This is a genomic window from Shinella sp. HY16 (assembly GCF_028534175.1).
Taxonomy (GTDB): Bacteria; Pseudomonadota; Alphaproteobacteria; order Rhizobiales; family Rhizobiaceae; genus Shinella.
The window spans coordinates 1,443,182-1,546,474 of sequence record NZ_JAHYXL010000001.1 but is presented as its reverse complement, the minus strand read 5'-3'; the positions used below and the strand labels follow the sequence as shown (position 1 = coordinate 1,546,474).

Sequence of the window (103,293 nt, the reverse complement as noted above, 5' to 3'; positions counted from 1 at the left end):
CATGAAACGCAGATTGAGGCTGTCGAAAAAGCCGGAGCGCACGCCCTTCGGCAGGTGCGTCGCGTGGCTGCGGTTGAGCCAGACCGTGACAAGGCGGCGCGTCAGCGTGAAGGTGGTGATGAGCGTCGCGAAAAGGCCGATACCGACGGCAAGCGCGAAGGCGCGCACCGGTGCGGCCGAAAGCAGGAAGAGGACCGCGATGGCGATGAACATGGTGACGGCGGCATCGAGCACCGTGGCACGGGCACGGCGGAAACCGACCAGAACCGACCGGGAGAGCTCGCGTCCACCCTTCACCTCCTCGCGGATGCGCTCGAAGATCAGCACGCTGGCATCGACGGCAATGCCGACCGTGAGCACGATACCGGCGATCATGGAAAGCGACAGTGGTGCGCCGATCAGCGCCAGCATGGCGAAGGTGAGGATGACGTTGAAGGACAATGCCAGCGAGGCGATGACGCCAAGCACGCCATAGAAGAAGGTCATGAAGGCGACGACGGCCGCGACGGCGACGAGAAGCGCGACAACGACCGTGTCGCCCGAGGTCGTGCCAAGCACCGGCTCGATGGAGCGTTCCTCGATGATGGTGAGCGGCGCAGGCAGCGGGCCGCTGGCGATGACGCGTGCGAGGTTCGCCGCGCCCTCGGCGTCGAAATCACCCGAGAGGCGGCCAACGCCGTCCGTGATGGCGCCCTGGATGCGCGAGGTGGAGATCACCTGGCCGTCGAGCAGGATGGCGACGGTGCGGCCGCTGTTGTTGCGGGTGAAGGCTGCGAGCCGTTCGGCGGCCTCGCCCTTCAGCACGAATTCGATGAAGGGTTCGCCATTGGCTGCCGGCTGTGCGGAGGCAACGTCGACGGCGGTGAAAAGATCGTCCTGGCGCACGAGATAGCCGACCGGCGGCTCGCCGGTGGAGTAGAGCACTTCGGATCCGGCCGGAGGGCCGTTCTCGATCGCCTGGTCGACCGGCACACTGTCGTCCACCAGCCGGGCGGAGAGACGGCCGACCTGCGCCAGCATGTCCTTCACGCGCTGCGGATCCGTGAGGCCCGGCATGGAGACGGTGATCCGATCGCGGTCGCCGCGGGCGACGAGCAGCGAGGGAATGCCAAGGCTTTCGACGCGGCGGCGCACGGCATCGACCGCCCCGAGCGAAGCCGCGCTGACGGCGCTGTCCACCGCTTCGCCCGAAAGCACGATGCGGAACTGGCCGGCCTCCGGCTCGCTGAGCGTGCCGAGATCGAGACCGGCGAGCGCCGCGCGGGCCGCGTCACGGCGATCGGCCGCCGAAACCGTCACCTCGATCGTGTCGTCGGCGCCGTTGAGATCGCTATAGGGAATGCGGGCGGCGCGAAGCGCGTTGCCGATCGTCTCGACGCCGGCACGCAGCCGTTCGGCGGCGATGTCGCTGCGCGAGACTTCCAGCACCAGGCGGGAGCCACCGGTAAGATCGAGGCCGGGGGCGAGGCGACGCTCGCTCAGCCAGCCGGGAAGGCCGACCGACATCCGTGCCGGCAAAAGGCTCGGCAGAAGAACAAGAAGGCTCGCCACAAGGACGAGCCAGAGGGAAAAGGTCTTCCAGCGGGCGGATTGCTGCATCGCGATCTCGACTAATCCGGCGCGCCGCCGGCTGAAAACCAGTCGGGCCGTCCGGCCGGGCACATTCGCTCGGCCAGGCGGCAGGCCAAGTTATTCCTTGACGGGTTCGCCCTTGACGCGGACTTCGCTGACGCCGCTGCGTACGACGCGGATCTTGATGCCTTCGGCGATCTCGACTTCGAGTTCGTTGTCGTCGACGACCTTGGTGACCTTGCCGACGATGCCGCCGCCAGTAACGACCTGGTCGCCGCGGCGGATGTTCTTCAGAAGCTCATCGCGACGCTTCATGGCAGCGCGCTGCGGACGGATGATGAGGAAATACATCACCACGAAGATCAGCAGGAACGGCAGGACCGACATCAGAATGTCTGCGCCGCCTGCACCGCCGGGTGCCGCCGTCTGCGCGAAGGCCTCGGTAATGAACATCAACTACTCCTTGAAATCTTGAATTCGTGCGGCCTCCAGGGCCGTTTCGGTTGCCGGAATATAGGCAAGCGGGCCTTGAATGCAACACACGACCTTGCGAAGTGGCCTGTTTTCAAGCGCTTTCCCCCTTTTCGCGACCCGCCGCCGCATGCTACCCGGCAGGGACGCATGAGGAGAGAGAAATTGCAGGAAGATCACGTCAAGCTCTTGCTCGCCGAAATCGGCCGCATCAACGCCGCGCTGGAACGCCTCGCCGGCCCCGCCCCCGCCGTCAACGACTGGAACGCCGCCGAGGTTTTCGTCTGGTCGCCGGCCCGCCAGCACCTTCAGCCGGTCAAGCGGCCGAACCGCATCGAGATCGATCTCATCCGCGGCGTCGACCATGTGCGTGACATCCTCGTCGACAACACCGTGCGTTTCGCCCGCGGCCTGCCAGCCAACAACGTGCTGCTCTGGGGCGCGCGGGGCATGGGCAAGTCATCGCTGGTGAAATCCGTCCATGCGCTTGCCGCAAAGGAAACCGGCAGCAAGCTGAAGCTGGTCGAAGTGCACCGCGAGGACATCGCCACGCTGCCGGCGCTGATGGATATTCTCAAGGAAGCGCCCTGCCCGATCATCATCTTCTGCGACGACCTGTCCTTCGACCATGACGACACGTCCTACAAGTCGCTGAAGGCGGCACTCGACGGCGGCGTCGAGGGGCGTCCGGACAATGTGCTGCTCTACGCCACGTCCAACCGCCGGCACCTCCTGCCGCGCGACATGATGGAGAACGAGCAGTCGACGGCGATCAATCCGTCGGAGGCGGTGGAGGAGAAGGTTTCGCTCTCCGACCGTTTCGGTCTCTGGCTCGGCTTCTACAAGTGCAGCCAGGCCGAATATCTCGAGATGATCGACGGCTATGCCCGGCATTTCGACCTCGACATCCCGTCAGAGCAGTTGCATGCCGAGGCGCTGGAATGGTCGACCACCCGCGGCTCGCGCTCCGGCCGCGTCGCCTGGCAGTATGTCCAGGATCTTGCAGGCAGGCTGGGCAAACCGCTGGCGAAATGACGAAAAGCCGGCTCAACAATGAGCCGGCTTTTTCCTTGCTCAGGAAAACACCGGGCGCAGGAAGCTTCGCTCGTAGCTCACGATGCTGCGGTTGCGCTTGTCCATCTCGAAGGCCGCGACGCATTCGGGATCGGTCAGCATACGCGTGCGGTAGTCCTCGTAGGCGGCAAAGCTCGGAAAGCTGAAGAGCGCCAGCGCGATGTTGTTCGCCCCTTCGCTGGGCAGGAAATAGCCGTGATGCGTGCCGCCCATGCGGTTGACGATGGGGATCCAGGCACGGGCATATTCTTCGAACTCCGCCAACTTGTGCGGATCGATGACATATCTGAGATAGCAGGTAATCAAGAGGGCCTCCGGTCTTTGTGTTTTGCGGGGACTTTCTCAGATTCGGCCTGGTAGCGGGAGGGTCCAATGCTCCCAGGCCGCATCCGGCGCTGCGCCCTCGGCAGTATAGAAGCGCCGGGCCGGTTCGTTGTCCGGCAGCACCGTCCAGCGCAGGGCGGAAGCGCCGATCCCGGCCGCATAGGCGCGCAGTTGCGCAAAAAGCGCCTGTCCGACGCCCGCGCCGCGAAAACCCTCCGCAACGTAAAGCTCCTTCAGCACCACGACGGGCCGCAGGTCGAAGGTCCAAGGGATGCGATAGTGTACGGCAATACCGGCGATCGTTTCGCCTTTCAGGGCGACGAACACGCCGAAGGCCGGCGCAGGGCCGAAGCCAAACGCCAGCAGATCCCCGGGCGTGACCGCGAAGGCGTCGATATAGCCCTCAAAGACCGCAAGATCGCGCATCAGCCGCCAGACGGCGTCGACATCCTGCGGCTCGAAGGGCCGGACGACGATCTCTCCGCCGCTCATTCGGCAGCGACCGAAAGGAGGCTTCCCGGCGCGGCGCCGGCGGCGAAGGGCTGGCCCTCGTCGGCCCAACCGGTGATGCCGCCGATCATGATCTTCACCGGCCGTCCGAGCCGCGCGAGTTTCAGCGCCGCCTGGTCCGCGCCGTTGCAATGAGGACCGGCGCAATAGGCGATGAACAGCGTGTCCTCAGGCCATTCCGCCATGCGTTCCACGGAAATCTCCCGGTGCGGCAGGTGCAGCGCGCCCGGCACATGCCGCCGCGCATAAGCCTCCGGCGTGCCGACGACATGCAGCAGCACGAAATCCTGGTCCCCCGATTTCAGCGCTGCGGCGACATCGGCACAATCGGTCTCGACGGAAAGGCGCTTCAGGAAATGCTCGATCGCGGCGGTGGACGGGGCTGCCGCGTAGTCGGTGACATGGCTCATGGTCTCTCTCCTTGCTGGCGATGGGAGGTGTTTAGCCGGTTTTCCGCGCGCCTTGCAGATGGCAGGATCGCCATATAGGATCAAGATCATGCCAAACACGCTTTTCCTCCGCCCGATTGCCAATCCCCTTGTCGTCGCACTTGCCTACGACCGGCTCTGCACCTTCGAATTCGGCATCGCGACCGAGATTTTTGCGCTGCCGCGGCCGGAAATGGGCGAGAACTGGTATCGTTTTGCCGTCGCGGGCGTCGATGAAGGCGAGATGCGCGCCACCGGCGGACTGCGCTTTCAGTTGGATGGCGGGCTGGCCCTGCTGGCGGAGGCCGGGACGATCGTCATACCCGGCTGGCGCGGGATCGATTCGCCCGTGCCGCAGGCGCTGATCGAGGCGCTGCGGGCGGCCCATGCGCGCGGTGCGCGCATTCTTTCCTTCTGCTCCGGCGCCTTCGTGCTCGCCGCGGCGAGGCTGCTCGACGGCAAGGCGGCGACGACGCATTGGCGCTATACCGACGCCCTCACCGAACGGCATCCGGAAATCGGCGTCAGTCCCGACGTGCTCTATGTCGATGCCGGCGACGTCCTCACCTCGGCAGGAACAGCGGCGGGGCTCGATCTCTGCCTCCATCTCATCCGTCGGGATTTTGGTACGGAGGCGGCCAACCTGGTGGCGCGGCGCTTGGTCGTGCCGGCGCATCGCGACGGCGGCCAGGCCCAATTCATCCGGCAGGCTGTGCCGCGCGCCCACGAGAAAAGCCGGCTTGGCCCGCTGCTCGACCACATCAGGGAAAATCTCGGCGCGGATCATTCCGTGGCGACGCTCGCCCGCCGCACCGGCATGAGCGAGCGCACGTTCCTCCGCCGTTTCGAAGCTGCGACCGGTATGACGCCTGCCCGCTGGCTGCTCGCCCAACGCCTCGGCAAGGCGCGCGACCTCCTGGAGGAAACCAACACCTCGGTCGAAGAGATCGCAGCGCTCGCCGGCTTCGGCACAACGGGTACGCTGCGTCACCATTTTCGCCTGCATCTTTCGACGACGCCCGCCGCCTATCGCGAGGCCTTCGGCAATCGCGCCGCGCAACGACAAACGGACGGCCCGTGAAGGAGCCGTCCGTTCGATGTTTCCGCGGTGCCGTTTCGCCCGACCCTATTCGAGGAAGGTCATCGGGTTGACCGGGGTGGCGTTCTTGCGCACCTCGAAGTGCACCTTCGGGCGGGTGGCATTGCCGCTCATGCCCGAGGTCGCGACGGTCTGGCCACGCTGGATCTTCTGGCCGCGCTGGACGTTCAGCTCGCCGGCATGGCCATAGACCGTGACGGTGCCGTCGTCGTGACGCACGAGAACCGCGTTGCCGAGTTCCTTCAGGCTGGAACCCGAATAGATGACCACACCGTTTTCGGCAGCCTTGATCGGCGTGCCCTCGGGAACCGAGATGTCGATGCCGTCGTTGCGGTTGCCTTCGACATTCGCGCCGTAACCCGCGATGACCGCGCCGCGCACCGGCCAGCGATACTTGCCGATGCCCGTGGATTCAGGCGCTTCGTCCGTCACGTCGGACTTCGCCGCCACTTCGGTGACCGAAACGGTCTTCACCGGCGCCTTGTAGGCTTCCGGCTTCTTCTCCGCCGTCTCGACAGCCTTTTCCTTCTTGACCGGAACCGATGCGGTCACGGTCTTGTCGGTCGTCGTCTCGGCCGCAGCCATGCTGCCGCCGGCCGGGATGGCCAGGTTCTGGCCGATGCGGATCGACGCGGTGGTGAGCCCGTTCGCCTTCTTCAGCGCATCGACGGAGACGCCGTTGCTGCGCGCGATCTTGGCGAGCGAATCGCCCGGCTTCACTTCGTAGCTCCCCTTGCCCTTGCCCTCACCGGCATCGGCGACGTTCGAATTCGTCTGGCCGCTTTCCGACTTCAGCTTTTCACGGCTGGAGGTGGTGGGCAGGATGGCGACGTTCTGCTCGCCCTTGCGCTCCGGCGTCGGCAGCTTGTTGTCGACCTTGAGCGTGCTGTCAGTCGAGGCCTTGGCGGCGCTTGCCGTGGTGCTGAAGGTCGGGATGACGATCTTCTGGCCCGGCTCGGCGTCGGATGCACGCTTCAGGTTGTTGGCCGCGAGGATTTCCTTTTCCGGCACGCCGTAGCGGTTGGCGAGCGTCTTCACGCTTTCGCCCTGGCGCAGCATGACGACCGGCGCGTTCGCCGTCGACCAGCCGGCCTTGCCCTTGTTGACGGTTGCCGTCGTCAGAGTGTCTGCATCCCCGACGATCGCCTTCGCCTTGCGCTCCGGAATCTGCTGACCGAGGGCGACTTCACGCTCGGCGGCCTGACGGGCGCCGGCGGTCGGATCGCCAAGCTCGCCGCGCTGGACGCTCATCGGCGTCGTCGCCAGCCGCGTGCCGGAACCGCCAGTGGTCGCGGTGTTGATCGGATCGTAGGAGACGGCGCCCTGATCGGGGAACGGCTGATTGAGCGCTTCCTCGCGCGACCCCAGCTGGTCGGCCGTCGCGAACTGCTGGCCGTTGCCGACATTGCCACGGGGAACCGGATTGCCGCCGAGGAGCGTGCGGCGCGGGACCGAGCTCGTCGTCATGTTATCCTGGCCGGAGGATGAGAAGAGGCCGCCAAAACGAGACACGTCCGAGCTGCACCCGGTCGCGACGCTGGCCAGCAAGGCGGCAACCACGAGGCGGGTCGCGGTCCTGGCAAAACTCGGCGATACACTCTTACGCATGTGACTACCCAATCGGTACGCTACTTGATGTGGACCGATTAAAGCGCGTTAGAGTTACTGCCCGGTTAAAGCGGGCCTATCCGCATTGTTTTTTTGATGAATTGATAACCATGGCGCGCCCGCACCGTGGCAAGAGGGCCACGGTAACGGATCAGAAGCCAGTCGCGTACATGGTGTCGGCGCGGGAGATACGGCTGGTGACGACGCGGGCGGCGTTCTCGAAATCCGCCTGGCTCGGCTGGAAGATCGCGGAGATGGGGGTCGCGCGCCGGGCGGCCCTGTCATCGGTGGCCACCACGTTTTCAAGGGCGGCATCGGGCGCCGTCATGTCGAGGGCGCTTTCATTGTAGGCGATGGCGCGAAGCGCGGCGACGGCAGGCTCGCGCGTACCGGCATAGCGGGCGCTGCGCTGGTCCTCGACGGGCATGCTGTCGAAATATTCGATATAGGCACGGTAATAGGCCTTGCGGTCGCCTTCCGCCAGGAAGTGGCCGAACGCCGCATGTTCGCGCTGCTCCAGCGCCGCCGTATCCAGGTTCTCGCGCTCGGCCTCGGTAAGCGCCGGCTGACTGTAAGCCGTCTCTTCCCTGGCGACGCTGAGGACCAGAAGCGCATCGACCGAAAGGCCGACATGGGCGGAAGGATCATAGCTGCCGCCAGCCAGATGCGCGGTCGAGCCGGCCTCGGCGCTTTCTTCGGCGACCTTGCCTGCAGCCTTGGTCGCGAGATACGCGAGGCTGTCGCTGGTCGAGCTGCTGGCGATCCTGTTCGAGACGTGCATTTCCCTCTCCATCGGAACGGCCGCACCCTTGGAAAACCGGCGTCCTGCGTGGAAGTTTCTGCTTCGCTACCGGCCTACGCCCCGAAGCTTGCGCGAAGCTTGCGCCGGTTAACAAAAGGTTAACGCGCTGTATTTACGCTCGGAATTCGCGCGAAACGCGCAGGCGCGCGCGCCGCGCGCGTTGGTTTTCCGCCAAAAATGCGGAAAGACTCAGCCGGCGCCGGCTTGCCGAGCGAAAGAAAGCGGGTTTTGGGAAGGGATCAGAGGGCCTGCGCCATCTGGGGAACGATCGGCAGATACGGCACCTCGAAGAGGTCCTCGCGATCGAAGCGGCTGCCGGTCTTGACCAGCTTCAGCATGCGACACTCGGTTTCGCTGACCGTGACGGGGGCGATCAGCATGCCGCCCGACACCAGCTGTTCGGCGAAGAAGCGCGGCAGGGCGGGAAAGGCGGCGGTGACGAGGATGCGGTCGAAGGTCCCCTCACCCGGCATGCCGTTGCTGCCGTCGGCCTGTCGCACGATGACATTGCGGATGCCGGCCTTCTCGATCGACTGCTGCGCATTGATGGCGAGCGTCCGGTAGCGATCGACGGTCAGCACGCGTTCCGTCAGACGCCCCATGACGGCGGCGGTGAAGCCGGAGCCGGTGCCGACCTCGAGGATGCGCTGGCCGGCCTTGAGGTTCAGATGGTGCAGGAGCCGTACGGAAAGGTCGATCCCTTCCATGAAGGACCCGCAGTCGAGCGGCAGGATGCGCCGCGAATAGGCGTCGCCGGCAAACTGCGGCGGCACGAAAAGCGTGCGCGGCGTCTGCTCGACGGCGGTCAACAGGTCGAGATTGTTGATGCCCTGGCCGCGCAGGCGCAACGCCAGCGCGGCAAAACCCTCTTTCTCGATGACCCGTCCCGTGTTCAATCCGCATCCTCGCCGTTGAGCGCGCGCTGCACGCGATCCAGCACCGTGTAGTCCGTGAGATCGAGCTTCAGCGGTGTTACGGAGATCTTGTGGTTCTTCACCGCGTGGATGTCCGTTCCGGCGCGGAAATCGCCCTTCCGCTCACCGAAGCGCAGCCAGTAATAGGGGAAGCCGCGGCCGTCCATGCGCTCGTCGATCGTCAGGCCGAAATCGAGCTTGCCCTGGCTGGTGACCTCGACGCCCTTGAGGTCCGCAGGCGCGCAGTTCGGGAAATTGACGTTGAAGAAGGTCCAGTCCGGCAGCTCGACGTCCATCAGCTGGCGGATCAGCTTCGGCGCAAAGCTTTCGGCGACTTCCCACGGCACGACGCGGCCGCCGGCATGGTTGTAGGCCTGGCTCAGCGCCATGGACTTGATGCCCTGCAGCGTGCCCTCGATCGCACCGGCGATCGTGCCCGAATAGGTGACGTCGTCGGCCATGTTGGCGCCGACATTGACGCCGGACAGCACGAGGTCCGGCTTCCTGTCGAGCACTTCGCGCACGCCCATGATGACGCAGTCGGTCGGCGTGCCGCGCAGCGCGTAGCGCTTCTCGTCGATCTTGCGCAGGCGCAGCGGCTCGGAAAGCGTCAGCGAATGGGCAAGACCGCTCTGGTCCGTCTCGGGCGCCACGATCCAGACGTCATCCGTCAGCTCGCGGGCAATCCGCTCGAGGGCAGCAAGGCCCTCGGCATGGATGCCGTCGTCGTTCGTCAGAAGAATACGCATGTCATCTCCGCCTTCCGCCTCAGGCGGCCTTCTCGATCTTCTTCAGGCCGCCCATGTAGGGCAGCAGCACGTCCGGCACGGTGACCGAGCCGTCCTCGTTGAGGTAGTTTTCCATGACGGCGATCAGCGCGCGGCCGACCGCCGTACCCGAGCCGTTCAGCGTGTGCACGAACTTCGTCGCCTTGTCGTCCTTGCCGCGATAGCGCGCATTCATGCGCCGTGCCTGGAAATCACCGCAGACCGAAACGGACGAGATTTCGCGGAACGTATCCTGGCCGGGCAGCCAGACTTCCAGGTCATAGGTCTTGCGGGCGCCAAAACCCATGTCGCCGGTGCAGAGCGTCATGACGCGGTAGTGCAGGCCGAGGCGCTTCAGGATTTCTTCTGCGCAGGCCGTCATGCGCTCGTGCTCGTCGATCGAGCTTTCCGCATCGGTGATCGACACGAGCTCGCACTTCATGAACTGATGCTGGCGCAGCATGCCGCGCGTGTCGCGGCCGGCCGAGCCCGCTTCCGAACGAAAGCATGGCGTCAGCGAGGTGAAGCGCAGCGGCAGCTTTTCCTGATCGACGATCTCCTCACGCACGAGGTTGGTGAGCGAGACCTCCGCGGTCGGGATCAGCCAGCGGCCGTCCGTGGTACGGAACAGGTCTTCGGAGAACTTCGGCAACTGGCCGGTGCCGAACATGGCATCGTCGCGCACGAGGAGCGGCGCATGCACTTCCGTATAGCCGTGCTCGCCGGTGTGCACATCGATCATGAACTGGCCGAGGGCGCGCTCAAGGCGTGCGAGCTGGCCCTTCAGCACAGTGAAGCGCGAGCCGGCGATCTTGGCTGCGGCTTCAAAATCCATGTAGCCGAGGGCTTCGCCGATCTCGTAGTGTTCCTGCGCCTTGTGGTTCCAGCCGGGCTTGGCGCCCCATTTCAGCTTTTCCACATTGCCGGCCTCGTCGGTGCCGACAGGCACGTCGTCGAGCGGAATGTTCGGAATGCGCGACAGGGCGTCGTTGAGCTCGGCAGTGACCTGGCGCTCCTCCTCCTCGGCGGCGGGAAGCTGATCCTTGATGGCCGAGACTTCGGTCTTCAGCTTCTCGGCGAGCTCGCCGTTCTTCGCCGCCATGGCCGCGCCGATCTCCTTGGAGGCGGCGTTGCGGCGCGACTGCATGTCCTGCGCCTTCTGGATGACGCTGCGGCGCCTCTCGTCGAGATCGATGAGGGCCTTTGCCAGGGGGCTCGCACCGCGCTTTGCCAGGGCGGCGTCGAGAGCGGCGGCGTTGTCGCGGATCCATTTGATATCAAGCATTGTCGTTCCAGGCGTTCCGTGGATTGAGGCCCACCCGCGCCCGGCAGCACAGTGCGACGACGCCGGGGATCAGGCCTTGTCGGCCTCTTCCGGCGTCGCAACGACCTCGTTCTCCGCATCCTGCGCGTTCGAGGCGCTCGCCCGCTGCCGTTCGATGAGTCGGGCCGTATAGATGGAAATCTCGTAGAGAAGGATGGCCGGCAGTGCAAGGCCGATCTGGGAAACCGGATCGGGCGGCGTCAGCACGGCGGCGACCACGAAGGCGATGACGATCGCGTATTTGCGCTTGTCGGCAAGCGTCTGGGAATCGATGAAACCGGCCCGCACCAGCAGCGAGGAAACCACGGGAAGCTGGAAGACGAGGCCAAAGGCGAAGATCAGCGACATGATGAGGCTGAGATATTCCGACACCTTCGGCAGGAGCTGGATCGACACCTCTCCCTCGCCGCCGCCCTGCTCCATGGCCAGGAAGAACCACATGACCATGGGCGTGAAGAAGAAGTAGACGAGCGCCGCACCGATGAGAAAAAGGATCGGCGAGGCGATCAGGAACGGCAGGAAGGCGGCGCGCTCGTTCTTGTAGAGGCCGGGCGCGACGAACTTGTAGACCTGCTGGGCGATGACCGGAAACGCGATGACCAGCGCGCCGAACATGGCGACCTTGATCTGCGTAAAGAAGAATTCCTGCGGCGCCGTGTAGATCAGCTCGACATTGCGGTGCGAAAGCCCCGCCCATGACACGGCCCATTTGAAGGGCAGGACGAGCAGATTGAACAGCTGCTTGGCAAAATAGAAACAGACGAGAAAGGCAACGAAGAACGCGCCGACCGCCCAGAGAAGGCGCTGGCGAAGCTCGATCAGGTGCTCCATGAGCGGCTGGGGCTTGTCTTCCATATCGCCGCTCATGCGTCGCCCTTCTTGGTCTTTGCAGTCTTGGCCTTGGCAGGCGCCGCCTTCTTTTCGGCGGAGGCCTTTGCAGCCGGCTTTTCAGCCGCCTTGGCGACGGGTTCGGCTTTCGCGGCCGCCTTGCGGGGCTTTGCCGCCTTGTCCGTCGCGTCCGCGGGCTTCCTTGTCGCCGTCTTCTTCACCGGTCCGGCTTTCAACGGAACGGCAGCGACGGGTTCTGCGGAAACCGGCTTCGGCACCTCGGCCGGCACGGCGACCGGCGTGCTGCCGGCAACGCCTTCCGCGGGCGTTGCGGCAGGGGCCGTCGAGGAGACGGAGCTGGTCGTCTTCTGAAGATCAGCCTTGATGTCGTCGCCCATCTGGCGCAGCGGGTTGACCGCCTCGCGGATGGTGTTCAGCGGATTGAGTTTCTGCGCCTCGCCGATCGTCTTCTTGACGTCCTCGAGGTCCGCTTCGCGCAGCGCCTCGTCGAACTGCTGGCGGAAATCGCCCGCCATGCCGCGCATCTTCGACATCATGCGGCCGAACGTGCGCAGCATCTGCGGCAGGTCCTTCGGACCGACCACGATGATCAGGACGATCGCGATGACGAGTATTTCGGTCCAGCCGACATCAAGCATAGGGTACTGTCCTCATGGGCTGCGAACCACCGCTCGCAGCCGCCAGGTCACGCTGCACGGATTGACCTGGCAAATCCAGGTTCAACGCCGCTCACTTGACCTCGTCAGCCTTGTGATCGACGGTCTTGGCCTTGTCGGCAGCGGCGGCTTCCTCGTCGGACATGCCCTTCTTGAAGTTCTTGATGCCCTTGGCAACATCGCCCATCAATTCCGGAATCTTGCCGCGGCCGAACAGCAGCAGCACCACCACCAGGACGATCAGCCAATGCCAGATGCTGAATGAACCCATATTCTTGACTCCCTTTCGAACTCGTACCCCGATGTAAGACGTTCAGCCGTCTTTTTCAAACACTAGAATGTCGCGGTGGTTAGCCGAAAGCGTGACGTCGCGCAATCCGGAAGCCAACTGATCGGCCCTGACGCGCGCCCGGATCGGCCGATCTGTGCCCGGCACGGCGAGATCGAGCAGCTCCACCACCCCGAGAAAACGCCGCGACAATATGCGTGCGGGGATTTCACCGCCCGTTTCCATCACCCGCAGCCCGGAAAGGCGCACCGCGACATGGACCTTCTGGCCGTCGGAAAACCGCTTGCCGTCGACAGTGCCGAGCGGCGTTTCGACCACGCCCCCGTGCACGCGGCCGGGAAACTCGTTGATTTCGGAGAAAAAGGCGGCGGCGAAGATATTTTTCGGATTGAGATAGAGCTCTTCCGCCGTGCCCACCTGCACGAGCCGACCATCCTTCAACAACGCGATGCGGTCGCCCATGCGCATCGCCTCCTCCGCATCATGGGTCACCACGATGGCGCTGGCGCGCGACTGGCGCAGGATCGCCAGCGTATCGGCGCGGATCGAGTCCTTGAGGCGCGAATCAAGTCCGGAAAACGGCTCGTCCATCAGAAGCACCGAAGGGCGCGGCGCAAGCGCCCGGGCGAGCGCCACGCGCTGCTGCTCGCCGCCCGAAAGAACATGTGGAAACTTCTGGGCATAGTGCGAGAGGCCGACGCGTTCGAGCGCGACCTGCGCCTCTGCCTCCGCCTCTGCCCGCGGCAGCGCCGTCAGGCCGAAGCGCACATTATCGAGCACGGACATATGCGGGAAGAGCGCGAAATCCTGAAACATCAGCCCCACGCCGCGCCGCTCGGGTGGCAGGAAGACGGTCGGACCGGCAACCTCACGGTCGTTCAGAAGCACGCGGCCGGCCGTCTGCGCCTCGATGCCTGCAGCAATGCGCAAAAGCGTCGTCTTGCCGGAACCGGACGGACCGAGCAGGCACAGGACCTCCCCGGGCTCCGCCGTCAGCGAGATGCCGCGGATCGTTTCCTTGTTGTGGTAGCTGTGGTGGATATCCTCGAAGGACAGGCGCGCCGCGAAGGTGACCGCCGATGCCCGTCTCGTCTCGTTGCCGTTGGAGCCTGACGGGTCCAAAACCATGTGCCGAAGTCTTTCCCTGCCGCCGGCACAGGCGCCGACGGTACAGTCCTGTCATAAGCTTCGTTTATTCGTCTTCTTTTCCGCCCGGTGTCAAGAGACCGAGTTCTTCGAGATCCAGCTGGGTGATCGGATCCTCGTCGTCCGCAAACTCGTCCTCGCGCAGCGGCATGGGCACCTGGAAATTGGACGGAATGCGGCCAGACAGGAGGCCCGCGCCCTTCAGTTCCTCAAGGCCCGGCAGGTCGCGCAGGTCCTCCAGGCCGAAATGATCGAGGAAATCACGCGTGGTGCCGAACGTCACCGGGCGGCCCGGCGAGCGGCGGCGGCCGCGAAACCGCACCCAGCCGGCCTCCATCAGCACGTCGAGCGTGCCCTTCGAGGTCTGTACGCCTCGGATATCCTCGATCTCCGCGCGGGTGACGGGCTGATGGTAAGCGATGATCGACAGAACCTCGAGCGCGGCGCGCGACAATTTGCGCACCTCCGTCTCCTCCGTCCGGATGACGAAGGAGAGGTCCGGGGCCGTGCGGAAGGCCCAGCTGTCATCGAGCTGCACGAGGTTGACGCCGCGGCCTGCATAGAGTGCCTTCAGCTCGCGCATGACATGCAGCACATCGACGCCGCGCGGCAGCCTGTCGGCGATATAGGCCTGCGAGACCGGTCCGGCGGAGGCGAAAACCAGCGCCTCGGCAATGCGCGCTGCCTCGTGCAGTCGACGTGGATCGACGATCGTGCCGGCGTCCGCATCGCGCGGTGCGTCGTCCCCCGGCTCAGCCACGTCCGTCGCCCTCGTCATCGTCGCCCTCGGGCTTGGGTCCGCGGCGCAGGTAGATCGGCTGGAAGGCACCGTCCTGGCGCAATTCCAGGCGCCCTTCCCTCACCAGCTCCAGCGTCGCTGCAAACGCGCTGGCGATCGCCGTGGTCCGCTCCGTCGGGTTGCGCAGGTAGCGCAGGATGAAGTTGTCGAGCGCCGCCCAGTCGTCCTCAAAGCCGCCGACGAGCAGCGACAGAATTTCGCGCGCATCGGAGAGCGACCAGACGGTGCGTTTCTCGATGGTGACCTGCGTGACCGCGTGGCGCTGGCGCAGCGACGAATAGGCGTTGAGCAGGTCGTAGAGCGAAGCTTCGAAGGACGAGCGCCGCTCGGTCGGAATATGCTCCGGCATGCCGCGGGCAAAGACGTCGCGGCCGAGGCGGTTGCGGTTGATGAGCCGCGTCGCCGCATCGCGCATCGCTTCAAGCCGCTTCAGGCGGAAGGCGAGGCTTGCCGCCATCTCCTCGCCGGAGGGGCCATCGTCCTTCGCCTGCTTGGGAATGAGCAGGCGCGACTTGAGATAGGCAAGCCAGGCCGCCATGACGAGATAGTCCGCGGCCAGCTCGATGCGGATCTTGCGCGCCCGCTCGATGAAGACGAGATATTGTTCGGCAAGCGCCAGCACGGAGATGCGGGTAAGATCCACCTTCTGCGTGCGGGCGAGATGCAGCAGAAGGTCGAGCGGGCCTTCGAAGCCGGCGAGATCGACGACGAGGCTCTCCTCGGTAAGGCCCCGCGCCTCGGCGTCCTGCCACAGGTCGGCCATCGGCGCTTGCGCGCCGCGCCCTTTCTTCGGTGGCTTCGACCCCGTTCCCTGCACGTCGCCCCTCTTTATCGTGCCGCGCGCCCGCGCCTGCGGGAGCCCGCTTGCGGCGGCTGTCAGGCCACCGCGATCATGGCGTTGAACTCTTCGCGCAGCGCCGCCTCGTCCGCCCCGTCCGGCGTCGGGAAGCCTGCACGCACCGCATTCGCCCGCCGCAGGCTGTCGCCGGTCAGTGGCGGAACGTTCTCGGTCACCGCGATCATTTCCTCCATGATGCCATGGCAATGCAACACCATGTCGAGGCCGGCAGCAATGATTCCCCGGCTTCTTGCGGCAATATCGCCCTTCAGCGCGTTCATCGACACGTCGTCGGACATCAGAAGCCCGTCGAAACCCATATGGCCGCGGATGATCTCGCTGACGACCTTTGCCGAGGTGGTCGCCGGATTGTCGGCATCGATGGCGGTAAAGACGATATGGGCGGACATCGCCATCAGCTCGTCGTTCATGCGGCGGAAGGGCACGAAATCGCAGGCCTCCAGCTCGGCGCGGCTGGCATGCACGACCGGCAGGTCGTGGTGCGAATCGACCATTGTCCGGCCATGGCCCGGCATGTGTTTCATGATCGGCAGCAGGCCGCCGGCCTTGAGCCCTTCAGCAGCCGCCCTGCCCATCACGGAGACGATCTCGGGCTCCTGTCCATAGGCACGGTTGCCGATGACGTCGTGCACGCCCGGCACGGCGACGTCGAGCACCGGCAGGCAATCGACATTGATGCCGAGGCGGAGGAGATCGAAAGCATGCAGGCGCGACATCAGCCAGGCGGCGCGCAGCCCCTTCTCCGCATCGGCGCGGTAGATCGCACCGAGCGCGGCGGCATTCGGATACTGCTGCACATGTGGCGGCTTGATGCGCTGGACGCGGCCGCCCTCCTGATCGATCAGCACGGGGATATCCGCGTCGCCGCCAAGGCAGTCGCGCATCTCGGCGGTCAGGTCCGCCACCTGCGCCGGCTCGCCGATGTTGCGGCCGAACAGGATGAAGCCCCACGGCCGCTCGCTGCGGAAGAAGGCTTTCTCGTCGGCGGTCAGACTCAGGCCCTTGCAGCCCGAAAGGAAGGATTTCGATTCGCTCATGTCCGCAATCTTAAAGGTTCGATGGAGAAAACGAAGGAGTGCCCTGCCGGCTCCTGCGGCAGCAGCCCGTCGGAATCGAAGAGGCGCGGACCCTGCCCGCGCCTCTCCAGAAAATCAGCGTCTCCTCAGCGGGTGACGAGGCAGCTGCCGCCGGCGCTCTTATAGCGGCTGCAGAGCGAATTGGCCTCCTCGCGCGAGCCGGCCGGGATACGGACGCGGAAGTAGGTACCCTTGTTCGGGATTTCCGCCTTCTTGATGTCCACGCCGCGCCCACCGATGACGGAGGAGAACTTCGAGGAGAGCGAGTTGTAGCTCTTCTGCGCTTCCGCTTCCGAGGGCAGCGAGGCGATCTGGATGACGTAGCTGCCGGGGGCGACGGCTGCGACCTGCGTCTGTTCGGCCGTCTGCTGCGTCTGCGTCGCCTCGGCGGTCTGGGTGCCAGAGACATTGCCGTTTTCGGTCACGGTGCCGACCACGTTGACCGGCTGGTCGATCGGACGCGTGCCCGGAACCGGCGCATTGCCGTCCGTCGAACCGCTCGTGGCGCCGATCGTCGTCGTCTTCACCGTGCGCACCGGCGCCGTGTCGTCGACTTCGGCATTGGCGACTTCCGCCAGCACGGACCGCGGCTGGCCTTCGCTGGCCGCCTGCTCGGCGCTGAGCGAGGCATTGGTGTCGACCGTCGCATTGGCCGTGGCAGCGGCCTCGCCCGAGGCGCTGCCGGTGGTCGCGGTCGCCTTGGCGTCGAGACCAACAACCTCCGTTGCGGGCTCGCCGACCGTTTCTTCGCGGGCGACGAGCGTGCCGTCCGGCTTGACGATCATCGTCTTGACCTTGCGCGGCGAGACGAGCGGCTTGTTGCCGCCTTCGGCCGCGGCCGTTTCCGGTTCATCGACACCCGGCAGGACACGGTTTTCGTTTTCCGCGGCAATGACCGCCTCGACGCCGTCTTCCGGACCATCGAACGGCAGGGTTTCCGGCGTCAGCGTACGCTGCACGACATCGACGGGCTCTTCCGTGGAGGTGACGAGTTGGTCCTGCTGCGGGGTCGCGGCCGTATCGCCGGCAACACGGTCATAGACCGCCTTGTCCTGGTTCGGCACGGTCTTGCCGCCCTTTTCCTCCGGCACGACCTTGACCGGCTCCTTGTCGGCGAGGATCACGCGCGGCTCGCCCGAACCGGCCGTGCCGCCGGTAAAGGCCGTCCAGGCATAGACGCCACCGCCGCCGACCATGAGGAGGGCCGCGACGGAGGCCGCGATCAGCAGGCCGCGACGCGGGCGAGACTGTTCGTCGTCGTAGCCATCGCCGGCATAGTGCGTGTTGGCCTGGCCGGGATCGACGGGGATCGCCATGCGCTCGGGCTGGCTCAGCGAGCGACGGAAGTCCTCTTCCAGGGCGCGTTCGAAATCGTCGACGTCGTTGATCTGCGCCGCCGGCTGGGCAACGGTCGCGGCAACCGCACCGGCGGCAATGCCGGCGGTGCGGTCTTCGCCGCGCGTCTTGGCAGCCGGCTCGGTGAAGAGCTGCGCCATTTCCGCGTCGATGTCGAAATCATAGTCCGGCTGATAGGCCGGCGGCTTTTCCTTCTCGATGACGGGAAGCTGCGGCACGTCGAGTTCGGTAACCGGGGAAACTCCCTCGTCCGTCTCGGTGATCATCGTCGGATCGAAGGGCAGCGCACCATCGGCCATTTCCGGGATGAGGGGCTGCGGCGCAGTATAGGTCGAGACGGGGACCGCTACGACGGGCTCGCGGCGCACCGGCGTCTGCATCTCGACGGGCCTTACGGCCTCGACACGGGCCTGCGGACGGGTTTCAAGCCGCGCCTCCGGCGCCTTGACCTCCTGCCGCACCGGCTCCTCGTCGAGCGAAAAATCCGAAAGATCGAGGTCGATGTCGGAGAGATCGAATTCCAGGTTCTCGATATCGAGCTCCGGCTCGACGGCCACCGGGGTCGGCTTTGCAATCGGCTCGGGACGCGCTTCGACAACCGGCGCACGATAGGCGTCAGCCATCGGGCTCTGAACGGGCTCGAACACCGGTTCGCGCGCGGTTTCGACCATCGGGGTACGCGCCGTCTCCACACTCGACTGGCGTTGCGCGACCGGCGTCGCGCGGCCGAAAATCGAGGAAACGTTTGCCAGGCTGTTGCGCGGCGTCGTGCTCACGGCCGCAAGCGAGGCGGCGGCAAGCGTGGCTGCCTCCAGAGAAGGCCGGTTGTCCGGCACAGGGTAACGCTCGACCTCGGCCAACAGGGAATCCGCATCGTGGTTGCGGCCGGGTTCGACCGATTCCAGCCGGTAGTCGGGTTCCGCATCGCGGGCGGGCTCGGCGCCCTGCCACTGCGTCTCTGCTTCAGCCACGGCGCGGGCACGGTCTTCCCGCGTCTCGAACGGCATTTCGGCAACGAAATGCGGCTCGTCCCGGGCATAGGCCGGTTCCGCATGGAACGGCTCGGAAACGGGGCGGCTCGCCGCGTCGGACATCCAGTCCTGGAGGGTCGGCTCATGGCCGGCTTGCGCATCATCGGCGGCGCGGATGTCGGAGAGCAGGTCATCGGCAAAACCATCGCCGATCGACAGCTCCAGTTCGCGCTCAAGATCGAGACCGATCTCGTCGATCGGATTCTCCTCCGGCGCGAGGGGCTGGAAACCAAGGACAACGGGCTGGCGCTCGTCGGCGCTGGCAACGACCGGGGTATCGACAATCGGTTCGCTGCGCACGGGCGGCTCGAAGCGCGGCTCCAGCCGGTCGACGAACTGGCGGCCGGCATGCATTACCGGCTCGACATCGACGGCAGGAACGTCATGCACAGCCGTTTCAATCTCGTCGGCGAGCAGCAAGGCCGGATCGAAATCAAGCTCGGGCGCCGCATCCGCGACGATCTCTTCCTCACGGGGCAGCTCCGCCATGTGCTCTTCAACCGGAAGCGCATGACCGGCATCGCTTTCAGCGACAACCGGCTGCTCAATCTCGGCCGGGCGCTGCTCGTCGAAGGACGGCTCGGCGCCGAAGAACTGCTCTTCGAAGGAGGGCTCGTGATGTGCGACATCGCGCGGTGCCACGTCACGCGTCGGCACCGCGTCGAGGATGGCTTCGCGCTCTTCCACGACCGCTGCCGGCCTGTCGAAGACGGGCTCGACATGGCGCGGCGTAGCGCGCTCGGCAACGACCGGCTGGACGCTCTCGCGGCGCGGCGTGTCATATTGCTCGAAGGCGCGCATCAGCTCGTCCTCGAGGGCGAGCACGGGATTGTCCATCCGCGGGACCGCCTGGGCGGGCTCGGAGGAAGACTTGCTGACGTCCTGGACCGGACGCGGTTCGTAGCCGACGAGACGGGCAAGCTCAGCCAGCGGATCGTCGTCCGCCAGGAGATCCGTGTCAGCGGTTCCGCTTCGCGCGAAGTTCTTGTCTGCCATACTGCTTCCCACTCACAAGCTACAAATACGCATTTGCCAGCTTATTGTGGGCAAATGGTGACGTTACCGCATTTCGTTCGGTGCAGCCGTGCCTGTAATGGACAGGCCCGACTTAAGAACAGAGGCGACAGCGTGCACCAGCCCAAGTCTGGCGATACTCAATTCTCTATTTTTATCGTTAACAAACCGTAATTCCGGCTGCTCTTTGCCTTTATTCCAGTGAGCGTGGAATGAACTGGCAAGATCATAGAGATAAAACGCGATGCGGTGCGGCTCGTGCGCGAGTGCAGCACCCTCGACGACACGCGGATATTCTGCGAGCTTCGCCAGAAGCTGCAACTCGCTCGGATCGGCGATGTTGCCCTCGATCGCGGAAGCGAAATCGAGCGCGGGAACATCGAGATCCGGGAACGCCTCGGCCGCCTGGCGGAACACCGACATGCAGCGCGCATGGGCATACTGCACGTAGAACACCGGATTGTCCTTGGACTGCTCCGTCACCTTGGCGAAATCGAAGTCGAGCGGCTCGCTGTTCTTGCGATAGAGCATCATGAAGCGCACCGGATCGCGACCGACCTCATCGACAACGTCGCGGAGCGTCACGAAGTCGCCGGAGCGCTTCGACATCTTCACCGGCTCCCCGTTGCGGAACAGCTTGACCAGCTGGCAGAGCAGCACGGTCAGCTTGGACTTACCCTCGGAGACCGCGCGCGCAACCGCCTCCAGGCGCTTGACGTAACCGCCGTGGTCGGCGCCGAGCACATAGATCATCTCGTCGAAGCCGCGGTCGAACTTGTCCTTGAAGTAGGCAACGTCGGCGGCGAAATAGGTATAGGATCCGTCCGACTTGATCAGCGGGCGATCGATATCGTCGCCAACTTCCGTCGAGCGGAAGAGCGTCTGCTCGCGATCTTCCCAGTCTTCCGGCAATTGCCCCTTCGGCGGCGGCAGCACGCCCTTGTAGACATGGCCCTTGAAGGTCAGGTCATTGATCGCTGTGCGGATCGGCGCGCCGTTGCCGGCATGCAGCGAGCGTTCGGAGAAGAAGACGTCGTGCCGGACGTTGAGGGCCGCGAGATCTTCGCGGATCATCACCATCATCGCGTCGATCGTCTTGTCCTTGACGATGGGCATCCACTGTTGCTCCGGCATGGCGCGCAGCGTGGTGCCGAATTCCTCGGCCAGCGCTTCGCCGACCGGAACCAGATAGTCGCCGGGATAGAGGCCCGACGGGATGTCGCCGATCGTCTCGCCGAGCGCCTCGCGGTAGCGCAGAAAGGCCGAACGCGCGAGCACGTCGATCTGCGAGCCCGCATCGTTGATGTAATATTCCTTGGTCACGCCATAGCCGGCAAAAGCGAGCAGATTGGCCAGCGCGTCGCCGACCACGGCGCCGCGGCAGTGACCGACATGCATCGGTCCCGTCGGGTTGGCGGAGACGTACTCGACGTTCACCTTGCGGCCCGCACCGAGGGAGCCGCGACCATAGTCGGTGCCGGTCTTGACGATCGCGGCCAGCAGCTTCTGCCAGTAGGGTCCGGAGAGGCGCACATTGATGAAACCGGGACCGGCGACGCTGACATCGGCGACTTCCGGGTCCTTCTTGAGTTCGGCGACGATGAGGTCGGCCAGCGCCCGCGGATTGAGGCCGAGGGGCTTTGCCAGCACCATCGCAGCATTGGTCGCAACGTCGCCGTGGCTCGCATCGCGCGGCGGCTCGACGCCGATACGACTGAAGTCGAGATCGGCGCGCTTCTCGCGGACGATCTCAAGTCCTTCGAGTACGTTTTTGATTCTGCTATCGAAATCTGTAAAAAGGTTCATCTCATCCATCCGCACGCAGCGGCCCGTTTCGAGCCATTTCTGCGAAGAAGTTCAGGTGGCGGCTGACTATCGCAATTCGGGGGTATGGTCAAACAGCCGGCGATGGGTGTTGACCGCGTAGTTGTCGGTCATGCCGGCAAGATAGTCGCCGACATGGCGGGCGCGTGCCGTCTCCGGCATGGTCGCGATGCGGTCCACCCAATAGTGCCCCTGCATCAGCTGCGGGTCGTCCATGTAAGCGTGATAGAGGTCCGTGAGGATGGAAGCGGCGTTCGCCCGCACCCGCATCACCTCCGGATGCCGGTAGATGCGCGAGAACAGGAGCTTCTTGATCTGCTTGTCCGTGACCGCCATCTCTGTGGAGAAGGTCGCCAGGCAGCGACGCGCCTTGCGCACATCCTCTGCGCTCTCGGGCCGCTCCTCGTGGATCGCCTGCTGCGCATAGCCGATCACGTCCTCGACCATGGCGGTGATCTGCCGGCGCATGATCTCGTGGGTGAAGCGCGAAGCCTCGAGATCCGGATAGCGCTCGCGCACGTCGCGCATCAGCCGTGCGAGGAACGGCACGTCCTCGAGCATCTCGAACGTGAGATAGCCCGAGCGCAGGCCGTCGTCGATGTCGTGGGTGTTGTAGGCGATGTCGTCGGCGATTGCGGCGACCTGCGCCTCCATGCTGGCGAAGCTGCCGAGCTCCAGGTCGTGTATGGCGCAATAGTCGAGGATCGGCCGCGGCACCTCCTCGCCATGAGTGCACTCGCCGGTCGGCCCGATCAGCGGACCATTGTGCTTGACGAGGCCTTCGAGGCTTTCCCAGGTCAGGTTCAGCCCGTCGAACTCGGCATAGCGCCGCTCGAGCTTGGTGACGATGCGCAGCGACTGGGCATTGTGATCGAAACCGCCGAAGGGTTTCAGCACCTCGTGCAAGGCGTCCTCGCCGGTATGGCCGAAGGGCGTGTGGCCGAAATCATGCACCAGCGCCACGCCCTCGGCGAGATCCTCGTCGAGCTTCAGGGCGCGGGCGAGCGCGCGGGCGATCTGCGCCACCTCGATCGTGTGGGTCAGGCGCGTGCGATAATGATCGCCATCGGCGGCAATGAAGACCTGCGTCTTGTGCTTGAGACGCCGGAAGGCGGTGGTGTGCACGATGCGGTCACGGTCGCGCTGGAAGTCCGACCGTGTGGGGCTCTCGGCTTCGGGATGGAGCCGCCCACGGGTCGCCCAGGGGTCGGAGGCATAGATGGCGCGTTGCCCCGCGCCAAAACCCAGCGCATGTCTGTCGAACGTCATTCTTCACCTGCATTCACGCCGCCCATTGACGCGGCCGCAATGCCTTCATACCTATAGTGTGCACAGCGGCAAGTCCGGCTGCAAGCCGAGCTTGAAATACAAGCCTTTTCAAGGATTTGTATAAGACGGCCCGCAGCGGGCGACGCCAGGGACGGTAAAGGCGCCGTCTTCGAAGGATAGCGATTCTCTCCGGATCTTGACCCCGGCAGGAGGCAGACATGACCGACAAGTCCGTTACCATTTCCGACGCCGCCGTCCGGCGCATCGCGTCGATCCTCACAGCGTCGCCCGAAAAGCAGGCGCTGCGCGTCTCCGTGGAAGGCGGCGGCTGTTCCGGCTTCTCCTACAAATTCGACCTCGTCGAGGACCAGCAGGACGATGACATGGTGCTCGAGCGCGACAATGCGAAGGTGCTGATCGACCAGCTCTCCCTCGTCTACATGGACGGGTCCGAGATCGATTTCGTCGATAACCTGCTCGGCCAGTCCTTCCAGATCAAGAATCCGAATGCCGTCGCCAGCTGCGGCTGCGGCACCAGCTTCTCGATCTGACCTTTCAGAAAACCAAGACGGGAACCCGCATGCCGATCAAGATTGCCACCTGGAACATCAACGGCGTGCGGGCGCGCATCGACAATCTCGTCGCATGGCTGAAGGAATCCAATCCTGACATTGTCGGGCTCCAGGAAATCAAGACGGTCGACGAGGGATTTCCACGCGGTGAGATCGAAGCGCTCGGCTATCACGTCGAGACGCATGGCCAGAAGGGCTTCAACGGCGTCGCCCTGCTCTCGAAGATCCGCCCCGACGAGGTGAACCGCGGCCTTCCCGGCGGTGACGGTGACGAGCAGTCCCGCTTCATCGAGGGTGTCTTCTCCGTCGAAGGCGGCGTCATCCGTTTCTGCTCACTCTACCTGCCGAACGGCAACCCGGCGGACGATCCCGTCAAGTTCCCCTATAAGCTTTCCTGGATGGACCGGCTGATCGCCTTTGCCGAGGACCGGCTGGCGCTGGAGGAACCGCTGATCCTTGCCGGCGACTACAATGTCATTCCCGAGCCGCACGACTGCTGGGACGTCAAGGTCTGGCAGCGGGACGCGCTCTACCTGCCGCCCACCCGCCAGGCCTTCCGGCGTCTCGAAAACCTCGGTTTGCTGGATGCCGTGCGCGCCTCGACCGACGCCGTGCCGCATTATACGTTCTGGGATTACCAGGGTGGCTGCTGGCCGAAGAATTTCGGCATCCGCATCGACCACCTCATGCTGTCGGCCGAAGCCTCCGATCGCCTCGTCTCGACCGCGGTCGAGAAGCATGTGCGCAACTGGGAAAAGCCGTCCGACCACGTTCCCGTGGTGGCCGTGCTGGATTACGCGGCCTGATACGCCCGGCCCGCAGACCTGCGGGCGCAAACCGGCCTCAAATTTTCCTGAAAACTATTCTTCCGGATTGAACCGGATGCTTTGCGCCAGTGCGACGCCCTTGCGGCGATCAGCCTCGCTGGCGACGGAGAAGGCCTCTTCCTGCGTGGCCTGCAGCCAGCCGCAGTCCTTCGGCGGGCAATGATCGAGCGCGGCGGTCATGAAGGCAAGCCCGCGGGCCGTCTGGCCTTCCTGGAAAAGGATGTTGCCGAACAGGCCCATGGCGCCGGCATGGCCATTGTTGCGGGCGCGGTTCAGCCACTTCTTGGCCTGATGCACGCTGACGCTGCCGCCCTCGCCCGAGAGCATCATGCGGCCGAGCTGGAACTGGGCCTCGGGAATGCCGAAGGCGGAAGCCGCCTGGAAATAGAGCTGGCGGGCCTGCGTCATGTCGATCTTGACGGGGCTGTCGGGAATGCCACGACGATAGTAGCTGGCAAGCGCAATCAGCGCATTGGCAAAATAGCCGGTGTCTTCCGAGCCCGGCTCGACGCCGGCCTGGGCGATCTCGCTGTACATCTTGAAGGCTTCGAGGTCGTTTTCCGGTACGCCGTCACCATCGGCATACATGTTGGCGAGCGCCCAGCGCGAGCCGGTATGGCCCTTTTCGGCCGCATAGCGGTACGCCTCGACGGCATCGCTCTTGCGCCCCTCCTTGTAGGAGAAGAAACCGAACTTGAAGAGATCGAAGGGCCCGCTTTCCTTGCTGACGCCGGATTGGGGATCGAATGCGAGAGCCTGAGACGCCGCTCCAAAGGAGAGCGAGAGACAAAGACCCAATACCATTACTTTCATCGGCATCAACTCGGACTTCGGCATCACTTCTACAATTCCGCGCCGAACCTTGTTCCTTCCGCCAAACCGGGAATGCACGACTTTCGTGCGGTTTTCCGGCAACTCCGGCGGCAATGACATCGGCTGGCTCATCGTTTCCTTGGGCGCGGTTCCACGCGTCTACATGTCCGTATCGCTGCGCCCCGTTTGTGGCGGGAAATGGACATTTCGTCGCTTCCCTGAAGGTGTAGCAAACTCTGGGAAAAAAAGTGTTGCGATTCCATCACATATTTTCAGGCGTCGCTGTGTTCTTCCCATCAAGCCTGCCGTGAAGCAACGAAGTGTTAACCAAGAAAAAGGGCCCGGTGATGACACCGGGCCCGATTCTGATCGTTTTGGTCCGCCAGATCAGAACTTGATCTTCAGCGACGTGGAGATCGCCGTCACCAGGTCGTTGTCGAAGTCATAGGAGACGCGGCGGCCGAAGGTACGGCCGTCCTTGACGACCTGACCGGAGGAACCGCTCGTCAGGATGCCCAGCGCGCCGCTCAGACGGAACTCGACATTCTCGTTTGCCGCGTAGGAAAGGCCCGTGCCGACGGTCCAGGTGTCGGTATGCGCACCGATGCCGGTGCCCGTGCCGCGGTCCCAGGTCAGGCTCAGGGCGCCGCTGAGCTTGTCGTTGAACTTGTGGCCGACGCCGCCCGAAACGGTCCAGCCGTCGCGGTAGAGCAGATCGAGCGAGGTCACTTCCGTCGGGCCGCTCGTGCGGCAGTCGACACCGCGCGTGGCGATCGGGCAGAAGGGCAGGCTCTGCAGCTGGCTCCAGTCGGTCCACTTGATCGAGCCGAAGGCCAGCCAGTCCGGCGCGATGCCTGTCTGGAACTTGAACTCAAGTGAATCGGGCATGTCGGCGGAGCCGAAGACCGGCGTGTTGACGCCGGCAAAGCCCGGCAGAACCGCGCCGGGAACCTGGCGCAGGTCCATGGTGCCGGTGATGTCGTCGAGCTTCACCGCGCTGTTGTAGACGAGGCTGGTGCGCAGCGCATATTCCTCGATCTCGTAGGCGATGCCGGCGCGCCAGCCCCAGCCCTCACCCTCCAGCTTGAGACGGCCCATGCCGTTCAACGGCGAGCCCTCGGGCATGGCGAAGACGAGACGATCCTTGAAGCCGGAGACCTCCTGGTAGAAGCCGCCGCCGATCACACGGAACTGGCCCGGCCCCATGTCGAAGGAGTAGGAGCAGGTCGCCGCGTAGTTATGGCTCTCGATCTTGGTCTCGACATTGTCGTTGGCCCCCGCCCAGTTGCGGCCGGGATTGATATGCGCGCCCCAGGGCTGGGAATAATCGGCCATGCAGTCGATGGAATCGGTGATCGCCGCCTTGAAGCCGATGCGCGGCACCCAGTAGCTTTCCGTATCGCGAATGCCGTTGTTCGGCAGGCCGTTCAGGTCGCCGTCGAGGGGAATGTTGTCGCGGACGTTGTTCATGTCGCGCTGCGGATTGACGAAGGTCACCGCCGATTCGAAGATGTAGTCCGAGGGATCGAACAGCAGGTCGATATTGTACCCGCCACGCTCCAGGCCGCCCGCCTGTGCGGATGTCGCCGCCAGCAGGGCAAGCGCCGTCATCCCTCCAAGGCTGATGTTCTTCCGGTTCATGCAATCCTCCCCTGCGCAACGCCGGCGCAAATCGCAGCTGCCTCTGCGTCCCGCCTCTCCACCCCGACTATCGAAGAGGACCACGAGATTGGCAAACCCCAGTTTTTGCCCCTAACTTCCAGTGGGTATTCAAAAAATTACGTAAGCTTTTCATGAAGCCCCTCAGCAGTTGAGCGGCCTGAAATGATTTTTCAAACAGTAGGGACGTTTCCGCTAATAAAGAGTTATCTTTTCTATAGCGATAATGACCTGTTACATTTGGGAGACAGTCGGAATTTTGCGGAATAACCGGCGAATAGAAAACCGCGCCGGAGATTCCGGCGCGGTTTTCATCGTTCCCAGATAAATTTGAGGGGAATCAGCCAGCTTCGCTGACGCGGGCGAGTGCCACCGCCAGGCTGGCGAGCTGTTGTTCCAGCTCGGCGAAGCGTTCGCGCTCGGCTTCCACCACGTCAGGCTTGGCATTGGCGACGAACTTCTCATTCGACAGCTTGGCCTGAATGCGCGTGGCTTCCGCCTTCGCCTTCTCGATCGCCTTTTCAAGGCGCGCCTTTTCGGCTGCCAGGTCGATCAGCGTGCCGAGCGGCAGGCAGGCGGTCGCCTCGCCGACGACAATCTGCGCGGCCCCCTTGGGCGCCGTGTCCTCCAGGCGAATCTGCTCGACGCGGGCAAGGCGGCGGATGGCCGAATCGTGCGTTTCGAGGCGCTTCTTCGTCATCGCATTGGCATCGACCATGACGAGCGGGGCCGTCGCACTCGGCGGCACGTTCATTTCCGCGCGCACCGAGCGGATGCCGGAAACGAGGTCGATCAGCCAGTTGATCTCGTCGGCCGCCGCCTCGTCGCCATAGGCCGGCGACGGCCACTCGGCATGGCAGACCAGCGTGTCGCGGGTCTTGCCCTCGCCGGCCGTATGCGCCCAGAGCTCTTCCGTCATGAAAGGCATGAACGGGTGCAGGAGCTTGTAGATCTCCTCCAGGACATAGGCCGCGCAGGCCTGCGATTCCGCCTTGGCAGCCGCATCCTCGCCGCTGAACACCGGCTTCAGAAGCTCCAGATACCAGTCACAGAACTGGTTCCATACGAAGCGGTAGAGCGTGCTCGCCGCGTCATTGAAACGATAGGTCTCTATCGCCTCCGTGACGTCCCGCGCCGTACGGGCGAGTTCCGTCAGGATCCAGCGATTGATCGTCAGCGAGGCCGCTTCCGGCACGAATTTCGGATCGGACGCGACGCCGTTCATCTCGGCAAAGCGCGTGGCGTTCCACAGCTTGGTGCCGAAGTTGCGGTAGCCGGCGATGCGGGCCGGATCGAGCTTCACGTCGCGGCCCTGCGCGGCCATGATGGCCAGCGTGAAGCGCAGCGCATCCGCGCCGTATTCGTCGATCAGTTCGAGCGGATCGATGACGTTGCCCTTCGACTTCGACATCTTCTGCCCGTTCTTGTCGCGCACCAGGGCGTGGACATAGACGGTGTGGAACGGCTCGATCGGGTTGCCGTATTCGTCCTTCATCAGGTGCAGGCCCATCATCATCATGCGGGCAACCCAGAAGAAGATGATGTCGAAGCCGGTGACGAGCACGTCGGTCTGGTAGTATTTTGCCAGTTCCGGCGTCTGTTCCGGCCAGCCGAGCGTCGAGAACGGCCAGAGGGCGGACGAGAACCAGGTGTCGAGCACGTCCTCGTCGCGCGTCAGGATATCGCCCGGCGCAAAATTCTCCAGCTTCTCCTCGACCCAGGCCTTCCAGGGGCCTTCATGGGCGATGTAGTGCTGGATGGCGGCGTGCAGCGCCTCTTCCTCGGTCTTCTCGACGAAGACCTGACCATCCGGACCGTACCAGGCCGGGATCTGGTGGCCCCACCAGAGCTGGCGCGAGATGCACCACGGCTCGATGTTTTCCATCCAGTCGAAATAGGTCTTTTCCCAGTTCTTCGGCACGAAATTGGTGCGGCCCTCGCGAACCGAGGCGATGGCGGGTTTGGCCAGCGTCGCAGCGTCGGCGAACCACTGGTCGGTCAGCATCGGCTCGATGACGACACCGGAGCGGTCGCCGAACGGCTGCATGACCTTCTTGTTCTCGACGAAGGGCACGTCGTTGCCTTCGGCATCCTTGACGGTGACCGCCAGACCCTCCGCATTGATCGCATCGACGATACGCTTGCGGGCCTCATAACGATCGAGGCCGCGATACTCGTCGGGAACGAGGTTGATGTCGTCGACCTCGGCCTCGTTCGGCACGTGGCCGGTCTTTGCGATGTCGAGCGCCTGCGCGGCGTAGAACGCATAGGGCTCGCCGTCGGCGCGCAGGGCGGCGCGTGTGTCCATCAGGCGGTAGAGCGGAATGTTGTTGCGACGGGCGACCTGGTAGTCGTTGAAATCATGAGCCCCGGTGATCTTGACCGCGCCGGAACCGAAATCGGGCTCCGGATATTCGTCGGTGATGATCGGGATGAGGCGGCGATGCGCCTTCGGGCCGACCGGAATCTCGCAGAGTTTGCCGACGATCGGCGCATAACGCTCGTCGGAGGGATGCACGGCGACAGCGCCATCACCCAGCATCGTTTCCGGGCGCGTGGTCGCGATGGAAATGTAGTCGCGCTCTTCCTGGAAGACGACGTTGCCGTCGGCGTCCTTCTCGACATAGGTGTAGGTTTCCCCGCCGGCGAGCGGGTACTTGAAGTGCCACATATGGCCGTCGACTTCCTTGTTCTCGACCTCCAGGTCGGAAATCGCCGTTTCGAATTTCGGGTCCCAGTTGACCAGCCGCTTGCCGCGATAGATCAGGCCTTCCTTGTAGAGCGAGACGAAGACCTCGAGGACGGCATCGGACAGGCCCTCGTCCATGGTGAAGCGCTCACGCGACCAGTCGCAGGAGGCGCCGAGGCGCTTCAGCTGATTGAAGATCAGGCCGCCCGATTCCGCCTTCCACTCCCAGACCTTCTCGACGAAGGCCTCGCGGCCCATCTCGCGCCGGCCCGGCAGCTTTTCGGCGGCGAGCTTGCGCTCGACGACCATCTGCGTCGCGATGCCGGCATGGTCCATGCCCGGCTGCCACAGCACGTCCTTGCCGCGCATGCGCTCGAAGCGGACCATGATGTCCTGCAGGGTGTTGTTGAGCGCGTGGCCCATATGCAGCGAGCCCGTCACGTTCGGCGGCGGGATCACGATGGTGAAGGTCTCGGCGCCGGGCTTTGCGCCCTCGCCGGCGCGGAATGCGTCCGCATCTTCCCATGCCTTGGCAATGCGCGGCTCGACCGCTGCGGAATCATAGTTTTTTTCAAGCATTTTCGTGCGTGGCCTGCTGTTTGTCGGTTGCGTTTTCTAAACCGGATGGCCGGGGCGAAGTCAACAATATCAGAAGAAAAGCCGCCCCGGAGGCTCCGGCGCGGCTTAAACCAATCTTTTGGAGATTTGGTGGCGTCGGTCAGCGGCGCGGGCCGCGCGCCACCCGTTCGATCTCCTCGCGCACCAGCCGCTCGACGAGCGTCGGCAGGTTGTCGTCCAGCCATTCCTGCAGCATTGGGCGCAGCATCTCCTCGGCGATCTCGTCGAAGGAGCGGCGCGGGCCGGCGTCGAGCGCCTGCGCCAGCGCGCCAAAGGACTGGGCCACGCGCGCGCCGACATCGGGCGAAACGATCGCGGCGACGTCCCGGCCGGCAGCAGCCGGCTCGGCAGCGCGCTCCTCGACGGCCAAATCGACCGCAGGCGCCGCCGCCACATCGGCGACAGGTTCGGTCTTTGCGACGGTTTCGAAGGCCGGCGCGACACGTCCGGCATTGGCGGCCATGCGCGAGGTCACGATCGGGTTTTCCTCCCGCACCGGCGCCGCTACCGGCTCGACCGAAACGGGCTCCGGCATCTCACGGCTGGCGACATGACGCTCGGAGGCCGCACGAACCCGGGCGGCGACATCGGCAAGCGACAGGGCCGGCTGCCCACCCTGCATCAGCTCGGCACGCGGCAACGGCTGAACAGCGGCGGCATGCCGTTCTTCGGCATGGAACTGCTCGACCACAACAGGATGATCGAGCAAGGTACGATCCTCGTTCCCGGTCGTGATGTCGAAGCCGCCATCGTCCTCGGCATCGGCCGCAAGGTCCGGCATGGCTTCGTTGTTCTCGATGATCTTGCGAATGGACGCCAGGATTTCATCCATGGACGGTTCACGCGCGACATTTGGCTGAGCCATTTCTATCCCCGTTCTCTGCGGCGTCCCTGGCCAGCCGCTACGGGACCTGCCGGACATCACGAAAACCCTAGGCGAGTTCGATGGCGAACTAAATCGCCGCGAATCATGTGTTCCAAGTGATGCACAGATTTGTTTGCCCTGCCAAGGGCAAGACGCGCGACCGCATCCCGCGCGGTCGCAGGAGAGCCCGTTTCGTCGTAAAGGGAAGGACTTACTTGCCGTCGACCGTTCTCAGGCCGAACCACTTGTCCTTGACGGCTTCGTAGTGCACCTCGGCGCGGTATTCGGCGACCTCCAGCCCCTGGCTCCGCACCGTCAGGCTGCCCGTGGCAGCCAGCAGCGAATAGCTCGCGACGACGGCATTGCGCTGCACGGCGGCAAGGTCTTCCTGAGCTTCAAGCACGTTCTGCTGGGCATTCAGCACGTCCAGCGTCGTGCGCTGGCCGACATTGCGCTCCTCGACGACACCGTTCAATGCCTGGTTGGCCGCGTCGATCTGCACCCGGATGGCGGTTATTGAGGCATTTGCAGCCTCATATTGCGCATGCGCCGAGGCGATCGTGCGCTGGACCTCCATGCGCGCAGAATCGACCTGCAGCTGGCTTTCCCCAAGCCGCTCCTTCGCCTGGCGGATCTGGCCGTATTCAGCGCCGCCCTGATAGATCGGAACGGTAAGGCGGGCCGATACAGTGCCTTGAAGACTGTCACCCGGGCCGTCCACCGTATTGACCGACTTGTAGACGCTGCCCTGCAGGGAGACGCCGGGCAACATGGCGCCTTCGGCCTCCTTCACATTGAAGCCGGCGGCATCGACGCCGCGCATCGCCGCGATGATGTTCGGGTTCTCACGCATGCCCGTCGCCACAGCATTGTCCAGCGAATTCGGCATGGCCTTCTTGGCTGCCGAGGGCTGCTTGATGCCTTTTGGCGTCTCGCCGACGATCTGGACATAGGCCGCTTCGCTCTGCTTGAGCGAGGAGACGGCGGCGGTAAGCTCCGCCTTGGCGGAGGCAAGCTCGGCCTCGGACAGGCTGACGTCCGTGCGCGTGCCCTCGCCCACGTTCAGGCGCGCATTCGCGGCAGCGACCTGCTCCTTGAGAAAGGCGATGTTCTGCTTGCGGATCGACACGATCTGCTGGTCGCGGGCAATGTTCGAATAGGCTTCGACCGCGGCGAGAAGGATGGAGATTTCCTGGGCGCGCAGCGACTCGCGGTTCGCCAGGACGTTCGCCTCCGCTGCCCGGACACGGTTGAGCGTCTGAAAGCCGTCGAAAACCTGCTGGCTGATCGTGATACCGTAACTGGAAGCGACGTAGTCCGTCTGGCGGCCGGCCTGCCCGAGGAGACCGCGAGGCGGCCGGACATCGAGGTTCGTGCGGGTCCCTTCGACTTCAGCCACCCCCCTTACTTGCGGCCGCATGCCGGCCTTGGCAATCGTGACGTTCTCGTCAATGGCGCGCAGGGCGGCGCGGGCGGCGTTGAGGTCGGGGTTGTTCTCGTAGGCCTTGGCCATGGCGCCGGCCAGTGTTTCGGCAAGCGCTGCCTGCGGCAGGGCGTTGACGGCAGTGGCGAGCGCGAGCGCAAGGGCAGTTCGACGAAGAAGGGACACAGTACGAAACTCCGATCCTGGCCAGCCCGTCGCGGGAGCCGCCTTTACACACTTCTCACCGACACGAAGGCCTGGTGCATTTCATCCGGCATCGGTGGCCGGTCGCGGACAGCTCCGCCTCGCCCGCGATAATGCCTCTTCGCTCATTCGGGAACAGTCGTCAGGTCCTTCAGGAAGGATTTGGTAACGACAATAGGACAGGCCCGTTGCGAAAGTGCAACAAACGGGCCTGTCGAAACGGCGCATATCCGCGCTGGCTCAGAAGACGAATTCCTTCGCCTTGCGGAAGCCCGGAAGCGGCTTGACGGCGGTATTGAAGACGTTGCGTTCGGAGACGTGGCCGCCTTCCTTGATATAGAGACGCGCCTGCGAGGCATTGCCGTAACCCTCGACGACGACGAGGCGTCCGCCATCGCGCAACTGGGCGAAAAGCGCCTCCGGAACGAACTCGACCGCGCCATGCACGAAGATCACCTCGTAGGGTGCTTCCGGCGCGTAACCGGTCTCAAGATCGCCGGTGACGACGGCGACATTGTCATAACCGAGGCGGGCGAGCGTTTCCGTCGCACTCGCAGCCAGCGCCGCGTCGCTTTCCAGCGCCACGACGGAGCTGCCGAGAAGCGAGAGCACGGCCGAGGCGTAGCCCGTGCCGCAACCGACCTCCAGCACGACATCGCTGCTGGCGATCTCGGCCAGCTGGATCAGCTTGGCGAGCGGCGACGGCTCCATCAGGTAGCGGCCGGGGGCAATCTGGATATCGTCGTCGATATAGGCGAGCGGCTTGACGGCCGCGGGCACGAATTCTTCGCGCGCGACGGTCAGGAAGGCGTCGAGCACCTCATGCGCCGTGACGTCCGTCGTACGGATCTGGTTGTCCACCATCTTCGTGCGCGCTGCTTTGTAGTCAATCATCTCTAGCCCTGTGAGTAAGCGGCAGACCGCGGCACGAAGGCCCGGTTGCGATGCCGGATGCGTCGCAATTCTCTTAGAGCGGTTTCGGGCCGGGTGTCCATAGGCGGCGATCGTCTGCGCGCAAAAACCGCGCCGTTGCGGTTTCGTCCCGCCCACACCGAGGATTTTCCGCAGTTTATCATGAATAAATTACTCAACATATTATTGCCTGCCCCCTCCATAATGTCGTATTGAGCAGTCAGGTTTTTGCGGCGCCTGGCGTCCGCACCGCGCCCGTTTATCGGACGGGCACCGTATAAATTGAGACATGCAAGAGGAATACGCCGTGCTGAAACGGTCTCGACTGCTATTCGCGATCATCCTGATGGCGCTCGCCACCCCGCCGGCCGCCCTGGCCCAGACCCAGGAAACCCAGAGCCAGACGCAGGGTACTTCTGCGCAGACGGACAGCCAGCCGGAAGCCGGACAATCCGGCGGCGCGGCGACGGGCGGCACCGCCGCGACGACGACCACAGACACGACATCGCGGCCCGTGACAGGCGACACCGTGAACACGCCGGCCGTGACGGCCGATGCAGACCAGGAAGCCGCCGGCGAAGAGGCGACCGATCTCGACATCGTCGATGACGGCGGCGAACGGCAGGCCGGCCTGCCGCACGACCTTTCCCCCTGGGGCATGTTCATGGCGGCCGATATCGTCGTCAAGGGCGTGATGATCGGCCTTGCCTTCGCCTCCATCGTCACCTGGGCCGTGCTTCTTGCCAAGCTCGTCGAGCTGGCCGCGGCCCAGCGCTCGGCCAGCCGCGCCGTGCGGCAGCTCACGGTCGCCCGTGGCCTTGAGGACGGCGAGCAGGCGCTCGGCCGCAACCGCGGCACCGTCGCCCGCATGACGCGCGCCGCTCGCGAGGAAATGGAAGCCTCGGAGGCCGTGCTCGACCACGTTTCCGATGGCGGCGTGAAGGAGCGCATCTCCTCGCGCCTCACCCGCATGGAAGTCCATGCCGGCCGCCGCATCGCCAAGGGAACGGGCCTCCTGGCCACCATCGGCTCGACGGCCCCCTTCGTCGGCCTGTTCGGCACCGTCTGGGGCATCATGAACTCCTTCATCGGTATCTCGAAGGCCCAGACCACGAACCTTGCCATCGTCGCGCCCGGCATCGCCGAAGCGCTGCTGGCGACCGCCATCGGCCTCGTCGCCGCCATTCCCGCCGTGGTGATCTACAATTTCCTCGCCCGTGCGATCACCGGCTACCGCCAGAACCTCGCCGATGCCTCGGCCGCCATCGAGCGGCTGGCCAGCCGCGACCTCGACGTGCGCCGCTCGCTGCGCCACGGCGCGCAGCGCAGTGAACGGGGCCCCGGCTCCGTCGTGAAGATCGGGTGAGGCCATGGCGAGCAAGATCAAGGAAGGCGGCGGCGACGACCTCGAGGAGAACAGCGAAATCAACGTGACGCCATTCATCGACGTCATGCTGGTTCTGCTCATCATCTTCATGGTGGCCGCGCCGCTCGCCACCGTCGATATCAATGTCGACCTGCCCTCCTCCGTCGCACAGCCGACGCCGCGCGAGGACAAGCCGGTCTTCATGACGCTGAAGAAGGACCTGACGGTCTCGATCGGCAATGGCGAGATCGCCCGCGACAGTTTCGGCCCGGAACTCGACGCCGTGACGGAAGGCAACAAGGATGCCCGCATCCTGCTGCGCGCCGACAAGGCCGTCGACTATGGCAATGTGATGGATGTGATGAACCTCCTGCGCGCGGCGGGATACGGCAAGATCGCCCTTGTCGGCCTTGAAGGCGGCGCCCCGGCGCAGCAGCAATAGAATATGGGGCGCGCCCTCGGGCGCGCCGCCCGGACCTGCGGTCATCGGCCACCGTCTGTTCGGCCTCCGGCAAAGCTGCGACAAAAACGCCGTCAAATGCTTCGTACACATCCGTCAGGATGAAAAAAACGGCATGTTCGGAATAAGCCCCTTGCGCCCTTTCTCAATTCGTTCTAAACGCCCGGCACCACACGCTTTATAGCAAAACGGATGGCCTCGTGGCGGAGTGGTGACGCAGAGGACTGCAAATCCTTGCACCCGAGTTCGATTCTCGGCGAGGCCTCCACCCCCTTCAAACCATCACCGTAATGGATTGAAAATACGAATGTATTTTCTCGGTGTGGCAATATGGGCTTGAACCGTTCCGCCACACCAGAATCAGGTGTGGCAGCAGGTTCTCGAAATTTTCCCGGCCTCTCCACTCTCGATCGCTTTCACGCTTCAGCACCAAAGTTCTTCATCCAGGCGCTCGGTTGGATGGGACAAAAGATATTGCTGAGCCACGACCAGACAAACCACACGCCCCGAAGATTCTAGGATTATCTTCACAGCCCGCTTGACTCAAATCCTAGCAGGAACATATTGAGAACAAGCCGGCGATGCGGCCGCTATCTGACAACCAAATCTGATGCCTGCTGTGGCACAAGACACAGGAGAACGACGACGTGCGCCCGCTCGAAAAACAACCTGAAACCTCCAACGAAATCGATGAAGCTCTATCCTGGCACGATGGTGATGCTCGCGCTGCAATAGCTACTCTGCTGGCTGACTGTGCCTACCTGCGCTGGCAGCTGGAGCTTGCTGATCGAGCGATGGGCGCTGGGTTCACACGCGGTTGGCGCCCCCACGCCGAGCGGGAGTAACGGCGGCTAAGCCATGCGCCACCGCCGCGGCATTGATATCTCCGCCGGTAACCCTATGGACCCCGCCACGCTAATCGGCGTGAACGTCTACGTGAACAGCCGCCAGCACTCTGTCGCCCTTCAGGATATTCCGGAATGGTACGAGCTCGGCGCTCGCTGCTCGCGGTGTAAGCACGCCGGATACCTTGATCGATGGGATCTGGCGCGCCGCTTTGGCCGGAAGCGCATGATCATCACGCTCGAGCCGAAACTTCGCTGCACTCGATGCGGAAATCGAGAAGCGAACGACTTCGTTCTGGCCAAAATCCACCGAAACGCTTGAGGAGAGAACGATGAGCTATCGCAAGGGAGAGCTGACGACCGCGGGCATCAATGAGGGTTGGCCACACCAAATTGCGCGGCTTTCCTCGCTGGGCACCATGAAACAAGCCGACGTTATAGCGGCATTTTGCGCCAATCTCTCGCTGTGCCCGAGAGGCCATACCGTGGTTTGGGAGGGTGAATGGCATCGCGTCTACTGCTTCGCCAAGCGCGAGGACGCCGAGGCTTTCGTTGAGCGATTCGGTGGTGAGTGGTTCGACCCCCGCGATAAGGGTTCCGGGCACTACTGGCACTTCTGGTACAAGGGCCGGGCGGCGGCCAAGGATGCGAAAAAACGGGCGAGGAGATGACGGCATGTCGAGACTCGCCTACACCGACGGCATGGCCGATGACCGTACCGACACCCGACTCCATACGCCCGATGAACACTATTGCGAGCACGCCGGCTGCAATGCTTGGGGCGGGCTCGGCTATTCAGCCGGCACGAACACCGCTCCACGGTGGTGGTGCGCAGCTCACTATCCGTATTGGCCGGACGAGATACGCGCGAAGTTCCAGGCCTTGCCCGCATAACGCGACCGCCCTATCCTCTCTACTGGGAGGATAGCCTATGGCAATCTCTGGTCCAAAGCGCAGCGGTGACTACCCGGACCGCCTCGTCGGCTGTGAGCAAGCGATTGAGGCTGAGTTGCAAGCCCTGATCGCGAGGGCGATGGATGCCGGCTGGGACGAGATGGAGGCCTGCAGCGCAATCTCATCGCTTGCTGATCATCATGTCCTTGGATTGCTGGCCAACGCTGAAACCGACCGGCGGATATCCGCGGCCGATTCAAGCGGCATCTTCCTACGGGCGCAACGCTGATGCGGCTTTTCTTCGGCTACCTCTGGCTGGGCATTCTCCTCCTCTGCGCCATCGCAGGCCTGTTCTCCCCTCTCATCCGGTATTTTTTCGCAAGTTGAGGATGCGCTGATGTGCGGACGCTTTACGCAAATGATGTCGTGGCGCGAGCTCGTTGCTCTCTACCGCCTCACAGACAAATTTCTGATCCGAAACACCGAGGCGCGGTTCAATATCGCCCCCACACAAACCGTACCGTTTATCCGGATGGACGATGAGGGCAACCAGGTTGTCGATGACGGCCGGTGGTGGCTCGTGCCTCATTGGGCCAAGGAGATGCCCAAAGCCGCGATGTTCAACGCGAGGATCGAGACCGTTGATACCTCGCCGGCATTTCGGGACGCATTCAAGATGCGCCGGTGCCTCATTCCTGCAGATGGCTTCTATGAGTGGACCAAGGCCGAGGACGGCGGCAAGGATCCGTGGCTTATTCAGATGCCGGGCGAGAGGCCGATCGCCTTCGCCGGCCTGTGGGCTCACAACAGCAAGCTCGACGTCACGAGCTGCACCATCATCACCGCGCCGTCGATAGCGCCCATCAGTCAGATCCACGACAGGATGCCAGTCATCCTTGACCCGGAGGTTTTCGAGGGGTGGCTCAACCCGGCCACTCCGAAGGAAAACCTCAAGGGCATCCTGGCCCATCACCTCGACGGCCAGATGCAGATGCATCGGGTCAGCCGAGACATCAACAGCTCCAGGTTTACGGGGCGCCCGGCGCCGATTATAAATTCCCTTTAGGGGAACAACATCTCCGGCTTTGCGTTCCCCAGCACGTTCACTCTATCTTTTCCACCTGCCCCGCTCCGGCGGGGCCTTTGTTTTGCGTGGAGGAAAACATGGACAGGGGCGAATGGAGCCTCCCAGTCACCTTCGAAACCGAGAGGCTTGGAGCTTATCTGACGATATCGTCGACGGCGGAGGCGGCGCGGGTGTTGCTCGAGCATTGGCCATTGGATCGGGGCAAGGCTTTGAAGAGGGCGAAAGCCGCTTGCCTGCTGGTTCTCCAAGGGAAAGCAGATGCCGAGATTGCCCGAGAAGCATTTATGAAAGCTGCCGCGGAGGCTGACGTGTTTGTCAGGCCCTGAAACGAGAAAAGCCCCTCCATCCCCGAAGGGACAGAGGGGCGAAGGCTTCGGCAGCCGAATTTTCACGGATCCCGCCCGAGCTTCGAATTAGAACAGGAAGTCGGAATCAAGAAGAGACGCTTTGTCGAAGTCCTTAAGCACAATCTTTACGCCGTTGCCCGGGGTGATATGCACATCTTCGTCCACCTGCTTGACGTGCTTGCTCATAAGGTCCTCGAACCCTTTAAGGCCCTTTAGCCGAGTGAGATCCAAGACATCTTCACCGTTCCCGAAATCAACGACGACATCACTACCCGAGCTCTTGCGGAATAAGAAGACGTCGGCTCCATCACCACCAGTTAGTTTGTCCCGTCCCTTCCCACCATCAATAACGTCGTCCCCACCGCCACCGTCAACAACATCATTGCCGCCCAGGCCAAAGATTTTGTCAGCGCCGTCTCCGCCGAAAATCTTCTCTGCGAACTTGGTACCTGTCGTCGCACCGCCTTCGGCAAGAAGCAGGTCCAGCGCCGATTTAGCATTCCCGGACAAAATTGCGCCGTAAACATCGGTCGCAGATACTGACAAATCGCTGAGCTCAATCACCTGCCTGCCCTGAAGAACAACCCTGACAGAGGTGATTTCACCCGCGGTCACTCCAGTTATCACGCCCTTCTCATCGGTCGTGTATTCCAAGCCCGTACCGCCGAACTCGATGTAGGTTTTCTTGCTTGAAAAAACAGTCAGATGATCAGCGTCGGCCTCGACCGACTTCACCTTCGAAAATTTGTCGAAGCCCTTTTTCAAGCCGTTCAAGAGAACGAGCTTCGTATTGACAACACCCATGGTAGACTCCACCGCAAAACCTTGCGTGAGGCTACAGCCGCCTGCTTTAACAAGAGCTAACGCAAACGGGACAAATTTAGCGACCGGAAACGAACGTTTTTATCGGCTACCCATTCTCCCCCTTGATGCGGCGAACCACCATCTCGAAGAGCGCGTCTGAAATCCACATCGCCGAAACCCCGATCAAGAATGCCGCGGCATGCTGCGCAGCGATTTCATCGGGCGGAAGCGGCCAATTGACGACGCCGAGATAGTGCACCACCGGAGAGGTGAGATATCCGGCCGCGAGCGCGCCGCAGATCGGAGACGCCACAAGCTCGCGGACCTTATACGACCGGCGGGACAGAGCACGGAGAATGCCGCCAGAAAGGCCAGCGAGCACCACGCTCATCTTGATACCGAGCGCGTCAAAGAGTTCGGGCGGCGTCATTTCGATTTCCACTTCGCAAGAATTTGCTCGCCGGTCTTCGCAAGGAAGAGTGAGCCGATGATTGCCCCGGCCCAGTCGTTCAGCGGGGCCGGCAATGCGGCAATTGTCCAGTCCTGCGGATAGGCGCACTTCGCGCACCAGAGGACCGAATAGACGCAGACGGAGCCGAACCAGAGGCCGAGTGGCGCGATGAAGAAGAGAGGGAACCACCAGCCCCGGCCGCCGAGGACTGCAGCCTGGGCGGTAATGTAGGTCTCGACGGCGCCCGCCTTGACGCGCTCCCGCTCGGTCTCGTTGTCGAGTTTGTGGTCGACTGTATCGAGGATACGATCGAGCGTGCCGCCGGTGAGCCAGCCGAAAAGCTTGGCGATCAGGCTCATGTGGCCCACCCGAGCCGCTTTGCTGCGGCATAGGCCATTTCGACCCCTGCCCCGAGCGCCAGGCCGACGAGCATGATCAAATCCGGGTCAGCGCCGATCTGGTTGCCGAGGTCAGCATCGAGGTATCCGGCCGTGACGAGAGCTGCAGCGAGATAGCGCAGCGCGATACGAGCAATGACGGCGGCCATGGCTAATTTCCTTTCAGGAGCTTGGCGAGGGCGGCGATGAGAGCCGAAAGCCAGTTGCCAGAGGGGACCGGGCCTTGCTCGATCTTGGCGGGCGGCTCCGTTCCGGCGGCGGGCGCGTCTGCGGCCGGGATATGCCGCGCTGGAGTGCGTTCAGCGCCGGGCAAAGCCGTTTTGGTGGCAGATTTGTATCCTGCAGCGACAAGCGCTCGCTCAAAGGCCACGGCATATCCGGCAATCTTCTCGGCCTTGTCCGTGCCGTTGACGATCCGGCGCGCACCGACATAGTCAGCCCGGCCATCGGTGATGTAGTCGGACAGGGATTTGCCCGTGAAGCTGCCAAGCTCCATGCCGATGAAAAGGATCTGGACAGCGATCGGAAGCTCCAGCGCCTTCGACGGGTCCTTCACGAGATCGACGCCGATCAGCAAGCCGAGCTTGGCGTAATTGGCCTTGTGCGTGATCTGGACCAGGCCGCGGCCGAACCACGATTTGTCATCGGCATCCTTCCGCCAGTATGGCGTTCTGACGCTGCCGAGCTTCCCGGCCTTCCATGCCTCATCAAGGCGCCTGATGACCGTATCATCAGATGGATCGCGGTCCTTGCTGCTGGCATAGACCGTTTCCTTGACCGGCTGCATCTGGCCGCCGGTCTCGTGGTAGTCGGTGGCCAGGATGTAGGCGGCGTGCCTCAGGGGTGTCCCTCGCCGCTCCGCCTCGTTCAAGACAGCCTCGCAGCCGTAAACCTGACCCTGAGTAAGCGACGTGCCGAAGATGCCGGACGCGCGAGCGCGCGCCGACGCATAGAATGCGCTGCGGTTCATGATATTGTCCTTTGGGTTTCAATCTACGCCCCAGGAAGGGCGGCATCAGCTGTGACGGGCATCAAAGGTCGGAAACTCAACGATCAGCCTGTCTATACCCCCTGCGACTGGATGCTCAGCATGGAGTGTGCTGAAGGAGGAATATTGTATTTTGCTTGTAAACGTTGCTTCCTAGATCGATCAGGGCAATGCGCATCCAGCGCAGGCGATATCGAAACGAGTGCGACATGCTCAACATGCATTATACGAATGCTAGTTTCTACAGCCTCCCCAAGAGCCACCAAGCAGGTTTCGCGCCGGGGTCCTGGCGTGTAGTTCTCGTGCCCGCTGGCACAAAGCTGTTCAAGTTAAGTCAGTACGAGATAACGAGTAAATGGGGGACAACACCATGGTGGAGCCCTGTCGACCCCTTTTTGGATGACAAATCGGGCATAAGAGCCGCCTATGAGAAAGCAAAAGCGGATAATCAAACGCTGGCGCAAGTTGTCCGCCATCTTTCATCCGTCTGCATAGATTGGAACGAGCTGACGAATTTTCAGCAGATCAGACTCCGCGTGGACGCAAAGGCGTTTTGGGGCACGTTTAATCCGATGCCAAAATTCTCCAATGCTCCCTGGCTTGTCGGAAATGAGAACCCAGATTCCATCGCGACCTTGAAAAAGGTCAAGAAGATGAACGAGATCGAGAAGAAGGATGGCCTCCGAGATAAGTCGGAAGTCAAAGGTGCCAAGTCCTGGCAGCTCCATATCGCAAACATGAAGCCGGAGCACTTCGAAGTTCTGCCCGAAATCCCGAGCCATGAAACTGCAACGATCGGCATCGCGCTCGGTTTCGTCAGATAATAGATGTCGTTTGCGCCTCGGCGTCTCGTTCGCCATCACCACCATGACGATGAAGAGGCTTCGTTGTCAGGATTGCAGACGGCCAATTCGCTCGAAGGATAGCATCGTCGCGAGAATGCGGATGTTCTTGATGGGCTGCCTGCAGGTTCGGTGGAACAAAGTTGAGCGGTAGCGCGTATTTTGGACGCTCTCGGCCCGCTTATGCGGATACCCCCCGTCGAGAGCAAGCCGGGGCCTGGTAGTCTGGAGCATGCCAGGTCTCGGCGCCTATCGCTTCTGCGACGGATCTCAACCGCGGGACATCATCGGGACGACCAAATTTGGTGCTGTTCAGAAGCCAGCATTGGGCAGATATAGTAACAGGCTGGCTGCACTTCCCGCCAGCATGAGACCCGGTTGAGCTCCCGGGGGCGTTCCCGGGTCTCGCAACTCTACGGCCAGTATACGTTGTCGGCGAAGTCCGCCGAAACCGGGTCCGCGTCCTTGATCGCGCGTGCCGCAAAGATGTGCGCCGTTTTATGCGCCATGGCTGCGAGGCCGAAGGCGTAGACGGTTTGAGCATCCATCGGGTTGAGGCTGTTGTCGGCAGCGATCCATGCGAAATCGCTGTCACCACCGTGCCAGCGGAGATCACCCGGCAACGCGCCTTGCACCATAGCGCCGAGCGCCGCCGTTCCGGCACCCATGATGTTCTCGCGGTCTTCCGGCCGGGACTGGTAGATCACCCCGGCGAAAACGAAGCCGGCGGAGATACGGCGGTCTCGTTCGGCATCGACCTGCTCTTCGGTCGGAGGCGGCAAGGCCGTCACCGTCCAAGCCGCTCCGTCCCATCCAAGATGCTCGGTCGCGGGATCATATGCTGGCGCGTCGGGCGCGACCACATAGCCGGCATCCGCGATCTCGCCGGCCGTGAACGAAGCCGTATCGGTACGGATGAAGCCGTTGGACAGTGTGATGGAGGCAGGCAGAGGGGCCGGCCATGAACCGTTGCGGGTGTAGAGCATCAGACGCCTCCGAACTGGTTGAGGTAGCCGTTGACGTCCATCGCGAAGAGCGCCTTCCCATCCTCCCGGTAATGGAATTCGCGGACACCACTGATCAGAAGAACGGTTGGATTGGCGGGCAGCCCCGCCGACATCACCCAAGGGGTCACAAACGAAAAATCGGCAATGGAATTGGCCGCTACGCGGGTATGGAAAGCCTTCGTCCCATCAGGACTTATGGCGACACTGTATTCTGGTGACAACGCGCTATTGCTGGCGGTATGCGATGCTGACGAAATCAGCCAAGGCGTCGAGAGCGTGTACTCGCGAAGATTGTTGTTGTTGACACAAATCAACTTGGAGCCATCAGGCTTGAAAGCAAGCCCGCTTGGCGTCGTGCCTTGAGCGCTCACGGCTATCGCGCCAACATGAGCAACTGTGGAAATATCCCAAGGCGTGGAAAGCGAATATTGGCGTATCCAGGCGGTTGCCGTGTCGTCCGTGACGTAGAGCGCAGTTCCGTCTGGCTTGAAGGTAAGTCCGCGAACCGTACCCATCGACGGTAGGACCGCGCTCCCGACATATACCGCACTGTCTACGCGCCACTTCTTCGCAAGCCTGAATTCATGAATGGTGTCGTCGCTAGAGCGAAGGACATAAAACCTGGTTCCGTCAGGCTTGAAGTAAAGGCCACGCGGGCTCGCCACCGTACCACCAACATTGAAGCGCGGCACAAGGGTCAGCGGCTGGAACGCGGCGCCCTCATAGGTGGCGCCGCCGGCTGCCTTCGCCGTTAAGATCGAGCTATGTCCGCCCGTGTGTCGAATACGAGGCATCACATATCCTCATCATAGTAGACGACAGTCACATGGATATCGCCGGCGGCCGAGGCCAGCGCCACAAGGTCATCACCAGCCTCAAGGCTGAAAGCCCCCACGATCGCCGGGATAGCGTCCTTGACGGGCACGGGAGCCTGCGAGAGCAGCGGATTGACGGCGGCCGAGCGGAGCCACCGCACCGTGACGTTGGCCTCATTTGCCGCGTCGATGCTCGTGCATTGGATCATCGTGACATGCCGGACCTTACTCGCTGGCACGGCGTCGTGCATGATGCGCTGCGCGGCGGTGGTGAGTTCGAGTCCGAACGTCCTCGGTTTGGAAATGGCCATGGCTTACCCCGCAATCCAGCGTGTGAAATAGAGTGCGCCGCGCACCTGGTCGGTGACCGTGCCGGCGGCTGCATTGGCCGCGGCAGCGGCATCTTCGGCGGCTTCGACCGCGCCGGCGACACTCGCAACGACCGGCGTCAGTTGCTCCTCAACCGCTTCGTCGATGATCGGGCCGATTGTGGTTGCCAAAATGAGATTGAGGTCGTCATTCGTGATGAAGTTCGGCTTGTTCTGGATGTAGGCGGCCGAGAGCGGATCGGTAACCGACCAGTCGGCCTGTACGTTGAGAGGCACGATAAAGTCCTCCAGTTCCTCGGTTGTGAGTTGGCCGGCGGGAAAGGCGTAGACGATCTGAACGAACGGCTGTCCCGAGCGCGGGATCAGCTGCGCGCCGTCCTTGACGACGACGTTCTTCTGGACCACGCCGCCGAAGGGATCGACCTTGACGAGGTCAAAGACGCCCGGGGGCAGATCGAGGCGGATATCGCCGCCGCGCGTGTCGATGCCGTCGGCAAAGGCCAGATAGACCGTTTCGTCGCCCCAGCGCACTGTGACGGCGAGGTCCGCGTTATTGAAGGACCGGCCCTTGATGATGTAGAGGCGCGCGCCGAAGCTGAACATGGCCACCGCGCCGTCCGGCAGCGGCGCCGTGGTGCGATCCAGCGCCCGCCCCTGCCTCGATTGGAACGGCAGGGAGAGGAAATTGGTGCAAGAGGCCATGATCAGCCACCGACGGCAGCGATGACCGCCTCGATATTCTTCGCCCCGTCGATGGCGACGTAGCGTGCGGAGCGAAAGGCTTCCGCCTCGGCCACCTTGGCGGCGTAGACCTTGGCCTTCTTGATCACGGATTTCGCGATGGCTTCCGGCCTACTGCCGGTCGCCTCGGTAACGGCGGCAATGTAGATCGTGTCACCGACCGAGCCGCCCGCCAGGATGGCATTGGCCTCGATGACCTTCGACGGCCACGTGTCACGCTCTTCCTGTGGATAGTCCTCACGAAGATCGGCGAGCATGCCGGCCACCTCCTCCCGCGTCATCTGCCGAGCAAGGTCCCGGGCGGCGTCGATCGCAGAGCCGGTCAGGACATCGCGGCCGATATTGTCCTGCTTCAATTTGCTGTCCGGTACGATGCCGACAAGGACAGAGCCCCACTCGCGGTACATGCCCGCGTCGATGGTGGCCGCGTCGATGTGCCGGCCGATCACCTCGCCCGCTTCATTCATCACGATTTTCATGGGCTTACCCTTAGTTTTTGATGTAACAGTTGCCGTTTCCGACCGAGTTCGCGGTCGGAGACGCCGAAGCGGAGCCGGCATAGCCAGTGATCGTCATCGCCCCGAAATTCGAGCAGCGATAATCGCCGCTGGTGTTGCTGCCGGAATTGCTTTCCGCCGCATTGAGGCGCCCGCCGTTGAAGACGGAATAGCCATAGACCTTGTTGTTCTGGGACTGGCTTTCGCGGGCCTGGATGAAGCCGTCATTGGTGATGAGATAGCCGGAGCCCTCGTTATTCTTCGAGACCGACGCGCGCGCCTGGATGATCCCCGAGAGCGACACGAAATAGCCTGCGGAACCGGCGCCACCATTACCCTTGGCCGTCGAAACGTCGGCGATGACCGTGCCTCCGATGGATGCGGTGAAGCCCGCGTCGGCATTGCCGGATGCCACGCCGCCGCTGGCGACGATCGTACCGTTGTTCGTCACATTCCAGCCGGAAGCCGTGCAGCCCGACGCGGTGCAGCCTGGCGCGTAGATGATACCGCCGCGATCTACCAGATAACCGTTGAGGTAGTTGTGGACCGCGACGTTGGTGCCGCGGATATGGCCGCCCGAGGTCTTGATGCCATCGTTGGACCCGAGGCCGATACAGCACAGGTTCTCAAGCGTGAGATCACCTGTCCCGGTATCGACGGCCCCATTGGTGGATTCGATGATGGCCTTGAACCGCGTACGAAGCATCGCCGCATTGACAAGGCGGTCGGTGGAAATGTTGCCGACGCCGGACCCGGTGACCGAAAAGTTCGGTTCCGTCACCATGCCAGAAGGCAGAGCCGGGCCGATAATCTTGATGCGCAGGCCATCGGGATGGCCAGAAATCACCTTCGTGCCGATATTGTAGACGCCTTCGGCAACGTTCACGATGACCGTGGCGTCATTCGAGATGCGGAAGCGAGATAGATAATCCATCGCGTCTGCAGGATCATCAAAATCACCGGGCACGTTGATCACGCGGTCCTCGGAGATGATATCCTTATAGGTCTTCAGGACCTTGTCGAGGATCGTCTCGTCCGTCGGCGCATACGACATGCCAAGCTGCGTTGCCGCATACTCGATCTGCCGGGCGATCTTGTTGATGGCGTCCTGTTCCGCATTGAACAGCCAGTCAAAGAGCTTCGGGTCAGCGCCGCCGCAAGCCCAACCATTGGCAACTTCTGCTGCGGAGGGCGCGCGTCGATCGGGCGACGCGTTCGCCCACTCCTGCGGGAAAGGCAGAGTCATATTATCACCTGCTATTTGAGGGGGATCAGAGGAATTCGAGGTCTGCGGGGTCACCGGAATAGAACCGCCCCGTACAGAAGCCGGACCAATCCGGGCCGAAACCGAAAATGCCCGACTTCGGCTTACGCTCGAGCGGATCGGTGATGATCTTGTAGAAGGACGAGGTGCACATCTCGCCCCACCCGGCACCAAAGCCGAAAATGGCACCGTCACAGTGTGCCCAGGTCAGCTTTACGCCGGGCGCGATGGGAAGAACGTGTTCGGCAAGATGAAGGATCTGGAGTTCGTCCGGGGTGAAGAAGCGAGTGAGGCAGAGGATGATTTCCGCCCTTCCCTCCTTCACGATCACGCACTCCTCGCCGAACATGGCGGTTGCCGCTGCCACAAGGCTTTCGCGGGTGTAGTCGTTGGTCTGTGCCGAGTTGATTGCGACCGCGCGGGCCTTGAGATACCGCCGGTAAAGCTCGTCGTCCTCGAATGTGTACTCCTCGAACTGCGCGCCATCGCAGGCGAACCGGGCGCCCTCGCAAAACCCGAGGACGGGATAGCCCACGCTGCAATCATCGTCCTCGCAGGCAAAGCCGAAGACCTTGGCCCGGCTCCCCTGGCAATGCGTACGCGGCCAACCCAGCCACTTGCCGATCATGGTGAGCTGATCACCCATCGACGTATCGATGTTGAAAGCCGACTGGATCGCATCGCCGCGCTCGGCGACATCCGCCAGTTCTGACAGCACGGCCCGGATGAGGCCGAGCAGGTTCGGGCTTTCACGATATTGGGTGAGGACGCGGTTGATCCGCTCCTCTTCCATCGCCGCTTTGTCGATCGCCATCAGGAGAACCGCACGCTGATGTTTTTGGCCACGAGAACCGGGCGGGACAGAACATCGAACTGCAGGCCGTCGGCCGTGAGGTCGTTCGGATCGATACCCACGAGCGCGCTGGTGACGGAGAGACCGCCGATTGGTCCGAGCAGCGCTTCAATGCGCGCCTGGTCGATGAGATCGCCGTTGATCAGGCCGCAACCCCCGTTTGCCGCAGCATCGAGATAATCGACGACCTCCTGTGGCGACGTGAGGCCGCACGAGCAGACGTCCTGCACGAGACGAATGGTCAGGTCGGCATAGACCGGAATGTCATGGGGGCGGATGAAGTTGATCTGACGGCAATAACCGCCGATTGTCACCGGCACCGTCGTCATGCCGTAGAGCCCGATGCCCGAGATGGTGTTGTTGTAGATCGCCCGCGCCACATCCGCATCGTTGCCACCGATCACCGCGAACGCGATGGTGTGCGGCGGAATGCCGGACGAGTCCGAGAACTGCGCGCTGTTCTCGCGCACCGCCACCCAGGACACGCCATCGACCTCCATGACCTTCTGAATGCGGTCTGCCATATTGATGGCGCGATTGTTCTCGTTGGTGATAACCCGGGAAAACCGGGCGTCGTTGAGCGCGCCGCGCGACAGGCCGCGGATATTGCCGATCCGGTTGAGGTTCACACCCTCTGCCTGGGTCGGGTCATAGGACTGGTAGATGCCCTGGTTTCGCTCCTCCATCTCCGCCGCGAAATCGGTCATGAGCCCGAGAAGCTGACCGAGCGGCGATTGCGCCGTCATGATCACGCCCTCGCCGAAGACGGCCTCCATCTTGGTTTCCAGGCCAGAGAGGATTTCCTGCGGGGTCTTGAGGACATATCCGGTGGGCGTCACTCCGCTCATATCGCAACCACCTCCTGGTAGATCGTCATCACGTCGATGGATTTGATGTGCAGCCGGCGGGAACCGCGTTCGAAGGAGACGGAAAAGCCCTCGATCTCGGTCACGCCATCGGTCTCAAGGATCTCAGCTTTGACCACGGCCTCGGCGAGCGCCGGGTCATATCCCTTGCCGAGGATCTGATCGAGCCACGGGACGCCGGCCGAGGTGTCCAGGAACCATTCCCGCTCATAGGTCTGGAGCCGCTGGCGCGCATGCTGTCCGACGGCTTCGGCATCCGTGACGGTGGCGAGATTGCCGTCGGCGGCGAGAAAGAGGTCATTCGTCGCCTGGTCGAGTGCGAAAGCGAACCGGCTCATAGGGCCATCCCGCGCAGCTTGCCGGCAATCTCGGCGTATTGCGCCTGAAATTGCAGCGCATGGCCCGCGCCGCTGGACGACCCGTGCTTGATCTGGAGCGTGTCGGCCGCCAGCAGTTCCGCAAGCGACGCGAGAAGGTCGAACCAGTTGCCTTCGGCGCCGCGCATCCGGAACTTGCCGTCCTCGCTCATTTCGATGGCGAACTTGCCGTCGGCCGACCGGATTTCCATGTTGTCCGCGTTGAAGTTCGGGATGGGGTCGGTCAGTGCCTCTCCGCCGTCGAGGAACGCCTCATAGTCGCTGAGGGAGAACGTCCGAGCGTCAGATGCCTCGTAGTCCTCGCCGACATGGTAATTCTCGCTGCTGCGCATCTGCGGTCGGAGCGTGACCTTGTCGCCCGGCTTGATCGGCGTGGTGATGACGAACCCGCCGACGCGCTGGAAGCGGACCGGCACCTCATAGAGCTGCGGCATGTCCACGGGCTCGCCGCTGAACTTCGGTCTGTAAAGCGGCTGCACGGTGATTGTCTGGGCCTTGTCGTCGAAGCTGACCACCTCACCCGGCATTTCACCCCAGATCGCGCCGACTTCGGATTGCGCCCTGGTGGCGACGACATCGCGCTCCCGGTTCGTGACCTTGCCCGTGTAACCCGTCATTTCTTGCCCTCATCGACCTTGCCGCCCCGGACGCTTTCGCCGACGACCTCGCAGGTGAATTCGCCCTCACGGTTGTCGCCGCGATAGGAGCACTGCCCGACGCGGTACATGCCGCCGTCGGCGTTCATTTCGAGGAACCGTGACTTCACCTGCACGCGGCGGTTCGGGCGGATTTCCGGGTTCAGAAGGCAGGAGACGCGCACGCCATTGTCGGTGATGGCCGGTGTGTCGATCATGCCCGTTTCCGGGGCAATGACGACGACCATGCCGACATAGCCGTTGCCAGGCACGATCTCCATCGTCTGGTTCTGCAGGCTCCAGTAGAAGCCATGGCCCCGCCCGATCGTGTCCAGTTCCCTATAGCATCGGTCACAGGTCGCATAAGGCCGCTTGAACTCGGGCTTCATGTCGTCGGGGAACTTCCATTCCCCGCGCTTGACGCCTTCCTTCTCCAGCTCCTTGTACAGGTCTTCGACGACGTCCTTGACCGGTGTGCCCTTCGGATAGCTCTTGGACAGCTTCGCCCGGCGAATGGCCTTGTCACCGTCGCCGCAGGAGATGCGGGTGACGATATTCGGGCCTTGCCGCTTGTGCTCGACGTCGCGGATGGCGCCCTTGAAAAGGATGCCGACATTGCCGGAGCCGCCGGTGGCAACCGGAGCCTGGTCGGCAACCCAAACGCCGCCCTCGTTGCGACGGAAAGGCAGGACGCCCGGCCCGTTCATGCCGGCGGGCGGCATATACCCGGCCTCCAGGGTGATTTCGTCCAGTTCCTTGCCTATGCTGTTCCGGTGGCTCTCGGTCAGGTTCCACAACTCGATCGTGGCCGTGTTTGCCGAGCTCGAAACATCCTTGACGATGTCGAAGGCGATTTTCAGCTCGTGCTTCTGGATGCCGCCGGGATTGATCGTGAGCCCGCCGTTGAAACTGGCGCGCACTTTTCTGAGGTACTGCAGCATGTCAGGCGGCCGTAGCCATCTCAGCCGGCGAAAGCTGGTAGAGCTTCACCTTGCCGCCCGGCAGGGCGTTGCGGGTCGGCTCGGCATTGCCTGGCGAGAACGCGACGAGCGCACCGATACCGAACCCGAAGCCGCGCAGAAGATCGCGGTCGTTGACGATCCGCCGACCGTTCAGCACCGGCGCGTCATCAATCGAAAGATCGAACATCCAGCGGTCCAGCACCTTGTTGTAGCGCAGGCGGAGCGTCACCCGGCGATTGTCGAAGAAGGCCGAAAACTGCTGATCGGCCGCGTTGACGATGTTGAAGACGTTCATTCAAGGCCCCCGAACACCTGTTTGAGAAGTGACTGGTCGGTGACGGTGTTGGTGCCCGTGTCGCCGAGCTGCGTCGTGTTCGTCACGCGGTCGGCCGTGGTCTGGTCGCCGGAGCGCTCTTTGCTCAGGAGGCTGGAGCGAGTGCTGTCCTTGCCGCCCGGCTGGCCGCTGGTCCGTCCATTCGGATCCTCGGTGTAGGCCGTGCCGACGACGATGATCTCCTGGATTTCGGCCGTGCAACGAAGGATGCGCGCGGTATCCTTGTCCCGGTCGGCGTCGATGCGCTTGATGAGCATGCTGGAATAGACCTTCAGCCCGGTGACCAGGCTGAAGGGAACACGGCTTTCCTGGAAGGCCACCAGGGCGTTGAAGGACGCCGCGGCATTGGCGCTGGCGATGTCGAGCACGATCCGTTTCGGCAGGACGAAGGCATGGTCGGTGATGCGCGCCCCGGTCTCGATCGGGATTTCCGTGATTTCGAGATCGCTCTGATGCTTCTCCGAAACCACGCAGTTTACCGGCACCGGCCCAATGGCGCGGCTGAAGCCTATAGCCGTCATGCCTTATCGTCCTTCTCGAACCGCGTTCCGCCAGCGCGGCCGACGGCGGCGCCAATCGACGCGCCGACCTGAGCCCCAACAGCAGCCGACGCGTTGGCAACGCCGTTGACGACAACGTTGACACCGCCAACGCTGACGCTCTGGTCTCGGTTATCGGTCATCGGCTGTGTAACGGCCGCTGCGTTTCGACCGTCGCCCAACTTGGCGAGGTTCCGCTGAAGATTAGCCGGAAAATCTAGGTACGCATCCAACGATGCAGCTCGCCCGCCGTCGTCCGGTTGCGCGTAGGGATGTGCGGTATTTCTGCCGTCCTTGAACCAGTTTCGGGGAAGCCACGGACTGCCTTCGAACTTTTTGTTCCAGGTATCCGTCTGTTCCTTGTTTGACTTGAAGAATTCTTCGACGCCTTCTTTGGTGCCTGGAATTCCCTGAATTAGCTCCCAAGCATTGTAGAGCCCGAAAAGATTTGCCAGCCCGAGGCCTGGTCGCGAGCCTTTTCCGTTTTTCCCGGCTGCGGCCTCTCCCGCCGCCCCTATCGCAGCAGTTCCCTTCGCTACCTTTCCGGCAGCCATAAGGCCGAGCGCCCCCGCCAAGCTCCTGATCGCTCCCGCAAAAACACGAATACCGATCGCTGCGACGAATAGGCCTGCGGCAGCACCTGCGATCTTTCCGAGCACATCAGCGACCTGCGCCGGGTCCGCGCCGAGAAATTCGCCGAGAGCGTTGATGAAATCGCCAACGTAAGACTCCCCACCTCGAAGGTAGGTCAGAAAATCATCTACCGCGATTGCTGCCAACGCGAACCAGAACCACACAGGGCGGACATAGGCTAACAGCCCCGCCAGTAGAACCATCAGGGCTTGCCAGTTGCCGAGATCAACCTTGCCCCCGGAAATGCTTCGAAGGAAGTCCCCGACTTTGCCGCCGAACCCGTCAAGAAGTTCACCCAGCGTGGCCACGTTGCGAACAACGCGTTCGGCAAACCTCCATGCCAAGTCCAAAGCCCGAGACATGCCCTTGCTGATACTTTCAGCCCACCGATCGAGTGATCCGTCCTTCTCCAGGTTCGCGAGAGAGTCCATGATGCTTCGAACGCGGCTTTTAACATCCTCATAGATGCCGCGGTCAGAGATTTCCTTCAGGAAACCGGTCCAGCTATCGCCAAGGTTGGAGAGCATGCCGTCGAGGGTTCCGGACTGTTTCTGCATCGCGCCATCGAAACGACCGAAAATCTCCATCAATGCCTTGACGATCTCGGTCCCGTTTTTGGTGACCGTCTTCGTCATTTCCTGACCATTCTGCTGCCAGGAGTACGTGATTTTCTTGCCTTCGACTGAGGCTCGGATGCCGAATTCCTTCAGACGCTCATTCTCACCCTGCGCCGCGTCGGCAATCGCCTCCACGCCGGACATCAGGTCCTTGCCCATTGCGGAAGACGCGTTGCCGACTTTTTCAAGCACCCCGGTAGTCGGGTCGAGACCGTATGCTCGCAGGCGCACGAACGCCTCCGAGACCTGCGTGAGGTCATAAGGCGTGGTCTTCGCGAACTCTTGAACCCAGTCGAGAGAGGCCTTAGCCTTGTCCGCGCTGCCCTCGATCGTTTCAAGTGTCGCCTGCATTTTTTCAAATGCACGACCCGTCGAAATCACATCGCCTGGGAGGCTCCCAAGCATTTCGCCCAAGCGCAAAACGCCCATGGCAGCGATGTTGCCGACGAAGGTCCCGACGGCAACGCCCATAGCATTAAGTGCGTGGGACGCACGACGGGCATTTTTCTCTGCCAGGTCGACGCCGCGATTGAAGCGCGCTAGCTCTCCCTCCCCCCGAACGTCATAGCCCAGGATGGCGATAAGTTCGTCAATAATCAAAGCCTTGGGCTCCATGTGCAGTAGGCCACCGACGAGCCGCCGCGGCGCCGTCACGGGCTCATTGGTCGGTCTTGGCTACTTGAGGGTGTGGCACGCATTCGATTACATGCGCTTTTGAGGCATGCGGAGGGGTGACGTGCGAAAATTGACTCTGGCGATGATGGTATTCGGCTCTCTTACCGCAGCGCACGCGGCGGAAAAGGAGACGATCAATTATAACGCGGTCGGGTGCAAAGACCGGGAGACTTTGCAGAAGGGCATGGGCTTCATGCACGATGGCGATCGAGAGGCCTACACCAAGTTCTTCACCGACAAAGTTATGGCCGGCGATTGTACCCTGTTGGAAGAGGGGCAATCCGTTTTCGTAGAAGATCTAAGCCTCATGGCCGGTTTCGCCTGCGTCCGACCTCGCGGAGAGACCGACTGCTACGAAGTTGAGTTCGAAGCCATTCAGAAGAAGCCGAACTAGTCTGAAGGCTTTGCTCTTTCCGCCGACGCAGCTTTGATGTCCAGGCCCTCGTGACAGTCGAGGACATCGGCGAGCGTCACCCAAGTCCTTAGGTCGCCCGGCAGGTACAGCGGCGGCTCGGCAAGGATCGGCCGCCACAGGAATAGGTTGAGGTTCGGCGCGATGCGCTTTACCTCGCTTTCGGTGAGCCCGCTGCCTTCGCCCCGCGGTTGCCACTCGCCAGGGCGGCGGAGAAAAAATCACCAAGGGCCTCGCGCAGAACGAAGGTGACGACTGGAATGACGTCCTTCAGGTTTCCGCCCGAAAACTCCTGGTCGAAGACGATGCGGTCATAGTTGCGGCCGTCGTAGGAGACATGCGCCATCTCGCAGACGTCGGCCACGAGCTGCGCGACGGCGTCGGGCTCGGCACTGGCGAAGACATCCGAAATGGCCTTGACGGCAGCGGCATCCGACGCGGCGCGCTGGTCGTCGCTGGCTTTCGTGCCGCGGCCGGCGAAAATGACCGGCAGCTTCTCCACCGCCGGACCTATGAAGCGCATGATGCGCGCCTGAAGCTTGATCGCCTCGGTTGCAAGCAGGTCTTCCATCTTGAATGTTCTGCTGCCAATCTTCTGTTCAGCCATTGTTTACCTCCGGGGGACGTCATGAAGAAGTTTAGGATCGCGGTTTTTGCCGCGCTGTTCTGGTCACAAGCCAATGCTGGCGAGTTCACGCCGTCCGACTACTCCCCGGTCGAGGAAGCGGTGATCAAGACGCTGCGGATTGATCGCGATGACGAGTATCGAGTGGTTGTTGTCGGGATTGCAAACCGCGGCGCCAGACCATTCAATGCAAGCTACAGCTGCACATTGCTTGATCCTTCTGGATCCCCCTTCGATGAGACTGGCGGGTCAGCAAGCACCGTTCCGCCAGGCCAAGAGGTCATCGAAAAGTCCATCAGCTTCACAACGGATGCGAGCGGAGCAGTATGCCGTATCGAGTACATCAACTACGATTGACGGCATCATTTTGAGACCGGTTCGTCCTTAGGGTGTGCCGATACCAGAAGTCGGCACCCACCCGCAGTTCTTGCAAATGCCTCTTCGGGGAATTAGCGAGATTGCCTTGCATGGCATCGCCTCGGATTCAAAGAGAAACATGTGTCGAAAAGCGTAATCATAGTTCTGGCGGCACTCAATATTCTGGTCGGCATAGCCTACGCATCAAGGGAGTCGAGAGCCCCTGAGATCGTTGCGGCGCCTGACGCCCTGGAGCATCTGCTGCCCAGTTCCAACTTCAGCCTGGGGATGTCTGTTCAAGAGCTGGAAGAGGTGCTTGCTGCGCACTATCCCGATTGGGTGCGTTCAGAACGAATGCGGGCAGTAAACAACCGGAAGGATGTTTCCCTGGCTCCCGCCGCCCGCTCTTCATATCTTCAAACCATTTATATCTATCTCGAGGACAAGCACCTTCGCCTGTATCGAAGATACACCTTCGTGCTGACGTCTCCTCTAAGTGACAGCCGGGTGTACTCAATTGTCTACGTGGTCCAATCGAGCGCTGAACCGTTGATTACGATCGAGGATTGGAAGGATGGACTGCGCTCACGGTGGGACGGTGCACACGGCGGAAAACAGACCAACGATGAGGCCCGTGCTACGTACTTTTTTGATGCCAATTGGCAGTTGGTCGAGAACGGCGGAGAGAAGTGCGCTCCTATCTACCCTACTCTGTTCCGCCTGGACGAGAAGCCGCTTGAGATTGTCGTTGATGCCTCAGACTTGGTAGATAGCACCAGCTGCGCCCGAAGTCGCGATTCCCGCGTTGCAATGACGAATGGTGCGATTGCCAAATCAACGTTCTACACAGTCGACCACCGACGCAGCGTCGATGACATTGCAAAACGTGTCGTTTTCGGAGTTCGATGACGGCATTGCCCCGCCCCACTGGCGGGGATCTGCGTTTCAGCAGTTTGGCTTCCGCTTTGCCCTCTGCGCCCTGACAACGCAGGGCAATTCGAACGCCCCTTGCCATATCCCAGCGCGCGAGGCCTTTGCTGTCTCCTGCGCGTCGCTGTAGGCGCCGCCGCTGTACCTCTCCCAGTCCAAGGCGTTGCCGGTCTCAACCAACCAGCGGTTCACCTCGTAGCCATCCGCGCGGAAGCATGTTCCAACAAACCTCTTGTAGCGATCGCGCTCGACAAATTCGCAGCGGGTAGGCCTAGACGCCGCCAGCCAATCATCCAAGGCGAACGCAGCGTCTTTCCCGCAGCGATACACCCTGCCCGACTCGTCATGGCATCGTTGCCAACTCTCAGGAGCGTCAATTCCGTTCAAACGAATTCGCTCGCCCGCTATCTCTATGGTGTCCCCATCGATTACCGATGCCCGGCCAGTAAGGGTCGAGCTCGCTGCAAACGCAATAGATGCCGACAGGACGAGGAAACCGAGCAAGATCGAGACGTATTTCAATGGCAATGGACTTCGCCTGCTTTGCGATCCATGTGGCAACATTGGCCAGGGGGAGAGCTCTTTCGGCACCCTCCGCCGTGCGCACTCGCGAACGAGGCAAAAAACAACAATGACGCAAGCGCTAGAACAAGCGTTTTCATATCCCCTCCCGAGAATCCCTCTAAACGTAGGATTGCACAAACATCAGGCAGAGATCAATTTTTAGTTAGATGAAACCTGTTGCAGCAGATTCCACAACGACCTCAAAGGGCAACTTGACGATCTCGAATGTGCCCCTTGCTGGCGGGGCGCTCGGGGGTGGTCTAGAATCCCAAAACGTCAGCAACGGAACTCGCGGCAATACCGTGACGATCAAATTCAAGAACGTTGCCACCGCTGACATGAGCAAATCGAATATGAAGCCACGCCGACAATGCCGCGACGGTGAACGTACTCCTGATTGCGTCGCCACCACATTCCAAAAGCCGCGAGAGCGGCAATAAGCCGATCCCTGCTACCCGTTCGTAATCTCGGGCGTCCACTCGCCCGTGGACAGCACCCACTCGCGAACCGTTGCGTTCTTGCCCTTGCTGTCCGTCGGGGCGGACTGGATGAAGCAGTCCGTACCAGTGCCGCCCTCGCCCGACACCTTGTCCTTGATGACAAAGGGGAAGCCGGGGAAGGATGCGCCGAGTGCGCGCTGTGCCTTCTCCTTCTCGAGGAGGAGCCGGTGCGTCGGGCTGCTTGGCTGAAGGCGGATGGTGATGGTCGCCGAGCGATCCATGGTGATGGAGAAGATGGAAGAGCCGTCGGCGCCGACGACGCGGGAGCCCACATCGGCGCCCCGATTGACGACGATCGCGTCATCTCCATCCCAAACGCCCTGTACCGCGCGCCGGTCGAGCGTGGCGGCGACATTGCCATATGAGTAAGCGGTGGATTTGGCCATCGTCGCCTCCTTAGAACGTCATGAAGTAGTTGATGGTGGTGTAGTGGACCGCGCCGGCATACCGGAAGCGGACGACGACGGGCGGCGCGATGCGCGATTTGCGCTGTGCTTCGGTCACCGAGAAGACCGACGGGACCGTGATTTCGACCGCGGCCTCATACTCGCCCGTCAGCGGGTTGAGGTCCTGGGCGATCAAGCCGGCGCGCGCCGCAATCTGCATGACGGTGCGAGCCGCCGACGCGATCGTCTCCATGCCGGCGTCCGTGAAGGGCACGCGGGCATTGATGAGCTTGATCGCCAGCGCCTCTTCCTCGGTACGTGCGACAATCCAGTCCGTGGCATGGATCTCGTCGAGGAAGACATTCTGCGTGAGCGTCGAGCCCTCGACGGTCAGATTGTTGCCGCCGATGTCGATATAGGTATTGGCGAGGTGGCCGTTTTCCTCCGCCTGTCCGAGGCCGGGCGTGAAACCGGTAATCGCCGTGATCTTCGACGACGTCAGGTTCGCGGCGCTCGTCAGCGGCAGGTTTTTGAACTTGGCCGTATAGGCGCTGTCCGGCGTGTCGAAATCCCGGGTCGCCATATACGAGGCGAGCGAGATGGATGGGAATTCGTTGGCGTCCGGATGGTAGAAAACACCGGTTCGCTCCACCGTGCCTTTGTGGCGGGCCGCTATGTTCGTGGTGTCGGCCGCGGACTGCATGCCAATGGCATTGCTATCGATGAGCGCCAGCTTGTTCTTGGTCTCGGTCCAGGTGATGAGGCCATCCAACGCGGTGCTGTCGCGGAGCGCGGCGTCGATCGTCACGAAATACCAGTCCGTGTCGGCCTCGTAGACGAGATCGAGCTGCGCCTGAAGCTCGGCCGCCGTCGGGGTCTCGTCCATGGCGACGTGCCCGACCTTGACCTGGAGCGGGCTCGGCCGGCGCGCGAACGCCCGGAGCATCGCCTTGTAGACGTCGGTCGTCGGACCCCAGTCGGCGGCCACCTCATCCTGCGAGGCATAGAGCTTCGTCCGATTGGCGGCATCAACCTGGCCGGAAACGGTGGCCTTCGTCAGAATAATGGGCGTGCCGAAACCGCGACGATGCGGGAAGTTGTCGTTCCGCGTCATGGTCACGTTGACGACTCTCGAATACGGAACCTTTGCCATATCGCAGTCCTTCAGGTGGTGATGTTGGGGAGAAGCGGTTAGAACCGCTCGTGAACGAAGGTGGTCTGTTCGATCACATCGATGACGTGGCCATCCTTCACGAGGCCGCGCAGGTTGATGTCCATCTGGGCGCGCGGCTCCCAGGCATTGTTCACAAACTCCGGGACATGCCGGATTTGCGACACGTCATGCAGCACGAGGCCGGGCATGAGCGGTTCGGTCACCTGGGCGAGCTTGCGCGCCGAAATGACGGGGCGGAGGATTGCGGTGGGCTGTGGCCCGTATGCATGCGTAGAGAACCGCCATTCAACCTCAATAACAGGCGTGGCCGCCACTTCGTCGTCGCCGGTATAAACGACCTCCTGAGCGTGCTCGTGCAGCTCATAGAATCCGGTTAAGTTGACCGTGATGTATTGGCCCGCCGGACGTTTCGCCGACTGGTAAGCCTTGATCACGGTCTTACCCGTGACGGACTTCAGCCAACGGACAACAGCAGAATGAACCTCGTCATCTGTCATGCCTTCAACTGTCCCAGGGCAGCACGGAAGAAGGCCCCTTCATCACGGGGCCAGACATGCATGACGCGATAGGAAAGCCCCTTCGCCGTGATCAGATTGTCCACCTCGACCTCCGATCGGCTCCACAGGAGCCAGCGCGCTTCGGTGCGGATGCCTTCTGGCAAGTCCATGAGCTGCCGCCCGCTGGCGGGCTGGATTGCGGCGCGGATCGTGTTGACCTCGGGAGCTGCGTCGACCACATCGCCGTCGTCGTTGTAGGTTCCGTCGGGCCTCGTGGTCAGAGTGACGTTGACCGCGCGCCGGTCGATCGCTCGTGCGACAGCAAGCATCAATCATCCACCTTGTAGGTCACTGCAGCACGCATCTCGCCAGTATCAATGAGCGGCTTATCGGAGCCCTTGAGCGCAATGGTCGCATCGGCGTTCCCGGGCGAGGTCAGGGATGAAATTTCAGCCTGGATATCCCCTTGAGCCTTGATCCCCAGCTTGCGCAGCACGGTCGTCATGCTCGTCTCCCCACGCAAAATCTTCACCGCGGACGCCCGCATCGCGCTTTGATAGCCGCCGGTGTTGTTCTTGATCGCATTTCTCATGAATGGGCGCTCTGGCACCGGCCCGCCCCATCCTCCACCGGATGCGCCACCGCGAGTGCCGAACTCGTTCCAGACAGCTTTCTGGATGTTGTCGCCGTCCGCTTCGCCCGCCGGAAAACCAACTTTGACCCTCGAGGGTCCGGATATCCGCGGAGGCAATTTCTTCCGACGCTTGCGCACCACGCTCATCTTGAACATCAGACGACGGCCACCGGCGGGAAGTTCTTGCGAAGGAATTCGAGGTAGAGCCGGCCGTATGAGGTCGTGCCATAGTTCGCCGATAAGCTGGAGCCGGAGCCAGAACCGCCCCCAGACGAAGCAGATGCACCGGCATACTCGACTTCGACGTCTCCGACCCTCTCCCGCTTCACCGGACCGGTGACAGCGAAGTGGCCGCCGCCCTCCCCGGCCGCGACACCCTGCGAACGGCCGGGCTCGCCTTCCATGGCGAGGAGGTGCGCGGCGAGGTACATCTGCGCCTTAGCCCGGTCGCGCTCCAGCCAAGTGTCGCCGACCGCGTCGACGGCTTCTGCCAGCACCGTGTTGACCAGGGTATTGGGCACAGGTGCAAACTCTGGGAAGCGGGCCTTAAATATCTCTGCGTTCGGCTGAACGTAAGGCATCGGGACTCCGATTTTGAAGCTGAGGTGCTATTGGATTCCGAATAGTGCGTACCCACATTTCCGAAATTGCTAACCATCGATTTCATAGGAAGATTTATGCCGCTGCCACTCATCCATCTTAGGGAACCATCCATGACCGAGACCGGCATGTCATGGCAAATCCAAAGCGGACCGTATAAACGTGCCACCGTGTTCATCGCCTTTGATGTGCTGATTGAAGCGGGCCCGGCTACGGGCGGGCCAATCGGCCGCCTCCGGGCACACAAAGGAATCCTTGAAGAGATCGCCAACGCGAAATATGCCAAGGGTATGACGAATGAAAATGGGATTGTGGAGATCCTAAGCGAAGACCTTCTCAATCCCGATCTCAACCGAGAGTAAGCTACTCCGCGAGCTTCCTGTCTATCTCTTCCTGGATCTTCTCAGCAGACCAGCGGTAGTGGGCTGCGATGCCTAGTTCCTTGGCTTCCGCCCGGAGCTTGGCAAGCGCATCGTCGTTAGGCGATGCACCTGCGGAAGAATCGCCGCCCACTGCCCCCGTATCGGTGGCTTCATCGACGGGAGCCGGTAAATTTGCATCGTCCGATTGCTCGTCGCTTTCAAGCACGCCGGCGTCGATCCAGGAACGAACGACGGCATGGTCCTTGATGATGCTCCATCGCTCCACATTCGTGGCAACTCCGGGGCGAAGGACGACACCGCCCGGTAGACCGAGCGGACCGTCGTGGTTGGAGGTGACTTTGGTCATCGTTCAGATCCCGTCGCGATACTTGACTTCTGCCGGACGGCGAATGTCGAGACCGCCGAGGCGGAAGACGCCAGGCACAACCCAGCGCAGCGGACCATCCTGATAGACCGGCAGGAAGCGATGAGGCATGGGGATGTGCAGCTTCAGCACCTGTGGGTCGCGACGGTAGGCGACGATGCGCGCCGTGTTGCCGACACCTGCGGTCTCAAGCCCCTGCACGCCGCGGATCGTAAGATCGTTGCCGGTCTTCGCCGTGTAGGTGTTGTTGCGACGAAGAAATTCCAAGATGGAAATCGTCGTATCGCCGAGCCGGCGGGTTGCCAAGGTATTGAGCTTCGCGTGAGGAAGCAGGACAGTGTCGGCAACCGAGGTGTACATCGTGCCAACTGCCGTCGCCATGATAGCTTCGTTGACGTCCTGGATGATCTGGTCCGTCGTCGAAGCCCCATCCCAGTCGCCGTTGGTGGCGGCTGCCGGAGTGATCGCGCTGTTGTCGAGAAGGCCCTGGAACCCCTTTTCGGGTTCTCCGGCAAGTGCGACACGGTCAACCATTTCCTCGTAGGCGCGCCGAGCCGCCATCGCGTCGTCGTTCTGGAGATTGCGGCCGACCATCATGGCGATGTTGACCTCTTCCCAGCCCCATCCGTAGCCGATACCAGCCGTATAGACCGAAGTCTTGTGCTGGGTAAGCTCCGTGCCGGCGAGCGGAATGTCATCGGCGTTGCCATTGATCCAGCCGGCTTTGCCGAACTTGTCGGACGAGTAGTAGGTCACGGTCTGCGCGAAGGGATGCGCCGACGTGTCTACCGGAATGAGCGAGGGGTACTGGATATCCGGATAGACGGTTTCGTTGACGGCGGTCTCGACATGCGTGGTCTGGGAGACCACGAAGCCCATCGCGGCCTGTGCGTCGAACTGATAGTTGACGTTCATTGATCGTTTCCTTTTCGATTAGCCGAGACGGAGCTTTGCGAGCCCGGCGCCAGCGGCGGAGGAGTCCCAGCGGGCATTCGGGATCGCGACGACGCCAGCGCCGACCGCGGCAGAGCCAAGGACGCCGGTAGCGAGGGTTACGGTGACATCAGTGCCAGCGACGACAGCGCTCGCCACTTCGACCCAGGCCACGCCCTTGCGCATGATGCGCGCGGACTCATACTGGCCGAACTTGGTCGGAGTTTCGGGCCGAACCGATCGCTCGTAGACCGTGACGCCGAGGAATTTGAACGCGTCCATTGCTGCAGTGTTGAGATCACCGGTGCACTGGCCGTCCTTGGTGCCGTCCGCAGCTGCTTCCTGCACGACTTTGCCGAAGCCGACGCCGGCCGCATCTGCAACGGTGCGCGAGATCAGCACAGCGTCTTCCATGTTGGCGATCTGGCCCGCGACGGCCGGGCGAATATTCTCAGAATAGGAGGTCTGGACGGCCATCGGTTAGGCTCCCTTCTTCCAGGCATCGGCAAGGCGCTTTTCATAGGCGGCCTGACCGTTGTCGGTGACGTTGGTCTTGGTGTCCCGGTTGAGCAGTGCGGCGCGAACCGGATCGGAGGTAGCCGCGTCCTTGGCGATAGCCTTGAACATGCCGGCGATTTCGGCGTCGGACGCGTCTTTCACCATTTCGTCGCCGAGCTTGGTGGCGACCGCTGCCTTGCGAATGTCGGCATCAGAGACACCTTCAGTTTGCACGTCCTTGGCGACGGCCTTGACGGTGGCCTCCAGTGCGACGCGGTCGGCAACCAGTTTGGCAAGGGCTTCCGGCGATGGAATGGCGTCCTTTGCCTTTTTCAGGTCAGCCTTGAGAGTGCCAATCTCTTCGTCCTTGGCGGCGACGGCTTTCTCGTGAGCCGTTGCAGCATCAGCAGTCGCCAAGGCGTGCGCCTTCTCCACGTCGGCAAGTTTGGCCGCGAGGTCCGCTTTGTCCTTGGTCAGCTTCTCAATGGCGGCGGCACCTGCATCGGTCGTTTCGACCTGGAGCCCGTCCACCAGCACTTTGCGCAGATTGTCAGCCATCGGGCTTCCTTTCATGTCTGCTGTGGGGAGTATGACGGGGCTCGCGCCCCACGATTTCGCGCCGTCACCGATGCGAGCTTTGGAACCAGCGCGGCCGTTCTGCACGATAGCGACATGGTTGATGCGAATGTCTTTTTGGATTGCGTCGTATGCCAGCCCGTCAGGCGTCGTGCCGCTCTCGAACGAGAGATCACAGGTATAACCAGCGGAAAGCTCTCGCTTGCCGCCCTCGACGAGGTTAATCGCAGTAGCATCCATGACGATAAGCGGGATTCGGACGAAGTCACCATCTCGGGCGATCTCATCGCCAATGGAGCCGACGGCGAGTTGTTTCCAGTTTGTGGCACTGACCGCTTCGTCCGGATGATCGTTCGTCACCGGCTTATGGGCGTAGCTGCTCATACTGTCTCGGCTGAACACCTGGTCGGCGGGCCGATAGACCTTGACCACCGGCATGTCGGGTTTCCCGACCTCCCAACCGGCGTACTCCTGAATTCCGGTGCGAGCGGTGCGGACCTCTGCCACGAGGTAGCCGTCAGCGGTCCGTCGCGTTCTCGCGATCGGTGCAACATCGATAAAGTTCATGATACGTTGCCTCAAGTTGGAGACAAAAATGCAAACAGTCGCAATGTCACCCGCCGCGGTCGAAGCGCTCACCCGGATGGGTCAGATGCTCATTCAGATGCAGGTTCTTGAGAAGTTGGTCTCGCTCTCACTCACTTTTCCGCTTCGGGATGTGGGAGTGAAAACCCTAGATGCCCTCTTCGCCGCTGAGGCAAAAAACAAAAAGGCGACAATAGGAAGACTCATCGTTGCCCTGAAATCCCGCGTCGATCTTGATGACGACTTTGCGACGATGCTCGATCGTTTTCTCGATTACAGGAACACGTTCGTGCATGATCTAGATCGAATGGGTGGCTTCGATTGGCAATCGGACAGCGGCATTGCCCGCATGCACGACTTTCTCGATACCCTCGCGTCGGACACGGAGTTCATCTCAAAGGCCTTCACTTCTCTGCTGGTCGAATGGACGTCGGCGAATGGGGTCCACCCAGAAGGCACGCAATCGGTTCGGGATATACTCGGTGACCTTGACGGAATTGCCACAAGCATCTTTTTCCCCAAACCTGTCAAAGGCACACCTTAAAACAACCTGGGTCATCAGGCACGCAGGACCACTGCCTTAACGTCGGTGAATTGCGGTGGACTTTCCCTTGGTTTCAGGTTTTCATCGGCACATGACCGACGAACAATTCCGAATTCTGAAGACCATGCTTCATGAGCAAGGTGTGAAAATCGCTGAGCTCTCACTCGAGGTCCGCAAGCTGAAGCAGGCGATGGAGACGACCGAGGTCGTTCTACTTGGCCCCGAGGACGTCGCCGACGGCATCGATATGCCGGACGACGTCCGCAAACTCCTCAACCTCTAGAACCGCACAATCCCGCGCGCGATGCACCGACAGAGGATCGGCTGCCCCGGCGGTAGCCCCTGCTCCGCGCCCGTTGCCTCGCCCCATTTGTAGGTCTTGCCGTCCAACTTCCGATGCCGTTCGCGGACCCGTTCGTCATGGCTGGTCGTCCACACATAGGACGTCACACCGGCCTGCGTCTGCCGAAACCGATTCAGGTCCGAATTGAACTTGCTCGTCTGGTCCCGGGCGATGATCTTCGCGCGGCGATCGGCGATCCCGAACTGCTCCTGCAGAGCCTTGCGGAGTGAGGCCGCCGAGTTACCGGCAATGCTGTTGTCGTAGACCGCCTGCTCGATCCGCTTCTGCAGGTCGTCGGCAAGCCCCTGGATGAGCGAGGTACTCCGCCCTACAGCTTCGCGGATGTAGTCCTCAATGTCCTCCTGCCGGACCACGGCGCGAAGGTCGATGCCCAGGGCGCGTTTGGCAGCGGCCATGAAATTGTCGGTGTGCCTCAGTCCCTCAAGGTTGAGGATGCGATCAACGGCATTAGAGGCGATGCGGATCAAGGCGACCTTGAGATTGCCGATCCGCGTAAACCAGTCGGTGTCGGCATCGACCGTAATGGTCGGCTGGGCGCGCTTTCGGTCAATCTCCGCCTGGTAGAGGGGGACAACGCTCTCGCGCATCTCTCTGGCCATTCCCGCAAGCAGGGACCGAAGCGCCGAGTGATATTCCTTCTCCGCGGCGAGGCGGACCTGTACTGGCGGCAACTCAACGCTCGTGCCGGCGGTCCTCCCATCGGCACGGCCGAGCTTTGCCAAGGAGTAACGAAGCATGTGAGTTCCTTGCTTGCTGAGCGAGGATCGCCTATACTGGATTTAGGTTCGCGAGCGTTTCGGACGTAAGCTGAAGGCCCCGGCATAAAGCAGCGAGCCAACTCCCCTCACACTCGATAGAGCGTTATGGCGTCGATCCGTTGCTTTTTGCGGCGCACTTCACCGATGTACTCGTACTTGACGCCATCGACAGTGGCCCGATAGACGAGCCGGGCAACGCCGTTGACGCCCCGGTCCTTCCCGAGCTTGACCTTACCCGTCTTCACGATAGCCGGGAGACGCTGAATGTCCGCGGCACCGATGTTTGGATGCCGGGAACGGATGTGAGCGACCGCCTGGTTGCTGATCGCATGCTTGAAGCCCCGGACATTCACGCCAGCGATCTTGGAAACCGCCGCCGGCCGGCGCACCGCACCGAAATCCGCGTGGACAGCTCCGTTTTGCCCAGCCGCACCTATTGCCGCGCTGATCCGGCCGCCAGCCGAAAGCCAGCGGCCGTTTTTGCCACGCGGCTGGCTCGGATTGTATCCGTCACGGAAAGGTGCCGTCGCCGAGCGACGAACCTCCTTCCTTCATCTCGCCGAATATCTCCGGCCCCAGCAGAATTTCGCCCTGGTACGGCTCGACACCGGCGAGATCGGGCGAAGCCGGGTCATACGAGATGGTGATGTGCGGCTGGTACTCCGGATGATCCCAGGACGCGCCCTTGTCGACCATCTCGTCATGACGCCACCGGAGCATGTTCGAATTGAACAGAAGCACGCGCGCCTCGCCGAACTGCTCCATCAGCCGAGCGCCGCCGCGCGGGATCTTCACCTCATCCTCCCAGGTGCTGCCCATCTCCATCCAATCAACCGGCGTGCGGCTGTAGGTGATAGTGACATGGAGATCATCGGCCGGGAGCGTGGTTTTGAACCCCTGCCCCTTGGCCCATGCGATGATCTCGGCGGCGTTTAGGACGTCCCGGCGAACGTAGAGCGTGCGTGGCGTGGCGTCGGCCACGGTAGATGGCTCGGCTCCCTCTCGCGGTTGCGTTCCCTCATCGTGGTCGGCCTCATTCCCTCCACCAAGATCCGCCTCCCAATCGTCACCAGTTCTCTGCATGGCTTGATCGAGGCCCGGATAGAATGCGGTCTCTATGAACTTGTTCGATACGACTGACCGCAACTCCTCAGAGCTGAACAAGCCGGTCCGGCCAATAATCTCGGAAGTCTCCGCATTCATTTTCCCGATTTCAGCCTTCTCCTTCTCCGTCATCTGCTTGAGTGGCGCCCAGGAGTAGTAGATCTCGGGAGGGCGAGCGCCGAGTGCGGAGCGGATCAGGCATTCATCCAGGCGGTAGAGGGCTGGGGTCATCTCCAGAGACTGGATGGACGACACCAGATCGTAGTAGTTGAGCATGTCGGACTCGCCGGTGGCGCTCATTCCGGCTGGTGACTGGCCAAGAAGCCGAGTCACCGGGATATCCGCTGCGCCGGAAACCATCTGTAAGAATGTTTGCATCACCTCCGGCAACTGCGCGAAGCTGATCTGTTTGCGATCGTATTCCTCTTCCTTGTCAAGGATGAGGGCCTTGTTGACCCCCTTGGCCGTCGCCGCGAGCGTAAATCGCTCCATCAACCGGTTGCGATATTCCTGGTCGGACAGGCTGGCCATGAAATCCGGGACGCGGAAAACATCGACATTTGCCTCAAACACGAGGCTGGCGATGTTCGCAGCCGTGGCGTCTGCATTGCGCACCGCGGTGTAGACCGCCTCGAGCACGCTGTCGCCCCATCCCTGGTTGATGCTCTGGGCGATGAGATCGTCCGCATGCGGCGCGCCTAGGAACACGGCCAGTCGCGACGGATGGATTCGCACCATCTCGGCCCTGCCCGTCACCTCGTAGTAGCCCGGGCGGCCGAAGTACTCGGAAAGCACGTCCTGCTCGATCTCGCCGGTTGTGACGTCGCGGCGGGACAGGACCGTAAGGTACTTGATGCCGCCCTTGCCGATGCGCTCCGCCTCAAGCGGCTTCATGAGGTCGGTTTCGCCCGTGCCGATTAGCAGCGCGGCGCCGCCCCATAGACGAGCTTTGGTCTTCACCTCGAGCAGCTTATTCCAAAACCCTAGGCGCTTCTCCTCAGCCTCGATGAGCTCGATCTGGTCCTGCTCGGCCTGCCAATCCCTGCCCTTTCGGACTGCATCCATGGCGGGGATATTGATGATCTTCTTACCCAGCCAGTTCGAGCGGTAGATGTTCGAGAGCTGGACAGGGTCGAGCTGCTGAAAACCGTAGAAGGTCGTCGCGGCTTTGTCGCGGAGCGGATCGCCGAGGCCAGCCACGACCGAGCGCAGGCTGTCATTCGCGCGAAGTGTGATGACCTCACCCATTGCTCTTGCCTTTCACCAGCCGCGGTGGGTTCTTCACCGTGTCTTTGACGACGGCCGGGATGATTTTCAGGACACCCTTTGCCCCACCCTTTTCCTTTGCTTGGGCGAGCATCTGGCGCCGGCGCTGGCATGGAGTGCAGGACATGAGGTCACCCGATGTTCGAAAGCGTGTAGGTGGAGCCGGTGATGTGCACGTTGTCGGCGGCGATCACCGCGTCGGCGAGGTTGTGCGACTTCACGCCCAAATCCTTCTTGAGCTTCGCCTTCGGCACCACGCGTTTCTTGCCCTCGGTCTCCACCCACCACGGCACGCAAAGCTCGGTGAAGAGCGCGTCCAGCTTCTGGGTGTCGATCGCCGACGAGAACGACAACACGTCCTCCGGCTTGATCGCATGGCCTCGCGTCACGGCGTTAAACGTCAGCATCGCGCGGCGGGCCGTGTTGGCCCAGGCCTGCGCCTTGAGATTCAGGTACTCGTCCTTGTTGAGCGGGCTGTTCTTGTTCAGCGCGTCGCTCGGCTTGTCCGGATCCATGACTGCCCCGCCGGCATGGAAAGCGTAGTGCTTGACCTTGCTGGCGTTCTGGCTGTTCTGCTCGTCGATGTAGCCACCGACGAACGCGCCGACGCCGATCGTGTCATAGGAGACCGTCGCGCCAGCGAGCTTTGCCTTAGCCCAGACCTTCTTGGCGTTTTGAACCAATTCGTCCTTGCCGGATGACCAGTCCTCAGCATCAGTGAAGACGCCTTCGATCTTATCGGCCGTCGCGCACTTGTCCTCGCCGTCGTCTGCCGGGTCGAAGCCGATTATGTTCCGGCCGGTCAGGCTGATCTTCAGGACCGTATGAGCATCAACGCAGGCATCGAGCCAACGGCGCTTGAAGATCGAAAGCTCGCCATCCCCAAGCGGCACGCCGCCATAGATGTGCTCGAACAGTTCCGGGTTCGCGGCCTGCATCGCAGCGATATCGCGCAACGCCTTCTGCGAAAGGAACGGATTGTCCGTCCAGTCGATCTTGTGCACCACCGTGTGGGGCGGCGTGTTTACGACGAAGTTCTTCCAGACATAATCGGTGACGAGCTTCGGGTTGAATAGCAAAATGGCGAGGCTGTCTTCCTTGCGGATCGTTGGGCCGATGACCGTCCATTGCTCTTCGGTGAGCTTCTCCGCCTCTTCCACCCAGAGGATATCGACATCGGACGTGCCCTTGATGTCCTCAAGGTTCCGCTCGATGCCGTAGAAGATGAATTCCGCGCCGGTCCGGCGGTGGATGATCGTCGTCTTCTGGACGTTGTAGGCGGCTTGCAGCCCCAGATGATTGATGGCCCATTTCAGTTCGGTGTAGACCGAGTCCTGAATGCGGTTCTGGAAGCGGCGGATGCAAAGCACCCTCATCCTGACCGCCACATGGTCGACCAGGCGCACCAACTGGCAGGCCGTGTCACGGGTCTTTGAGCTTGACCGGCCACCGTGAAGAACGGCTATATCGGCTTGGCCGAGGAAAACCTCTTCCCAGAAATCATGCAGCGCCGGGTTTGTCAGATGGGTGGTGGCGTCTAGCTCTTTTCGCTGCGCAGCACTTCCCGCCATGTTCTCGGATCCGTTGGGCTCATGCTGCCGTCGCTGGACTGGTGGTCGACGCTGGCAAGCTTCGGATGGACATAGGGTGCCGCGGCCTTTGCCGCCTCGAACCGATCCTCTGTTGCCTTTGTCTCGTCCCGCATGATGGCGAGCATATAGTCGAGCGGCGTCAACCCGCTTGCTTCTACCGCCTCCTGCCGGGCAGCAGTCGCCTTGTTTGGCGCTCCTGCTTTACGGCCAGCGCCAGGCCGCTTCCCGCCGCGCTGTGTCATTTGATTTCCTTTGATTGTTTTTCAACACGGCTTGCAAACTCGTGGTTGATCTGTCTCCATACTGGAAACAACTGGAGAAAGAAAAATCATGTCATTCAAAGTAGGCGATATCGTTCAGCTCAAATCCGGCGGCCCGAAGATGACCGTTGTGCAAATAAACTCTTCTACGATCATATCATGCTCTTGGTTTGCAGGTGCCAAGCATGAGCGCGGCGCCTTTCACCCGGACGCTTTGCAGGTCCCCGCAGAGGACAAAAAATGACGACCCCCTCTGATGTTGCGACTTGGATGGTTGAGCAGTTGAAGGATAAGAAGTTCCTCTACCAGGAGCACATTGTTTACTCGATCCAGAAGGAGTTTGGCGACGAGTTCGTTTTCATCAACGGGAATGGGAACCTCGGCATAACGAAGCCAGTGCTAACCGTATTCAATAAAATGACGCCAGATGTTGTTTGGTCACGAAGTGACCGATGCTGGCGAAACCGAGCAAGCTATGACAAGCCTGGCAGGATGCAGGATTGATGTTCCTACCTCTACCCTCCACCGAGGATACAGAGAGAAGCATCTGAGAAGCCGGACCGAAGCCCGGCTTCGGGTTGATGCACGTCAAGATCACGTTGCTGGTTCCAGAGTACGGATAAGCTCCAGCCAACGGAGATTTTCCTATGCCCTACATCGCGCAAGCTATTCTCTCTGCAGCCGGCGTCTTCGCCGCCATGTGGGTCGCACGAGACAGTGCGGCCTTCCCTATCTACCAGTTCGGCATATCGCTGGTGATGATCATTCTCGCCTGCATAATCGTGTTGTACGGGCCGCGCCTTTTCCGGAGATAAGGGCTATGTTCCCCGGTAAAGACTGGGGCAATGGACAGGATGCCACAATGGCCGATCTGCGGTGAGTGTCCGAGAGGTAGAAATGGCAGAGAGCGAGCAGGAAAAGCCGCCTTTCAAGTTTTATTGGAAGCGAAACGCGATCATCTTCCTGGTGTCGGCGTTGCTTGCCTTCGCTGCGATGGGAGCGATCAGCTACTTCTTTGGCCCGATGTAGACGAAGCAACTTCCTCTGTTCTCGCGTGAGGGCACAAGTCGGGGCCACTGGGAGCCGGAAGGTCGAGCCCGGCTTTCGATAGGAAATATGGGTAAGGCTTTTCGACACCCAAGAACGGCAGGTAGGTATGAAGGTTGGTAAATCTGTAAGCAAGGCGATTGACGATTGGCTCGCGGGAGACAGCGAAAGTGCGATGCTCCACGCCTGCAACGCAGTGGATGGGACTGCTAGAAAGAAGCCCTACGGTAATAGTGGTAATGCTGCTCGATTCTGCCGATTGATTCGAGAAGAGACTGAGATTTTTGGGAAATTCGGAATGCCGGGTATCAATCTCGACACTACCCGATTTCCAATCTCGCTCGCCAACAAATCAATGGTGGCCTTGGACATTGCGGAAATTCTATACAAAGTCCACCGCTGCACCCATGGGCATGGCGATGAGCTAGAAGACGGCTTCGAACTTTATCCTGACGCTGCCGGACCAGAGCCAATCACAACGATGCAATGGTCAGCCGGAAAATTGAGACTCAGCGACAGCATTCTTTTCGCTATGATTGGAGTAGCTGTGGTTGCGCCTGAGAATGTTGGACAGCAAACGACCGACGGGCACTATCTGACATTCAATCGCGGCGCCCCCATGCTAATCAACGAATGGTGGGGGCGGCGGGACGACATGCTGGCGGTCGTTAGGACCGTCGAGATGCCCTCGGTTCATTTGGATTTTTCAAACATTCTGAAAACGGATAGTCAAGCGAGCGCAACTTCGCCGACCCCGTGATTGGCCGGACTGTGTGCACGGTCTGCGCGTCTACAGTGCCGGATATGCCTGATACGGGGCAGCGTAGGGTCACGCCGATCATGTGGGGCTCCTGTGGGGTGTTCCTATCTCTACCCTCTCCTAAGGGCACAGATCGGGACATCAAAGAGCCGGACGGTTAAGCCCGGCTCTCGTTTCAGGCATGCGGGATCAGCAGCGGATGTCGGGGTCGATGTACATGTAGGCGGCGACGGCGACGGGCGTGCCGGCAACGGTCATGCTGGAGAGGTCGGCCGAACTTCGGCTGACGGCGCTGTGCGGCTCGACCGACGGAATGATGCAGTTCAGGCAGACGACGTCGGCATCGACCTGGTGGATCATCGGCTTCTCGACCGAAGCCTTGACGGCTTCATAGATGCCGGGATCGGTGGGCGTGGCCGCGACGGCCGGCGCCGAGATGGTGAAGGCCATGGCCGCAAGGGCGAGGCCGGCATAGATCAGACTTCGGATCATGCGCATGCTGGTTCCTTTCCTATGGTTGAAAAAATGTGGGCAACCTCTCGACTCCTGCGAGAGGCTGGTGCAATGCTTGCTGGCGCTTATTTCTGTGGGGACAGATGAGTACAGATCTGTGGGGCCGAGCATCGGCCGTTGTTGCTGTCGTTGGTTTCGCAATTACGGGGACGGCACTTTACTTCAATCTCGATCGCCAGCTTGAGAAGGCAAACGAGAAGATCGCTTCCCTTGAGACAGTTATCCTAGACCTCTCGAACGCCCGGGCGGCCTCAACAGGCGCGAAGGGCCCCAAGGGGGAGAAAGGCGACCCGGGTGAACGCGGAGACCAAGGCGAGCAAGGACCACGGGGCGAACGCGGCCCCAGCGGCGAGAAGGGCGACACCGGCCAAGTCGATGACGCCGCGCTCGAAGAAATCAAAGCCTTTGCCGAACAATTGATCGACCGAAAACTTCAAACAAGATCTACGGCATCGGTAGGAAGCGCACCGGCACTGCTTGACGTAGAGCTTGATTCGTCAACCTGCTGGCCGTTAGAAGCCGTTCTTTCGAAGGAAACCGTTGCCTTCAAAGAAGGCGTTGAGCTGTGCGACGAATCCGGCCGGCTAATAGCTCGCGTAGAGGGTATCAACCTGAAAACCAAGCAGAAATGGCTGAACATCGTTCTGCTCGGCCATGGTCGCGAAAGCTGCGAGCTTGAAAGGGTCTGCAGCTTCCAGTGGTTGAACGATTCCAAGTACATTTACGAGCGCCTCGTCAGCAAAGACGGCGAGGCAGTCGCTATGCTTCGAAGAAGCAAGTAGCCCATCAATAGGCAGCAAGAGGCGCCGGGCTACCCTCCCGGCTTGGCCGCTGGCGAAACGGGAAATCCCGCTTCGGGATCCATGGGCGGGGCGCAGCGGCTTCCCCTAGAATGGGTCAGGCTGCCTTCTTGACCGCCGTCGTCTTGTTGATCGCCGTCACGGCGAGGTTCGTCAATTTGTTGTTGGTCGCCTTCTCCTGGTCGAGGATTTCGCTCAGGATCTTATGCGCCTCATCGTGGCCGAGATCCTTCGCCCATTCACGAAGCGAACCGTAACGGGCGATCTCGTAATGCTCGACTGCCTGACAAGCTGCGAGAAGGCCAGCGTCAAGTGCGGTGCCTTCCGCCTCCTCCATGAGGCCGTCGGCTTCCTTGATCAGCCCTTCGATGGCGTCACACTTTTCGCCGGACGCCTTCTTGCCGATCGACTTGAAGACCTGCTCGAGCTTCTTGATCTGGTCCTTCGTTTCCGCAAGGTGATCCTCAGCCGCCTTTTTCAGCTCTGCGCTCTTCGCCGCCTTTGCGACTTTGGGCAGAGCCTTCGTAATCGCGTTCTCGGCGTAGTAGACGTCCTGAAGCGTGTGCTCGAATATATCAGCCAGCGATTTCATGATGTCTCTCCTTTGCAAGATGAAATGCGGGAGAGAAATCTGGAAGACAGGCAAGGGTTCCATGGCCAAGGCAAATTCATGCAAGCTGCCGGGAATTTCGGCAATATTCTCCAAACGGGGCGCGGTGAAATCCGCCCCGTGGCCCGGCGTGTATTCCCTCGTTAATCGAGGTCCGCGATCAGAACAGCCACAAATCACCAAAGATTTCAGTGATTCTAAGCGACTTTCTCTATTTCTTCAAGAGTCTCTGCGGCTTCGAGTGCATCAAGCTGTGCAGTAATTACCAGAACGCGTGCACGCATGACCTCACCGAGGCGTTCGAGGACCTGATCGGCGTACTCTCGCAGGGAGGTTTTCGGATGCCGACCCTTCGGGAGCGCCTTCTTCAACTGTCCACGGAGGTTGTTCGCCTTGTTGAAGCGTTTCCGCTCGATGTCGGACCATTCCTGAAGGCGCTGTGCCTGCTCGGTCTCGAACTCGTCAACCATGAACTGCGCAATCATATTCTGGGGGAACTGAACAGGGCCGGCGTTTCGCGTCGGCGCGAGCATGCACATGACCGCCTCAACACCCCTCACCCGCTCGAACTCGAAATCAGGGAGGTGGACGAAGGCGTAGCCGACCAGGAATGGTAGCCGCCGCTCAATCAGCTTGTTCGTCCGGTGGTGCTTAGTTCGAATCCAGAAGGACGGCATGTACACGTCAATGCCTTCTTGGCGCAGCTGGCGCTCAAGGATGCTCTCGCCCTTGCGGCGATCGGCCTCGATCCTTTCCTTTTCGGTGATGTTTGCCGGGATCGGGAGCGGACGTGCCATCCGTTGAGTGCCGGGCTTTGCGCGTACCGCGTACCAGTTGCTTGCCATGGTGGTGCTCCTCGTATTCCGCTGCGTTACTTCGAGGTGTGGTTCAGGCGTTCCGTGTGCGCCCTCACGCCATGCAGCGCCGTCGTATGGTCTCTTCCGCCGAAGAGCCTCCCAAGCTCCGGGTAGCTGATCGATGGTTTCACGATGGTCTTGATCTCCCACATGAGGAGATGCCGGAACTGAGCGACCCTGTGCTTGCGGCAGGGACCGATGACAGCCTCGTATGGCACCCTCGCCTCTGCGCAGCGTTTCAGGATATGCGCCGTGCAGGGTCCGTTTGCGGCGATCATCTGCCACCGGCGGAAGGCCCTGACATGTGCATCGTGAAACTGCAGGTTCACGGCCGGCAGCCGGCGGCGAACGGTGATCAGAGGTTCCGCGTCAACCGGCTCGGGGCCTACAGGGCTGACCGGTGCCAGGCCAAACAGCCGGCGCCGCACCGCAGCGTGGTCGGCCAGAAGCGCGGCTGAGCTCGTGAAAGTCTTGGCTGACACCTGGATGCTCATGCCGCGGCCCTCCCCGCCATGGCGGCGGCCGGCGGCGCCCAGATTTCACCGATGGCGTAGAGGAAGATCGCCCCAACCGGCAGGCCCTTCTTGACGCGCCCCACCCATGCCTCTTGAGACGGGCAGGTTTCGAAGAGATACCAGCCGTCGAGCGAAAGCTCCTCGGCTTTCCGGCGCGCCTCGTCGCCGAGGTTCTTCAGCAAGGCATACTTCCCCGACCTGATGTTCATCTGCGCGTTTTCGCGAACCATCCTGGCCCGCTCGGAAATCCGGGCGCGGTCGTCGCGAAGGCTTTGGGCCTCACCATTGGCCAGAGCGGCCAGTTCCGACGGGTTCGGCAGGAACGCCAGATACTTCGAGTAGCCGCCGCGCTTGAGCTTGATGAATGCCTTGCGCAGGCCGTCGATCGGCGTTGCTGACAGCGCCTCGCGGTAGAGGTCGATCGCGTCGTTCTCGCTTACCGCCGACGGGATCATGAGGCCGGCGTCGAGCAGGGCGTTGATGCACTTCGCCACCTCGTCGGCGCCGGACGGGGACAGCTTTTCAGTGAGGGCGGTAATCTCGCTCTGAAAGGTCGATGATAGGGCTGGCGCTGTCTGCATTTTCATCACCGTTGATTTCGCGTTTGAAGTTCTGCCGTAGGCGCTCGTGGCGCTGCATCGCCGCGCTGGGCGGCTTCGACCCTGGCGGCGCTTGAGCGCGGTGCTCCCAGGTCGCAGCGGCTTTGCGCTTGTCCATGGCGTCTTGAATCGCCGGGACGAAGTAATCCCAGGATCGGGCTGGCCGGTTAAGGCGGGCGGCGACGGCGCGGATGGCGGGCAGGACGTCGAGGTCGATATCGGCGCCGGCTCGGACGAGCTCCATCACCGGGCCGACAACGAACCCGCCATGCGGCTGCATCTTCTCGCCGGCAGCATCCCGCAATTTGCTTTCGAGGGTCGCCGGATCGAGATCGCAATCCTCGCGCTCGCTAAGCAGCCCAGGTGAACCTTGGTGTTCTGGTAAACTGGTGTCTTTAGTGTTTCGTTCTTGTTTCGGATTTCGCTCTTGCGGTGTTTCAGAAGGTGTTTCAACATTCTGATATCTGCTGTAATTACAGACGGTTACGAGCGTCTTTCCTGTTTCAGAGCGTGTTTCAATCATGTTCTGCTCGGAAAGCAGGTTGAGAAACTGCGCTACGCGCCGCGTGGACGTCCATTTCCACACCGCCTGCATCTCGCGGACGGTCGCAAAGAAGCTGCCCACGGGCACCTTGTGGACCGAAGCGCCGACCCGGTGAGCGGTCTCCTTCCACGCCGCCCGGCAAATCATCCATTGCCAGGCCTCGCGCTCGGTGAAGGGTTCCGGCGCGAAAACGCTATGCTCGTGGATATCGACCTGGATGCGCACCCAACGGCTCACTGAAACTCCCCTCTCGCGTTCGATTGGGAGGGAGCCGCGGTATCGCCGCCGCTACGGAGCAAAGCCGGCGCGCTGCGACGTTTTCCAACGGCGGTGCTTGAGGGCGTCACGCCATGATCAAGATCAGCGCGGGCAGCCATGAGATTGTACGCATCGCTCTCCTCGATGCCGCAAGCCTCGGCGATCGCCATGCTGTTCCGGCCATGAAGGGCGTAGGCCTCGAGGAAGGTGATGGTCATGCCGCCACCTCACCAAATTTTTTGAGGTTGGCGGCCGGTACATTCTTGAAACCAGAAAACCTCGAAAATAGATTGGTGGTCGGCGTCCGATTCCGACGCCATCCTTGTTGATCACCAACGTTTTCAGTGAGGTAGAGATGAACTCGAAGGTATTTGATAGGCCCGTATATCTGAAGGAACGCAAAGAGCTGATCCGGGAGATAACGTGTCTGGAAGACGCCATCGACTTTCTGGAAGAGTGGCCTGAGCGCGATCGTGACATAATTCACGATGCGACCTTGAAGACCTGCTACATGGCCTTTGACGGCCTCAAACCTGTAAAAGTCGGACGCGACGCCATCCGCTCCTTTGGGGAGAAGAAGGGCATTCTGGTGAAATCTGCTGGCATCATGCCGTGGATGATCCGCTCGCGATCCGGTGGCGGACGCTTGTCCGCGTAGAACCTCTAGCGATCTGGAGAGGCGGCGATTGCGGCCTCTCTTTCGATTTGGACAGATCATGCCGCCACCTTGCGATAGGCCGCGTAGTCCTCGGGGCGCTCAAGCTGCTTGCGGCATGGCGGGATCCACACCAGCTTCGTGCCTGTCACGCCGGTCAGCCAGACCAGCCAGCAATAGGACGTTGCCGTCGAGCCGGTTGCGGTCAACCTGCCCTTGACCATCGGGACGCGCTCGGAGAACTGCGCGACGATGTTCGGCGGGCGCTTGCTGTAGAGGTTTTCGTATCGGCCGACGCCCTCAAGGAACGAGGTGCGGACGATCATCGCCACGCCTTCGGTGGCAACGTCCAGCGCGCGGGCGATGAACTGCTCTGCGAGGCGGAATGGAGGGTTCGCGGCGATCCAGTCAGGACCATCGCCACACCATTTGAAGACCTGCGGCAGGAACGGCATCAGAAAATCGTGCTGGAATGCGCCTTCAAAGCCGTAGTCGTGGATATCAGACGCCCATACCGCGGAGAAGAATTCGCCAAGAGGGTCAACCATGTGACCGCGATTGCACGTTGGCTCCCACGCGGTCTTGCTCTTGAGGTAGCAACCGGAAAGCACATGGGTGCAGAGCGCCCGCGTACCCCACGGCTGGGTCGGGAAATCGTCGAGGCTGTCATGCGCCTCGGTGCGCTGCTGCATCACGGCCGATGAGGTGTTCTGGCTCATGTCGTCACCTCACGGAACATTCGGCCACCTACCCCGGTTGCACATGCGTAGAGGAGAGCGATATGGCCAATGACCCAAACGATCCGAAGAAGCCCTTGGAAGTTCCTCCGGAAGAGACTCCAGACGATCTGCCGGACATTCCGGAACGTCCGATCGAGGAACCGGGACCAGATGTCGTTCCTGAAGAGGCACCGGATGTCACGCCCATACCGGGCGAGGAAATTCCGTCGAAGATGATCCGCTGAGGTCATGCCGCCTCCCCGCGCGCCGACAGATTCGCCAGCGCGCGTTTGCAGCGGTTGCAAAGGCGCGTGACAATGGCGAGCCGCTGAAGCTTCACGCCATTGTCTGCCTTACCCATGCTTCCCCTAAGGCGGAAAATCTGCGCCTCGAGCTCAGCGATTTCTTCTCGGAGAAGTTCCGCGTCGGTCAATTATCCGGCCTCCGCTCTGGCAACGGACGCTCGGCCGGCTCGAAAAGGCGGCACGCCTTGGCGCAGTGCGGGATGAGCCGGTTCGCCTTGTTTAGAATAGGTCGATTGCACTTTGCCTTTTTGAGGCCGAGCGGCTGGAGCTTGTGCCGCTTTCCGAAGTAGCCGGGGTCTCCGGCCACAAGCTCTTTGCCCCCCCCTACCAGCTTCCGCCATTTCCAGGCGTGCCAGAAGCGGCATTCGCGGCAGGTTCGGCCTTCCGGGCCTGTGCCGGCGATATGCGCTTGTCCAAGATAGGTGTCGGCAATGGGTTTGTGGGCCTCCATCGCCGTCAGGTGCTCGCTGAACAACAGGTGCTGCGCCATGGCTATGCTAACTCCCTAGAATGGGTAGCGCTCGTCGAGAATGAGAACGGCGAAATTTCATCGGAATGACACGGAACCACCCGCGCACGATCTGCATTCATGGCCCCGGATAGACAGGGAAATACGAAATGCTTTCTGTGACTTGGGACCGCGCTCTTGCAGTTTTGCTTCCGGGTATGCCCCGCGCGATGGAGATCAAAGACGTTCGAAACGCCATGTTCGTCCTGGCGGAAAAATGGCCGGTCACATACGGCCGGGCCTTCCAGCGAGCCCTTGCTTTCTGCGCTCGTGCTATCGAGGGCAAATGCTCCCCTTCGCGTGCGAGGCTGGCCTTCCTTGCTGCAGCTCGTGAGGCGAATGTTGCCGTCGTGGCGTGAGATCGTTCCGGCGGAGTCCATCATTCCGCTGCCTCGCGATATTCGACGAGGTGCTGGCAGTTCGCCGCAACGATGGCGGCGGCGACCGGCGGGGATACCGAGTTGCCAACGCACGACACCTGGACGTTCTTGGGAAACGGCCGGCCGGTCGCGTCGGTGTCGATCTTGTAGTCGGCCGGGAAGCCCTGCGCCGAATACAGTTCGCGCGGGGTCAGCATGCGCATGCCGATATCGACGATGACGAACTCGGCGTCACCAACGGTCAGGGTGACAAACTCCCGATCATCCCAGAAACCATAGGAGCGCAGGAAAGCTGCTACCTCGCGGGCACGGTCGTGCTGGTCTTCGGTGAAGGGCGGCGCGCTGATGACGGCTTCAACGTGGCCGTGGCGGTCCTTCGTCGTGATGGTACGGCACGGCTGGTCTTCTTCACCACCATCGCCGGTGCCATAGTAGGCTTGCATGAATGGCGCGACGAGCGCCGACTTGTTGACGCCGGCTGTGACCGTTGCCGACGGCTCATCGACGCCATGGCCGACGCTCTGGCCGAACTGGCGAGAGACGAATGCGGAGACCACGCCCTGCTGCGCGCCGGTCGCCGTTACGGTGGAAACTGGCTCGGATGCCTCGCGGCCGGGGTTTACGCCACCGATGCGGCGGCTGTCATTGTTGTGCTGAGCGACAAATACAGCAGCGGTGCATACGTCGGCCTTTGCCGTGACGGTCGCCAGCGGCTCGTCTCCACCGCGCGGGCGGCTCTGTCCGGCGCGGCCGCCGCAACCTACCAGCGTCGGGATGATGACCGCGTTCTGGTCTTTCTTGCTTGCCGTGATCGTGTGGTGCGGGTCCTCGACGGAGCGGTTTGCGCCGCCCTGCTGCGCATAGGTCAGAACCGGCGCGACGAGCGAGAGGCCAGCGCCGCCGGCGGTGATGGTATGGGTGGGCTCCTCCGCGCCGTTGAACGGCTTGCCGGAGTTCCGCATGGTCATGAGGTGCGGCGCGACGACAGCGTGCCGGTTTTCGGTCGTGACGACGCGCACCGGCTCTTCGGCACTGGCCGAGCGATCCTTGCCGCCGGCACCGTCGCCATAGAAGGCCGACAGGCTCGGGGCGATCAAACCCAGTGGCGCAGCGCCACCCGGCTTCTTGATGTAGCTGTTGGCCGTGATCGTCGACACGGGCTCATCCATGGCGCTCCCGGTTGCGCCGGTGTTGAAGCGCGTCAGCGACGGCGAGACGACGGCATGCTTGATGCCACCGGCGACGACAGTGCCGAGAGGTGTGTCGCCATCCATGCACCGCGGCTCCTGCCCCTTGCGCTCACCGTATCCGGTCTGGACGAGGAACGGGCGCGCAGCATCGAGAACATAGCGTTTGGTGCCGCGCGCGACGCGGGCCATCGTGGCGTCGGCCAGCGGGCGGATCGCGCGCAAGCCGAACTTGCTTATGATCTCATCCGAGGTGTCGAAGATCGACGGGCACGGCAGAGACCAGTCAATGATCTCGGCGGCCGTACGCCAAGCCTGCTTCCGCCCGGCAATGACTTCGCGATCCGTCGGCGCGCCATGTGTCGGCTCCGGCCAGACAATCTGCTTTCCGTCGCGGCGGGCGATGACGAAAAGGCGCTTGCGAATGGTCGGCGCGCCATAGTCGCAGGCGCGAAGCTCACGATGCTGGAGTTTGTACCCTGCTCGCTTCATGGCCTTGCACCACTTCTGGAACGTCTGCCCCCGGCTGTCGGGGCATGGCATCAGGCCGCGCTCGGTTTCAATGAGCGGCCCCCATTCCTTCCACTCCTCGACGTTCTCCATAATGATGACGTCAGGCTTCGCGCGCTCGGCCCAGAGAACGATGACCCATGCCAGATCGCGGATATTGCGTTCGACCGGCTTGCCGCCTTTGGCCTTCGAGAAGTGTTTGCAATCGGGCGAAAACCAAGCCAGGCCGACGTGCTTGCCGGCGACATAGTCTAGCGGATCAACCCTGAAGATGTTCTCCGACAGGTGAAGCGTTTCGGGATGGTTCGCAGCATGCAGCGCCAGCGCATCGGCATTGTGGTTGATCGCGATATCCGGCGAGCGGCCAAGGGCCATCTCGATACCGGTGGACGCGCCGCCGCCGCCGGCAAAGCTGTCAACGATCAACGGAACATTATGCTGCATGATCTGCCCCCTCCTCTTCGGCCTTAAGTTCCGGAGCGAGCCAGAATGCGAGCTGCTTCGATGAGCGCATGAGCGAGCGTGCGAGGGCTACCCGCTTGCATTTCCACCAGGAGCGCAGTGGCGTGTTCGATCTCCCGATCAAGTTCTCGTGCTTCTTGGCGGCCATAGTAGACACCCGATTCCTGTTCGATTTCATGGAGTTCATCGCCGTTGATCGAGATGCGAGGATCGGCGTACCAAACGTCTTTCGTGCGGGAAGTGGACCAGCCGAGTTGTCGAGCCGCATGCGTGATGCGCTCTTTGACGCTGCCTATCGATCTCGGCGCGATGTGCTTCCTGAGCGCATCTTGGCAAAACTCAACGGTGCTCATTTTCGGAGTTTTCCTATACCTTTTCCGCATATTCCGATTTCTCCTGTGTCATCTTCCCCTTGTCGAAAGGAGCTTCCGATGAACTTCAGGAGCACTCACAATGGTGACGGGGAAGGCGTATCGCTTGCCGGCGATGTGGTGCCTTTCCCGTCTCCGGCCCGCCGCATTGGGCAAACCGCAAATTCGTCATCCCCTGGCCCTGCCGCCGCATCGTCTGCCGGGGATCAAGAGGACGCCGGGGTATCCTCGGCTTCGGCGTCCTCGTTCGTTTCCCTTGGATCCGTCACCCATGCCGTCGTGCTGAGGCTTCAGGGAGGTTTTCCGAAGGTGAAGGTGTTGGCCGGCGCGCAGAGGGAGGAGGAACCAACGCGCCGGCCGTTCAGTCAGCCGGAGGAGGAGGAGCCGCGCTGACCGAAATGGATCTGGTCGTCGTTGGAGTTCTGCTGCTCGTCATCAGTCCCGGCCCAGACAAGCGCGATCGCCGTTAAAAGGCAGACGCCGCTGAATGCCAGCATGCCGTAAAGAAGCCAGTTCATGCCGCTCTCCTCTTCAAAGGTTCGAGGCCTTCCGAGGCGCGAAGCTCGTCGACGAGGGCGATGATCTTTGCCCAGCCGATACCCTTCGGGCGGCCGCGCTGCCCGGGACGGGAAATCTGGTAGGTCAGGCCGGCACGGCCAGACGACAGGACATAGCCCCGATCCAGCAGAAAGGACTTGATGGCCTGATAGTCGCCAGACGCGCCGGGCTCGAAACGACGAACGCCCTTTGCGGCGATGAACGCTTTGACCCGTTCCGAGACTTCGGCGCGGGCGATCTGCGCGCGGCCGGTATCGTGCGCCCCTTCAACGATGCGCTGCGCGACGGCGTCATATCCCTTGGAATATCGGAGCGATTTCATGCGGCCACCTCTTCGCGAGCCTTGAGGCAGGAGTGACAATGAGTGGTGCCCGATCCGCCGCAGGTTTCACCGGGATTCCGGCAGTACGGCCGGAGGACGAACTTCGGCTTGGCGGGGAGAGCGCATGCGGCACCCTCCCCTGTGTTCGAGGTCGAGATTCCATCCCGTTCGCGCTCCACGATGCTCTCTACATGATCGCCTCCTACGTTGGCGCCGGCGGCGTGATCAGCGTCGTCGTTGCTGGGTGTCTCGACTTGACCGGACGACGGCGGTTCAACGCCATCGGCGTTCGCCAGTCCGGCCTTGCCGTTCACTGCAGCGATTGCGCCGTCGTCCGATTGGGGAATGGTCGCGGTCTCTCCCGCTGTCACGACGCTGAGGCTGTCGTTTCCGCGGCTGCTACTCGCACCGCCTTGAGGGGGCCATACTCCGCGGTTCCCGAAGCTGCAGTCATCCCCAGTTCCGCCCATCGTCTCGTTTGCCGTTTCCGGCAGATGGGATGCATGGTCGGCGCCCGCAGGCTCTCCGTCTTGCCCTCCATGCTTGGCCCCATCAGTCTGCCGGGAATGGACGTGCTGATGATCACGCGATCCATTGCCCTCCGATTGCTCGGACGAGGGAACTGTTGCCGTGTCCGGCGCTGCTGTGATGTCTTCGTGCTTGGTGACGATGGAGAGGCCACCGTCGGAGCGCAGCGCCATGGCGGGCTGACGCTCGACCGGGGCCGGCTGGCGCGGCTCGTCATCGAAGAAACCGGGCTGCTCGATCATGCCGAGTGCCTGCAGGTAGGTGTCGAGGATCGCTTCGCGCTCGGCGCGCTCGTCCCTGTCCATCTTCCTGATTTTGATGACTTCGCGCAGGATCTTGGTGTCGAAGCCCGTGCCCTTGGCCTCGCCGTAGACGTCCTTGATGTCGTCGGCGATGGACTTCTTCTCTTCTTCCAAACGCTCTATGCGCTCGATGAAGGCGCGGAGCTGGTCGCGGGCTACGCCGTGTGCGTCGGTCATGCTGCACCTTCAAACTGTGAGGCCAATTTGGCGGAGAAGAAGTCGGCCGCAGTTAGCTCAAGCCCCCGCTCATTCGCGGCGGCGAGGATTGGTTCGACATGCCAGTGAGGTATCGTTCCGCCAGTGCCGCCTTTGCCCTTCTCTCGGCGCCAGCGACCGACGGCGTGAATAGTGGTGCCGGCAGCTTCGGCGAGTTCCTTCACGCTACCGAACTTCACAATGAGAGAAGCCGCCGGCTCGCATCCACGCGGCATGGCCGTTTGCTTCCTGGTCGGAACGACATGTTGTGCGACGAAAGCAAGGAGCTCCGCAGTCGCGGCAAACCACTCGCCATGAACACGGATGCCATTGAACTTCGCGTGGATGTCCAGTTCGTCTGCCACGGTCCCGGGCCAGTAGCCCAGAAGTTCGCACGGGAACGGGGCATCGGATGCGACCTTCGAGAACCGCTGGTCAGGCTTTGCCGAGTAACCAATTTTTACTCGGCCGCCGCTCTCGATTGCATAGACGAACCCGCTCATGCTGACACCGCCATCATCTCGACGCCGCGAGCCGCGCAGTTTGCTGAATGCAGTTCGTCGGGCGTGGTGGCCGTCAAGGTCATGATCAACGGCCAGTGCGTGTCCCGAATTCCGGTCAGCGGCCATTTGTACACGGCCGCATGGGTCAGGTTCGGTTTGCCGTCCGAATTGAGGCCGGAAGCCTCGCTGATCCGTCGGGCGCCGCCACAGTCCTTGATGATATCTGCAATGGTTCTGGTCGTGCTCATAACCGAACTCACTACAGGATTTTAAATCCATTTTCAATGGACGTTAAATCCAAAACGGAAAATAAATCCTAAAGTATGCTCAACCCTATGGAATGGTGGCAAAGATTGCAGAAGGCGATTGACGATCTCGGCTGGTCCAAGATGGACCTGCACGAGAAGTCGGGCGTCTCATACGACAGCATCAACAAATACCTTCGTGGCAACACCGCGCAGCCGCGCGGTGCAATCATGGGGAAACTCGCCGCAGCTATCGGCAAAACCGAGTTATGGCTACGAGAAGGCCTTGAACTGGATGAGGGAACAGTAGCCCTTTCGAGCACCGGCCTGACTGAAGGCCTTGTTGCTGGCGTCGTCGAGGCCGGCACGTTCCGCGAGGTTGATGAGTTCGACCAGTCGGAGCGCCAGCGCGTAGCGATCCCCCGCGACGAACTATTCCCGAATGCGCGCCAGCTGCTATTCGATTGCTCCGGCGACAGCATGAACGATCTGAAGCCGCGCCCGATCCTGCAGGGCGATCGGCTCGTCTGCCTCGCCTACGATGACGTGGAGCACCTGGTCGAATTGAAGTCCGGCATGGTGGTAGTAGTCGAGCGCACCCGAGACAGCGGCCATTTCCGCGAATGGTCAGTGAAGCAGCTTGAGCTCTACTCCGACCGCGCCGAGTTTCACCCGAGATCCACCAACGCGAAGCACAAGGCGATCGTCATCCGACAAGACCATGGGGCCGATGACGGCGTGACGGTGAAGGTAATCGCGCTCGTGCGACGGGTGATGAATGAGATGCCGGGATTTTAACAAATTCTCAGCGGGGCACAGGTACATCTTTGGTTGATTGAAGCGGCTCTAGGTGCCAACCTTAAGGGCTAGTGGTGGGACCAAGGAATGTAGGGGAACATGCGGTGACTGAGCGTTGGCTTGGGGTTCAGGTTGCGGGAGAGGCCGTCACGATTGTAGATGCGGAGATTCCTGATGAAGGCCCCGTAACGATAGTGCTTGATGAGACACTAAAATTGCAGTCGGGGGATCGCGCGAAAGCGCTCTGCGTAATGTACGAGCGGTTGCGAGGCTATGCACAGGACAAAGGTATCGCAAAAGCCATTATCAAGGAGAGCGCCCTGAGCCTACGAGGGACGAAAAAAGCCCACTTGCTCGCTGCGGAACTTCGCGGCGTAGCAATAGCAGCACTTGGCTCAAAATGTCCGGTTATCCAGGCGTCCAAGGCAAATATCAGCCGAAATTTCGGCGAGCGGAAAGCGGACGAATACATCGCTGACAACTCCTTTTGGGAGGACAACATCTTGGGCGAAATGCGGAACGGCAGCCGGGAAGCCGCTCTTCTCATTTTGGCAAGGCGCAAATGACCGAGCTAATATCGAGCTTAAAGATCACGAAAAAATTGGGTAACGGGCACTTTGGGGAGGTATATTTAGGCTCCGACGACATCCACAGTGAACTCGCTGTGAAGGTCATACGCCCTAAGAATGACGACACGCCGGAGCGATGGGCAAAGCGCCAAGATGACCTGATTAAAGAGGGAGGCAATCTTAAGAAGGCCGAGCACCCAAACGTTGTTCGTGTCCACTATATAAACAAGGCTCCGACGGAAGACGCTATTTACCTCGCGATGGAATTGTGCCACGGCGGATCGCTACAAGCGCCGTACGAGAAGGGTCCACTCGCAGTTCCTTATGTGCAGTTGATAGCCACACACATCTGCCAAGGGCTGTCCCTGCTCCACGGCCGCGGGATGCTGCATCGGGATCTCAAACCCGGGAACATCCTCGTTGACAAAGACGGGACGATCAAGCTTGGCGACTTCGGATTGGTCGCAAACGACCTGCTCCTTGGGTATGCTAACATTGAAGGATACATCTATCTCGATCATTTAGCCCCAGAAGCGTACGTGACAGGGCAAGCAAGCGTCGCTACCGATTTTTGGGCATTCGGCATGACACTCTATAGGCTGCTTCATGGGGACGCTTGGTATCAAGCCTCTCCAACTCCTCGCCATTCCGTTCGCGATGGCGGTCATGCCGACAAGCTTGTTTGGCTTCACCATATACCCAGCAAATGGCGCCGCCTTGTACGGTCTATGCTAGTAGATGAACCGAGCGACCGGCTGACATCGTGCAAAGATGCGCTAAATGCATTGGCGCCACTAGCAGACGAGGTATCGTGGACTTGTCAAATTCACGACGAAACAATCGTTTGGGAAAGAGCTACGCGTGATAGACGCTATGAAGTGATACTCGAAAGGCGCGGGAAGCTCGCTTCTTGGAACGCTACATCCTACCCGGTTGGCAAGGGAAGCAAACGGACGCTAGGCACGTCTGGCGGATTCGTTGCCAAGGCGGCCGCAGATCGCTCGCTTCGGAGTTTCTTTGGCGCGTCGTGACTAACGGAAACGCGCGATCAAATATTTACCGCTCCGATCGACCTCTTCAGTGGTAATCGATCTCGATTTGAATACTCGCGCCGCTATCGCCCGTCGCTCGGCGGAGCATTGGCGGCAGTACTTTTGGGGTGAAAAGTCACCAGCTTGGTCACGTGCATGCTCACGTCCGCAGTACGCGCAGGTTTTGTATCGAAGTGCCACCATAACTTGAGTCCCCCAGAACCAAGGAACATACAAAGAACGCCTTACCAGTCAATTAAGATATTCTGAAGACACCCTTCACGCAGCGAATGATCGCCTCCCACTAACATCGAACTCGCCACACGCGGCGAGAATTTCAGACAGGAACCACGGCTTCGGCTCGTTGCACATATACGAGTGCCCATCGTCGCCAATGAAGTTCATGACCGGCAGGATGCAGAAATCTTCGTCGTCTCCGACTGGGCCAAGCCGCGCGGCCTTGAAGCTATAGCCTGGGAAGCGATTGCCCAGATAGGCCTCCATCCGTTCCTTCGACGCAAAGATCGCCGCCCGGCGCTCGTACGGCGGCACGATGATGAATTCCAGAACGTCTTGCTCAATAGCCATAGCTGTATCCTCCTCCGATGCCGACCAGCTGCGCGATAACGCTCCCGCACGGCCGGCAGTTGAATTTCAGCCCGCCCAGGAAGGCGCTTTCGATTAGCTCGTCCGCATCGCGCGGGATGTCGTCGCCAGTCGGCATTTGAACCACCCGCTGGCTCTCCCTCATGCAGTTGTCGCACCGCAGGTGAAGCGTGAACGGTGCATACGTCCTCAGAACCTCACAGCCCATTTCGTTCTCCTTTCGTTCTTATGAAGCCAGAACGAAAAGCCGGAGTCGAGTCGAATCACATAGCTGGATAATAAATCCACCAAACTATTGACGACCTCGCATATTGGATTTAAAGTCCAATAATCACCTCCCGACCACCGGGAAAGACGAGGAAGCCACCCATGCAGACCGAAGCAGACCGCATTGCCACGGCGATCCAGCGCATTCGCGACGGCGCAATGCTCCGCCCGGCAGGCCAGCGCGCCGCCTATGTCGCCGAGAACATCCGCCGCCAGCAGGATCAGGCACGCCGCTTCGTGACGATGCGCAATCCGCCATCCTCGTGGTCGCTCCCGCAGTCCGAGGCCATCATCCACGGCCTCGTCGCTCTTGAAGCCGAGTTCCGGAACGCCGGGAGGGTCGCAGCATGACCTTCGACGTCAACACCCTCAAGCGGCTCGCCTACTTCCTTGCGAACACCGACATGTCGGAACTCGTCGAGGCCGGCGTCATCACCGAAGGCAACGACGACCAGTGGAAGCGCTTCAACAACGACTTCGACGTGTTCGTGATCAAGCTGAACGACGACCGCCGGCAGAGGCTCTGTGACCTGATCAATGACCGCCTCGGCCTTCGCGCCTCTGTACTGGAGGCTGCGGAATGACCTGCAACTGCGTCGAGACCGTCAACGAAAAGCTGGCATCGCGCAACACCCGCCTCTCACAGGCAATGATGTTCGGCGAGCATGATCACCCCGGCCTGATGCTCGAAACCGAGCAAGTCGAGAAAGGACGCGGCAAGCAGAAGGCCGTTTCCATGTTCCTGACCTACTGCCCGTTCTGCGGCGTGAAGTACGGCGGTGAGGCATGACCCGCTGCGACCTCAACACCCACGGCGAGTGCTCCTGCCTCGCCTCCAACGTCCCCTGCAAGGTTCAGGCCCCGGTCTACCTCATCCTTGAGGAAGCGAACACTGGCGCTGCCAAGCACGGCAACGCCTGCCTGATCCTCCTCGCCATCTTTGTTTTCGCAATCATCATCGGCCTCGGCGCGCAAGCCGGACCGGTCAACGTCTAAAGGAGCCCCGCCACATGAACGCTCTCGCGAGACAGGAAGAACGCAACATAGCCCCGGCCCATGAAGCGCCGATGGTTGCCATGTTCGAGCGCGTCCTTATGGACCCGAACGTGCCTATCGACCGGCTCGAAAAGCTGCTGGAGATGAAATATCACGACGAGGACCGCCAGCGGCAGCAGGCGCGCGAGGATCGCGAGTACGCCGCCAAGACGTCCTACTTCACGGCCATGTCGGCATGCCAGAAGGCATTGCCCGTCGTCGTCAAGAACCGCCGGAACACCCACACAAGGTCGAACTATGCCGATCTGGCCGCAATCGAAGAGCAGGCCATGCCGATCATCCACGCCCATGGATTCGGCGTCTCGTTCCAGCCCGACGGTTACAACGAAATCGGCGAGCTTCTGATCCGCTGGGAGGTTTCCCACGCCGACGGGTACGTTCGCAACGGCATCGGCGCTATCCCGGTTGATGGCGCCGGCGCAAAGGGCGGCGTGAACAAGACCGGCACCCAGGCATTTGGCAGCACCGCTACCTACGGCCGTCGCTACCTCCTCTGCATGCTCTTCAATATCTCGACCGGCGACGACCGAGACGGCAACGCGGCGCCCGAAGACGACAGCGCCATCTCAGCCGAACAGGCCACGCAGCTCCGCGAAAAAATCGATGCAGTCGGCGCTGACATCCAGCGCTTCTGCAATCGCTGGGACATCGAGGCCCTGCCCGACCTGCCGGCCAGCAAGTTCCGCGACGTCATGGTTTCGCTCGACCGATTCGGCCAGCAGCAGAAGCAGGGAGCCTAATCATGGAGGATATCATTCAGGGCACGCCGGAATGGCACGCACTCCGCCTAGGCAAGGTCACCGCGTCCCGCGTGGCCGACGTCATCGCTAAGACCAAGACCGGCCCGTCAGCCTCCCGCGCCAAATACGCCGGTGAACTGATTGCCGAGCGTCTGACCGGCACGCCGGCCGACCGCTTCACCAATGCCGCCATGGCTTGGGGAACCGAGCAGGAGCCGGCCGCGCGCAAGACGTACGAGTTTTATCGCGATACCGACGTCGAGCAGGTCGCATTCGTCCTGCACCCGACCATCGGCGACAGCGGGGCTTCTCCCGACGGGCTCGTCGATGTCGACGGCCTCGTCGAGATCAAGTGCCCCGAGACCCACACCCATATTGAAACGCTCCTCGGCCAGACTGTGCCGGCGAAATATGTCACGCAGATGCAGTGGCAGATGGCATGCACCGGCCGGGCATGGTGTGATTTCGTCTCCTACGACCCTCGCCTGCCCGAGCCCATGCGGTTCTTTTGCAAGCGCGTCATGCGCGACGACACCCTGATCACCGAACTGGAGCGCGAAGTCGTTGCCTTCCTGAACGAGGTTCGCGGCACGGTCGCGCAGTTGCAGCGCATCTACGATCCGCAGCCGGCCGACGATGCCGTCAGCCTCCGCATGGCAGGTTGACCATGGCGAAGCGCACCGAAAAGCCCATATACGCCTTCATCCGCCGTGGCCATTCGCTCGTGCCGGAAATGCAATACGACCTGCAGGCGCTCGATGGAATCCAGCAAGGCCAGCGCGTCAAGCTCGAAATCAAGCAGTGGCGCAATCTGGACCGGCTCAAAGCCTATTGGGCTACGCTGCAGGAATGCATCGATGCAACCGGCTGCGCGCCGAGCAAGGAGGCGCTGGACGCGTATATCCGGCCGGCCGTCAACTTCGTCGACACGATCCGGCTCGCCAACGGCTTCCTTGTTGGCGTTCCGCGCGCGATCAACACCCGCGAGTGCGAAGAGCCCGAGATGATCGCGTTCTTCAACGCGGCGACGGAACTGCTCGCCCGGGAATTCGGCTTCGTCGCGCCGACTCCCGAAGAGCGGAAAGAGCAGAAGCGGAGAGCGGCATGAGTGATGCAACCGCCCCCGGCCCGTTCCTAATCTGCGATCTGCGGCCTGAATGGAACCGACGCCCATATGTGACCTTCTGGCGCCCGAATAACGCCAACTACGCCTATCCGCTCGTTTGGTCTGGCGACTATACCGAGGCCGAAGTCATGGCGGGCGGTAGCTACTACACGACCGTGGAAGACGGCAAGCTGATCCGGTTTCCGATCCTGCGGTCACTCGTCGTGCCGATGGCCGTTGCCCCAGAGCCCGGCCACATCGATGGCAACACCGGGCCGGTCATCTGCAACACCGCCAGGATGCGCGCACAGCTTCGGAAACTCGCCTATGCGCCCGCGCTATCGGCCTTCGGCAAAGAGGGCGCGGCATGACCATCACCCACGTCAAGGCTCACGACCGCCGAACAGCCGACAAGCCCCTCGACCCCTTCCACCAGGATATCCAGCTTCTCGTCGCCCGGCGCCGATCGGCAGCCGTCGAGCGCGACGTCATGCAGGCCGTTGAGACGCTGCAGCGATTTCAGGAGCGCGTGGCGACACGGCCCGAAATGCTCGCCGGCACAACGGAGGGCCTTATCTGATGGCCAAACGTCGCGAATTCACCAAGAAGACCCAGCGCGAGGCCCTGAAGCGTTCCGGCATGGTTTGCGAGGCTGTCGGCGCGATGTACGGCCTTGATCCAGGAACCCGTTGCAAAACGGATCTCGGCTATGGCGTGGAATTCGACCACATCGTCCTCGATGCCAACTCCAAGGATAACAGCCTGGAGAACTGCGCCGCGATCTGCATCAAATGCCATCGTTGGAAGACGGCGAACCACGACATTCCGATGGCTGCGAAGACCGTCCGCATGGAAGACCGTGCCAAGGGCATCAAGAAGCCCGGCAAGCAGCACTTCCCGAAATCAGCGAAGCCCGAGCGCCGCGACCCCAACAAGGGCCTGCCGCCTCTCCCGCGCCGAAAGCTCTACGAGGAGCGGCCATGACCGAAATCCCTTTGATCCACATGGACCCGCGTCCTATTCGTTCGATCTGGTATCCGGGCGAAGATGCCGGCGGATACTCGACCGAACCGCAATGGGACGGGTCCACCTCCAAGATCGTTGCCTACGGCGAGAACGGTCAGTGCGCACCGGTTCCATTCTTCGCAGTCTATGACCTCGCTGGCAACATCAAGGCGCGGGTCCCGGCTCAGATGGTAACGGTGATTTATGCCGACCAGGCCAGCTCCGCCACATCATCATCTGGCACCGGGGGTGGCAAATGATCGCTATCCAGCTTTCAACGCTTCTTCGAGAGAAGCAATGTTCTCGCGTGGAATGTTCCGCACCGCCGCTCGCTCGATCGCGCCACTCGGCTTTTCGTTTTCTATGCCGGCCATTGCGATCAAGTATTCCAGCATCCCTTGGTCTGCTTCCTTCGCAAGCTCTAGGGCAACACCAAGATGGTAACGAATCATCGCCTTATTGGACCCAGGCATCAGCAATCCCCCGAAAGTTGAAGCTTGAGAATTCTGCGCTCGGATCGATTGCATCGCAAGATGCATAACTCACCATTGAAAATTAGCATGTCGCGTTGCCCACCCACGCGATTGACTTGGCGGCATTGCGCGCTAGTCGCCCTAGACACATCCGGAAAGGATTGAACATGTCCAACAACCCTGACCGGCAGGGCCCGGCTTTCGCTGGCCACTGGACGGAGTGCAGCCCCAACAGCCTCTATATGACCGATCACATCGGCGAGCTGACCGTGAGTGATGGTCGAAAGTGGGGCGTTTCCGGCTCGCTGAACGGCTTGGCCATCGTCGTCAGCACCGACCTTTCCTATGCAGCCGACATGAAGCCGCGCCATGGCGGTATAGACCATCGCCGGTTCATGCTCGATACCGGCCCGCTGATCAAGGAGTTGGCCGCCGAACTGCTTTCGCCGGCAGAGCCGAAAGCCGCCGAGCCATTCCAAGACCGGGTTCAGCCGTGGATGATGGAATGCTTCGGCCCTATGATCGCCGGAGATCGAGAGGAGCGGAACCACCGCTTCCTTGAAGAGGCGCTGGAGCTTGTCCAGTCCTGCGGCTGCACCGCCAACGAAGCGCTCCAGCTCGTCGATTATGTCTATGGCCGCGATATAGGCGAACCCCATCAGGAGGCCGGCGGCGTTATGGTCACGCTCGCCGCGCTCTGCCTCGCCAATGCGCTCGACATGCACGAGGCCGGCGAAACCGAGCTGGCGCGCGTCTGGACGAAAGTCGAGGCGATCCGCGCCAAGCAGGCCGCCAAGCCGAAGCACTCTCCGCTGCCCGGCCCCACCACAGCAACAGGAGACAACCATGGTTAACCGTACGGATCTGATCGACCACATCAACCGCCTTCGCGACCGTCTGCGCCTGCTGGCGCTAGCCGCACTGTCGCTTGAGGATTCCGACAACGCGAATGCAATGCATCTCGGCATCTCCGAGGCGAAGGCGGCGGCTGATGAGATCAAAGCCATGTTGGAGAATGATACTGGCCGGGCCGCCAGCGAAGCGGAGGGTTCGGTCTGATGGATAAAATCCAAGGATCTCCGGCGCACCTCAATGCATGCGGTCGCTATCAGCCTGTCGCTGCGCCATTGAACTGGTGTCGCCGACCTCGTTCTCTAACAATGCCTCCTCAGCGAGGCGTACGAGAAGGGACCTACCGTCTCGGGCCGCAAGTTCGCGGACGACGACCAGCGCAAACCGAATCTGCTCTTGATGTTTACGCATCTCAAGCCCTCCAAGGTGCGTGTGGAAAATCGTGCCACGATCACCAAAGAGTTGCAATAGCTAGTTTTTGCACGCAGGCATGCGCTGCGGCCGCCCTGCCGACATCCGAAAAGGACCGAGCATGACAATGCTGCGTGAAGCAATCGCGATGGCGGCGCTTGCACACGACGGTCAGACCGACAAGGCAGGCGCGCCCTACATCTTCCATCCGCTGAGGGTAGCTTCAACGTTCTCGGATGCAACATTGCAGACGATTGCTGTGTTGCATGACGTGGTCGAGGACACCGCGCTCACCCTGAGCGATCTGGACGCACATTTCCCGCAGGGCATCGTGAACGCCGTAGATGCTCTCACGCGCCGGCCGGGCGAGACCTATGAGGATTTCATTGTGCGTGTCGGCCTAAATCCTATCGCCCGCCAGGTCAAGATTGCCGACCTTCGAGACAACCTTCGCCCGGGCGCGCCCCACCTCTCGACTCGGTACGAAAAGGCGTTGAGTGTGTTGGCGGAGATAGACGCCGGCCGCGCTGCGCTGGAGAAGGAGCCGAGAGAGTGAACCAAATCGACTTCACCCGTCCGGTCCCTCGCCTCGGGCTCAACCGTGCAGAGGTCGCGGTTGCTATCGGCGTCAGCGTCGGCACAGTCGACCAGATGGTCCAGGAGGGCTTCCTTCCGAGGCCGAGACGATGGCATACTCGTAAGGTATGGCTCGTGTCCGACATCGTCGCAGCGATGGCTGATTGGCCGGACGACGGGCTACTCAATCATAGGGAAGGCGCTGACGACGGGGATGACTGGCGGGCGTCTGCGTGACAGGCGTGGCCAACATCGATCTGCCATACGTCGAAACCAACAAAAGCCGTCACAAGACGGTGCGCTACTATCTGCGCATTGACGGGAAGCGGATTTGCCGGCTCCCGGACGATATCAACTCCGAAGAATTCATCGCTGCCTACTGGAAGGCCAGAAACTCGGCTCAGGCGCTCCTTGAGCGAAAAGTCGAGCCGAAAGCCATTTCAGCGATGGTAAAGCCCAATACATTTCGCTGGCTCTGCATGGAGTACATGCGGTCGCACGCATTCACCGGCCTCGACAAAACCACTCAGGCCCGCAGGCGCAGCATCATGGAATCGATGTGGGCGGAAGCTTTAAGCACCCAGGATCATCGGCTTTTCGCTGACATCCCTTTGTCGAAAATGAACATCGCACATGTCGAGGTGCTTCGAGATCGGAAGAAAGAAGTCCCATTCGCCGCCGACGAACGGCTCAAGGTGCTGCGCCAGGTGTTCGACACCAAGCGCGAAGGGAAACCGATCACGAGCAACGTCGCGCGCGCGGTTGAACCTTTCGGCCTCCATTCCGACGGCCACGAAACCGCCACGCCGTCCGACCTTGAGCGCTTCATCGCTCATCACGGCGTGGATTCGAGGGCCGTCCTCTATCTCTCAATCGGCATGTACACTGGGCTTCGTGTTTCCGACCTATCGGTACTTGGCCCGCAGCATCGCCGCGGCGACGAATTTCGGCTCCGGCTCTTCAAAAACCGCAACCGGACACCGACCGATCTCGTGGTTCCGATCCACCCGATCCTCGAAGGCGTCCTCGCGCGTCACAAGGTAACCGCCCTCACCTACCTCGTCACGGAATATGGAAAGCCGTTCTCCATCAAGGGGCTCGGCAATCGAGTGTCGGATTGGTGGCGCCAAGCCGGGATGCCGCACCTGACATCGCACTCAGTGCGCAAGGGGCTGGCCACAGACGTTGCTCACAATGAGGCGACGGATAGCATGATGGAAGCAATGTTCGGCTGGCGCGATGCGAAAACGTCGAAGATCTACACACGCAACGCCGAACGGGCGAGGCTGTCGCGCCAGACGGTAGCCAGGATCAACTGGGATGGCATCGGCACGAAGCTGCTCGTGAGTGATGAAGGGGCCGAAGGTGTGGCAGGGTGTGGCGCCGCTGATTGATTTCGTTTGGAGAATATTTGCTGGAAAGTGTGGCAGACAGTGAGGTAAGACACGGTAAAATAAGGACTTGATGGTTCTCGGCGAGGCCTCCACCCCCTTCAAACCATCATCGTAATGGATTGAAAATACGAGTGTATTTTCCCGGTGTGGAAACAGATCATGGCCCGCCCCGATGGGATTGTGCGGGTGCACCAAACGTTCCATGCCAAACAATCGCGTCCATCACGCCCATGCCCGATCGGTTCGAACCTGCGGCCTTCAGATCATGAATCTGGCGGGACGTTCGGCCTTTCCGCACCGATAAAATGCCGGGCCACGCTCCCGGCTTGACCGCTGGCGATCGTGCATGCCGATCGGTCTCGATTGGCGGGGCGCAGCATGGGAGAGCAGACATGCCAAGACCGGCAAAGGCTCTCGGGCACACTGCGCGATGGTCTGCCGGCAAAATTTCAGTTCTTGAGAAAAATGGCTTGTAGAACGCCTTCACACCGCGTTCAACGGCGGGAGTGCGATCGTATCCCCCTCACCGGCCGGGCTGCGCTGGAGAAGGAACCGCAGCATGATTGAGACCGAGGGCTTCATCGATTATTTCAGGACCCGCCACGGCTGGAAGTGCCGGCCGGGCTCGGCCATTTTCAAGGATCTGACCAGCTTCGCAACGGAGCAGGTCGAAACTGCTCACGGCATTGAAGACCTCTATGTGCTGTTCTGCGTTGCGCATGGGATGGCTGTGAAACCCTCGCCACCGGAGCGGCGGGAATGAACCGCATCGACTTCACCCACCCGGTCCCTCGCCTCGGCCCCGATCGGGCTGATGGTTGCCGTAGCACTTGATGCAAGCGTCCCTTCCGCCGCCGACGGGCGGTTGGAGGCCTTGCGCCGGTTGTTTGACACAAGGCGTGAAGGGAAACGGTCGCCAGAATCCATTGGAATGGCACCGACATGAAACTTCTCGCAAGCGATGAAGGCACAGAGAAAGTGCGGGGAGAGACGTAGGATATTGGAGAGCAACGATCTGAAGGCTCCGTCGCGGCCTTCAATCGCTTTCTTTCGTCAATCTACTCTCTTGATTTCACTGCCCAATATACCAGGTATATATTGGGCACGCCCTCATGCGCGGCCGGAACCGGATTGCGGCGATGCACGCGAGATCAACAGGAGAGAATCGGATGCCCAGCCTCAGAACCTTCGCGGCGATCGTCCTTGCCTTTGGCCTGGCGGGCTGCACAGCCGCTTCCGCGCTTGAGCCGGTCCCGGGGAGCATCATCTACAAGGGCCAGCCGCGCACGAAGCTGACCAAGGCGCCGATCGGCAGCACGTTCGAACACCACTTCCGCGATCAGTTCGGCGATGACTATGTGGAAGTCTACCGGATCGCGCCGGACCGGTCGCTGGAGCTGCTCTCTCGGCGCAGGATCGACATCATCGAGTTCGGTAACGGACGATAAACGGTTCGATATCCGGAAAAACGCCAAACGGGTAGACGAACGCACTGCGACCTGTCAGAAGCGGCGCGGGACGCGACTGCCGATAACTTTAGATCGGGGTCGGGCGACCGATTGACGTCACGTTGCTGCCGCGAGACCACGCTGGCCGTCCCCATACCCATCCTCAAGAGCGATTGCTTGGCCCGCCGCTTTGATCCGGCGCCCCTGAACTCACCGCAACAGCAATGCCGTCCCGTAGAGCCCCAGGGCAAACACCGTGTGCGCGACCAGATTGAGGAACCGCACCATGTTGGCATTCGGAAGCTTTGACGCCGCCACGCCGATCCCGAGGCCGGGCTGGAGCAGGAACCAGCCGGCGCCGACGGTGACGATGCCGAGAATCCAGGCTGGCAGGAAGGTCGGTGCGGCGAACCAGGCCCCGCCGACGATTAGCGCCAGAATCACACCATAGAGAATGCCGACGGCATAGTGGCCGATCCAGCCGAGCGCGAGCTCCGACGCGAAAGGGTCCGCCTTGCCGATATCGTCATGAAAGACGGTGCCGTTCTTCAAGTGCCAGAACCAGCGACCAACCGGCGCCCAGTTCGGCCGCGCCTGGCGAAAGCCCTTCCAGAGCAGAACGGCCCAGAGGTCCATCAATACCGTGGCGCCGATGCCGATCGCCACGCCCTTCAACAGCAGTTCCATATAGTCCCCTCGCCCAAGCATTGCCTGCCCGGTTAGAGCAGGTCCGCAGGAGCGACGCAACAAAGCCCGTCAGCGCGGATTGCGCCGTGCCTTTCGGGTCGCCCACCAGACGGCGAGGCGGCGGCGCTGGCGACGGACGAAGGGGGAATCGTGCGAAAGCACGAGAAGACCGAGCGGCACCATCCAGAAACCGAGCACCGGAAGGAAGCCGAGAAGGCCGCCGACGATGAGAAGCACGCCGATCACGGTGCGAAGCCAGCGCGATTCCGGCAGTTTCATCCGGAAAGAGCCGATCACGATCTCCCGCGTGCGGGGGTCGATGCCAAAATGCATATTTGTTTTTCGCGTCGTCATTCGTCGTCCATTTCACGCAAACGCCCGGTTTTCCAAGGCTCTTCCATCTCCCAGTTGGAGACTTGTCCACAATCAATCAAGTCTCGTGCATTTTTTTGTCAAAAAGCGCTTGGCAAATCGATCAGGCGTTTGTATTACGCGCTCACTCCGCAGCGAGCGGATGATCCCTGGTAGCTCAGCGGTAGAGCATTCGACTGTTAATCGACAGGTCGCCGGTTCGAATCCGGCCCGGGGAGCCAGATTTTGAGGGGCTGCGCTGAATAGCGCAGCCCTTCTGCTTTTCAGCCACCAGACACTTTCAGCCGTTGAAACCCGACAGCCTAGCGTGGGCTGAGCGGTGGGCGCTTCGTGTTCATCTGGAGTTCGTGGCGGCTGGCGAAGCGGCCGAAGAGCAGGAGCAGCTTGCGCTCCTCAGCCTTGTCCAGCCCGTTCCTGCGGCAATGTTCGATGACGTCGAGGACATGACGGGTCTGGCGGGGCGTGAACTGGCGATTGTCGATGGGATGCGTCATCGGATGCCTCCTCCGTTCGGTAGCCGAACCAAGGAAGAATGCGCCGGGCCATGGCTTTGTTCCCGGCGCCCGTCGTGTCAGGCAACCATTCCGGCGCCGGACTGGCCAGCCTTGCGGGAGAGGCCGTAATCCCGGTCCTGCAGCGGGCGGCGGAAGGTCTGGCTGCGGTCGCGCGGCAGGGCCGAAAGGTCGGCGAGCGGCGTTCCGATCGCCCCATCCGCGTAGGTGCCCGTTGCAATATCGTCCTCGGGCGTGGCCGGGCTCACCTGAAAAAATCCGAAAAACATCCTGCTGTCTCCAGTTTCTCTCCAAACGGCCGATCGGGGTTTGCGTTCCCTCCGACGCGCCGGATAGACGCAAAATTAACCATGTTTGCTAACAGGTCGTTAAAGCCCTCGCTTTTTGCGATCGGCGACAGGCCTCTTCCTGATCCGGCCTGTCATGATTCACGTCTTGGCGTACGCCGCCATTGGCGATAGCCTTCATCCAACGTCGGGTTGGCAGAGGGGCAATCGATGACGACTGAAATGATTTCAGAAAAGGCATTTTCAGACCAGGATGCACTGACGTCCGCCAATTTTGCCGAACGCACCAGACGGCTGCCCTTGCGCGCCAGGATGGTGTTGCGGGGCCTCTTGGACCTCGAGACCGGCGCACTGGCGATGACCGTCCCCGGCGGGCAGACCTTCTTGATCCGCGGCAGGACACAGGGGCCCAGCGCCGCTGTCCGGCTCAACAACTGGAATCTCGTCAACCGCGCCGTCAGTGCCGGCACGATCGGCGTTGCGGAAAGCTATATGGACGGCGACTGGGAAAGCCCGGATGCCGGCGCCTTCCTCGAACTCTTCCTCGTCAATACGACTGTCGGCCGCAGCTACACCAACGGCCCGCGCGGACTCTTCCTCCTCGCGGAAAAATTCCGTCACTGGCTGAATGCCAACACCCGCCGCGGCTCAAAGCGCAACATCTCGGCGCATTACGATCTCGGCAACGAGTTCTATTCGCAGTGGCTCGACCCAACGATGACCTATTCGTCCGCGCTCTATTCCCGCGGCGCAAACGATCTCACCTCGGCCCAGGTCGCAAAATACCGCGCGCTGGCCGAGGCGACCGGCATCGGCCCGAACGACCATGTGCTGGAGATCGGCTGCGGCTGGGGCGGCTTTGCGGAATTCGCCGCCAGCGAGATCGGTTGCAAGGTGACGGGCCTGACGATCAGCCGCCAGCAGCTCGCCTTCGCGCGCGAGCGCATGGCAAAGGCCGGGCTTGCGGACCGGGTCGAGCTTAAGTTTCAGGATTACCGCGACGAGACCGGCACCTATGATCGCATCGTCTCCATCGAGATGTTCGAGGCGGTCGGCGAACGCTACTGGCCGGCCTATTTCTCAAAACTCAGCGAATGCCTGAAGCCGGGCGGCCGCGCGGGCCTGCAGATCATCACCATTCTGCAGGAGGCCTATGCCGAGTACCGGGCCAATCCGGATTTTATCCAGAAATACGTCTTCCCGGGCGGCATGTTGCCGACCCGCGAGCACCTTGCCTCCCTCGGCCGACAGGTCGGGCTCGCGACGGCCTCCGACATCGGCTTCGGCCACGACTATGCCCGCACCCTCGCCGAATGGCGCCACCGCTTCTGGGCCGCCTGGGAGCGCATCGTCCCGCTCGGCTTCGACGAGCGCTTCCGCAAGCTCTGGGAGTTCTACTTCTATTATTGCGAGGCGGGCTTTCGGGCCCGAAACATCGACGTTCGCCAGGTGGTCTACACGCGGCCTGCCGCCTGAGGGCAAGACATGGAAAAAATCCCTCTGGAAGGTCGCTCCATGGGAACACGATTTCTTGCAAAGCGCGGCTTGCCGGCCGAAAAGACGCTTTCCAATCTAGGCACATGAAGCGAGGCTCGGGTCCCATGGCAATTCTTCCGTCCGTTCTGGATGCAATCGGCAACACGCCGCTGATCCGGCTCAAGGGAGCCTCGGAGGCGACGGGCTGCGAAATCCTCGGCAAGGCGGAATTTCTGAACCCCGGCCAGTCGGTCAAGGATCGCGCGGCGCTTTCGATCATCCGGGCGGCGGAGCGTTCGGGCGCCCTGCGGCCGGGCGGCGTCATCGTCGAGGGCACGGCGGGCAATACGGGCATCGGTCTTGCCCTCGTGGCGCAGGCGCTCGGCTATCGCACCGTCATCGTCATTCCGGAAACCCAGAGCCAGGAGAAGAAGGACGCGCTGCGGCTGCTCGGCGCCGAGCTCGTCGAGGTGCCGGCCGTTCCCTACAAGAACCCGAACAACTACGTAAAACTCTCCGGCCGCCTTGCCGAGCAGCTCGCAAAGACCGAGCCGAACGGTGCGATCTGGGCGAACCAGTTCGACAATGTCGCCAACCGCGACGCCCATATCGAGACGACGGCGCCGGAAATTTGGCGCGACACCGACGGCAAGGTCGACGGCTTCGTTTCGGCCGTCGGCTCGGGCGGCACGCTTGCTGGCGTCGCCGCCGGCCTCAAGGCGAAGAATCCGAACATCAAGATCGCCCTTGCCGATCCGGATGGCGCCGCCCTCTACAACTATTATGCGCATGGCGAGCTGAAATCCTCCGGCAGCTCCATCACCGAAGGCATCGGCCAGGGCCGCATCACGGCCAATCTCGAAGGTTTTACGCCGGACTATTCCTACCAGATCCCCGATACCGAGGCCGTCCCTCTGGTCTTCGACCTGATCGAGAACGAAGGCATCGCCGTCGGCGGCTCCTCGGGTATCAACATTGCCGGCGCGATCCGGCTCGCCCGCGACCTCGGCCCCGGCCACACGATCGTGACGATCCTGTGCGACTATGCTAACCGCTACCAGTCGAAACTCTTCAACGCGGACTTCCTCGATTCGAAGGGCCTGCCCGTTCCGGGATGGCTGAAGGCGAAATCGGGGATCAAGGTCCCCTACCAGCCGGTCGAATAGGTCTCATGTCCCTCACCACCACTGCCCTCTTCCGCGACGATTTCTATCTTTCGACGAACGAGGCGGTGGTGACGGCGGTGCACCAGGACGGCGGCATCGAGCTCGACCAGACCTGTTTCTACGCGACGTCGGGCGGCCAGCCCGGCGACAGCGGTTTCCTGGAGCGCGCCGACGGCAGCCGCATCGCGCTCGGTCCGGCGGTGACCGGCGCAACCAAGGACATCATCCTCCACCGGCCGCTGGAGGGCGAGGCGCTGCCGATCGTCGGCGAGACTGTTGTCGCCCATATCGACTGGGCGCGCCGCTACAAGCTGATGCGCATGCACACGGCCTGCCACCTGCTCTCCGTCGTCTGCCCCTATCCGATCACCGGCGCGGCGGTCGGCGAGGACGACAGCCGCGTCGATTTCGACATGACGGAGACGATCGACAAGGACGAGGTGACGGCCCGGTTGATGGCGCTCGTTGCGGAGAACCATCCAATCTTCGTGCAGTGGATCACCGATGCGGAGCTTGCCGCCAATCCCGGCATCGTGAAATCGAAGAATGTACGCCCGCCGATGGGCCTTGGCCGGGTCAGCCTCGTGTGCATCGGCGAGAACTCCGCCATCGACAGCCAGCCCTGCGGCGGCACCCATGTCTCCGAAACCCAGGAAGTGGGTGCCATCCACATCGCCAAGGTCGAGAAGAAGGGCAAGGAGAACCGCCGGTTCCGCATCCGGTTCGGGGCGCCGGAGGCCTGACGGGATAGGCTCCGCGGCAAAATCGATCTAGGATATTTTCCAGCATATTCAATTTATTGCAGTGCCCATCACGCAGAGTACACCTGCCGGGCACTGCCAGCCTGACAGGGAGAAGACCATGTCCAACGACAAGAGCCGGTTCGTCGTCTCGGCGGACTTCGTGGAAAAGCAGCTCGGCGCGCCGCAGTTCCGCATCGTCGATGCCGCCTGGTATCTTCCCGCGCAGAACCGCAACGGCGCGGCCGAGTATGCGGCAGGCCACATTCCCGGCGCCGTGTTCTTCGACCAGGACGTGATCGCCGATCATTCGGGCACGCTGCCGCACACCGTGCCCTCGCCGGAACTTTTCGCCGCCGAAGTCGGCAAGCTCGGCATTTCCGATACGGACACCATCGTCGTCTATGACGGCCCCGGCATCTTCACCGCACCGCGCGTCTGGTGGCTGCTCCGCACCATGGGCGCAAAGAACGTCTTCGTTCTCGACGGCGGGCTTGACGGCTGGAAGAAGGAGGGCCGGCCGCTTGAGACCGACCTGCCCGAACCGGCACCAGCCGTCTTCCACACCAATTTCAATCCCTATGCCGTCACCTCCTTCGAGGAGATGCGCGGGATCGTCACGACCGGCGCCAGGCAGATCGCCGACGCGCGCGGCGCCGGCCGCTTCACCGGCGAGGAAGCCGAGCCGCGCGCCGGCATGCGCGCCGGCCACATGCCGGGCGCAAAAAGCATGCCGTCGGGCACCTTTTCCGAGGGTGGCCGGTTCAAGGATCTCGCCAGTCTGCGTCGGCATTTCGAGGAAGCCGGCATCGACCTTTCCAGGCCGGTCGTCACGACCTGCGGTTCGGGCATCACCGCCGCCATCATCACGCTGGCCCTGCATTCGCTCGGCCATGAGAACAACACGCTCTATGACGGCTCCTGGTCCGAATGGGGCGGCCGGGACGACACGCCCGTGGTGACGGGGAAAGACTGATGGCAAAAAAGTCCCGGCCCGCGCCGATCGCGGTGCATGTCACCACGCTGGAAATGACCGCGCCGCCGAAGCAGAGCCTGCCGGTGCCGGTCAACGTGCACACTGCCATCCTCAGCGCGCCCGACATCCCGCTCGCCTTCTACCGCTTCCTCTATCGGCAGGTCGGCGGACGGTGGCACTGGGTCGACCGGTTGCGCATGGACGACGAAACGCTTGCCGCGACGCTGCACGACAAGCGCAACAGCGTCACGGTGCTCTATGTGAACGGTGCGCCGGCCGGCTTCTTCGAGCTTCTGCAGGTGGACGACACGGTGGTGGAACTGTCGCATTTCGGCCTGTTCGAGCGGGCGCTCGGTCTTGGCATCGGCAAGTGGTTCCTGCTGCAGACGCTCTATGCCGCCTGGGCGCCCGGCCCGACGCGCGTCACGGTCGATACCAACAATCTCGATCATCCGCGCGCGTTGCAGCTCTACCAGATGTTCGGCTTCTCGCCGGTCGGCACGCGGGACACCGACCTCGTGCCGTTGTCGGACGCCGAGCTGCTTGCGCTTGCCAAGCGCGACTGTCTTTTGCCCGGCGAGGTGCGTTAATCACTCTGAACGGAACCTAACAGGCGGTTCAGGTCCGCTTCAGATCGCCTGTGGCACTTTCCAGCCAACAGACGATCAACCGAGCAAGGAAACACCGCCATGCAACGCCGCGCCTTTCTGACCGCGTTCGCCACCGCCCTCGCCGTTCCCGCCTTTTCAGGCCTCGCCGTCGCACAGGAAACCCCGTCCTCGGAAATCATCCTGCGCCGGCTCGACGCGGCGCCGGCACGCCGCCTGCGCGAAGAGGAACGGGTGACGGTGCGTGAACTCAAGCGCCGGCCGGACCTGCGCAGCGCGGCACCGTCGATCAACATCCAGTCGATCAACTTCGCCTTCGGTTCCGCGGATATCCCGCGCTCGGAATACCGCAAGGTGCGCCAGATCGCCCGCGCCATGGAGCAGTTGCTGAACCGCCGCCGCCGCGCCGTTTTCCTGATCGAGGGCCATACGGACGCCGTCGGGTCGGCCGCTTCCAACCAGATCCTGTCGGAGCGTCGCGCCGAATCGCTGAAATGGGTGCTCGTGCAGGAGTTCGGCATTCCCTCCCGTGCGCTCGAAACAGTCGGTTACGGCGAGGATTACCTGCTCGTCCAGACGCTGAACGAGGAATGGCGCAACCGGCGTGTGACGCTGCGCCGCATCGACGAGTTCGTGCGCTGAAGACCGCTGGAAGCACATGAAAATCACCGCGGACCGGCCGTCCGGACACCGTGGTGATCGCCTTCCGG

Annotated in this window: 139 protein-coding genes, 2 tRNA genes and 1 pseudogene (1 of these 142 running past the window's edge); 56 read left to right on the top strand and 86 right to left on the bottom strand. The window is 61.8% G+C overall.

Annotated features, from left to right (window positions below; translation table 11 throughout):
- Together secD and yajC are read right to left on the bottom strand one after the other, a co-directional pair.
- Positions 1-1,599, bottom strand: partial view of a protein translocase subunit SecD gene (gene secD / locus K0P03_RS07890; RefSeq protein WP_272789316.1) — the 5' portion only. Its footprint begins 909 nt before the window's first position; the window shows 1,599 of its 2,508 coding nt (coding positions 1-1,599); the start codon lies at positions 1,597-1,599; the stop codon falls past the left edge of the window.
- 90 nt (positions 1,600-1,689) lie between these two features.
- Positions 1,690-2,025 carry a preprotein translocase subunit YajC gene (yajC, locus tag K0P03_RS07885; protein ID WP_023511877.1) on the bottom strand — a complete coding sequence of 112 codons (336 nt, stop codon included), beginning with the start codon at positions 2,023-2,025 and terminating at the stop codon, positions 1,690-1,692.
- Between the two features lie 183 nt (positions 2,026-2,208).
- On the opposite strand from yajC, the gene K0P03_RS07880 reads away from it, so the two are divergent.
- Positions 2,209-3,078, top strand: coding sequence for an ATP-binding protein (locus tag K0P03_RS07880; RefSeq protein WP_037406753.1), 870 nt, complete (start codon positions 2,209-2,211; stop codon positions 3,076-3,078).
- Between the two features lie 39 nt (positions 3,079-3,117).
- Here the strand turns inward: K0P03_RS07880 and K0P03_RS07875 are convergent, their stop codons facing one another.
- From K0P03_RS07875 to K0P03_RS07865, 3 genes are read right to left on the bottom strand one after another with little or no spacing between them, the layout of a single operon-like run.
- A complete protein-coding gene (locus tag K0P03_RS07875; protein WP_023511875.1) occupies positions 3,118-3,423 on the bottom strand; it encodes an NIPSNAP family protein in 306 nt (101 codons plus the stop codon).
- A gap of 36 nt (positions 3,424-3,459) precedes the next feature.
- Entirely contained in the window at positions 3,460-3,933 is a 474-nt protein-coding gene (locus tag K0P03_RS07870) for a GNAT family N-acetyltransferase (RefSeq protein ID WP_050743867.1), read from the bottom strand.
- The gene (locus tag K0P03_RS07865; RefSeq protein ID WP_272789315.1) at positions 3,930-4,361 is read right to left on the bottom strand and encodes a rhodanese-like domain-containing protein; all 432 of its coding nucleotides are present in this window, start codon (positions 4,359-4,361) and stop codon (positions 3,930-3,932) included. Before K0P03_RS07865 ends, K0P03_RS07870 begins: the two co-directional genes overlap by 4 nt.
- Before the next feature lie 88 nt (positions 4,362-4,449).
- On the opposite strand from K0P03_RS07865, the gene ftrA reads away from it, so the two are divergent.
- Positions 4,450-5,460, top strand: a complete 1,011-nt coding sequence (gene ftrA, locus K0P03_RS07860; RefSeq protein ID WP_272789314.1) for a transcriptional regulator FtrA — start codon at positions 4,450-4,452, stop codon at positions 5,458-5,460.
- Positions 5,461-5,505: 45 nt separating this feature from the next.
- Here the strand turns inward: ftrA and K0P03_RS07855 are convergent, their stop codons facing one another.
- The 15 genes from K0P03_RS07855 to K0P03_RS07785 all read right to left on the bottom strand — a co-directional run bounded on the left by K0P03_RS07855 (position 5,506) and on the right by K0P03_RS07785 (position 23,061).
- Complete coding sequence (locus tag K0P03_RS07855; RefSeq protein ID WP_130516118.1) at positions 5,506-7,086, bottom strand: peptidoglycan DD-metalloendopeptidase family protein; 1,581 nt, start codon at positions 7,084-7,086, stop codon at positions 5,506-5,508.
- A 151-nt stretch (positions 7,087-7,237) separates the two neighbouring features.
- The gene (locus tag K0P03_RS07850) at positions 7,238-7,867 is read right to left on the bottom strand and encodes a hypothetical protein (protein WP_023511870.1); all 630 of its coding nucleotides are present in this window, start codon (positions 7,865-7,867) and stop codon (positions 7,238-7,240) included.
- 260 nt (positions 7,868-8,127) lie between these two features.
- Positions 8,128-8,784 (bottom strand): protein-L-isoaspartate(D-aspartate) O-methyltransferase, encoded by a 657-nt coding sequence (locus K0P03_RS07845; protein WP_272789313.1) that lies wholly within the window; start codon positions 8,782-8,784, stop codon positions 8,128-8,130.
- Entirely contained in the window at positions 8,781-9,551 is a 771-nt protein-coding gene (gene surE, locus K0P03_RS07840) for a 5'/3'-nucleotidase SurE (protein ID WP_023511868.1), read from the bottom strand. The genes K0P03_RS07845 and surE overlap by 4 nt, the downstream gene beginning before the upstream one ends.
- 19 nt (positions 9,552-9,570) lie before the next feature.
- On the bottom strand, positions 9,571-10,854 hold the full coding sequence (gene serS / locus K0P03_RS07835; RefSeq protein WP_272789312.1) for a serine--tRNA ligase: 1,284 nt from the start codon (positions 10,852-10,854) through the stop codon (positions 9,571-9,573).
- A gap of 69 nt (positions 10,855-10,923) precedes the next feature.
- The gene (gene tatC / locus K0P03_RS07830; RefSeq protein ID WP_272789311.1) at positions 10,924-11,760 is read right to left on the bottom strand and encodes a twin-arginine translocase subunit TatC; all 837 of its coding nucleotides are present in this window, start codon (positions 11,758-11,760) and stop codon (positions 10,924-10,926) included.
- The gene (tatB, locus tag K0P03_RS07825; protein ID WP_050743862.1) at positions 11,757-12,380 is read right to left on the bottom strand and encodes a Sec-independent protein translocase protein TatB; all 624 of its coding nucleotides are present in this window, start codon (positions 12,378-12,380) and stop codon (positions 11,757-11,759) included. Before tatB ends, tatC begins: the two co-directional genes overlap by 4 nt.
- A 91-nt stretch (positions 12,381-12,471) precedes the next feature.
- Complete coding sequence (locus tag K0P03_RS07820) at positions 12,472-12,669, bottom strand: twin-arginine translocase TatA/TatE family subunit (protein ID WP_023511864.1); 198 nt, start codon at positions 12,667-12,669, stop codon at positions 12,472-12,474.
- A gap of 42 nt (positions 12,670-12,711) precedes the next feature.
- Positions 12,712-13,815 (bottom strand): ABC transporter ATP-binding protein, encoded by a 1,104-nt coding sequence (locus tag K0P03_RS07815; RefSeq protein ID WP_130516128.1) that lies wholly within the window; start codon positions 13,813-13,815, stop codon positions 12,712-12,714.
- Positions 13,816-13,879: 64 nt separating this feature from the next.
- A complete protein-coding gene (gene scpB / locus K0P03_RS07810) occupies positions 13,880-14,611 on the bottom strand; it encodes an SMC-Scp complex subunit ScpB (RefSeq protein ID WP_272789310.1) in 732 nt (243 codons plus the stop codon).
- On the bottom strand, positions 14,586-15,395 hold the full coding sequence (locus tag K0P03_RS07805) for a segregation and condensation protein A (RefSeq protein WP_272789309.1): 810 nt from the start codon (positions 15,393-15,395) through the stop codon (positions 14,586-14,588). The genes scpB and K0P03_RS07805 overlap by 26 nt, the downstream gene beginning before the upstream one ends.
- Positions 15,396-15,508: 113 nt before the next feature.
- Positions 15,509-16,528, bottom strand: a complete 1,020-nt coding sequence (gene nagZ / locus K0P03_RS07800) for a beta-N-acetylhexosaminidase (RefSeq protein WP_023511860.1) — start codon at positions 16,526-16,528, stop codon at positions 15,509-15,511.
- A gap of 125 nt (positions 16,529-16,653) precedes the next feature.
- Complete coding sequence (locus K0P03_RS07795) at positions 16,654-19,950, bottom strand: SPOR domain-containing protein (RefSeq protein WP_272789308.1); 3,297 nt, start codon at positions 19,948-19,950, stop codon at positions 16,654-16,656.
- A gap of 63 nt (positions 19,951-20,013) precedes the next feature.
- A complete protein-coding gene (argS, locus tag K0P03_RS07790) occupies positions 20,014-21,774 on the bottom strand; it encodes an arginine--tRNA ligase (protein WP_272789307.1) in 1,761 nt (586 codons plus the stop codon).
- Between the two features lie 66 nt (positions 21,775-21,840).
- Positions 21,841-23,061 carry a deoxyguanosinetriphosphate triphosphohydrolase gene (locus K0P03_RS07785; protein WP_050743858.1) on the bottom strand — a complete coding sequence of 407 codons (1,221 nt, stop codon included), beginning with the start codon at positions 23,059-23,061 and terminating at the stop codon, positions 21,841-21,843.
- A 218-nt stretch (positions 23,062-23,279) separates the two neighbouring features.
- Here K0P03_RS07785 and erpA point away from each other — a divergent pair, with 218 nt between their 5' ends.
- Positions 23,280-23,612: an iron-sulfur cluster insertion protein ErpA gene (erpA, locus tag K0P03_RS07780; RefSeq protein WP_023513989.1), complete on the top strand. Its 333-nt coding sequence runs from the start codon at positions 23,280-23,282 to the stop codon at positions 23,610-23,612.
- A 35-nt stretch (positions 23,613-23,647) separates the two neighbouring features.
- Complete coding sequence (gene xth / locus K0P03_RS07775) at positions 23,648-24,439, top strand: exodeoxyribonuclease III (RefSeq protein WP_037406760.1); 792 nt, start codon at positions 23,648-23,650, stop codon at positions 24,437-24,439.
- A 54-nt stretch (positions 24,440-24,493) separates the two neighbouring features.
- On the opposite strand, the gene exoR is transcribed toward xth, so the two are convergent.
- The 6 genes from exoR to K0P03_RS07745 all read right to left on the bottom strand — a co-directional run bounded on the left by exoR (position 24,494) and on the right by K0P03_RS07745 (position 33,622).
- The gene (exoR, locus tag K0P03_RS07770; RefSeq protein WP_037406752.1) at positions 24,494-25,297 is read right to left on the bottom strand and encodes an exopolysaccharide production regulator ExoR; all 804 of its coding nucleotides are present in this window, start codon (positions 25,295-25,297) and stop codon (positions 24,494-24,496) included.
- Between the two features lie 363 nt (positions 25,298-25,660).
- Positions 25,661-26,914 (bottom strand): OmpP1/FadL family transporter, encoded by a 1,254-nt coding sequence (locus K0P03_RS07765; RefSeq protein WP_023512144.1) that lies wholly within the window; start codon positions 26,912-26,914, stop codon positions 25,661-25,663.
- A gap of 358 nt (positions 26,915-27,272) precedes the next feature.
- The gene (locus K0P03_RS07760; protein WP_023515115.1) at positions 27,273-30,200 is read right to left on the bottom strand and encodes a valine--tRNA ligase; all 2,928 of its coding nucleotides are present in this window, start codon (positions 30,198-30,200) and stop codon (positions 27,273-27,275) included.
- Positions 30,201-30,339: 139 nt separating this feature from the next.
- Positions 30,340-31,104 (bottom strand): PopZ family protein, encoded by a 765-nt coding sequence (locus K0P03_RS07755; protein ID WP_272789306.1) that lies wholly within the window; start codon positions 31,102-31,104, stop codon positions 30,340-30,342.
- Positions 31,105-31,315: 211 nt separating this feature from the next.
- Positions 31,316-32,713, bottom strand: coding sequence for a TolC family outer membrane protein (locus K0P03_RS07750; protein WP_023514824.1), 1,398 nt, complete (start codon positions 32,711-32,713; stop codon positions 31,316-31,318).
- Between the two features lie 258 nt (positions 32,714-32,971).
- The gene (locus K0P03_RS07745) at positions 32,972-33,622 is read right to left on the bottom strand and encodes a protein-L-isoaspartate O-methyltransferase family protein (RefSeq protein WP_088016539.1); all 651 of its coding nucleotides are present in this window, start codon (positions 33,620-33,622) and stop codon (positions 32,972-32,974) included.
- Positions 33,623-33,932: 310 nt separating this feature from the next.
- Between K0P03_RS07745 and exbB the strand changes: the two genes are divergently transcribed.
- The 9 genes from exbB (at position 33,933) to K0P03_RS07695 (ending at position 38,621) form a co-directional block, all read left to right on the top strand.
- Positions 33,933-35,009, top strand: a complete 1,077-nt coding sequence (exbB, locus tag K0P03_RS07740; RefSeq protein ID WP_130516138.1) for a tonB-system energizer ExbB — start codon at positions 33,933-33,935, stop codon at positions 35,007-35,009.
- Positions 35,010-35,013: 4 nt separating this feature from the next.
- Complete coding sequence (gene exbD / locus K0P03_RS07735; RefSeq protein ID WP_024270455.1) at positions 35,014-35,451, top strand: TonB system transport protein ExbD; 438 nt, start codon at positions 35,014-35,016, stop codon at positions 35,449-35,451.
- 212 nt (positions 35,452-35,663) lie between these two features.
- Positions 35,664-35,737, top strand: a tRNA-Cys gene (locus K0P03_RS07730).
- 590 nt (positions 35,738-36,327) lie between these two features.
- Positions 36,328-36,636 carry a hypothetical protein gene (locus K0P03_RS07720; protein ID WP_272789305.1) on the top strand — a complete coding sequence of 103 codons (309 nt, stop codon included), beginning with the start codon at positions 36,328-36,330 and terminating at the stop codon, positions 36,634-36,636.
- Positions 36,637-36,646: 10 nt separating this feature from the next.
- Positions 36,647-36,985, top strand: coding sequence for a hypothetical protein (locus K0P03_RS07715; RefSeq protein ID WP_272789304.1), 339 nt, complete (start codon positions 36,647-36,649; stop codon positions 36,983-36,985).
- A 4-nt stretch (positions 36,986-36,989) separates the two neighbouring features.
- Entirely contained in the window at positions 36,990-37,208 is a 219-nt protein-coding gene (locus K0P03_RS07710; protein ID WP_272789303.1) for a hypothetical protein, read from the top strand.
- Between the two features lie 37 nt (positions 37,209-37,245).
- Positions 37,246-37,497, top strand: a complete 252-nt coding sequence (locus tag K0P03_RS07705; RefSeq protein WP_050747042.1) for a hypothetical protein — start codon at positions 37,246-37,248, stop codon at positions 37,495-37,497.
- Between the two features lie 108 nt (positions 37,498-37,605).
- Positions 37,606-38,274 carry an SOS response-associated peptidase gene (locus K0P03_RS07700; RefSeq protein ID WP_272789302.1) on the top strand — a complete coding sequence of 223 codons (669 nt, stop codon included), beginning with the start codon at positions 37,606-37,608 and terminating at the stop codon, positions 38,272-38,274.
- 98 nt (positions 38,275-38,372) lie between these two features.
- Positions 38,373-38,621, top strand: coding sequence for a DUF982 domain-containing protein (locus tag K0P03_RS07695; protein ID WP_130516192.1), 249 nt, complete (start codon positions 38,373-38,375; stop codon positions 38,619-38,621).
- Positions 38,622-38,708: 87 nt separating this feature from the next.
- Here K0P03_RS07695 and K0P03_RS07690 read toward each other — a convergent pair whose 3' ends face one another.
- The 5 genes from K0P03_RS07690 to K0P03_RS07670 all read right to left on the bottom strand — a co-directional run bounded on the left by K0P03_RS07690 (position 38,709) and on the right by K0P03_RS07670 (position 41,265).
- On the bottom strand, positions 38,709-39,446 hold the full coding sequence (locus tag K0P03_RS07690; protein WP_272789301.1) for a hypothetical protein: 738 nt from the start codon (positions 39,444-39,446) through the stop codon (positions 38,709-38,711).
- Positions 39,447-39,552: 106 nt separating this feature from the next.
- Positions 39,553-39,876 (bottom strand): hypothetical protein, encoded by a 324-nt coding sequence (locus K0P03_RS07685; protein WP_272789300.1) that lies wholly within the window; start codon positions 39,874-39,876, stop codon positions 39,553-39,555.
- Positions 39,873-40,256 carry a hypothetical protein gene (locus tag K0P03_RS07680; RefSeq protein WP_272789299.1) on the bottom strand — a complete coding sequence of 128 codons (384 nt, stop codon included), beginning with the start codon at positions 40,254-40,256 and terminating at the stop codon, positions 39,873-39,875. Before K0P03_RS07680 ends, K0P03_RS07685 begins: the two co-directional genes overlap by 4 nt.
- Complete coding sequence (locus K0P03_RS07675) at positions 40,253-40,444, bottom strand: hypothetical protein (RefSeq protein WP_272789298.1); 192 nt, start codon at positions 40,442-40,444, stop codon at positions 40,253-40,255. The genes K0P03_RS07680 and K0P03_RS07675 overlap by 4 nt, the downstream gene beginning before the upstream one ends.
- A gap of 2 nt (positions 40,445-40,446) precedes the next feature.
- Positions 40,447-41,265 carry a hypothetical protein gene (locus tag K0P03_RS07670; RefSeq protein WP_272789297.1) on the bottom strand — a complete coding sequence of 273 codons (819 nt, stop codon included), beginning with the start codon at positions 41,263-41,265 and terminating at the stop codon, positions 40,447-40,449.
- A gap of 227 nt (positions 41,266-41,492) precedes the next feature.
- Here K0P03_RS07670 and K0P03_RS07665 point away from each other — a divergent pair, with 227 nt between their 5' ends.
- The gene (locus K0P03_RS07665; protein WP_272789296.1) at positions 41,493-42,107 is read left to right on the top strand and encodes a hypothetical protein; all 615 of its coding nucleotides are present in this window, start codon (positions 41,493-41,495) and stop codon (positions 42,105-42,107) included.
- 431 nt (positions 42,108-42,538) lie between these two features.
- Here the strand turns inward: K0P03_RS07665 and K0P03_RS07660 are convergent, their stop codons facing one another.
- Genes K0P03_RS07660 through K0P03_RS07595 form a run of 14 tightly spaced genes read right to left on the bottom strand, consistent with a single transcriptional unit; the run spans position 42,539 to position 53,209 of the window.
- On the bottom strand, positions 42,539-43,111 hold the full coding sequence (locus tag K0P03_RS07660) for a DUF4376 domain-containing protein (RefSeq protein ID WP_272789295.1): 573 nt from the start codon (positions 43,109-43,111) through the stop codon (positions 42,539-42,541).
- Positions 43,111-43,926 (bottom strand): YncE family protein, encoded by an 816-nt coding sequence (locus K0P03_RS07655; protein WP_272789294.1) that lies wholly within the window; start codon positions 43,924-43,926, stop codon positions 43,111-43,113. Before K0P03_RS07655 ends, K0P03_RS07660 begins: the two co-directional genes overlap by 1 nt.
- Positions 43,926-44,258: a hypothetical protein gene (locus K0P03_RS07650; RefSeq protein ID WP_272789293.1), complete on the bottom strand. Its 333-nt coding sequence runs from the start codon at positions 44,256-44,258 to the stop codon at positions 43,926-43,928. Before K0P03_RS07650 ends, K0P03_RS07655 begins: the two co-directional genes overlap by 1 nt.
- Positions 44,259-44,261: 3 nt before the next feature.
- On the bottom strand, positions 44,262-44,978 hold the full coding sequence (locus K0P03_RS07645) for a hypothetical protein (protein WP_272789292.1): 717 nt from the start codon (positions 44,976-44,978) through the stop codon (positions 44,262-44,264).
- 2 nt (positions 44,979-44,980) lie between these two features.
- The gene (locus K0P03_RS07640) at positions 44,981-45,496 is read right to left on the bottom strand and encodes a hypothetical protein (RefSeq protein ID WP_272789291.1); all 516 of its coding nucleotides are present in this window, start codon (positions 45,494-45,496) and stop codon (positions 44,981-44,983) included.
- A gap of 10 nt (positions 45,497-45,506) precedes the next feature.
- A complete protein-coding gene (locus tag K0P03_RS07635) occupies positions 45,507-46,814 on the bottom strand; it encodes a hypothetical protein (protein ID WP_272789290.1) in 1,308 nt (435 codons plus the stop codon).
- Positions 46,786-47,592, bottom strand: coding sequence for a DUF2612 domain-containing protein (locus K0P03_RS07630; protein ID WP_272789289.1), 807 nt, complete (start codon positions 47,590-47,592; stop codon positions 46,786-46,788). Before K0P03_RS07630 ends, K0P03_RS07635 begins: the two co-directional genes overlap by 29 nt.
- Positions 47,592-48,479, bottom strand: coding sequence for a hypothetical protein (locus K0P03_RS07625; RefSeq protein ID WP_272789288.1), 888 nt, complete (start codon positions 48,477-48,479; stop codon positions 47,592-47,594). The genes K0P03_RS07630 and K0P03_RS07625 overlap by 1 nt, the downstream gene beginning before the upstream one ends.
- Positions 48,476-48,835 carry a hypothetical protein gene (locus K0P03_RS07620; protein WP_272789287.1) on the bottom strand — a complete coding sequence of 120 codons (360 nt, stop codon included), beginning with the start codon at positions 48,833-48,835 and terminating at the stop codon, positions 48,476-48,478. The genes K0P03_RS07625 and K0P03_RS07620 overlap by 4 nt, the downstream gene beginning before the upstream one ends.
- Entirely contained in the window at positions 48,832-49,491 is a 660-nt protein-coding gene (locus K0P03_RS07615; RefSeq protein WP_272789286.1) for a Gp138 family membrane-puncturing spike protein, read from the bottom strand. Before K0P03_RS07615 ends, K0P03_RS07620 begins: the two co-directional genes overlap by 4 nt.
- Complete coding sequence (locus K0P03_RS07610; protein ID WP_272789285.1) at positions 49,488-50,450, bottom strand: baseplate hub protein; 963 nt, start codon at positions 50,448-50,450, stop codon at positions 49,488-49,490. Before K0P03_RS07610 ends, K0P03_RS07615 begins: the two co-directional genes overlap by 4 nt.
- Before the next feature lies 1 nt (position 50,451).
- A complete protein-coding gene (locus K0P03_RS07605) occupies positions 50,452-50,766 on the bottom strand; it encodes a phage baseplate plug family protein (RefSeq protein WP_272789284.1) in 315 nt (104 codons plus the stop codon).
- On the bottom strand, positions 50,763-51,326 hold the full coding sequence (locus tag K0P03_RS07600; RefSeq protein ID WP_272789283.1) for a phage baseplate protein: 564 nt from the start codon (positions 51,324-51,326) through the stop codon (positions 50,763-50,765). Before K0P03_RS07600 ends, K0P03_RS07605 begins: the two co-directional genes overlap by 4 nt.
- The gene (locus tag K0P03_RS07595) at positions 51,323-53,209 is read right to left on the bottom strand and encodes a tape measure protein (RefSeq protein WP_272789282.1); all 1,887 of its coding nucleotides are present in this window, start codon (positions 53,207-53,209) and stop codon (positions 51,323-51,325) included. Before K0P03_RS07595 ends, K0P03_RS07600 begins: the two co-directional genes overlap by 4 nt.
- 121 nt (positions 53,210-53,330) lie before the next feature.
- On the opposite strand from K0P03_RS07595, the gene K0P03_RS07590 reads away from it, so the two are divergent.
- On the top strand, positions 53,331-53,663 hold the full coding sequence (locus K0P03_RS07590) for a hypothetical protein (protein ID WP_272789281.1): 333 nt from the start codon (positions 53,331-53,333) through the stop codon (positions 53,661-53,663).
- A 169-nt stretch (positions 53,664-53,832) separates the two neighbouring features.
- Here the strand turns inward: K0P03_RS07590 and K0P03_RS07585 are convergent, their stop codons facing one another.
- Complete coding sequence (locus K0P03_RS07585; RefSeq protein ID WP_272789280.1) at positions 53,833-54,288, bottom strand: phage tail assembly chaperone; 456 nt, start codon at positions 54,286-54,288, stop codon at positions 53,833-53,835.
- A 21-nt stretch (positions 54,289-54,309) separates the two neighbouring features.
- Between K0P03_RS07585 and K0P03_RS07580 the strand changes: the two genes are divergently transcribed.
- Positions 54,310-54,663, top strand: coding sequence for a hypothetical protein (locus tag K0P03_RS07580; protein WP_272789279.1), 354 nt, complete (start codon positions 54,310-54,312; stop codon positions 54,661-54,663).
- A gap of 141 nt (positions 54,664-54,804) precedes the next feature.
- Positions 54,805-55,572, top strand: a complete 768-nt coding sequence (locus K0P03_RS07575; RefSeq protein ID WP_272789278.1) for a hypothetical protein — start codon at positions 54,805-54,807, stop codon at positions 55,570-55,572.
- 36 nt (positions 55,573-55,608) lie between these two features.
- On the opposite strand, the gene K0P03_RS07570 is transcribed toward K0P03_RS07575, so the two are convergent.
- The 7 genes from K0P03_RS07570 to K0P03_RS07540 all read right to left on the bottom strand — a co-directional run bounded on the left by K0P03_RS07570 (position 55,609) and on the right by K0P03_RS07540 (position 59,929).
- Positions 55,609-56,157, bottom strand: a complete 549-nt coding sequence (locus K0P03_RS07570; RefSeq protein WP_443020572.1) for a thermonuclease family protein — start codon at positions 56,155-56,157, stop codon at positions 55,609-55,611.
- A gap of 451 nt (positions 56,158-56,608) precedes the next feature.
- Complete coding sequence (locus tag K0P03_RS07565) at positions 56,609-57,043, bottom strand: phage structural protein (RefSeq protein WP_272789277.1); 435 nt, start codon at positions 57,041-57,043, stop codon at positions 56,609-56,611.
- Between the two features lie 10 nt (positions 57,044-57,053).
- A complete protein-coding gene (locus tag K0P03_RS07560; protein WP_272789276.1) occupies positions 57,054-58,196 on the bottom strand; it encodes a DUF3383 family protein in 1,143 nt (380 codons plus the stop codon).
- A gap of 38 nt (positions 58,197-58,234) precedes the next feature.
- Positions 58,235-58,714, bottom strand: coding sequence for a phage neck terminator protein (locus K0P03_RS07555; RefSeq protein ID WP_272789275.1), 480 nt, complete (start codon positions 58,712-58,714; stop codon positions 58,235-58,237).
- A complete protein-coding gene (locus tag K0P03_RS07550) occupies positions 58,711-59,043 on the bottom strand; it encodes a phage head completion protein (protein ID WP_272789274.1) in 333 nt (110 codons plus the stop codon). Before K0P03_RS07550 ends, K0P03_RS07555 begins: the two co-directional genes overlap by 4 nt.
- Positions 59,043-59,504, bottom strand: coding sequence for a hypothetical protein (locus K0P03_RS07545; protein ID WP_272789273.1), 462 nt, complete (start codon positions 59,502-59,504; stop codon positions 59,043-59,045). The genes K0P03_RS07550 and K0P03_RS07545 overlap by 1 nt, the downstream gene beginning before the upstream one ends.
- Positions 59,504-59,929, bottom strand: a complete 426-nt coding sequence (locus K0P03_RS07540) for a DUF4054 domain-containing protein (protein ID WP_272789272.1) — start codon at positions 59,927-59,929, stop codon at positions 59,504-59,506. Before K0P03_RS07540 ends, K0P03_RS07545 begins: the two co-directional genes overlap by 1 nt.
- A gap of 132 nt (positions 59,930-60,061) precedes the next feature.
- Between K0P03_RS07540 and K0P03_RS07535 the strand changes: the two genes are divergently transcribed.
- Positions 60,062-60,310 (top strand): hypothetical protein, encoded by a 249-nt coding sequence (locus K0P03_RS07535; protein ID WP_272789271.1) that lies wholly within the window; start codon positions 60,062-60,064, stop codon positions 60,308-60,310.
- A 1-nt stretch (position 60,311) separates the two neighbouring features.
- Here K0P03_RS07535 and K0P03_RS07530 read toward each other — a convergent pair whose 3' ends face one another.
- The 4 genes from K0P03_RS07530 to K0P03_RS07515 are packed head-to-tail and all read right to left on the bottom strand — an operon-like array spanning position 60,312 to position 63,269.
- Positions 60,312-60,677 (bottom strand): hypothetical protein, encoded by a 366-nt coding sequence (locus K0P03_RS07530; protein WP_272789270.1) that lies wholly within the window; start codon positions 60,675-60,677, stop codon positions 60,312-60,314.
- A gap of 3 nt (positions 60,678-60,680) precedes the next feature.
- A complete protein-coding gene (locus tag K0P03_RS07525) occupies positions 60,681-61,610 on the bottom strand; it encodes a DUF2184 domain-containing protein (protein ID WP_272789269.1) in 930 nt (309 codons plus the stop codon).
- A gap of 18 nt (positions 61,611-61,628) precedes the next feature.
- On the bottom strand, positions 61,629-62,105 hold the full coding sequence (locus K0P03_RS07520) for a structural cement protein Gp24 (RefSeq protein WP_272789268.1): 477 nt from the start codon (positions 62,103-62,105) through the stop codon (positions 61,629-61,631).
- Between the two features lie 3 nt (positions 62,106-62,108).
- The gene (locus K0P03_RS07515) at positions 62,109-63,269 is read right to left on the bottom strand and encodes a DUF2213 domain-containing protein (protein WP_272789267.1); all 1,161 of its coding nucleotides are present in this window, start codon (positions 63,267-63,269) and stop codon (positions 62,109-62,111) included.
- A gap of 28 nt (positions 63,270-63,297) precedes the next feature.
- On the opposite strand from K0P03_RS07515, the gene K0P03_RS07510 reads away from it, so the two are divergent.
- Complete coding sequence (locus K0P03_RS07510) at positions 63,298-63,831, top strand: hypothetical protein (protein WP_272789266.1); 534 nt, start codon at positions 63,298-63,300, stop codon at positions 63,829-63,831.
- A gap of 91 nt (positions 63,832-63,922) precedes the next feature.
- Positions 63,923-64,114, top strand: coding sequence for a hypothetical protein (locus K0P03_RS07505; protein WP_272789265.1), 192 nt, complete (start codon positions 63,923-63,925; stop codon positions 64,112-64,114).
- Here K0P03_RS07505 and K0P03_RS07500 read toward each other — a convergent pair.
- The 5 genes from K0P03_RS07500 to K0P03_RS07480 all read right to left on the bottom strand — a co-directional run bounded on the left by K0P03_RS07500 (position 64,111) and on the right by K0P03_RS07480 (position 69,157).
- Positions 64,111-64,932 carry a phage head morphogenesis protein gene (locus K0P03_RS07500; RefSeq protein ID WP_272789264.1) on the bottom strand — a complete coding sequence of 274 codons (822 nt, stop codon included), beginning with the start codon at positions 64,930-64,932 and terminating at the stop codon, positions 64,111-64,113. The genes K0P03_RS07505 and K0P03_RS07500 overlap by 4 nt on opposite strands.
- A 107-nt stretch (positions 64,933-65,039) precedes the next feature.
- Positions 65,040-65,342, bottom strand: coding sequence for a PBECR3 domain-containing polyvalent protein (locus tag K0P03_RS07495; protein ID WP_272789263.1), 303 nt, complete (start codon positions 65,340-65,342; stop codon positions 65,040-65,042).
- Positions 65,343-65,463: 121 nt separating this feature from the next.
- Positions 65,464-67,305: an anti-CBASS protein Acb1 family protein gene (locus K0P03_RS07490; protein WP_272789262.1), complete on the bottom strand. Its 1,842-nt coding sequence runs from the start codon at positions 67,303-67,305 to the stop codon at positions 65,464-65,466.
- 149 nt (positions 67,306-67,454) lie between these two features.
- The gene (locus tag K0P03_RS07485) at positions 67,455-68,894 is read right to left on the bottom strand and encodes a PBSX family phage terminase large subunit (protein WP_272789261.1); all 1,440 of its coding nucleotides are present in this window, start codon (positions 68,892-68,894) and stop codon (positions 67,455-67,457) included.
- Positions 68,861-69,157, bottom strand: a complete 297-nt coding sequence (locus tag K0P03_RS07480; RefSeq protein ID WP_272789260.1) for a hypothetical protein — start codon at positions 69,155-69,157, stop codon at positions 68,861-68,863. The genes K0P03_RS07485 and K0P03_RS07480 overlap by 34 nt, the downstream gene beginning before the upstream one ends.
- Before the next feature lie 88 nt (positions 69,158-69,245).
- Between K0P03_RS07480 and K0P03_RS07475 the strand changes: the two genes are divergently transcribed.
- The 5 genes from K0P03_RS07475 (at position 69,246) to K0P03_RS07455 (ending at position 70,982) form a co-directional block, all read left to right on the top strand.
- Entirely contained in the window at positions 69,246-69,419 is a 174-nt protein-coding gene (locus K0P03_RS07475; protein ID WP_272789259.1) for a YodC family protein, read from the top strand.
- Positions 69,416-69,679 carry a DUF6953 family protein gene (locus tag K0P03_RS07470; protein ID WP_272815999.1) on the top strand — a complete coding sequence of 88 codons (264 nt, stop codon included), beginning with the start codon at positions 69,416-69,418 and terminating at the stop codon, positions 69,677-69,679. The genes K0P03_RS07475 and K0P03_RS07470 overlap by 4 nt, the downstream gene beginning before the upstream one ends.
- 143 nt (positions 69,680-69,822) lie before the next feature.
- Positions 69,823-69,990: a hypothetical protein gene (locus K0P03_RS07465; RefSeq protein WP_272789258.1), complete on the top strand. Its 168-nt coding sequence runs from the start codon at positions 69,823-69,825 to the stop codon at positions 69,988-69,990.
- An 82-nt stretch (positions 69,991-70,072) separates the two neighbouring features.
- Positions 70,073-70,204 carry a hypothetical protein gene (locus K0P03_RS07460; RefSeq protein WP_272789257.1) on the top strand — a complete coding sequence of 44 codons (132 nt, stop codon included), beginning with the start codon at positions 70,073-70,075 and terminating at the stop codon, positions 70,202-70,204.
- Positions 70,205-70,331: 127 nt separating this feature from the next.
- Complete coding sequence (locus K0P03_RS07455; protein ID WP_272789256.1) at positions 70,332-70,982, top strand: hypothetical protein; 651 nt, start codon at positions 70,332-70,334, stop codon at positions 70,980-70,982.
- Positions 70,983-71,171: 189 nt separating this feature from the next.
- Here the strand turns inward: K0P03_RS07455 and K0P03_RS07450 are convergent, their stop codons facing one another.
- Positions 71,172-71,480, bottom strand: a complete 309-nt coding sequence (locus K0P03_RS07450) for a hypothetical protein (protein WP_272789255.1) — start codon at positions 71,478-71,480, stop codon at positions 71,172-71,174.
- A 98-nt stretch (positions 71,481-71,578) separates the two neighbouring features.
- Between K0P03_RS07450 and K0P03_RS07445 the strand changes: the two genes are divergently transcribed.
- On the top strand, positions 71,579-72,277 hold the full coding sequence (locus K0P03_RS07445) for a collagen-like triple helix repeat-containing protein (RefSeq protein WP_272789254.1): 699 nt from the start codon (positions 71,579-71,581) through the stop codon (positions 72,275-72,277).
- Between the two features lie 115 nt (positions 72,278-72,392).
- Here K0P03_RS07445 and K0P03_RS07440 read toward each other — a convergent pair whose 3' ends face one another.
- The 6 genes from K0P03_RS07440 to K0P03_RS07415 form a co-directional block, all read right to left on the bottom strand.
- A complete protein-coding gene (locus tag K0P03_RS07440) occupies positions 72,393-72,887 on the bottom strand; it encodes a YciE/YciF ferroxidase family protein (RefSeq protein ID WP_130519861.1) in 495 nt (164 codons plus the stop codon).
- A 215-nt stretch (positions 72,888-73,102) separates the two neighbouring features.
- Positions 73,103-73,750, bottom strand: a complete 648-nt coding sequence (locus K0P03_RS07435) for a hypothetical protein (protein ID WP_130519863.1) — start codon at positions 73,748-73,750, stop codon at positions 73,103-73,105.
- A gap of 26 nt (positions 73,751-73,776) precedes the next feature.
- A complete protein-coding gene (locus K0P03_RS07430) occupies positions 73,777-74,256 on the bottom strand; it encodes a helix-turn-helix domain-containing protein (protein WP_272789253.1) in 480 nt (159 codons plus the stop codon).
- A complete protein-coding gene (locus K0P03_RS07425) occupies positions 74,253-74,858 on the bottom strand; it encodes a hypothetical protein (RefSeq protein WP_272789252.1) in 606 nt (201 codons plus the stop codon). Before K0P03_RS07425 ends, K0P03_RS07430 begins: the two co-directional genes overlap by 4 nt.
- Entirely contained in the window at positions 74,800-75,657 is an 858-nt protein-coding gene (locus K0P03_RS07420; protein WP_272789251.1) for a hypothetical protein, read from the bottom strand. The genes K0P03_RS07425 and K0P03_RS07420 overlap by 59 nt, the downstream gene beginning before the upstream one ends.
- Positions 75,654-75,896, bottom strand: coding sequence for a hypothetical protein (locus K0P03_RS07415; RefSeq protein ID WP_272789250.1), 243 nt, complete (start codon positions 75,894-75,896; stop codon positions 75,654-75,656). The genes K0P03_RS07420 and K0P03_RS07415 overlap by 4 nt, the downstream gene beginning before the upstream one ends.
- Before the next feature lie 137 nt (positions 75,897-76,033).
- Here K0P03_RS07415 and K0P03_RS07410 point away from each other — a divergent pair, with 137 nt between their 5' ends.
- A complete protein-coding gene (locus K0P03_RS07410; RefSeq protein WP_050743135.1) occupies positions 76,034-76,336 on the top strand; it encodes a DUF982 domain-containing protein in 303 nt (100 codons plus the stop codon).
- A gap of 56 nt (positions 76,337-76,392) precedes the next feature.
- On the opposite strand, the gene K0P03_RS07405 is transcribed toward K0P03_RS07410, so the two are convergent.
- Positions 76,393-77,052 carry a methyltransferase gene (locus K0P03_RS07405; RefSeq protein ID WP_272789249.1) on the bottom strand — a complete coding sequence of 220 codons (660 nt, stop codon included), beginning with the start codon at positions 77,050-77,052 and terminating at the stop codon, positions 76,393-76,395.
- 62 nt (positions 77,053-77,114) lie between these two features.
- Here K0P03_RS07405 and K0P03_RS07400 point away from each other — a divergent pair, with 62 nt between their 5' ends.
- The gene (locus tag K0P03_RS07400; RefSeq protein WP_050743133.1) at positions 77,115-77,297 is read left to right on the top strand and encodes a hypothetical protein; all 183 of its coding nucleotides are present in this window, start codon (positions 77,115-77,117) and stop codon (positions 77,295-77,297) included.
- Between the two features lie 2 nt (positions 77,298-77,299).
- Here K0P03_RS07400 and K0P03_RS07395 read toward each other — a convergent pair whose 3' ends face one another.
- Together K0P03_RS07395 and K0P03_RS07390 are read right to left on the bottom strand one after the other, a co-directional pair.
- Positions 77,300-77,485, bottom strand: coding sequence for a hypothetical protein (locus K0P03_RS07395; protein WP_050743132.1), 186 nt, complete (start codon positions 77,483-77,485; stop codon positions 77,300-77,302).
- Positions 77,482-77,847 carry a hypothetical protein gene (locus tag K0P03_RS07390; RefSeq protein ID WP_050743131.1) on the bottom strand — a complete coding sequence of 122 codons (366 nt, stop codon included), beginning with the start codon at positions 77,845-77,847 and terminating at the stop codon, positions 77,482-77,484. The genes K0P03_RS07395 and K0P03_RS07390 overlap by 4 nt, the downstream gene beginning before the upstream one ends.
- A 128-nt stretch (positions 77,848-77,975) precedes the next feature.
- Here K0P03_RS07390 and K0P03_RS35670 point away from each other — a divergent pair, with 128 nt between their 5' ends.
- Positions 77,976-78,224, top strand: coding sequence for a DUF982 domain-containing protein (locus K0P03_RS35670; protein ID WP_050743130.1), 249 nt, complete (start codon positions 77,976-77,978; stop codon positions 78,222-78,224).
- Positions 78,225-78,244: 20 nt separating this feature from the next.
- On the opposite strand, the gene K0P03_RS07385 is transcribed toward K0P03_RS35670, so the two are convergent.
- The 7 genes and pseudogenes from K0P03_RS07385 to K0P03_RS07355 all read right to left on the bottom strand — a co-directional run bounded on the left by K0P03_RS07385 (position 78,245) and on the right by K0P03_RS07355 (position 83,431).
- A complete protein-coding gene (locus K0P03_RS07385; protein ID WP_272789248.1) occupies positions 78,245-80,386 on the bottom strand; it encodes a DNA cytosine methyltransferase in 2,142 nt (713 codons plus the stop codon).
- 23 nt (positions 80,387-80,409) lie between these two features.
- A complete protein-coding gene (locus K0P03_RS07380) occupies positions 80,410-80,757 on the bottom strand; it encodes a hypothetical protein (protein ID WP_272789247.1) in 348 nt (115 codons plus the stop codon).
- Between the two features lie 383 nt (positions 80,758-81,140).
- Positions 81,141-81,293: a hypothetical protein gene (locus tag K0P03_RS07375; protein ID WP_272789246.1), complete on the bottom strand. Its 153-nt coding sequence runs from the start codon at positions 81,291-81,293 to the stop codon at positions 81,141-81,143.
- Positions 81,290-81,655, bottom strand: coding sequence for a hypothetical protein (locus K0P03_RS07370; protein ID WP_272789245.1), 366 nt, complete (start codon positions 81,653-81,655; stop codon positions 81,290-81,292). Before K0P03_RS07370 ends, K0P03_RS07375 begins: the two co-directional genes overlap by 4 nt.
- A gap of 755 nt (positions 81,656-82,410) precedes the next feature.
- A pseudogene (locus tag K0P03_RS07365) lies at positions 82,411-82,662 on the bottom strand (DUF2312 domain-containing protein); the annotation flags it as partial.
- Positions 82,659-83,183: a GIY-YIG nuclease family protein gene (locus tag K0P03_RS07360; RefSeq protein ID WP_272789244.1), complete on the bottom strand. Its 525-nt coding sequence runs from the start codon at positions 83,181-83,183 to the stop codon at positions 82,659-82,661. The pseudogene K0P03_RS07365 and the gene K0P03_RS07360, both read right to left, overlap by 4 nt.
- Positions 83,180-83,431 (bottom strand): hypothetical protein, encoded by a 252-nt coding sequence (locus tag K0P03_RS07355; RefSeq protein ID WP_272789243.1) that lies wholly within the window; start codon positions 83,429-83,431, stop codon positions 83,180-83,182. Before K0P03_RS07355 ends, K0P03_RS07360 begins: the two co-directional genes overlap by 4 nt.
- Before the next feature lie 105 nt (positions 83,432-83,536).
- Here K0P03_RS07355 and K0P03_RS07350 point away from each other — a divergent pair, with 105 nt between their 5' ends.
- The 3 genes from K0P03_RS07350 to K0P03_RS07340 all read left to right on the top strand — a co-directional run bounded on the left by K0P03_RS07350 (position 83,537) and on the right by K0P03_RS07340 (position 85,826).
- Positions 83,537-84,226, top strand: coding sequence for an XRE family transcriptional regulator (locus K0P03_RS07350; RefSeq protein WP_272789242.1), 690 nt, complete (start codon positions 83,537-83,539; stop codon positions 84,224-84,226).
- A 104-nt stretch (positions 84,227-84,330) separates the two neighbouring features.
- Complete coding sequence (locus K0P03_RS07345) at positions 84,331-84,792, top strand: hypothetical protein (protein ID WP_272789241.1); 462 nt, start codon at positions 84,331-84,333, stop codon at positions 84,790-84,792.
- The gene (locus tag K0P03_RS07340) at positions 84,789-85,826 is read left to right on the top strand and encodes a serine/threonine-protein kinase (RefSeq protein WP_272789240.1); all 1,038 of its coding nucleotides are present in this window, start codon (positions 84,789-84,791) and stop codon (positions 85,824-85,826) included. Before K0P03_RS07345 ends, K0P03_RS07340 begins: the two co-directional genes overlap by 4 nt.
- Before the next feature lie 279 nt (positions 85,827-86,105).
- On the opposite strand, the gene K0P03_RS07335 is transcribed toward K0P03_RS07340, so the two are convergent.
- Both K0P03_RS07335 and K0P03_RS07330 read right to left on the bottom strand, forming a co-directional pair.
- A complete protein-coding gene (locus K0P03_RS07335) occupies positions 86,106-86,414 on the bottom strand; it encodes a hypothetical protein (RefSeq protein ID WP_272789239.1) in 309 nt (102 codons plus the stop codon).
- Complete coding sequence (locus K0P03_RS07330; protein WP_272789238.1) at positions 86,404-86,577, bottom strand: hypothetical protein; 174 nt, start codon at positions 86,575-86,577, stop codon at positions 86,404-86,406. Before K0P03_RS07330 ends, K0P03_RS07335 begins: the two co-directional genes overlap by 11 nt.
- Positions 86,578-86,801: 224 nt before the next feature.
- On the opposite strand from K0P03_RS07330, the gene K0P03_RS07325 reads away from it, so the two are divergent.
- The 11 genes from K0P03_RS07325 to K0P03_RS07275 all read left to right on the top strand — a co-directional run bounded on the left by K0P03_RS07325 (position 86,802) and on the right by K0P03_RS07275 (position 90,865).
- Complete coding sequence (locus K0P03_RS07325; protein ID WP_272789237.1) at positions 86,802-87,050, top strand: hypothetical protein; 249 nt, start codon at positions 86,802-86,804, stop codon at positions 87,048-87,050.
- Positions 87,047-87,283 (top strand): hypothetical protein, encoded by a 237-nt coding sequence (locus tag K0P03_RS07320; RefSeq protein ID WP_272789236.1) that lies wholly within the window; start codon positions 87,047-87,049, stop codon positions 87,281-87,283. Before K0P03_RS07325 ends, K0P03_RS07320 begins: the two co-directional genes overlap by 4 nt.
- Positions 87,280-87,489 (top strand): hypothetical protein, encoded by a 210-nt coding sequence (locus tag K0P03_RS07315; protein WP_272789235.1) that lies wholly within the window; start codon positions 87,280-87,282, stop codon positions 87,487-87,489. The genes K0P03_RS07320 and K0P03_RS07315 overlap by 4 nt, the downstream gene beginning before the upstream one ends.
- The gene (locus K0P03_RS07310) at positions 87,486-87,695 is read left to right on the top strand and encodes a hypothetical protein (RefSeq protein ID WP_272789234.1); all 210 of its coding nucleotides are present in this window, start codon (positions 87,486-87,488) and stop codon (positions 87,693-87,695) included. The genes K0P03_RS07315 and K0P03_RS07310 overlap by 4 nt, the downstream gene beginning before the upstream one ends.
- A gap of 80 nt (positions 87,696-87,775) precedes the next feature.
- Complete coding sequence (locus tag K0P03_RS07305) at positions 87,776-88,495, top strand: ERF family protein (protein ID WP_272789233.1); 720 nt, start codon at positions 87,776-87,778, stop codon at positions 88,493-88,495.
- 2 nt (positions 88,496-88,497) lie between these two features.
- Positions 88,498-89,160: a lambda exonuclease family protein gene (locus K0P03_RS07300; protein WP_050746770.1), complete on the top strand. Its 663-nt coding sequence runs from the start codon at positions 88,498-88,500 to the stop codon at positions 89,158-89,160.
- A gap of 2 nt (positions 89,161-89,162) precedes the next feature.
- Entirely contained in the window at positions 89,163-89,603 is a 441-nt protein-coding gene (locus K0P03_RS07295) for a hypothetical protein (RefSeq protein WP_272789232.1), read from the top strand.
- A complete protein-coding gene (locus tag K0P03_RS07290) occupies positions 89,600-89,971 on the top strand; it encodes a hypothetical protein (protein ID WP_050747028.1) in 372 nt (123 codons plus the stop codon). The genes K0P03_RS07295 and K0P03_RS07290 overlap by 4 nt, the downstream gene beginning before the upstream one ends.
- The gene (locus K0P03_RS07285) at positions 89,968-90,180 is read left to right on the top strand and encodes a hypothetical protein (protein ID WP_272789231.1); all 213 of its coding nucleotides are present in this window, start codon (positions 89,968-89,970) and stop codon (positions 90,178-90,180) included. Before K0P03_RS07290 ends, K0P03_RS07285 begins: the two co-directional genes overlap by 4 nt.
- Positions 90,180-90,584, top strand: coding sequence for an HNH endonuclease signature motif containing protein (locus K0P03_RS07280; RefSeq protein WP_272789230.1), 405 nt, complete (start codon positions 90,180-90,182; stop codon positions 90,582-90,584). Before K0P03_RS07285 ends, K0P03_RS07280 begins: the two co-directional genes overlap by 1 nt.
- Complete coding sequence (locus K0P03_RS07275) at positions 90,581-90,865, top strand: hypothetical protein (RefSeq protein ID WP_272789229.1); 285 nt, start codon at positions 90,581-90,583, stop codon at positions 90,863-90,865. Before K0P03_RS07280 ends, K0P03_RS07275 begins: the two co-directional genes overlap by 4 nt.
- 3 nt (positions 90,866-90,868) lie before the next feature.
- Here the strand turns inward: K0P03_RS07275 and K0P03_RS07270 are convergent, their stop codons facing one another.
- Positions 90,869-91,078 (bottom strand): hypothetical protein, encoded by a 210-nt coding sequence (locus K0P03_RS07270; protein WP_050743110.1) that lies wholly within the window; start codon positions 91,076-91,078, stop codon positions 90,869-90,871.
- 167 nt (positions 91,079-91,245) lie between these two features.
- On the opposite strand from K0P03_RS07270, the gene K0P03_RS07265 reads away from it, so the two are divergent.
- The 6 genes from K0P03_RS07265 (at position 91,246) to K0P03_RS07240 (ending at position 95,759) form a co-directional block, all read left to right on the top strand.
- Positions 91,246-91,932, top strand: a complete 687-nt coding sequence (locus K0P03_RS07265; protein WP_272789228.1) for a hypothetical protein — start codon at positions 91,246-91,248, stop codon at positions 91,930-91,932.
- On the top strand, positions 91,925-92,137 hold the full coding sequence (locus tag K0P03_RS07260) for a hypothetical protein (protein ID WP_050743108.1): 213 nt from the start codon (positions 91,925-91,927) through the stop codon (positions 92,135-92,137). Before K0P03_RS07265 ends, K0P03_RS07260 begins: the two co-directional genes overlap by 8 nt.
- A gap of 325 nt (positions 92,138-92,462) precedes the next feature.
- Complete coding sequence (locus K0P03_RS07255; protein ID WP_272789227.1) at positions 92,463-92,897, top strand: HD domain-containing protein; 435 nt, start codon at positions 92,463-92,465, stop codon at positions 92,895-92,897.
- 262 nt (positions 92,898-93,159) lie between these two features.
- On the top strand, positions 93,160-94,311 hold the full coding sequence (locus tag K0P03_RS07250; protein ID WP_272789226.1) for a tyrosine-type recombinase/integrase: 1,152 nt from the start codon (positions 93,160-93,162) through the stop codon (positions 94,309-94,311).
- 559 nt (positions 94,312-94,870) lie between these two features.
- On the top strand, positions 94,871-95,074 hold the full coding sequence (locus tag K0P03_RS07245; protein ID WP_130519946.1) for a hypothetical protein: 204 nt from the start codon (positions 94,871-94,873) through the stop codon (positions 95,072-95,074).
- Positions 95,075-95,480: 406 nt separating this feature from the next.
- Positions 95,481-95,759, top strand: a complete 279-nt coding sequence (locus K0P03_RS07240) for a hypothetical protein (RefSeq protein WP_272789225.1) — start codon at positions 95,481-95,483, stop codon at positions 95,757-95,759.
- Between the two features lie 210 nt (positions 95,760-95,969).
- On the opposite strand, the gene K0P03_RS07235 is transcribed toward K0P03_RS07240, so the two are convergent.
- A complete protein-coding gene (locus K0P03_RS07235; RefSeq protein ID WP_050743102.1) occupies positions 95,970-96,446 on the bottom strand; it encodes a DUF2938 domain-containing protein in 477 nt (158 codons plus the stop codon).
- A gap of 69 nt (positions 96,447-96,515) precedes the next feature.
- Positions 96,516-96,779: a hypothetical protein gene (locus tag K0P03_RS07230; RefSeq protein ID WP_245290098.1), complete on the bottom strand. Its 264-nt coding sequence runs from the start codon at positions 96,777-96,779 to the stop codon at positions 96,516-96,518.
- Between the two features lie 185 nt (positions 96,780-96,964).
- On the opposite strand from K0P03_RS07230, the gene K0P03_RS07225 reads away from it, so the two are divergent.
- Positions 96,965-97,039: transfer RNA gene (locus K0P03_RS07225), tRNA-Asn, on the top strand.
- An 81-nt stretch (positions 97,040-97,120) separates the two neighbouring features.
- On the opposite strand, the gene K0P03_RS07220 is transcribed toward K0P03_RS07225, so the two are convergent.
- Together K0P03_RS07220 and K0P03_RS07215 are read right to left on the bottom strand one after the other, a co-directional pair.
- Positions 97,121-97,312, bottom strand: coding sequence for a hypothetical protein (locus tag K0P03_RS07220; protein ID WP_023515543.1), 192 nt, complete (start codon positions 97,310-97,312; stop codon positions 97,121-97,123).
- Positions 97,313-97,389: 77 nt separating this feature from the next.
- Positions 97,390-97,599 (bottom strand): hypothetical protein, encoded by a 210-nt coding sequence (locus tag K0P03_RS07215; protein ID WP_023515544.1) that lies wholly within the window; start codon positions 97,597-97,599, stop codon positions 97,390-97,392.
- Between the two features lie 228 nt (positions 97,600-97,827).
- Here K0P03_RS07215 and K0P03_RS07210 point away from each other — a divergent pair, with 228 nt between their 5' ends.
- The 6 genes from K0P03_RS07210 to K0P03_RS07185 all read left to right on the top strand — a co-directional run bounded on the left by K0P03_RS07210 (position 97,828) and on the right by K0P03_RS07185 (position 103,225).
- Positions 97,828-99,093: an SAM-dependent methyltransferase gene (locus K0P03_RS07210; protein ID WP_050743101.1), complete on the top strand. Its 1,266-nt coding sequence runs from the start codon at positions 97,828-97,830 to the stop codon at positions 99,091-99,093.
- Positions 99,094-99,218: 125 nt separating this feature from the next.
- On the top strand, positions 99,219-100,259 hold the full coding sequence (locus K0P03_RS07205) for a cysteine synthase A (protein ID WP_023514346.1): 1,041 nt from the start codon (positions 99,219-99,221) through the stop codon (positions 100,257-100,259).
- A 5-nt stretch (positions 100,260-100,264) separates the two neighbouring features.
- A complete protein-coding gene (locus K0P03_RS07200; protein WP_272789224.1) occupies positions 100,265-101,002 on the top strand; it encodes an alanyl-tRNA editing protein in 738 nt (245 codons plus the stop codon).
- A 118-nt stretch (positions 101,003-101,120) separates the two neighbouring features.
- The gene (sseA, locus tag K0P03_RS07195; RefSeq protein ID WP_272789223.1) at positions 101,121-101,975 is read left to right on the top strand and encodes a 3-mercaptopyruvate sulfurtransferase; all 855 of its coding nucleotides are present in this window, start codon (positions 101,121-101,123) and stop codon (positions 101,973-101,975) included.
- Positions 101,975-102,565: a GNAT family N-acetyltransferase gene (locus K0P03_RS07190; RefSeq protein ID WP_050743098.1), complete on the top strand. Its 591-nt coding sequence runs from the start codon at positions 101,975-101,977 to the stop codon at positions 102,563-102,565. The genes sseA and K0P03_RS07190 overlap by 1 nt, the downstream gene beginning before the upstream one ends.
- A gap of 99 nt (positions 102,566-102,664) precedes the next feature.
- On the top strand, positions 102,665-103,225 hold the full coding sequence (locus K0P03_RS07185; protein ID WP_023514342.1) for an OmpA family protein: 561 nt from the start codon (positions 102,665-102,667) through the stop codon (positions 103,223-103,225).
- Positions 103,226-103,293 lie beyond the last annotated feature (68 nt).

What these genes read in the sequence shown, in the direction of transcription:
- yajC (WP_023511877.1), bottom strand. Translation starts at nt 2,025, where the DNA reads ATGTTCATTACCGAGGCCTTCGCGCAGACGGCGGCACCCGGCGGTGCA.
- K0P03_RS07870 (WP_050743867.1), bottom strand. Translation starts at nt 3,933, where the DNA reads ATGAGCGGCGGAGAGATCGTCGTCCGGCCCTTCGAGCCGCAGGATGTC.
- K0P03_RS07865 (WP_272789315.1), bottom strand. Translation starts at nt 4,361, where the DNA reads ATGAGCCATGTCACCGACTACGCGGCAGCCCCGTCCACCGCCGCGATC.
- ftrA (WP_272789314.1), top strand. Translation starts at nt 4,450, where the DNA reads ATGCCAAACACGCTTTTCCTCCGCCCGATTGCCAATCCCCTTGTCGTC.
- K0P03_RS07855 (WP_130516118.1), bottom strand. Translation starts at nt 7,086, where the DNA reads ATGCGTAAGAGTGTATCGCCGAGTTTTGCCAGGACCGCGACCCGCCTC.
- K0P03_RS07850 (WP_023511870.1), bottom strand. Translation starts at nt 7,867, where the DNA reads ATGCACGTCTCGAACAGGATCGCCAGCAGCTCGACCAGCGACAGCCTC.
- surE (WP_023511868.1), bottom strand. Translation starts at nt 9,551, where the DNA reads ATGCGTATTCTTCTGACGAACGACGACGGCATCCATGCCGAGGGCCTT.
- serS (WP_272789312.1), bottom strand. Translation starts at nt 10,854, where the DNA reads ATGCTTGATATCAAATGGATCCGCGACAACGCCGCCGCTCTCGACGCC.
- tatC (WP_272789311.1), bottom strand. Translation starts at nt 11,760, where the DNA reads ATGAGCGGCGATATGGAAGACAAGCCCCAGCCGCTCATGGAGCACCTG.
- tatB (WP_050743862.1), bottom strand. Translation starts at nt 12,380, where the DNA reads ATGCTTGATGTCGGCTGGACCGAAATACTCGTCATCGCGATCGTCCTG.
- K0P03_RS07820 (WP_023511864.1), bottom strand. Translation starts at nt 12,669, where the DNA reads ATGGGTTCATTCAGCATCTGGCATTGGCTGATCGTCCTGGTGGTGGTG.
- K0P03_RS07815 (WP_130516128.1), bottom strand. Translation starts at nt 13,815, where the DNA reads ATGGTTTTGGACCCGTCAGGCTCCAACGGCAACGAGACGAGACGGGCA.
- scpB (WP_272789310.1), bottom strand. Translation starts at nt 14,611, where the DNA reads ATGACGAGGGCGACGGACGTGGCTGAGCCGGGGGACGACGCACCGCGC.
- K0P03_RS07805 (WP_272789309.1), bottom strand. Translation starts at nt 15,395, where the DNA reads ATGGCCGACCTGTGGCAGGACGCCGAGGCGCGGGGCCTTACCGAGGAG.
- nagZ (WP_023511860.1), bottom strand. Translation starts at nt 16,528, where the DNA reads ATGAGCGAATCGAAATCCTTCCTTTCGGGCTGCAAGGGCCTGAGTCTG.
- K0P03_RS07795 (WP_272789308.1), bottom strand. Translation starts at nt 19,950, where the DNA reads ATGGCAGACAAGAACTTCGCGCGAAGCGGAACCGCTGACACGGATCTC.
- argS (WP_272789307.1), bottom strand. Translation starts at nt 21,774, where the DNA reads ATGAACCTTTTTACAGATTTCGATAGCAGAATCAAAAACGTACTCGAA.
- K0P03_RS07785 (WP_050743858.1), bottom strand. Translation starts at nt 23,061, where the DNA reads ATGACGTTCGACAGACATGCGCTGGGTTTTGGCGCGGGGCAACGCGCC.
- erpA (WP_023513989.1), top strand. Translation starts at nt 23,280, where the DNA reads ATGACCGACAAGTCCGTTACCATTTCCGACGCCGCCGTCCGGCGCATC.
- exoR (WP_037406752.1), bottom strand. Translation starts at nt 25,297, where the DNA reads ATGCCGAAGTCCGAGTTGATGCCGATGAAAGTAATGGTATTGGGTCTT.
- K0P03_RS07765 (WP_023512144.1), bottom strand. Translation starts at nt 26,914, where the DNA reads ATGAACCGGAAGAACATCAGCCTTGGAGGGATGACGGCGCTTGCCCTG.
- K0P03_RS07760 (WP_023515115.1), bottom strand. Translation starts at nt 30,200, where the DNA reads ATGCTTGAAAAAAACTATGATTCCGCAGCGGTCGAGCCGCGCATTGCC.
- K0P03_RS07755 (WP_272789306.1), bottom strand. Translation starts at nt 31,104, where the DNA reads ATGGCTCAGCCAAATGTCGCGCGTGAACCGTCCATGGATGAAATCCTG.
- exbB (WP_130516138.1), top strand. Translation starts at nt 33,933, where the DNA reads ATGCAAGAGGAATACGCCGTGCTGAAACGGTCTCGACTGCTATTCGCG.
- exbD (WP_024270455.1), top strand. Translation starts at nt 35,014, where the DNA reads ATGGCGAGCAAGATCAAGGAAGGCGGCGGCGACGACCTCGAGGAGAAC.
- K0P03_RS07720 (WP_272789305.1), top strand. Translation starts at nt 36,328, where the DNA reads ATGCGCCACCGCCGCGGCATTGATATCTCCGCCGGTAACCCTATGGAC.
- K0P03_RS07715 (WP_272789304.1), top strand. Translation starts at nt 36,647, where the DNA reads ATGAGCTATCGCAAGGGAGAGCTGACGACCGCGGGCATCAATGAGGGT.
- K0P03_RS07710 (WP_272789303.1), top strand. Translation starts at nt 36,990, where the DNA reads ATGTCGAGACTCGCCTACACCGACGGCATGGCCGATGACCGTACCGAC.
- K0P03_RS07705 (WP_050747042.1), top strand. Translation starts at nt 37,246, where the DNA reads ATGGCAATCTCTGGTCCAAAGCGCAGCGGTGACTACCCGGACCGCCTC.
- K0P03_RS07700 (WP_272789302.1), top strand. Translation starts at nt 37,606, where the DNA reads ATGTGCGGACGCTTTACGCAAATGATGTCGTGGCGCGAGCTCGTTGCT.
- K0P03_RS07695 (WP_130516192.1), top strand. Translation starts at nt 38,373, where the DNA reads ATGGACAGGGGCGAATGGAGCCTCCCAGTCACCTTCGAAACCGAGAGG.
- K0P03_RS07690 (WP_272789301.1), bottom strand. Translation starts at nt 39,446, where the DNA reads ATGGGTGTTGTCAATACGAAGCTCGTTCTCTTGAACGGCTTGAAAAAG.
- K0P03_RS07685 (WP_272789300.1), bottom strand. Translation starts at nt 39,876, where the DNA reads ATGACGCCGCCCGAACTCTTTGACGCGCTCGGTATCAAGATGAGCGTG.
- K0P03_RS07680 (WP_272789299.1), bottom strand. Translation starts at nt 40,256, where the DNA reads ATGAGCCTGATCGCCAAGCTTTTCGGCTGGCTCACCGGCGGCACGCTC.
- K0P03_RS07675 (WP_272789298.1), bottom strand. Translation starts at nt 40,444, where the DNA reads ATGGCCGCCGTCATTGCTCGTATCGCGCTGCGCTATCTCGCTGCAGCT.
- K0P03_RS07670 (WP_272789297.1), bottom strand. Translation starts at nt 41,265, where the DNA reads ATGAACCGCAGCGCATTCTATGCGTCGGCGCGCGCTCGCGCGTCCGGC.
- K0P03_RS07665 (WP_272789296.1), top strand. Translation starts at nt 41,493, where the DNA reads ATGCTCAACATGCATTATACGAATGCTAGTTTCTACAGCCTCCCCAAG.
- K0P03_RS07660 (WP_272789295.1), bottom strand. Translation starts at nt 43,111, where the DNA reads ATGCTCTACACCCGCAACGGTTCATGGCCGGCCCCTCTGCCTGCCTCC.
- K0P03_RS07655 (WP_272789294.1), bottom strand. Translation starts at nt 43,926, where the DNA reads ATGCCTCGTATTCGACACACGGGCGGACATAGCTCGATCTTAACGGCG.
- K0P03_RS07650 (WP_272789293.1), bottom strand. Translation starts at nt 44,258, where the DNA reads ATGGCCATTTCCAAACCGAGGACGTTCGGACTCGAACTCACCACCGCC.
- K0P03_RS07645 (WP_272789292.1), bottom strand. Translation starts at nt 44,978, where the DNA reads ATGGCCTCTTGCACCAATTTCCTCTCCCTGCCGTTCCAATCGAGGCAG.
- K0P03_RS07640 (WP_272789291.1), bottom strand. Translation starts at nt 45,496, where the DNA reads ATGAAAATCGTGATGAATGAAGCGGGCGAGGTGATCGGCCGGCACATC.
- K0P03_RS07630 (WP_272789289.1), bottom strand. Translation starts at nt 47,592, where the DNA reads ATGGCGATCGACAAAGCGGCGATGGAAGAGGAGCGGATCAACCGCGTC.
- K0P03_RS07625 (WP_272789288.1), bottom strand. Translation starts at nt 48,479, where the DNA reads ATGAGCGGAGTGACGCCCACCGGATATGTCCTCAAGACCCCGCAGGAA.
- K0P03_RS07620 (WP_272789287.1), bottom strand. Translation starts at nt 48,835, where the DNA reads ATGAGCCGGTTCGCTTTCGCACTCGACCAGGCGACGAATGACCTCTTT.
- K0P03_RS07615 (WP_272789286.1), bottom strand. Translation starts at nt 49,491, where the DNA reads ATGACGGGTTACACGGGCAAGGTCACGAACCGGGAGCGCGATGTCGTC.
- K0P03_RS07610 (WP_272789285.1), bottom strand. Translation starts at nt 50,450, where the DNA reads ATGCTGCAGTACCTCAGAAAAGTGCGCGCCAGTTTCAACGGCGGGCTC.
- K0P03_RS07605 (WP_272789284.1), bottom strand. Translation starts at nt 50,766, where the DNA reads ATGAACGTCTTCAACATCGTCAACGCGGCCGATCAGCAGTTTTCGGCC.
- K0P03_RS07600 (WP_272789283.1), bottom strand. Translation starts at nt 51,326, where the DNA reads ATGACGGCTATAGGCTTCAGCCGCGCCATTGGGCCGGTGCCGGTAAAC.
- K0P03_RS07595 (WP_272789282.1), bottom strand. Translation starts at nt 53,209, where the DNA reads ATGGAGCCCAAGGCTTTGATTATTGACGAACTTATCGCCATCCTGGGC.
- K0P03_RS07585 (WP_272789280.1), bottom strand. Translation starts at nt 54,288, where the DNA reads ATGGCTGAACAGAAGATTGGCAGCAGAACATTCAAGATGGAAGACCTG.
- K0P03_RS07580 (WP_272789279.1), top strand. Translation starts at nt 54,310, where the DNA reads ATGAAGAAGTTTAGGATCGCGGTTTTTGCCGCGCTGTTCTGGTCACAA.
- K0P03_RS07570 (WP_443020572.1), bottom strand. Translation starts at nt 56,157, where the DNA reads ATGTTGCCACATGGATCGCAAAGCAGGCGAAGTCCATTGCCATTGAAA.
- K0P03_RS07565 (WP_272789277.1), bottom strand. Translation starts at nt 57,043, where the DNA reads ATGGCCAAATCCACCGCTTACTCATATGGCAATGTCGCCGCCACGCTC.
- K0P03_RS07560 (WP_272789276.1), bottom strand. Translation starts at nt 58,196, where the DNA reads ATGGCAAAGGTTCCGTATTCGAGAGTCGTCAACGTGACCATGACGCGG.
- K0P03_RS07555 (WP_272789275.1), bottom strand. Translation starts at nt 58,714, where the DNA reads ATGACAGATGACGAGGTTCATTCTGCTGTTGTCCGTTGGCTGAAGTCC.
- K0P03_RS07550 (WP_272789274.1), bottom strand. Translation starts at nt 59,043, where the DNA reads ATGCTTGCTGTCGCACGAGCGATCGACCGGCGCGCGGTCAACGTCACT.
- K0P03_RS07545 (WP_272789273.1), bottom strand. Translation starts at nt 59,504, where the DNA reads ATGTTCAAGATGAGCGTGGTGCGCAAGCGTCGGAAGAAATTGCCTCCG.
- K0P03_RS07540 (WP_272789272.1), bottom strand. Translation starts at nt 59,929, where the DNA reads ATGCCTTACGTTCAGCCGAACGCAGAGATATTTAAGGCCCGCTTCCCA.
- K0P03_RS07535 (WP_272789271.1), top strand. Translation starts at nt 60,062, where the DNA reads ATGACCGAGACCGGCATGTCATGGCAAATCCAAAGCGGACCGTATAAA.
- K0P03_RS07530 (WP_272789270.1), bottom strand. Translation starts at nt 60,677, where the DNA reads ATGACCAAAGTCACCTCCAACCACGACGGTCCGCTCGGTCTACCGGGC.
- K0P03_RS07525 (WP_272789269.1), bottom strand. Translation starts at nt 61,610, where the DNA reads ATGAACGTCAACTATCAGTTCGACGCACAGGCCGCGATGGGCTTCGTG.
- K0P03_RS07520 (WP_272789268.1), bottom strand. Translation starts at nt 62,105, where the DNA reads ATGGCCGTCCAGACCTCCTATTCTGAGAATATTCGCCCGGCCGTCGCG.
- K0P03_RS07515 (WP_272789267.1), bottom strand. Translation starts at nt 63,269, where the DNA reads ATGAACTTTATCGATGTTGCACCGATCGCGAGAACGCGACGGACCGCT.
- K0P03_RS07510 (WP_272789266.1), top strand. Translation starts at nt 63,298, where the DNA reads ATGCAAACAGTCGCAATGTCACCCGCCGCGGTCGAAGCGCTCACCCGG.
- K0P03_RS07505 (WP_272789265.1), top strand. Translation starts at nt 63,923, where the DNA reads ATGACCGACGAACAATTCCGAATTCTGAAGACCATGCTTCATGAGCAA.
- K0P03_RS07500 (WP_272789264.1), bottom strand. Translation starts at nt 64,932, where the DNA reads ATGCTTCGTTACTCCTTGGCAAAGCTCGGCCGTGCCGATGGGAGGACC.
- K0P03_RS07490 (WP_272789262.1), bottom strand. Translation starts at nt 67,305, where the DNA reads ATGGGTGAGGTCATCACACTTCGCGCGAATGACAGCCTGCGCTCGGTC.
- K0P03_RS07485 (WP_272789261.1), bottom strand. Translation starts at nt 68,894, where the DNA reads ATGGCGGGAAGTGCTGCGCAGCGAAAAGAGCTAGACGCCACCACCCAT.
- K0P03_RS07480 (WP_272789260.1), bottom strand. Translation starts at nt 69,157, where the DNA reads ATGACACAGCGCGGCGGGAAGCGGCCTGGCGCTGGCCGTAAAGCAGGA.
- K0P03_RS07475 (WP_272789259.1), top strand. Translation starts at nt 69,246, where the DNA reads ATGTCATTCAAAGTAGGCGATATCGTTCAGCTCAAATCCGGCGGCCCG.
- K0P03_RS07470 (WP_272815999.1), top strand. Translation starts at nt 69,416, where the DNA reads ATGACGACCCCCTCTGATGTTGCGACTTGGATGGTTGAGCAGTTGAAG.
- K0P03_RS07465 (WP_272789258.1), top strand. Translation starts at nt 69,823, where the DNA reads ATGCCCTACATCGCGCAAGCTATTCTCTCTGCAGCCGGCGTCTTCGCC.
- K0P03_RS07460 (WP_272789257.1), top strand. Translation starts at nt 70,073, where the DNA reads ATGGCAGAGAGCGAGCAGGAAAAGCCGCCTTTCAAGTTTTATTGGAAG.
- K0P03_RS07455 (WP_272789256.1), top strand. Translation starts at nt 70,332, where the DNA reads ATGAAGGTTGGTAAATCTGTAAGCAAGGCGATTGACGATTGGCTCGCG.
- K0P03_RS07450 (WP_272789255.1), bottom strand. Translation starts at nt 71,480, where the DNA reads ATGCGCATGATCCGAAGTCTGATCTATGCCGGCCTCGCCCTTGCGGCC.
- K0P03_RS07445 (WP_272789254.1), top strand. Translation starts at nt 71,579, where the DNA reads ATGAGTACAGATCTGTGGGGCCGAGCATCGGCCGTTGTTGCTGTCGTT.
- K0P03_RS07440 (WP_130519861.1), bottom strand. Translation starts at nt 72,887, where the DNA reads ATGAAATCGCTGGCTGATATATTCGAGCACACGCTTCAGGACGTCTAC.
- K0P03_RS07435 (WP_130519863.1), bottom strand. Translation starts at nt 73,750, where the DNA reads ATGGCAAGCAACTGGTACGCGGTACGCGCAAAGCCCGGCACTCAACGG.
- K0P03_RS07430 (WP_272789253.1), bottom strand. Translation starts at nt 74,256, where the DNA reads ATGAGCATCCAGGTGTCAGCCAAGACTTTCACGAGCTCAGCCGCGCTT.
- K0P03_RS07425 (WP_272789252.1), bottom strand. Translation starts at nt 74,858, where the DNA reads ATGCAGACAGCGCCAGCCCTATCATCGACCTTTCAGAGCGAGATTACC.
- K0P03_RS07415 (WP_272789250.1), bottom strand. Translation starts at nt 75,896, where the DNA reads ATGACCATCACCTTCCTCGAGGCCTACGCCCTTCATGGCCGGAACAGC.
- K0P03_RS07410 (WP_050743135.1), top strand. Translation starts at nt 76,034, where the DNA reads ATGAACTCGAAGGTATTTGATAGGCCCGTATATCTGAAGGAACGCAAA.
- K0P03_RS07405 (WP_272789249.1), bottom strand. Translation starts at nt 77,052, where the DNA reads ATGAGCCAGAACACCTCATCGGCCGTGATGCAGCAGCGCACCGAGGCG.
- K0P03_RS07400 (WP_050743133.1), top strand. Translation starts at nt 77,115, where the DNA reads ATGGCCAATGACCCAAACGATCCGAAGAAGCCCTTGGAAGTTCCTCCG.
- K0P03_RS07390 (WP_050743131.1), bottom strand. Translation starts at nt 77,847, where the DNA reads ATGGCGCAGCACCTGTTGTTCAGCGAGCACCTGACGGCGATGGAGGCC.
- K0P03_RS35670 (WP_050743130.1), top strand. Translation starts at nt 77,976, where the DNA reads ATGCTTTCTGTGACTTGGGACCGCGCTCTTGCAGTTTTGCTTCCGGGT.
- K0P03_RS07385 (WP_272789248.1), bottom strand. Translation starts at nt 80,386, where the DNA reads ATGCAGCATAATGTTCCGTTGATCGTTGACAGCTTTGCCGGCGGCGGC.
- K0P03_RS07380 (WP_272789247.1), bottom strand. Translation starts at nt 80,757, where the DNA reads ATGAGCACCGTTGAGTTTTGCCAAGATGCGCTCAGGAAGCACATCGCG.
- K0P03_RS07375 (WP_272789246.1), bottom strand. Translation starts at nt 81,293, where the DNA reads ATGAACTGGCTTCTTTACGGCATGCTGGCATTCAGCGGCGTCTGCCTT.
- K0P03_RS07370 (WP_272789245.1), bottom strand. Translation starts at nt 81,655, where the DNA reads ATGAAATCGCTCCGATATTCCAAGGGATATGACGCCGTCGCGCAGCGC.
- K0P03_RS07360 (WP_272789244.1), bottom strand. Translation starts at nt 83,183, where the DNA reads ATGAGCGGGTTCGTCTATGCAATCGAGAGCGGCGGCCGAGTAAAAATT.
- K0P03_RS07355 (WP_272789243.1), bottom strand. Translation starts at nt 83,431, where the DNA reads ATGAGCACGACCAGAACCATTGCAGATATCATCAAGGACTGTGGCGGC.
- K0P03_RS07340 (WP_272789240.1), top strand. Translation starts at nt 84,789, where the DNA reads ATGACCGAGCTAATATCGAGCTTAAAGATCACGAAAAAATTGGGTAAC.
- K0P03_RS07335 (WP_272789239.1), bottom strand. Translation starts at nt 86,414, where the DNA reads ATGGCTATTGAGCAAGACGTTCTGGAATTCATCATCGTGCCGCCGTAC.
- K0P03_RS07330 (WP_272789238.1), bottom strand. Translation starts at nt 86,577, where the DNA reads ATGAGGGAGAGCCAGCGGGTGGTTCAAATGCCGACTGGCGACGACATC.
- K0P03_RS07325 (WP_272789237.1), top strand. Translation starts at nt 86,802, where the DNA reads ATGCAGACCGAAGCAGACCGCATTGCCACGGCGATCCAGCGCATTCGC.
- K0P03_RS07320 (WP_272789236.1), top strand. Translation starts at nt 87,047, where the DNA reads ATGACCTTCGACGTCAACACCCTCAAGCGGCTCGCCTACTTCCTTGCG.
- K0P03_RS07315 (WP_272789235.1), top strand. Translation starts at nt 87,280, where the DNA reads ATGACCTGCAACTGCGTCGAGACCGTCAACGAAAAGCTGGCATCGCGC.
- K0P03_RS07310 (WP_272789234.1), top strand. Translation starts at nt 87,486, where the DNA reads ATGACCCGCTGCGACCTCAACACCCACGGCGAGTGCTCCTGCCTCGCC.
- K0P03_RS07305 (WP_272789233.1), top strand. Translation starts at nt 87,776, where the DNA reads ATGTTCGAGCGCGTCCTTATGGACCCGAACGTGCCTATCGACCGGCTC.
- K0P03_RS07300 (WP_050746770.1), top strand. Translation starts at nt 88,498, where the DNA reads ATGGAGGATATCATTCAGGGCACGCCGGAATGGCACGCACTCCGCCTA.
- K0P03_RS07295 (WP_272789232.1), top strand. Translation starts at nt 89,163, where the DNA reads ATGGCGAAGCGCACCGAAAAGCCCATATACGCCTTCATCCGCCGTGGC.
- K0P03_RS07290 (WP_050747028.1), top strand. Translation starts at nt 89,600, where the DNA reads ATGAGTGATGCAACCGCCCCCGGCCCGTTCCTAATCTGCGATCTGCGG.
- K0P03_RS07285 (WP_272789231.1), top strand. Translation starts at nt 89,968, where the DNA reads ATGACCATCACCCACGTCAAGGCTCACGACCGCCGAACAGCCGACAAG.
- K0P03_RS07280 (WP_272789230.1), top strand. Translation starts at nt 90,180, where the DNA reads ATGGCCAAACGTCGCGAATTCACCAAGAAGACCCAGCGCGAGGCCCTG.
- K0P03_RS07275 (WP_272789229.1), top strand. Translation starts at nt 90,581, where the DNA reads ATGACCGAAATCCCTTTGATCCACATGGACCCGCGTCCTATTCGTTCG.
- K0P03_RS07270 (WP_050743110.1), bottom strand. Translation starts at nt 91,078, where the DNA reads ATGCCTGGGTCCAATAAGGCGATGATTCGTTACCATCTTGGTGTTGCC.
- K0P03_RS07265 (WP_272789228.1), top strand. Translation starts at nt 91,246, where the DNA reads ATGTCCAACAACCCTGACCGGCAGGGCCCGGCTTTCGCTGGCCACTGG.
- K0P03_RS07260 (WP_050743108.1), top strand. Translation starts at nt 91,925, where the DNA reads ATGGTTAACCGTACGGATCTGATCGACCACATCAACCGCCTTCGCGAC.
- K0P03_RS07255 (WP_272789227.1), top strand. Translation starts at nt 92,463, where the DNA reads ATGACAATGCTGCGTGAAGCAATCGCGATGGCGGCGCTTGCACACGAC.
- K0P03_RS07245 (WP_130519946.1), top strand. Translation starts at nt 94,871, where the DNA reads ATGATTGAGACCGAGGGCTTCATCGATTATTTCAGGACCCGCCACGGC.
- K0P03_RS07240 (WP_272789225.1), top strand. Translation starts at nt 95,481, where the DNA reads ATGCCCAGCCTCAGAACCTTCGCGGCGATCGTCCTTGCCTTTGGCCTG.
- K0P03_RS07235 (WP_050743102.1), bottom strand. Translation starts at nt 96,446, where the DNA reads ATGGAACTGCTGTTGAAGGGCGTGGCGATCGGCATCGGCGCCACGGTA.
- K0P03_RS07230 (WP_245290098.1), bottom strand. Translation starts at nt 96,779, where the DNA reads ATGCATTTTGGCATCGACCCCCGCACGCGGGAGATCGTGATCGGCTCT.
- K0P03_RS07220 (WP_023515543.1), bottom strand. Translation starts at nt 97,312, where the DNA reads ATGACGCATCCCATCGACAATCGCCAGTTCACGCCCCGCCAGACCCGT.
- K0P03_RS07215 (WP_023515544.1), bottom strand. Translation starts at nt 97,599, where the DNA reads ATGTTTTTCGGATTTTTTCAGGTGAGCCCGGCCACGCCCGAGGACGAT.
- K0P03_RS07210 (WP_050743101.1), top strand. Translation starts at nt 97,828, where the DNA reads ATGACGACTGAAATGATTTCAGAAAAGGCATTTTCAGACCAGGATGCA.
- K0P03_RS07205 (WP_023514346.1), top strand. Translation starts at nt 99,219, where the DNA reads ATGGCAATTCTTCCGTCCGTTCTGGATGCAATCGGCAACACGCCGCTG.
- K0P03_RS07200 (WP_272789224.1), top strand. Translation starts at nt 100,265, where the DNA reads ATGTCCCTCACCACCACTGCCCTCTTCCGCGACGATTTCTATCTTTCG.
- sseA (WP_272789223.1), top strand. Translation starts at nt 101,121, where the DNA reads ATGTCCAACGACAAGAGCCGGTTCGTCGTCTCGGCGGACTTCGTGGAA.
- K0P03_RS07190 (WP_050743098.1), top strand. Translation starts at nt 101,975, where the DNA reads ATGGCAAAAAAGTCCCGGCCCGCGCCGATCGCGGTGCATGTCACCACG.
- K0P03_RS07185 (WP_023514342.1), top strand. Translation starts at nt 102,665, where the DNA reads ATGCAACGCCGCGCCTTTCTGACCGCGTTCGCCACCGCCCTCGCCGTT.